Below are 113,860 nucleotides of genomic sequence, written 5' to 3'. Positions count from 1 at the left end.
TTAAATGACAGATAAGCGGATAAGTGCGTATCGATATAGTCGGAGATGTAGTCAAAGTTGCCTTCCAGGTGTTCGTTCAGCTCATCCACCCATTCACCACACTCCATATATGCCGCCTCGATTGCAGACAGCACAAGGCTGTTCGCCGTACCTACATTGTAGCGATGGTCGAATTCCCGTACGATTTTAGCCTTCAGGGCATCATTTTTCGTTATGAAATATGAATGAGGGAGACTGGCCAGATTAAAAGTTTTCCCAAGCCCAGTCGTGACGATGATCGGATCGTCTTCTTCCATAAGTTCCACCATGGAGACAAACTCCTCTTTCGGTCTCACGAAATCCATATGGATTTCATCGCTGACAAAGAAGACGCCGTTCGCAAGACAGATGTCTTTCATCTTCTGAAGTTCCTCCCTGGTCCACACCCTGCCGGTGGGATTATGAGGATTGCAGTGGACAAAGACCTTATTTTCCGGTTCGCTGCACAATGTCTCGAAATGTTCGAAGTCAAATGAATACTCATCAGATTCTTCGATCAGCGGTGCAGGGACCACTTTACGGTCGTTGCCTTTCAACACTTTCAAAAATGCATTGTATGTAGGCATATTGAGGATGACACCATCGCCCTTCTCTGAATTCAGCCGTATGGCTTCACTCACCGTATATAGGACGGACGGGGCATAAGTGATCATATCATCTGTCAGATCCACGTTATAACGCGAGTTCCACCACTGTTTGACGGGCCCGTAGAATTTGGAGTTCTTCCATATCGTATAACCGAAAATGCCGTTGTCCAGGCGTCTTTTCATTGCTTCGGTGATGGCCTGCGGTGTTTTGATATCCATATCGGCAATCCAGAAAGGTGCAAGGCCCGTACGGCCGAACAACGGCTCCGTGCCTTCATATTGAATGCTGAAAGTGCCTTCTCTCGTTGTTTCTTCCTCGAAATTGAACTTACTCAAATGCGTTCCCTCCACAATAAATTTACTCATAATGTATTTTATCATTCTTTAATGAGAATTACATTGCAAAGAAAAAAAGCACCTTAAAAAGATGCTTTCAATAAGTATATCCTGTTTCCGTTCCCGGAAAATTTTTCTTCGTATTCAGTCCGGATGTTGGCCTCCGGTTCATCATCATGCAGGTCCAGCCTGACTTCTTCGAACTTCATGCCGTATGCATTAAGATTTTGAAGACTGTATTCGAAGAGGCCGCGGTTATCCGTTTTAAACTGAAGCGGACAGCCGCTCTTCAGTATGCTTTCATATTGAGTCAGAAAAGTGTTGTGCGTCAGCCTTCTTTTGGCATGCCTTGTTTTCGGCCACGGATCGGAGAAATTCAAATAAATTTTCGACACCGTGTCCGGCAGTATATATTCACCGATGAAATTGGCGTCCAAAAGTACCAGTCTGACATTTTTCAAGTCCTGTTCGACGATTTTTTCAACGACACGGATGATGATGTTCTTATCCAGTTCAACGCCCAGATAATTGATGTCGGGATTTTTTTTGGCAAGTTCTGTAATGAACGTGCCCATGCCTGTGCCGATTTCAATGTGGAGGGGTTGTTCCTCATCGAAGAAATCGTGGATATTTTGTTTGTATGTGTGTGTGATATCGACGATGTGACTATGCTCTTTCAAGTAATCCATCGCCCATGGTTTGTTCCGTATTCTCATTTTGCGACTCCATTTCAATTTTACGGCTAGATGAAGCGGTCTCTTCTGATGACATGGTTCAGGAATAAGATCCAGTCATTCATATCCTTGAAACGCTTATGATCTTCATACCACTGGATCATTGTGATGGCCTGCACCAGAGTATACCACTTCATGCGCTTCCTCAAATCACGGGTATGTTCGATGCCATAGGACTCCAACCATCCGTCCCAGTCCCCGGGCTTCACATAAGTATAAAGGATGATGCCGATATCGATGGCCGGGTCGGCGATCATGGCGCCTTCCCAATCAACAAGATACAATTCGTCCTGGTCGGACAGCAGCCAGTTATTATGGTTGACATCCCCATGGCAGACCGTACATAAAGACGGGTCGAGCTTCGGGATCTCATTTTCCAGATACTGAATGGCACTCCTCACAGTATGATGGGCATTCACTTTCGGGGATAATGAAGACTGAATCTTGTTCAACAGCAGATCAGGCAACATGGGTTTCATGCCTATCTTCTTAAGCATGGTCAGCAAAGGGCGTGATGAGTGAATTTTCTTCATCAATTCAGCCACCCTTTTTGAAGACATTTCTTCATGGGTCAGCTCACGGCCGTTCTTCCAATGTTGTGCTGTTACGACTTCTCCCGTTTCAATGCGTTTTGTCCAAACCAACTTTGGCACTATGCCTTCTGCCGACAGCGCAGCAAGAAAAGGGCTGGCGTTGCGTTTAAGAAAGAGTTTGCGTCCATCCTGTTCTGCCTTGTAAGCTTCACCTGAGGCGCCTCCCACCGGGTCCAGTGTCCAGCCGAGCTGATAGAAATGCTCCAAATTCCACACCTCTTTTCGTCCTTGAAAAAAGCGCTAAAATAATAATGAATACATTAGCGCTTTTTTGTTTCGTGATTAAAATAATATAGTGTTTATGGACGGATTTCAAGACTCATATTTTCTTATTCAAATGACAACTCGGAAAAAAAGGCTGTCAAAGTCACATTGTATAAGGCTTCAACCCACTTTAAAAATATAAGTGTAATATCTCCCGTTAACTTTGTTTAACTGATATTAATTCTGTGATTTTTTTATTAAAGAATGACTGCAGCCTGCGGGTCGTCCCGCCCACGGATCCGTCCCCGACCTTACGGCCGTCGATGTTGATGACCGGTGTGATTTCCTGGGTCGTACTCGTATAGAAAACTTCGTCAGCTTCACTCATATCGGAAACCGTGAAGCCTTCCTCACGGAAAGGGATGTCATTTTCTTCAGCCAGCTTGAGCACTTCAAGGCGGGTGATCCCGTTCAGTATGAGATTGTCGGCCGGATGGGTAAATAAAATCCCGTTCTTCACCATGAACACATTTGTGGAGGACCCTTCTGTCACCACCCCGTCGCGATGCATGATGGTCTCTTTGGCCCCGTTTTCCACCGCATGTTGTTTCTCCATGACATTCGCAAGCAGATTCAGGCTCTTGACATGACATTTAAGCCACCTGTAGTCCTCCGTGGTCACTGCCCTGACACCGCTTTCCATCTGCTGCTCCGGCCTCTTGGATGATCTGATGCTCGCATAGATCACAGGCTTGCTCCCGTCCGGGAAACCGTGATCACGCGGGGCGATGCCTCTTGAGACCTGAATGTACAGGGCGCCGTCCGTGATGCCATTCCTCTCCTTGATTTCATGCAGGATTTCAATGATTTCCTCCCGTTCCAGACCTTTGATCATCACTTCTTCTGCACTGCGCATCAACCGATCTGCATGTTCATCCAATGTGAAAAACCGGCCGTCGTAGATACGGACAACTTCATAGACACCGTCCCCAAAATAAAACGCGCGGTCTCCGCTTTTGACCTTCATCTCGTCATGATTCACATATTCTCCATTATAATAACTGATTCTCACTGATCTCACCTTCTACACATATTCTGTAAATTGCTTCCATATATATCGCGGTCGCACTCAACAGTTCATCAATCTTCATCGTTTCATTCTTCTGATGCATGGTGTCCGCAGTGTCTTTGAACATCGCCCCGAAAGCCACACCCCTTTCAAGTGTCCTCGCATAAGTGCCTCCGCCGATTGTGAAGGGTTCGGCCGCATCCTCCACATGATTCCGGTAACTGTCGAGCAATACCGTCACCAGCGGATCCGAAGGCTCGACAAAGTGAGGCGGCTCGTCTGTCAGATCTTCAATTGTGAACCCTTCACTTGAAATCTTTTCTCTGAAAACTTCAATACTGCCTTCAAAATCCAGCCCTTCCGGATATCTCAAGTTCACACCGAAGCTTGCACCATCCACCTCCGTATAATTGATCATACCCGTATTCACACTCACGCTGCCCATCTCTTCATGCGTGTGGACCATGTCGAAAGGGCCCCCGTCATAATTGCCGACGATATAATCTTTAGCAAAATGCACAAAATTCGTCGCATTATCATCGAGTTCCAGAGTCCCCAGGAACTCGATGAGGATGAACCCGGCATTGATACCCGCTTCAGGGGTAGACCCATGGGCACTCTTCCCTTCGGTCCGGATGATCAGGAAGCCGTTATCGACTTCGTAGCTCCCGGCCGCTTCGCTGTTTCTCAAGAAATCCTCAAAGGACTGGATGACTTCCGTCATATTCTGGATCACTTTCAGTTTCGCCTCGGCCTCTTCCGGCACCATATTGTACCTTTCTCCCGATATCATCACTTTCAATTCGATGTTCGGCTCCACTTCATCGAGGAGTGTATGCTTTTGAACAATGTTGAAAGACGTGATGCCTTTTTCTCCGTAGATCAGCGGGAATGCAGCATCAGGCGCGAAACCTGCATCAGGCATCTCCTGGCTGTCGAAATATGCTTTTGTGCATTCCCAGTCGGACTCTTCATCCGTCCCGATGATCAGACGGGTCTTCACCTTGAAATCAAGGTTCTGTTCTTTAAGGATCTTCAACGCATAGTAAGCCGCCATCGTCGGTCCTTTGTCGTCCTGTACACCTCGTGCTGTCACCGCCTCTTCTGTCACCAGCGGTTCGAAGGGCGGGTGGTCCCAGCCGGTGCCGGGCGGAACGACGTCCACATGGCCCAGAATTCCGAACAGTTCCTCACCCGAGCCTATTTCTATATGGCCTGCGAGGCTGTCCACTTCCACCGTTTTGAAACCGTCCCTTTCACCCAGCTTCATCATATAGTCGAGCGCCGCTTTCGGCCCTTCACCCACCGGCGCATTTTCCGACGGGTCACTTTTGACACTCTCGATCTTTAACAATCCGGTCAGATCTTCGAGCAGTGAATCTTTGTACTGTGAGACAAGTCCTTGGAAATCCATGACGTTCATCCTTACCCAATAGTTATTTATACTTAATGATAAATTTTTTTTAATATAAAAACAAGCATTCATAAACGGATGCATTCATTTTTTCGAAAATAAAAACCGGTTCTTAAGAACCGGTTTCATCAATGTCGACTGCTTACTTGTTATCTTTGTTATCATCGTCGTCGGAATCTTCATCGTAAACGACATGGATGTTATGATTATCGTCTTTTTCACCTTTATCACTGACCACTTCAGCTCCCGGCGTTTCCTCCGGATGGAGAATGCCGCCTTCGGAGTCGAAGTTGCCTTCCTCCTGGTCAGTGGTCAGATGGCCGTCGCCGTCTACTGCGTCCGGCTTGATATCGTGGTCGGAGTTGCTGGATTCGTCCGATTCGTCAGTCATCTTTTCTGCTTCTTCTTTGGCTTTTTCCTGATATTCCTTAGCCTGTTCGCTCATCTTGCTCTGATATTCCTTGGCCTGTTCGGTCACTTTGGATTGGACATCCTGAGCATAGGTTTTAGGGTCCTCTTTCGCTTTGGAATATTCTTCCTTTGCAGTGCCCTGTACTTCCTGAGCTTTTTCAGTCACTTTGCTCTGAACGTTTTGTGCATACTCTTTCGGATTTTCCTTCGCCTTATTGTACTCGTTGAGGACAGCGTCCCTGTTCTCCTTTTCGGATAACTTCTTGACTGCCGCTGCAACACCGACTAAAGCTGCAATTCTGATTAAAGCACTGATTATTCTTCCCATTTTTAAACACCTCTATTGAATTGGTTTCTTTTGATTACTAATCAATATTTACCCACTCTAAGGTGATTTAAACAAGTTATGATAATTTTTTAACTTCGGCATCAGTCAGATATCTGCTCTCACCCTCAGCCAGGGCTTCATCCAGTTCAAGGCCGCCGAAGCCGATGCGCTTCAGCGCGGTCACTTCATTGCCGAGATGGAGGAACATCCTTTTGACCTGGTGGAATTTCCCTTCATATATGGTGAGTGCCACTTTTCTGTCGCAGAGCTTCCTCGCGATCGCCGGGGAAGTCGTGAAATCTTTCAGGGGGATGCCCGTTTCCAGTTCAGCCAGGTCTTCGTCAGTGACATCATCCTTCAGCGTCACTTCATAAGTCTTCCCGACTTTTTGCCTTGGACTGAGGAGTGCATGTGAAAATTTACCGTCGTTGGTGATCAGCAGCAGTCCCGTCGTGTCCTTATCCAGCCTGCCGACTGGAAACATTTCATTGACCTGCGGGTGATCGATCAGGTCCATCACCGTCCGGGTGGGCCCGTCCTCGGTGGAAGATATCACGCCCTCAGGCTTGTTCAGCATCAGGTAGATGTATTCCTCGAGGAGGATCCGGCGTCCGTCCACTTCGACATGAGTCGCATAGGATACCTGGTGGTTCGGTTTGATGATGAGAGCACCATCAACCTTCACACGTTTGTTCCTGATCATCCTGGATACTTCTTTACGGCTGCCGATATTGGCATTAGCCAGAAATTTATCCAAACGCATTATAAGAACCTCAATTTCCTTCTGATTTTATCCGCTCTTGCACCAAGAATTTCATCTGCAAGTCCGCTTCTGAATGACAGCAGTATATATACTGCCGCACCGACAGGTACAGTAATCGTCAGGATGATCACTGAATCCATCTTCTGCTCGACATCGAAATAAAACATGAGGAGAAGATATACAATCTCCACGGTAAGCAGCATCACGACCGTATATAACCCGATCTGGACAAGCGGTTTGATCAACGGACGGATATGGAATTTCCCATATTTTTTGATGATCCACAAATTGAGTATGACACCGAGGCCGAGTGCAAGCGCCGTTCCCATGACAGCCCCGACTGTATGAAACTGCATGATCAGCGGAATGTTGACCGCAAGTTTCGTGATCACGACCGCAAGCACCACGTAAAGGGTGAGATTCTGCTTATCAATCCCCTGGACAATTGAACATGTGATTGAAAACAGTGAAATGATGATGCTCACCGGTGCGTAGAACAGCAGGATTTTTATCGCCATTTCATTGTATTCGAAAAATGAAGTATACAGTGGCGCCGACAGTATCATCATGCCAGCCGCAGCCGGCACCGCAAAGAACAGGAGCATCATGATCATCAGCTTGACCTGATGATGGACGTCATCCATCTTTTTACGCTGGAAGTTCTTCGTGATGAACGGCAGGATTGTGATTGCAAACGCCGCTGCCAGTGAGGTCGGGATCATGACGAGTTTATGTGTCGTCAGATTGAGCATGCCGAACCATTTGTCGTGGTACTCTGCCGGCACACCCGCCAGAGCAAGACCGTTGTTATGCGTCAGCTGGTCGATGAAGATGAGGACCGGGATGCTGATCCCCACTATAATGAATGGTATGCCGTAGCGTATGATCTCACCGTACATCTCCCTGTAGCTGAAATCATAACCGGTATCATCCGACTCCACCATCTTTTGAATATTCGGCTGCCTTTTCCTCCAAAACACCAGCAGTGTGATGATGGCACCGAGACCGCCGATGAATGCAGCGAAAACTGCAATTTCGTTGGCCGCCTGCACCGTCCCTTCAAGTACGTACAGCACCACATATGCGCCGCTCAGCAACACTGCAATCCTGACGATCTGCTCAACGACGGATGAAGCACTTGTCGGCCCGAATGATTCGAATCCCTGGAAGATCCCCCTGAAAGTTGCCATGAAAGGGATGATGATGACAGCAATCCCGATGATCCGGATGATCCTTGTCACTTCCTCCGCCGACCAGCTGCCTTCCCCGCTCCCTGCTGCCAGTGTCTGAAGATTGGCTATGTAAGGGGCTGCGATATATAATGCAAGGAATGCCAGCAATCCCGAACCGATCATGACCCATAAACTGGACTGGTACAATTTCTGGCTGGTCTGGTATGCACCGAGTGCATTATACTTGGCAACATACTTCGATACGGCGCCGGGGACGCCGGCAGCGGCGATGGACAGCATGATCGTGTAAGGTGTATAGGCGTAGCCGTAGAGGGCCAGGTTTTCCTCCCCGCCCATTATCGCGTAGAATGGAATCAGATAGAGCATCCCCAGAATTTTGGTGATCAGTGTCGCCAAAGTCAGGAAGAATGTCCCTCTGACTAATTTGTTGGAATCTGACATGTTTTAAAACCTTCTTATTTTATAATAAACTACATTATAATCAATATATCATCACTTTAAAACCCAAAGGAGAAAATCATGTATGACATAATTGTTGTGGGCGGCGGCGTCAGCGGACTGATGGCAGCCTACTCCGCTTCCAAAAATGGAAAGAAAGTAATCCTGATCGAAAAAAACAAAAAACTCGGACAGAAGCTGCTCATTTCGGGCGGCGGCCGGTGCAATGTCACGAACCGCCTGCCCTATGAGGAAATTATAAAGCATATTCCCGGCAACGGGAAATTTTTATACGGCCCCTTCAGCACTTTCGATAATGAAAGCATCATAGACTTCGTCGAGTCCCGCGGCGTGACCCTGAAAGAAGAAGACCACGGCCGGATGTTCCCCGTCAGCAACAAGGCGGCCGATGTCTTGAACGTCTTCCTGACGGAGCTTGATAAAAACTGTGTGACCATACGCTACAGCACGATTGTGGAGGAAATACTGACCGGAGACGGGGGGGTCACGGGTGTCAAGCTGGATGATGGTGAAATCATCCAGGCCGGGAACCTCATCGTCACCACGGGCGGACGGAGCGTCCCCAATACCGGTTCGACAGGCGACGGGCACAGGTTTGCCCGCTCGGCGGGACACGACATCACAGAACTTTTCCCTACGGAAGTCCCCATCACTTCAACTGAAGACTTCATCAGGGATGGCCGCTTGAAGGGATTGAGCCTTGCAAATGTCGCTTTGTCCGTGCTCCGTAAAAACGGCAAACCGCGGATCACTCATCAAATGGACATGATCTTCACGCACTTCGGCATCTCCGGCCCCGCCGCCCTCAGATGCAGCCAGTTTGTATATAAGGAACAGAAAAGCCAAAAGCGGCCGGAAATTTCCATGATGGTCGACTTTTATCCGGATAAGAAAAAAACCACACTTCAGGAAGAGCTGGATACATTGCTGAAGGAAAGCCCCCACAAGTCCATCAAGAATATTTTAAAATCAATGATGCAGGACCGCCTTGCGGAGTTCCTCATCGATTACAATGGTATCGACGGCGAGGCGAACAGCCACCATCTGAAGAATGAAGATAAACAGAAGATCATCGGTTTCCTGAAAGGGTTCATCTTCACTGTCGACGGCACCCAGTCCATCGAAAAAGCCTTCGTCACCGGCGGCGGGGTCAACTTGAAGGAAGTCACCCCCCAAACGATGGAAAGCCGCCTCGTCGATGGCCTTTATTTCGCCGGGGAGGTGTTGGATATCCACGGCTACACCGGGGGTTACAATATAACGAGTGCACTCGTCACCGGCTATGTTGCAGGCCACAGCGCCGGTATGAAGTGAAGAGGCTGCTGATTGTTGAAATCGTCCGCAACCTTTGAATGAGAATCCAGCCAACGTTGCGGATTCGGACCCACAAACCGGAACATGCACTCCCCTGCAGAGAGACCCCGCACCCTAAAAATAGGGTGCGGGGTCTTCACTTACTCCGGCAGGTGCCGATGGGCGATGTCATAAATACGTATTTCATTATCTATGATCGGATTATCTGCAGGCTTATCCCCTGAGGGTTTCGGGTTATGTGCCTTCTCATTTTTACGGCTGTCCCTCCAGGCTTCGAAGGAGGCATGGTCCTTCCATGTCGTTGCGATCAGCAGTTCATCGTGATCTTCAGGTTTCTCGTTCCTGAGCACTTCCATCAGTTCAAATCCTTCAAAAGTGTGCACGGTCTTCGGCTCCTGAAATCTCACTGCCACTTCATCGATCCGGCCTTTCTTGATGCTTAATGCATTCACCACTTTAATCATTCGTGATCCTTCCTTTCATACCATATCTGACTAAAACAATACCACACCTCTGGAATACACCCCATCATAAAGGTTGAAAAAGCGGTGATGGAACGTTTGAACTTGTCATTATAGAGGAATTCACAACTAAGTATAACTTTTGCTGCAATATATCAAAGGAGTGTTCAAATGACATTTGAAGATATGTTTTTGGGTGATTATGAAGTGATCATAAGAACGGCCGTCGTCGGACTGCTCGCATACATCGCCCTGGTGGTCATCGTCCGCTTCAGCGGCAAGCGTACACTCTCACAGCTCAATGCCTTCGATTTCATCGTCACGGTGGCCCTTGGGTCCGTCCTTGCCACCATCCTCCTTGATCAGGATGTGTCTTTGCTTCAGGGTGTGACCGCCTACTTGATATTGGTCGGAATGCAATATGTAATTTCAAAACTCACATTGGCCAGCGATAAGTTCGACGATATGGTGAAATCCGAACCGAAGCTGCTTTATTACCATGATGAATATTTGAAGGAAAATCTGAAAAAGGAACGGTTGAACACATCCGAAATCCATCAGGCTGTCCGGGCAAGCGGGACCGCCAATATGGAAAATGTAAAAGCTGTAATCCTCGAGAGTGAGGGAAAAATATCCGTCATCCCCAAAAGCGGGGAAGCATCGCAGAGTGATGAAAGGGATATCCTGAAAAATGTAAAAAAGTGAGGTCCAAAAGACCTCACTTTTTTAATTTGCAACTATATTAACCAATTTGCCCGGTACGACGATCACTTTTCTGATCGTCTTATCCTGAAGTTCGCTCTGGATTTTGTTGGATTCAATCGCAATCCTTTCAAGATCCTCCTTTGATGCATCAGCCGGTACGTGCCTCTTCTCTTTCACTTTGCCGTTGACCTGGATGACGATTTCCACTTCGTCTTCGACCAGCTTGGACTCATCATATTCCGGCCACTCTGCATATGCCAGCGTATCCGGATTGCCGAGCCTGCCCCACAGCTCTTCACCGATATGCGGCGCGATGGCGGAAAGCATCTTAGCGAAATTTTCGATATATGCCTTTGAGACTTCCTCACTCTTATAGCACTCGTTCACAAATACCATCATCTGTGATATTGCCGTATTGAAGTCGAGGCTGGCATAGTCTTCGGTCACTTTCTTCACAGTCTCGTGATACACCTTCTCAAGCTCCGGCGTTTCATTATCCACGATTTTTTCATTCAGTTCCCCGGTCTCTTCATTGATGACGAGCCTCCATACACGGTCGAGGAAGCGTCTGGACCCGTCGAGACCCGTTGTGCTCCATGATACGGATGCATCAAGCGGCCCCATGAACATCTCATACAGGCGCAGCGTATCCGCCCCGTGTGAATAGACGATATCATCCGGATTGATGACGTTGCCCTTCGATTTACTCATCTTCTCGTTGCCCTCGCCGAGGATCATGCCCTGGTTGAACAATTTCTGGAATGGCTCCTTCGTATGGACCACACCCACATCGTAAAGGACTTTGTGCCAGAAGCGCGCATACAGGAGATGCAACACCGCATGTTCCGCACCGCCGATGTAGAGGTCGACCGGCAGCCAGTGCTTCAATTTTTCAGGATCTGCAAGCGCTTCATCATTATGGGGGTCGATGAACCTCAGATAATACCAGCAGCTGCCCGCCCATTGCGGCATAGTGTTGGTCTCGCGGCGGCCTTTGACACCATCTTCCCTCACGACCTGTATCCAATCTTCATTGTTTGCAAGTGGTGATTCACCTGTGCCTGAAGGTTTGATTTGCTCCATGACAGGCAGTTCCAGCGGCAGCTCATCTTCCGGCACCGTGGACATCGTACCGTCTTCCCAGTGGATCACAGGAATCGGTTCGCCCCAGTAACGCTGACGTGAGAACAGCCAGTCGCGGAGTTTATAAGTCGTCTCTTTGCGTCCGTAACCTTTATCGACCATGATCTCGAGTGACTTTTCTATGGCATCTTCAGTATTCAGGCCGTCCAGCTCACCTGAGTTCACATGCGGCCCGTCACCGACATAGGCTTCCTCTTCAATGTTGCCGCCTTCGATCACTCCGGTGATCGGCAGACCGAATGCCTTCGCGAATTCATAATCTCGCTGATCGTGTGCCGGTACGGCCATGATTGCACCTGTTCCGTATGATGCGAGCACATAATCCGAAATCCATATCGGCATCTTTTCGCCGTTGAACGGATTGATTGCGTAGGCGCCTGTGAAAGCGCCGGTCTTTTCTTTGGCGAGGTCCGTACGTTCCAGCTCGCTCTTCATCGCAGCTTTATCCTGATAGGCCTTGACCGCCTCTCTTTGTTCATCCGTAGTGATTTCGTCCACCAGTTTATGTTCCGGTGCAAACACTGCGTATGTCGCACCGTAAATCGTATCCGGACGTGTCGTGAACGCCGTGAAGTGTGGGTCCTTCCCTTCTATCTTGAAGTCGATGTTGGCACCTTCGGATTTCCCGATCCAATGGCGCTGCATATCTTTAAGCGATTCCGGCCAATCCAGTTCTTCAAGGTCTTCAAGCAGACGGTCTGCATATTCGGTGATTTTGAGCATCCACTGTCTCATCGGTTTCCTGACGACCGGATGTCCGCCGCGCTCCGATAGACCGTCGATCACTTCCTCATTCGCAAGCACCGTACCAAGCGCTTCACACCAGTTCACCGGCACTTCGTCGATATAGGCGAGACCTTTATTATACAATTGGATGAAAATCCACTGCGTCCATTTGAAGTAATCCGGGTCCGTCGTATTGATCTCGCGATCCCAGTCATAGCTGAAACCGAGTTCCTTGATTTGACGGCGGAATGTGTTGATGTTCTGCTCATTGAATTCACGTATGTCATTTCCCGTATCGATCGCATACTGCTCCGCAGGCAGCCCGAAAGCATCCCACCCCATCGGATGGAGGACGTTATACCCCTGCATGCGTTTCATCCGTGAAATGATGTCTGTTGCCGTATAGCCTTCCGGATGACCGACGTGAAGTCCGGAACCGGATGGATAAGGGAACATATCCAAAGCGTAAAACTTCTTCTTATCATACTCTTCCTCTGTTTTGAACGTCTGGTTGGATTCCCAGTATTCCTGCCATTTCTTCTCGATTTCTCTGTGGTTATAAGCCATTTGACTCCTCCTAATATATGTAAAAAAGTATATAAAAATCCCATGTTCAATTAAACATGGGACGATCTATCTGACCGCGGTACCACCCGCATTCACTTTAAAAGTGCATCTTAAGAATATTAAATTGGGATGATACAGACGAGTTCATACTGGGCTGCTGCCGGTTCGCACCACCACCGGTTCTCTTGGAACAGCGTCATATTACTACTTCTGTACAAGTACTAATATATGCCATTTCAAAAATATTAGCAAGCATAATAAAGGATCAGATGAGCTGCAGCCCTTCTATCGTCAACAGTTTAGATTTTCTATCCAATCCGCCCGTATAGCCGCCCAGGGTGCCGTCGCTGGAAATCACCCTGTGGCAGGGCACGATGATGGAGACCGGGTTTTTACCGTTGGCATTGGCCACCGCCCTCGTATAATTGGCACCGCCGCATCTCATGGCAAGTGACTTATAGCTTATGGTGCTCCCATATGGTATGCCCCTCAGTTCGTTCCACACTCTCCTCTGGAATTTCGTCCCCTTGAACGAAAGATCCACCGGCACGGTGAAGCGGGTCCTGACCCCAGCGAAATATTCACTCAGCTCTTCTGCGCACTGCTCCAGGACGTCACTGCCGCCGGCTGATTCACCGGGTGCCTCTTTATAGTCCAGGCCTGTGATCGCTTCACCCGCGCTCCGGATTTCAAGCCATCCGACAGGACTTTCATAATAGATGATATTCTCCATTTGCCATCCCCCTCATACTCTGTATTGCTCCATTCATCTTCATTTTACAACACTTGATAATTTTTCATGAATGATTGACTGCCGATATGGTATTATTTTCTATGAGGTGATCTTATGCTGATGAAAATATTGCCGGCTGCCAAAAAGCTGATGGAGGAAAACGTCTCCCCCGGAGACACGGTCGTCGATGCCACTTGCGGCAACGGCCATGATACGAAGTTCCTTGCGGAGCTGACAGGTCCGGGAGGGAGCGTCTACAGCTTCGACATCCAGAAGACGGCGCTCGACCATGCCCGGGAACTGACCGAAGGACTGGATAATATACAATTCATCCTGGATTCGCACAGCCGCATCGAAAATCATATCGAAGTGCCGGTTCAGGCTGCGATGTTCAATCTGGGCTATCTGCCTAAAGGTGACAAGTCAATCACCACGGAAAGTGAATCGACCATAGAAGCCCTCAGGCAGCTCTTTCACCTGTTGAAGCCAGGAGGCCGGATCGTCATCGTCGTCTATCACGGGCATGAAAAGGGCAAAGACGAAAAGGATGCGCTTTATGACCACCTTTCCCATATTCCACAGCAAGAGGCAAATATCCTTGAATACCGTTTCATCAACCAAAAGAACAACGCACCGTTCATTTTATGCATGGAGAAAACCCATAATGCCTGAAGTGCATATGAGATTCCCCTTTAAAACAATCCGATCCTGAAGAGCTGGGAGTTGAAGAACTTTTCAAGATGATAAAAAGGCACTTCAATGTCCTCCCTTTGGAATATGCCGTGGTCCGCACTGTCCAGCATGATGACCTGAAGTTCTTTATTCGCTACCTTCTTTACATAATTGGATGATATGAACGGTTCGATGATTTCATTGCCCTCGGTGAATATAGAGAGCAGCGGGACATCCGGAAATTCATCCATATTTCCGGATGTGTTCTTCATCTGGTTGATGACCGTCTTATACCAGTGATAGCTGACCTTGTCCACGATCAGCTCGTCATTCTCGTACCGTTCCAGATAAGTTTTATCGGTAGTGAAATATTTCATCTTGATGCCCGGATTGAACCTTGTCTCATCACTGGATGTCCTGACGCTGGTGATCAGTGTGTTTTTACGGTTCATGAACGACTGCTTGAATGATAGCAGCGGGTTCAGCAGTGCGACGCCGTCAATATGGATATTATGCTGCTTGATCAGTTCCATCGCAATCAGGCCGCCAAGGCCCTGGCCGATGATGAATGTCGGCAGCCGGTAGCCCCTGGTCATTTCAAACCATTCCATGACCCGGTCGATATATTGATAGAAGTCTGTGATATGACCTTTATGAACCCTGGTCGTCTGCCCGTGTCCCGGCAGATCTCCGGTGATGACATGATAATTGGCGTTCCTCAGCCGGCTGATCAGGTTTGTGTAGTACTCATGGTGTTCAAGCATATCATGTATGACGACGACGACACCTTTCGGTTCGTATTCCGTTTCCCATTTCCACATTTGAGGCGAGTCTCCTTAAGTCCTTTTATGATTCATTATGATACAATTATTATAACAACAATTTGATGAAAGGATAGTGCAAATGAGACTGGATTACAAAGGAATGGAACCACGGATAAATGAAAGCGCTTTTGTCGCTCCAAATGCAACAATCATCGGCGATGTGACCATCGATGAATATGCCTCAATCTGGTTCGGCAGTGTGCTGAGAGGTGACATCGCCCCCATTAAAATAGGCAGACACAGCAACATCCAGGATTTGTCGATTCTACATGAAAGCCCAGGTCTGCCCTTGGTCATCGGGGAGTATGTCACTGTCGGCCATAAGGTCACTCTTCACAGCTGTATCATCGAGGATAAAGCTTTGATCGGCATGGATTCAACCATTCTTGACGGGGCTGAGATTGGAGAAGGCGCATTCATCGGTGCAGGGAGCCTGGTCACGCCGGGGACCAAAATTCCACCGGGGACACTTGCGTTTGGAAGGCCGGCGAGAGTGGTAAGGGAACTGACGGAAGAAGATGTGAAAGAAATGGAACGGATCAACAACACTTACACCGACCATATTCCACATTACAAAAATGAAGGCTGAGAAAAATTTTGAAGTTTCATATGAATTCCCGGACACTTCTCAGTTATCATTCTGTATTTAAGGGTACAATATATTGAAAAACATTGATGAGCACACATGAATATAATTACATTAGGAGAGGTTTTATGCCATTATTACGAGATATTTTCATACATCTTTCAGAGAATGACATGCTGAATGAAGCAACTAAAAAAGTCGGCCTCAGGTTCGGGGCCGACAAGGTGGTCGGCGGAATTAAAGTTGAAGATACGATTGAGCGCATCAAGGATTTGAATGATCAGGGGATGGGCGTGACTTTTGATAATCTCGGCGAGTTCATCACTGAGAAATCGGAGGCACTTCAGGAAAAGAGCAATATCCTCGAAATGATCCAGGCAATTGATGAACATGGACTGGATGCCCACGGCTCGATCAAATTGTCGCAGATTGGACTGCACATCGATTACGACTTCTGCCTGCAGAATATGCGGGAAATTCTGACTGTGGCCAAACAGGCGGATATGTTCATCAACGTGGATATGGAGAACTATTCCTCATATGACGACACCATCCGCCTGGTGGATACGTTGAAAGAAGAGTTCGATAATGTCGGCACGGTCATCCAGTCCTACTTATTCAATTCAAGGGAAGACATCATAAAGTATAAGGATATGCGCCTGCGCCTTGTCAAAGGGGCTTACAAAGAGGCACCTGAAGTTGCTTTCCAGGCCAAAAAGGATATTGACGCAGCTTATATGAGGCTGATCAAGACCCACCTGCTCGAAGGCAGCGGATATACTTCGATTGCAACGCATGACCATAATATAATAGAAGAAACGATTGATTTCATAAAAGAGAACGATATCCCGGAAGACACTTTTGAGTTCCAGATGTTATACGGTTTCAGAAAAGATTACCAGAGGAATCTGGTGTCTCGCGGTTACAGGGTGATCGTCTACCTGCCGTTCGGTAAAGACTGGTATGCATACTTCATGCGACGTCTCGCTGAAAGGCCTCAGAACATCAACCTTGTGCTGAAAGGCGTGACGAGAGACAAGCGCGTCCAGACCGGCACTGCTGTGATTGCCGGAGCCGGGGCCCTATTGGCCGCTTATAAATTCATCAGAAATAAATAAACACTTAAAACCCCGCTCATACGACCGGGGTTTTATTCATGAGTACTGCTTCAACGCGCCATCAATCATCAACTTTGTATTTTCAACGATGATGTTCACCGAATTTGAAAGATAATCCGAATCGAAAGTCAGATGTCCGATGGCATACATCCCCCTCAGTGTGCCGTACCTGGGACTGATGACCCTGTGCGCCCTGTCGACCAGTATGCCGCCGAGACTGCCGGGGCCGATCAGCATCCGGTCCACCATGTTCGATATCAAAGGTGACTCATCTTTCAGGATATCCTTTTCAGGGCCTGTGGCATTGATCATCCAGTCCATATCATAGACGCCACTGTCACTTTCCACAATGAACGATCCTTCATGATGCACATCTTTCATACCGTCCACGATGGCGACTCTGCCTGATTCCGCCCACTCTACGAGCTGCCGGGCCACCCTGATCGGCATGGGGGAATGATTTTTATCTATATATGGATGAACCTCTTCCATAAAAATTTTTTTATCGGTCAAAGATAAATAAGTGAAGATCCTGCTGAAGAGGGGGTTCAGTGCAATGATCAGATACTGCAGTTTACCGACTTCGGCACTATTGGCAATATCATGCTTCAAATCTTCAAGTGTGCTTTCAGGGTGACGGTAGAACAAAGATTCCTCAATATTCTGGGCATCCATTTCCTTTTTGAATAAGGCGATGATCTTATCAAGAGGTATCAGATCATCCTTTATATAAGACTCCACCGCTTCTTCCGTGAAATGCCTGATTTCAAAATGATGGGTCTCCCCTCTGACCGATGGCATGTCCCCACTTCTTGAAAAGAGATGGACCTGATCCATTCCCCTTTCCAATATCAAGTACCGTACACAGTCTATTGCAGACAGGCCGGTGCCGATGATGCCGATTTTCCCTTCAGCTTCGTCAAGGCGCGCGTTTACAGGATATGGATTGAAAACGTATTTCTCCGTCCCCTTCAGACCATACGGGTCCCTATAATTCATCTGGCCCATCGCCAAAAACACCAGATCATATTTTTTATCATGCGTTTTTGTGTGAACAGTATAGGATATTTCTTCAGCATCATAAATGATATCCACGATCTGCTCATGGACCGCCCGGATTCCCCCGTGTGAATCTGCAAGGCTTTGGAAAACCTCCCGGGAGTATGCTCCGAAATCTTTCCTCGGATTATAGTCGCATACGGGGAGCGACTGCGTTTTCAACCAGTCGACGAACCCATCCGGACTCCCGGTGAGCGTCATCTCTTCAGAGGGGATATTGAGCAGCAGATGTCCGCTGTCCTCAATGTACGGTTTCCCCCGCCCCATCTGTTCCGCTGCATCATAAATGTCGATCTCCGGATCGCCGGCGGCCCCCGGGTGGGAAACAAGGTGCCGGGTGATGCTGATGCCCGCTACACCGCCGCCTATAACAGCTATTTTCACCATTATCTCTTCCCCTCCATTGTCCTGTTGTTATAGAAATCATTATAACATTAAATACAAAACCCCATACTTCACGTATGGGGTTACCAATTATGAAATTTAAGGATTCAAGGTCAGTATTGCTTCCTCGATTTCCGAAAGTTCCTTGACCGTATACTGGAACCTGCCATGGAAGATGTACTTCAGGAAAAACTCTTCCAGCTCTTCTTTGCCGACAAGCACTTTGAGTGTCTCATCATCCGAATAATTCGTGATTGAATAATTGCCCCCGTCGATCGGATTGAAGTAGATCATCGGCACCACCTCATACTGCAGCTTCAGAATATTCCTCAGTTTTTCTGCAGAGAGCTTCGTCTCGTCGATGACCTGGTTGTAATGGTTGACCGAAACATTCTGTTCATCGGCTTTATCGAAGATCAGCGTTTGTTCCTGCCTCTTATCGAGATCGAGCAGTTCAAAGAACGACTCGACATACGGCAACTCGTCGAAGTTGTTTTCACTCACGCCGTGCAGTATATGGCCGCTCCAATACTTCGAATCGATCAGGTATAAGCCGGTGCGTGTCAAAACGAGATGATCGATCTTACGGGTGTTGGTGTAATTGCGGCTCGGCAGAAAGACGTTGGAGAGGATCAGCATATCGGAACTGCGGATCTTCTCTTCCCTGACGAGCTTATCTTTCAGCTGGAGCAGCGCAAGGTCCGTGAGATACTCCCCCTTGTCCTCCGTGAACTGCTGCAGGCTGGAAAGCTTGTTGCTCAGAAGTGTCGTATCATTATGATACCTTTCATTAAGAGTGGACACCTCTTTCTTATGATTCAGATGTTCTTCTTCACGTTCACTTTCATATTTGTCGACCATCGACTTCTTCTGCTCTTCATATGAACTTTGGACCCGGTTGATATCATTCCGGTGCTTCAGATAATAGACTAGAAATACGATTGCCAGAACCACAAGCAATGCCGCAACCGTTATAAAAATCGGGTCCGTAAAAATTTCCGTGTTCATTCACATATCTCCTCTTCATGTGGACTTGTTCCTCAAATCTTATTCAATTGATATTATAACAATACTGTGAATGGTTTTCGATAAAAAAGGAAGTTTTTATTATAATGCCCGAAATATGTGCACTCGGCCCGAAAATCATCGCGAGGATGCCCGGAAACATGGAGATGAGCACACCCCCGATCAGACAATTGATAATTCACCCTTCTGAATATTGAATTTTATCACCTTATTATTTAACATTTCTTAATTTTTATGTTTTAATAGGCCCCACATGGGTAATATTCATATGAGATGCCGGATAGATAAAGAGAACCGGCACATATTACTCATCAATTTATATTGGGAAATTAATTAGGAGGCTATTACTATGGAATTGAAAAAGTATTTGTTGGCAGGCGGCCTTGCATCCGTATTGGTACTTGGAGCATGTGGCGACGGTGAGACTGAAGAAGACCCGGCAGCTGAAGATCCGGCAATGGAAGAAGGCACTGAAGAAGAAGGTGCTGAAGATCCAGCAGCTGATGACACTGAAGATGATATGGACGATGATATGGACGATGACATGGACGATGATATGGACGATGACATGGACGATGAGGACGACGAAGTTTAATTCGTCTTCTAAATTTAAAAACCCGGGGGACATCCCCGGGTTTTTTGTATTCAGCGGTATAGATATTCCTTGATGCGCTCCACCTTATCCAGTGCTTCCCAAGGTGCATCAAGATCCTCCCGGCCGAAATGTCCGTAGCTTGCCGTATCCTTATAGATCGGGCGCTTCAGATCCAGCATTTTGATGATGCCGTCCGGTGACAGGTCGAACAATGCCCTGATCGCCTCGACGATATAAGTTTCACTGATTTCGGACGTTCCGAAAGTGTCGACCGCAATCGACACCGGCTGGCTGACGCCGATAGCGTACGCAAGCTGAATTTCACATTTGTCACAGATTCCGCTTGCCACGATGTTTTTGGCGATATATCTGGCAGCATATGCAGCAGAGCGGTCGACTTTCGTCGGGTCTTTTCCGCTGAAGGCACCCCCACCGTGGCGGGCATATCCCCCGTAGGTGTCAACGATGATCTTCCGCCCTGTCAGGCCGGCATCACCCTGCGGCCCGCCGATCACGAACCTGCCTGTCGGGTTAATGAAGTAACGTGTCTCACTGTCCAGGAGATGTGCCGGCACCACCGCTTCAATCACATGCTCGAGGAGATCATCATAAATCTGCTGCGTGGAGATGTTTTCACTGTGCTGGGTGGAGATGACGATCGTATCGACCCTTTTCACATTGTCGTCCTCATCGTACTCGACCGTCACCTGCGTTTTACCGTCAGGCCTCAAATAGTCCAGTGTGCCGTTCTTCCTGACTTCGGCCAGTTGTTTAGATAATTTATGTGCCAGCGAAATCGGCAGCGGCATCAATTCGGGCGTTTCATTGGATGCAAAACCGAACATCAGGCCCTGGTCCCCGGCGCCTGTCGTCACTTCATCCGTTTTCCTCGTCTCTATGGCATTATCGACACCGACCGCGATATCAGCGGACTGTTCGTCTATGCCTGTGAGGACCGACATCGTTTTATAATCATAACCGTATTTTGCATCGATGTAGCCTATGCCTTTGACGGTTTCCCTCACAATCTTTGGAATGTCCACATAAGTCTCAGTGCTGATTTCACCGACGATCATAGCAAGCCCTGTGTTGACAACCGTTTCACAAGCCACACGTGCATCCTTATCCCGTGTGAGTATTTCGTCCAGAATGGCATCTGAAATCTGGTCGGCAATTTTATCCGGATGTCCTTCCGTCACCGATTCCGATGTAAATAAAATTCTTTCAGTCATTTCGTATAAAGCTCCTTTAAGTTATTTGCTATCTCTTAAAACAAAATAAAGTCTTTTCTCAAACATAGAGAAAAGACTTCGCTCTCCCCCTTATCGCTCAGAATACTCTGCGTTCTTTAGCACCTTTCTTTATAAAAAAGAGGTTGCTGGGCTTCGACGGGTGTGATCCCTCCACCTGCTCTTGATAAGAGATAACTCAGGTTATAATATACTAGAATGGCCGGCATAATACAAGAGGTTCAGTTTTCTCAGTCCAGGTTGTCCACCGCGTACTGCGCCTCTTCAGCCGTGAACTGCTCCCCATATTCCGATGTCAGCTGGTCATATATTGCGGCGTTCGACATGCTCATGATTTCCCTGTAGGACTTCGCAGACTCCAGCGCATTCGCATTCCAGTCCCACTCCATGGTGTCCACGGCATACTGTGCTGCTTCAGCCGGGAAATTCTCACCGTATTCCGAGACGAGCTGATCGTAGATGCCGGCCTTTGACATATGCATAATTTCCGCATATGTATAAGCACTGTCAAGCGCCGCCTGCCATTCCGCCGGTACGTCATCCCCCGATGCCGCTTCCTCAGTGTCACCGATATCACCGGTGCCGAGGTCTGTCTCAGCTTCCGCTTCATCCTCTTCTGTATGCAGGGAGGATATGTCATCTTCAAGTGATGCGATCGCGCCGTTCAATTCATCGTTTTCCGCTTCCAGAGCTTCGACTTCAGACGCCAGGGCCTCATTTTCTTCCTGCAGTTCGGAATTCATGCCTTGAAGTTCTTCATTCTCATTCTGCAGTCCAGTAATTTCTTCATCATTACCTTCACCGCCGGCAGCTTCTTCAGCCTGATTCCTCAATTCCTGATTTTCCTCTTCCAGGTTTCCGATTTCTTCATTCAACTGCTCGTTTTCAGCTTCTGTCTCAGCGAGTGCTTCAGACAATTCGTCAGTTGCGGTATCAGATTCCGCTTCAGGGCTGCAGCCGCTTAAAAGTATCATTATTCCCAGGCCCGACCCTACAAAGATTTTTCTCATGACTTTTACTTCCCTTCTAAATATTTACATATAAGTATATAACATTTTATTCATGAAGTAAGAGGGTAGACCCTTTTATTTCAAATATTATGAATAATGAATTATTTTTTTATATAATAAGTATAAAATGTATCTTTTATAAAAGGTTGTCTTAACAATTTATTTCACAAATAGTATGATGGAGAGTAAACGTGGATAGTCCCATTTTAATGTGTTACATCATTTGATAATGTGTTATACTATTTGCGAATAGTCATCAAATTCTACTCCTGGAGGCATACATATGGTCAACCATTCTGAATTAATTTCCAAGTTGGTATCGAAAGATACTACGCATGTTCAACTTTCCACCCCTCAACTTGTCACCGCTTCACTCAGAAGAGGCGAAGGCGCACTGACGGACACAGGGGCACTCAGGGCTGAGACCGGGAAGTACACCGGACGCAGTCCAAAAGACCGCTTCATCGTTGAAGATAATATTTCAGATCATAAGATCGACTGGGGGACGGTGAATCAGCCCATTTCCGAAGAGGTATTCGACAACCTGTTCGAAAAAGTGGTCGATTACCTGAACAGCAAAGAAGAGACCTTCGTCTTCAAAGGTTATGCAGGCGCGGATGAAAAAACACGTCTTGACCTTCAGGTCGTCAATGAATTCAGCTGGCATAACCTTTTCGTTCAAAACCTTTTCATCCGTCCGGACACTAAAGAGGAGGCCTTGAACATCGACCCGAAATTCACCATCGTGTCCGCCCCCAATTTCAAGGCCGATCCTGAAACTGATGGCACTAACTCAGAGGCGTTCGTCATCATTTCACTTAAAAAAGGCATCATCTTGATCGGCGGTACCGAATATGCAGGGGAAATGAAGAAATCCATCTTCTCCATCATGAACTACCTGCTGCCTGAACAAGGTGTCATGAGCATGCACTGTTCTGCAAACGTCGGTGAAAATAAGGATGTCGCCCTGTTCTTCGGCCTGTCCGGAACAGGTAAGACCACGTTGTCTGCCGACCCTCACCGTGATCTGATCGGTGATGACGAACACGGTTGGAATGACGAAGGGGTCTTCAATATCGAAGGTGGCTGTTATGCCAAGACGATTGACCTCTCGGCGGAAAAGGAGCCTGAGATCCATGGCGCGATCCGTTTCGGTGCCGTCCTTGAAAATGTCACGCTGGACGAGGAAGGCACACCGGATTATGAGGATAAGTCCCTGACTGAAAACACCCGTGCAGCCTACCCGCTCCATCACATAGACAATGCACGCATTCCTTCAGTGGCAGGTCATCCGAAGACGATCATATTCCTGACAGCGGATGCGTTCGGAGTGCTCCCTCCAATCAGCAGGCTCGACAGGGACCAGGCAATGTATCACTTTTTGAGCGGATTCACTTCCAAACTTGCCGGTACGGAAAGAGGTGTCACAGAGCCTCAGCCCGTGTTCTCTTCCTGCTTCGGTTCACCGTTCCTTCCACTGGAAGCGACTGTATATGCGAAGATGCTCGGACGTCTGATTGAAAAGCATGATGTGAATGTTTACCTGGTCAACACGGGATGGACCGGTGGCGGTTACGGCGTCGGACGCCGCATGGAACTCAAACATACACGCACCATGATCCGCCGTGCCATCAGCGGAGAGCTGGAACTCGGTGAATTCGAAAAAGATGAGATATTCGGTCTGAATATCCCGAATACAATCACAGGGGTGCCTGACGAACTCCTCATGCCTAAAAATACCTGGTTGGATGAGGATGGCTACGATGAAAGGGCAAACAAGCTTAAAGAATTGTTCAAGGAGAACTTTGAGAATTTCGGCGGGGAATCAAAAGAGATTGCCGAAAAAGGCGGATTTCAATAACAGATGCAACACCAAACCCATTTGAAAATAGAATTTTCGGATGGGTTTTTACATGTTCAGGCTAAATGTGCCTTCTTCAGTTACTTTTACAAAGTGCATAACATTTCCATATAAATGAACTATATATTAGGTGGTTTGCTTAAAATATCCCCTTATGTTATCGTTGATGATGTTGATTTCCCAAAATAAAAGCATAAGAAGCTTAAGTTAAGGAATGGTATTTTGAGTGTTATAGAAATTAAAAATGTCACCAAAGTGTTTGGGGCATATAACAAACAAGTGGAACAATTATTACATAATAACGCATCAAAAGAAGAAATTCTTAATGAAACCGGATCGACCGTCGCTGTAAAATCCGCAAACCTCGCCATCGATAAAAGTGAGGTCTTCGTGGTCATGGGGCTTTCTGGAAGCGGCAAATCCACTCTGATCCGTCTGATCAACCGATTGATCGAACCCACCGTGGGCGACCTGATGATCAAAGGGAAAAATGTTGCGAAGCTGAGTGCCGGCGAGTTAAGGCAGTTCCGCCGGGAAAACCTGAGCATGGTGTTTCAGAATTTCGCACTGTTCCCCTTCAAGAGTATACTTGATAATGCTGCTTTCGGGCTCGAAGTCCGGAATGTCCCTAAAAAGGAGCGTCTTGAAAAAGCAAGGCACGCACTTGAACTGGTGGGCCTCGGCGGTTATGAACACCAGAAGCCGAATCAGCTTTCCGGGGGCATGCAGCAGCGTGTGGGCCTTGCCCGTGCGCTGGCCAGTGATACCGACATACTGCTGATGGACGAAGCGTTCTCCGCCCTCGATCCCCTCATCAGGAAGGAGATGCAGAACGAACTGCTGCAGCTCCAGCAGAAAATGCAGAAAACAATCGTCTTCATCACCCATGATCTGGATGAAGCGCTCAGCATCGGGGACCGCATCGCATTGATGAAAGATGGTGAAATCGCCCAGGTCGGCACGCCTGAAGAGATAGTGACCAACCCGGCCGATGATTACGTCAAAGCGTTCGTCAAGGACATCGATCGTTCGAAAGTCCTGAAAGTCAAACACATCATGCGCCCTGCAAATCCTCAGGAGAACACCGGGGCCAACCCTACAATAGACTCTGAGGAACTCCTCTATCAATCATATTACCTGTTCAAAAATGGTGTCGGTGAACTGACTGTTAAGGATAAAGGTGAAGTGGTGGGCATCGTGGAGTTTGAACAAGTATTCGAAGTGCTGTCGGTCGGAAATGAGGTGGAAGAAGATGTTAGATAACTTACCACGCCTCCCCCTTTCCGAATGGACTTCCGACTTTGTCAGATGGCTCACCAGTACCTTCAGCTTCGTTTTCGATCCGATCAACGATTATCTCGGTGCTCTGATGAACTGGATCATCAATATACTGGAATTCATACCGCCAGTATTATTCATACTCATCGTGATGGGCTTATCGGTCATCTTCATGAGGAAGAAAATCCTCTCCCCGATTCTTATAGGCATCGGCCTCCTGTTCATATATAATCAGGGGTTATGGGAAAATCTGATCGATACGACCACACTGGTGATCATCAGTGGCCTGATTTCCATCATCATCGGTGTGCCCCTGGGCATACTCATGTCACGAAGCAACACTTTTGAAATGATCATGAAACCGATACTCGACCTGATGCAGACGATGCCTGCATTCGTATACCTGATCCCTGCAGTCGCATTTTTCGGAATCGGCATGGTCCCTGGCGTGTTTGCATCGGTGATCTTCGCATCACCGCCGACGATCAGGCTGACGAACCTCGGCATCAGGCAGATTTCAGATGAATTGATAGAAGCCAGTGATTCATTCGGTACGACGCCGATGCAGAAACTGGTTAAAGTACAATTACCCCTGGCAAGACCATCCATCATGGCAGGCATCAACCAGACGATCATGCTGGCACTGTCAATGGTCGTCATTGCATCGATGATCGGTGCGCCGGGACTCGGAACAGAAGTGTTGAGTTCTCTCCAGAGGGCTCAAGTAGGACCAGGATTTGTTGCCGGTCTGGCAATCGTGATATTAGCAATCATCATTGATCGATTCACCCAGACCAGCAATTCAAATAAATAAATAATATACAGGAGGAATCATTTATGAAGAAATGGCATCTTTTATTTCTTACAGCCGCTTTGACCCTCGTGCTCGCTGCATGTGGTGATGAAGGCGCAGAAGACGGTACTGAGGAAGAAGACGGTGCAGGCAGCACCGAAGAAGAAGGCTCAGAAGCATCAAACGACCTTGGTGAGGAAGACCTCACACTTTCCTACGTGGAATGGGATTCAGAGATTGCATCCACTCATGTCATGCAGAAAGTACTGCAGGATGAAGGCTACAATGTCGAAATCACCCCTTTGGATAACGCTGTAATGTGGCAGTCCATCGCAACAGATGAGGCGGACGCGATGGTCAGTGCATGGCTGCCGCTGACACACGGAAACTTGTACGAAGAATATGAAGATGACATTCTCGACCTTGGTCCAAACCTCGAAGGTGCAGCAATCGGCATGGTCGTCCCTGAAGACTTCCCCGTCGATTCAATCGCTGACCTCGGCGATGAAGCGAACCAGACGGTGACTGCAATTGAACCGGGTGCCGGTGTCGTACAGGCAGCAGAGAGAGCAGTTGACGAAGACTACGATAACCTGGGTGACTGGGAAGTCCAGACTTCATCATCCGGCGCCATGGCGACAGAACTCCGCTCCGCCGTTGAAAGCGGAGAGGAAATCGTCGTGACCGGCTGGTCACCGCACTGGAAGTTCCAGGAATTCGACCTTAAATACCTTGAAGACCCAGAAGGTTCTTTCGGTGAAGCTGAAACGATCAACACCATCGTAAGAGAAGACCTTGAAGCGGACAGCCCGCATGCATTCACTGTACTCGATAACTTCTACTGGGAAACTGACCACATGGAGGAAGTGATGCTTGAAATCGAACAGGGCGCTTCACCTCAGGAAGCTGCTGAAAGCTGGGTTGAAGACAACGCTGATATCGTATCAGAGTGGACAGAATAAAAATGAAGACCCCCTCGACATCCATAAAGATGTCAGGGGGATTTTTTGTTATATTCGATTTGCACGTCTTTATTTACTGCCTTTAATCGGTTTTCACGACAAAATTCGATTTGTGCGCCTTTATTAGTGCCTTGTAATCGATATTCACGACCGCATCCGATTTGAAGGCAGATAAATCTACATTCAAATCGAAAACACTCACCCAGCACCCCGGAATGTCACTCAAAAAATTCATCAGTCCGGGTCAATTCATACATGTGGCGGATGCACGCATCTTCCAGCAGCACACTTCTCTCTTCCTTTGGAATCGCCTCGACAGAACCAAACATCTCCGGCCCGTGGGTCTCCATATACTCACATTTGAAGGTCAGATCAGCGACCTCAATATAAAAGACGGCTTTGTTGAAGGGCTTTTCCGCATGAACCGTATAAGTGCCCGCAAATTTCAATCTCTCAACGGAAGCCCCGGTCTCTTCGAAGAGCTCCCGCTTCACCGCTTCCTCCAGCGTTTCTCCGGCTTCCATCTTACCGCCCGGAAACTCCACGCCGCGCACTTTATGACGTGTGAATAAATACTCCCTGTTGAGTTTTGGTATGGCGAGCACGTGATGGGTCCCGTCGAGAAGCGCTTCTGTAAACGTGACTTTTCTGCCATAAAAATCCGTGAATTCCTTCATATCCTCAGCATCCTTTGTTTGCCTAATATCAAAATACCCTTTATCATTATTTATATCATAATGAAGAATCTGGTGAAATCATGAAACAAATCGTCATATATATATTCCGCTTCTATCAGAAGTTCATCTCTCCGGCATTCCCGCCTTCATGCCGGTTCAATCCCACCTGCAGCAACTACGGCATTGAAGCCGTGCAGGAACATGGCGCTCTCAAAGGCGGCTACATGGCAGTCAAGCGCATCCTGAAATGCCATCCGTTCCATCCCGGCGGGTATGATCCCGTACCTTTGAACCCCAGGAATTATCCTGATGGAAAGAATGATCACTAGTCCGGAGTACCGGACTGGTGATTTTTCATATACTGCTCATGATTTTTCCGCCTGGACACTTTACCGGTCGAAGTCATGATCACTTCATCGACGAAATGGATCTCCCTCGGCATCTTGTACCTTGCGAGCGTCTTCGAGAGATGCCTGAGTATATCGCCTTCATTCCCCGGCCCCCCCTGCACGAGCAGCACAGGGGCCTCACCCCACTGCGCGTCCTGTACTTTGATGACGACGCATGATTCGACCCCGTCCACTTCATGCACCCTGTCTTCTATTTCCTTCGGGTAGATGTTTTCTCCGCCGCTGATGATCAGGTCACTGCGCCGGTCCAGTATATGAAGATAACCTGCTTCGTCGATCCGGGCGAGATCCCCGGTTTTGAAGTAGCCGTCCACCCTTTCCATTTCGGCATTCAAGTATCCCGGTGAGACGTTTTCCGCTTTGACAAGCAACTCCCCTGCCCCGTCCACTTTCAGCTCGACGTTTTCAAGGGCTTTTCCGACGGTACCGTTCAAAATGTTCGGGTCGGAATAAGGGACGGAGACGATCTGCGAACATGTCTCCGTCATGCCGAATGAGTTATAAACGGGCAGATCGTGATCGATCGCTTCCTTGAGCACCTTTTTCGTGACACCCGCACCGCCGAGCAGGATGCCCTGAAGATGGGGACCAAAATCATTGCTGCACTTCAGCAGACGCTGGAGCATGACCGGCACCAGGCTGGTGTGGGTCACCTTTTCATCTTCAAGCAGATTGAGTATTTTTTCCTCTTCAAACCGCTCCACGAGGACATTCGTGCACTGAGCGATGACACTCCTCAATACAATCGACAGGCCGGATATATGGAAGATCGGATTGATCTGCATCCATACACTGTCCACACTGTACCCGAACCTCGTTTCACACCCTTTTGCCGAGGCGTAATGATTCGAGTAAGTTTGTTTTACGGCTTTCGCCCTGCCCGTCGTCCCCGAAGTGAACATGATCGACAGTACATCGTCCCCACGGATGGGATGCTCCTCCAGTTCAACCGGCTCCCACTCATATAAATCCCGGAAATCGATCACTTCAAAACCTTCGATTTCCAAAGGTTTGGCCGCAATGATCGTGGTGACGCCGACATCATGGAGCTGCGCCGTGATTTCATGGTGTGTCAGCCTCGTATTGATGAAGACGATTTCCACCCGCGCCTGAATCATTGCATGGATCAGCTTCAGGGAATCCAGGGAGTTGTAGATGAATACACCCATCCTGTGTTCGCCGAGGGTTTTTATTTTTCCAGCGAGAAGCAGAGCTTCCTCATATAAAGCTTCATATGTAATCATTTCTGAATTGAATTTCACGGCCACTTTATCCGGCACGGCTTCATTTGCCGCCTTAAGCCAATTTTCCATGGTCAACACCTCAAAAAACCCATCGCACGGATGGGTTTGATTTTACGGGAATTTCGGGAATTGATCGAAATCCGGTTTCCTTTTCTCTTTGAATGCATCACGGCCTTCTTTCGCTTCCTCCGTCGTGTAGTACAGAAGTGTCGCATCTCCGGCCATCTGCTGAAGCCCTGCGAGCCCATCCGTATCGGCGTTCATTGCGGCTTTCAGGAAACGGAGTGCTGTCGGTGAATGCTCCATCATCTGCTCAGCCCACTTGATGGTCTCCTCTTCGAGCCTCTCCAACGGCACCACTGTGTTTACGAGGCCCATTTCAAGCGCTTCATCCGCATTGTACTGACGGCACAAATACCAGATTTCACGTGCTTTCTTATGACCGACGATCCTTGCCAGGTAGCCTGAGCCGTAGCCTGCATCGAATGAGCCGACTTTCGGACCGGTCTGCCCGAACCTTGCATTGTCGGCTGCGATCGTCAGGTCACACACGACGTGCAGCACATGCCCGCCGCCGATCGCGTACCCCGCGACCATCGCAACGACAGGTTTTGGAATGACCCGGATCAGCCTCTGAAGGTCGAGTACGTTCAGTCTTGGAATCTCATCTTCCCCGACGTAACCGCCGTGGCCGCGCACCGACTGGTCCCCGCCTGAACAGAATGCGAGGTCGCCTTCTCCTGTCAGCACGATGACACTGATATCCTGATTGTCACGTGCCCGGGTGAAGGCATCGATCATTTCCTGAACCGTAAGCGGTGTGAATGCATTACGCACCTCCGGACGATTGATCGTGATCTTGCCTATACCGTTGTAGTATTCATACTTTATCTCTTTGTATTCTTTTAATGTTTCCCACTCTACTGCCATGATCATTTGCCTCCTAAGTTAAGAACTCTGATATTATTGTACCAAATTTTTCCCGTGATTCTAAATGAATGTTATGCCCGGCACCCTCCACTATTTCAAGCGTGGCGTGAGGGATCCTTTCTGCCATCTCTCTATTGATTGAGACGAACTTCCGATCTCTCCCCCCGGCAATGAGCAGAACCGGCATATCCAGCTGTGGTAATTTGTCCCAATACGACGGCTGGACGCCTGTACCGTACTTCCTTAAACTGTCTGCAACTTCTTCGGGCTGTTGTGATTCCCGCATCTTCCGCTGACGGCTCGATGACTCTTCCGAAAGAGTCTTCTGGGTTTGGAACAGACCCATGCCCTCCCATTCATCCAGGAAGGCCTGGTAGTCGGATATGATCTTCCGGGCCCTTTCCTCATCGACAGCTGCACGTTGAATACGCTCGGATGCAGTTTTCAGTCCCGCGGACGCACTCTCCAATATCAGCGTCCGCACATGGCGGGGGTGCATTATGGTGAATGCAAGGGCGACCCTGCCACCCATTGAATAGCCGAGGATGACGACTTTTTCCAAGTGCAGTTCATCCAGGATCATTTTAAGACTGTCAGCAAGCGTCTCCATATCATAGCCGGATCCGGTGCTTATCGTCCGTCCGAAACCCGGAAGGTCGATATACAGGATGTTGAATGCCCCACCAAGTCCACTGCCGATGCCGGTCATACTCCGGGAGTCCGCCATGAAACCATGAAGGAGCATCACAGTGGTGTCACTGCCGTTATCGATGAAACGATGCTGCACATCAATTTTCAAAATTTTTCACCAACTGACCGATTTGTCCTTTCAGCGACTGGTGGGCACTCAGGTTAGCGGCCCGGTCCGTCATGATTTCAATAAAGTTCCTCCCCGCAGCAGGCAGCTCCATCATCTCCAGGTCGGACACCGATTCGATTTTTGTGTAATTGAAATCATAGAGCCTGGCAGTATGGGAGAAATCCAGGCCGAGCGGCGTGCCGAACAGCCGCTCGAAATGTTCTTTATCCTCATACTGCGGAAGAAAGCTGAAAATGCCCCCGCCGTCGTTGTTGAATACGATGATGTTGATATCGATGTCATTCAGCTTGGACATGACGAGTCCGTTCATATCATGGTAAAGGGCGATGTCCCCGATCACCAGGGTGACATTATCTTTCACAGCCATCGCCATGGCCGTCGAGACCACCCCATCAATGCCGTTGGCGCCGCGATTCGCATAAACTTTGTGCTTCAAATTCATGTCATACCGTTCCACATCACGTATCGGCATGCTGCTGGAGGCGAAGATGATGTCGTCCGGTGAACGCCTGATGACTTCATACATGAACCGTCCCTCATCATCATAATCACGGATGTTTTCTTCGATATGGTTTTTTATCTCCATATCCAGGGCAGAAAACATCTTCTTTACAGCCGGGTTTCCTCCCGTTCCGATCAGGTCCTTCAAAATGGTTGCGGCGTCCCCTGTATAAGCCCGGGCCGGTGGTACGGGGAATGTCTTCAATCCATCGTATTCACTGACCAGTATTTGTGTGACGGAAGCGTTCGCCAGGAAGCGGTTGGTCAATTTTGAAGTGACAGGCTCCCCGACACGGACGATATAATCGAAATCATTTTCAATATGATCCAGCTGGGCGCTTGTGAAGGTGGAAAACATCAGGTCATGCGTTGTGATGATATTGCTGCTGTGGAGGCGCGCATGCTGTCTCGGATCTGCGATCACCGTCACGTTGTCCTGACTGAAAATCGTTTCCAGCCCCTCGAGGGGGTGCGCAGTCTCCCCGAGGATGATCAGTATATTCCCTGTAATCTTTTCGACATTATTATGGACTGTGCGCTGTACTGTTCCCGTTCGTGCCCTGTGGAATAAATCCGTCCGGCTCAAATCCGGCATCAGCGGCTCACGGATCGGAATGTTGAAGTGCACCGGTCCGGTGTTCGTGCCTGTAAAGAACTCCGCTGCCTGAAGCACTCTCGTCTCTATGAGCGCCGAATAATTCTGTGTGCCTTCCGCCACCGGCAGTTCTGTGTAATACGAGACATAATTACGGTACATATCTGCCTGGTTGATCGCCTGCGGCGCCCCGATGTCCTGGAGTTCGGCCGGCCTGTCGGAAGTCAGGACCACCAGCGGTGAACGGCTGAGGCCCGCTTCTGCGACCGCTGGTGTATAGTTTGCAGAAGCAGTCCCGGAAGTGCATATCAAGCCCACAGGTCTTCTGTCCTTCTTGCCGAGGCCGAGGCCGAAAAATGCGGCACTCCGCTCATCAGGGTGGATATAGGTTTTTATGCCGGGATGAAGTTCCGCAGCCAGTGCCAGCGGTGTCGATCTTGACCCCGGGGAAATGACGACTTCTTCCATGCCTTTTTCATAGAGGCAGTCGATCAGTGTGAAGATTTGTATTGTCAGTGCGTCCTGATGATTCAAGTTTCCACCTCCAGGACATTCATCATCGGCGTGAACTTCACATCCGTCTCGAGAAATTCCTTTTCAGATGATGAACCTTTCACGATGCCGCATCCGGCAAAGAGTGTCGCACTTGTTTTGGATACCAGCATGGAGCGCAGGCTCACCACGAACTCCGAATCGTTATTTTCATGAATGAGTCCGATCGGCGCGGCATAAAGGCCCCGCGTGCCGTATTCCTGCTCTTTGATGTAGTCTTGGGCAATCTTTTTCGGCAGTCCGCCCACTGCAGGCGTCGGATGGATTGCCTTCAATATTTCAAATACTTCTATGTCTTCATTCAGGCTGACCTTGATCGGTGTGTGCAGGTGATAGATATATTTGTTCTTCAATATTTCAGGCACTTCATCATATTCGATGACGGAACTGTAGGGCTTGAGATCTTCTACGATCGATTGTCTCACCAGCTCATGCTCATAACGGTTCTTTTCATCATGCAGGAGGAAATCCTGCTGGTACGCATTCTCTTCCTCATCTTTGGTCCTTGGCGCAGAGCCTGCAATCGCATTCGTCCAGAGGTGGTTGTCCTCGATTTCGAAGAGGCGCTCAGGAGATTTCGATACGAAGGCACTGGCGCCTTTTTCGTAATAGATGGTGTAAGTGTCTTTTTCATCCCTCAGGCGGTCCAACAGGAACAAAGGATCAATGCCGGATTTGAATGTGATGAGGCGCTGCCTTGCAAGGACGACTTTCAGGAAAGACTCTTCATCCAGCACATCCACGGCCTCATCCACAAGCCTTTTCCATTCATCGGGGAAAATATCCTTGATGATGCTGACTTCCGCCCTTTCATAAGTGTCGGGTTCCGTCTGTGACAGCCCACTGAGAACCCCCGACAACTCTTCAAGTGCATCGGACAGTTTTTGAGAATGCTGCGGGATGGTATAAAAAACTTCCTGCCGGACCAGGTCGAACTGATAGACCGGCAGGTGGAATTCAACCATCGAAAAGTCCGACCACTCATCATTGGTGTCCTTATCATCGAATTTCACACCGCCGAATAAGCTCAACCGTGATGACAGACCATCATTGAGCGGCACCATCTGTATGCTGTCATACAGCTCATTTTTCTCGGATGTTAAAGATTGCACCTTGAATTTATCTCTTGTGATACTCTTCCTGTATCCTATACCGATACTGTCAAACTCGCCGTCTTTTGACTGGAACCAATAGCGCTCGCCTGTATACTCCTTGAAATAAGTAAACAATTGGGCGTGGCTTATATCATATTCGTGAATCGGTATATGTAAAGTGATATAATCTGAATCAGAATCTATTATCACTTCCTCGACTAAATCTTCATATTCTACCAAATTCATTCTTTTACACTTCTTTCTCCATAGATACTCATATTTTATCATTTATTGACTATGCTGTGTATCCAGAGATATCATTTCCAACGACAAATATGGTAATATTAATTCGTTAATATAAAGGTAAAGGAAGATGATTGTGCAAGGTCCAGACACTCATACAGGCATCAAAAAATACATAAGTTTAATAAGGCCACATACGTTGACCGCAAGTTTCGTCCCCGTGCTCGTCGGGACATTCAGTGTTCTGCTCTTCGCACCGATACGATGGGACATGTTCATAGCGATGCTGATCGCAACGCTCCTGATACAGTCGGCGACCAATATGTTCAATGAATACTTCGACTATAAACGCGGCCTCGACACCCGTGACTCCGTAGGCATCGCAGGGGCAATCGTCAGGAACGGCATGTCTCCGGGATTGGTATTCAATATTGCGGTCCTGTTCTATATCCTCGCTGCAGCAATCGGACTGTACATCGCCTTCAGCTCATCCTTGTGGATACTCATCATTGGTGTCATATCCATGGCAGTCGGGTATTTTTACACCGGTGGTCCGGTGCCGATTTCATGGACGCCTTTCGGAGAAGTCTTTGCCGGGTTATTCATGGGCACGGTGATCATATTGATCACGTTCTATATCCACACCGGCACGCTCCATTACTTTCCGCTGCTGATGTCGATACCTGTTGCAATCACAATAGGACTCCTCAATATGGCCAACAATATCAGAGACCGTAAAAAAGATAAAGAAAGCGGACGTAAAACATTCGTCATCCTTGTCGGCAAGCCGTTTGCCGTGATGACATCTGCAGCCTTACTCGCATTCTGTTATGTCTTTCTCGTATGGATTGCATTCTTTGAATCGTTCGGGTCGATATTTATGCTGATGCCGCTGTTATCCATCCCGCTCGCGTTCAACACGGTGGTCAAATGGAAGAATGGGGACACACCTGTGGAACTGATTCCAGCGATGGCATCCATGGGCAAATTGAATACGATGTTCGGATTGCTGCTGTCCATCGGTCTCCTCATTTACGGTGTCACCGGAATCTGATATCCTCCCCCCTTGCTCCAAGGGGGTTTTTCTTTCCCAAATCTTTTGAAAATGAAGGTTGATATTAAGAGTACCGGGCACACGGCGAATAAAGCCCCCCTTTTATTATGATTTATCTTTTAATCAAATCATAATCCATATTAAAAATTGATTATTTTTCCAAATATTATTATAATTGTGATGTATCTATAAATTAGGGGGAACTACAGATGAGTTTAAAGAAATATTTACTGGCAGGCGGGCTTTCCACAGTTCTGCTTCTCGGAGCGTGTAACGGGGACGACGCTGCTACCGAAGAAGAGGCTGATGATGCTGCGACTGAAGAAACTGAGGACACTGCAACAGAAGATACAGCTGAAGATGATGCAGCAGAAGATGCTGATACCGAAGACGAGGCTGATACCGAAGACGACGCAGATGAGGATGCTGATACGGAAGACGATGCTGAAGATGACGGCACCGAAGATACAGAAGGTGGCGAAGGCACGGGGGATGAGGAAGTTTATTATTCCGGTGAGTATGGTGAATTTTCCATTGTATCTTTCGGCCAGCACACTTTAGAACCTGAAGACACTGACGCTGAGGAAGAAGAAGCTGAAGAAGAAGGGGCTGAAGAAGCCGAACCGACGGAACTGGTATTGATTGAATTCGTATACACCAACAACGGTGACGTGCCGACTTCTCCTGAAGAAGCATTCGGTCTTGAGCTCGCTGTCAGACACATGACTGACGACGGCGAAATCACTTTGGACAACCTGACGATGGATCTGCCGGAAGATCATGAGCATGCCGATCTGGTTGAAGCTTCCGGAGAATTATTGGAGCCGGGCGACTCGGCCTCGGCTGTGGTCGCTTACGGCCCGGTGGACACTTCACAGGAATTGGTGATCCAAAGCCGTAATGACGACGAATTGGATGAGACGATCGAACTGGAAGAGTCCGATGATATAGAGGGGGACCCTGAAGAGTCGGACGCAGCTGACGCTACTGATGAGGATTCAGAAGACACTGAAGACGATGAAGATTCAGAAGAATAAAGGCTGGTTTTCAAGTACCTTCAAGACCCGGGGGAGATTCCCGGGTCTTTTTTCAATATCGTTCTGCTTGATTTTTGCACCGCACATATTGTTATAATGAAATCAGACCTGATTGGAGGGGTAAATAATGCTGGATATCAGCCTTAAGACAGTGGATGAAAATGAAGAAGAAGAGATTGTGAAGCATCATTCTTTCCAGGATGAGGGAGAAGCGAAAGATTTGTATTATAAATTGACTGAAGATTACTCAGAACAGTCCGTTCCTTTTTTTGAAAAAGGTGAGAAGCTGATTAAAATAGAATTGGTCAAAAAAGAGCCGGACGAAATGGATTCGGAATGCTATTTGGAATACAGCAGGGAACTGCTCCACAGTTTAAGTGAAAGAATTTAAAATATGGCTGGACTCTAACGGCCCCTGAAAATAAAGAAAAAGGCGATTCATCCCGACAGCTGATGAATCGCCTTTAAATTGTCTCCCCTATGTTCACCTATTCGAAATCCACCTTCAACCTGATGTCCATTTCCTCATTTTCCCTCACTGTAATTATTATTTCATCAGGCGGTTCATCAAGATAATATGAATAAGTCACCTCTTCACCAGACTGAACCACCGTCGTACCGAGAAAATTTTCGCTGAGCAGATGACTGATGTCACGGATCCGCTTCGAATCGATATCCACCACAGAGCCGTCTTCTCTTTCCGGGGCTTTGAAGCCTGGATGGTGTTTATTGTCAAACACTTCCCCGCCTTCTGAAAATAAACGGATGGCTGTCAGGACAACGGACTGGTCCGAATCGTTGGAGACTGTAAAACGGTACAGTTCCTCCTCATCCAGGGTGTCTTCGACCACCCTTTCGTCTTTCACTTTGATCTTCACTTTTGATTTCCTCTTCACAAGCAAACTCTGTATCATGACACCGCTCAATGCCAGTGCGGAAATGATCAGAACGAAGGTGAGCATATCCATAAATAACGACGACCTTTTCTTTAAGACTACTGTAGTTTTCCTCTTGCAGAAACCGGAGCTTCTTCAATCACTTCGCCATCTTCCACGATGTATGCTTTTTCATAAAGGTTGGACACCGGACAAATATGGTTCATCAGGATTTCAACCTTATCACCGATCTCCACGCGGCTTCTGAAACCTTCATCATATATGATGGCATGCTCATCAAAGACACTGTCGATATGCACTCCGTCAAAACCGACGATCTTACCAAGCCCTTCAGTCGCCGTCAACCCTTCTGTCCTGTGTTCCTTGGTCAGGCCTTTGGCGCCGACATCAGTGATCACACGCTCATCTGTAGGTTTGCTGATGACGGTGGTCAGGATTGTTGCGGCACAGGTATCATGATGGCCGAGGACATTCGCCTGGGAGCCGTCCATCAATATATAGGTGCCCGGCCGGATCTCGGTTATACCCTCCGGTATGTCGAAACCGAGTACGAATGGGGGTGTGGAGCCGATGCTCACGACTTCGCATGCCATCCCATGATCGCGGGCGATGCCGGCAAACTTCAGGGTCCTGGCCGAACTGTCATGATACAGTTCTTTCAGGCGATCGATCGTCGAAGCTTTATAAGTATGGCCGTCATGGGAGAAGACGCCTTTGAATCTCACATTCCGGCTGTTTTTTATCTCATCGAGCAGTGTGATGAAATCATTCCTCATGATGATGCCTGAACGCTTCTCGCCCACTTCGACTTCGATCAGGACTTCCGCTTTTTTGTCTGCACCTTCAAATACCCCATCAATTTCCTTCACGCTGTAGACGCTGTCCACCCCGAATGAAATATTGACAGCCCCGGTCAGCCGGCGTATACGCTCAACCTTCGATCTGCCGATGATCTGGTTGGCGATGAAGATGTCATCGATGCCGGCTTCGGCCATGATTTCAGCCTCCCCGACTTTGGCCACTGTAACCCCTGCCGCCCCCGCCTCCAGCTGCATTTTGGCCAGCCTCGGCATCTTATGTGTTTTAGTGTGCGGCCTCAGATTGACACCGGAGCGGTCCGCATAACCCTGCATGGAAGTGAGGTTCCTTTTCAAAATCTTGTGGTCGATCAGTAATGCAGGCGTTTCAACTTGCATGGTTTTCATCCTCATTCTCTCCTGTCCATAAAGTACATACTTCCACTATATAATTCTTCGGCCGAAAAATCTATTCATTTATTCGCATGCATGGCCGTCATTATCCCTGTCCATCATCGGCTGATATGCCGGATGATCGGACATGACCCCGTCCGGGAAGACCTCCCTCAGCTCAGTGCAGTTGGCAAAGTCATACGCACCCGTACCGGCACCTGATTCCCCCTCACCGGATTCAGGTTCTTCTGCAGCCTGCTCTTCTCCATAATTGAATCCTTCCCCGTCTTCATTGACATAACCCGGTATCGACCAGATGCCGAGCCCTTCATCCTTTGCATATTGTTCGGCTGCCTTGAATTCATCCAGGTACCGCTGCTGTTCATAGATGAAACCGACCCTGGCGAGCCCTTCTTTCAAGAGGACTTCATGGACACTCACCTCATCCGCATAGAGGTAGACGAGTTCCCTTCCATAGTGATCCTGCTTGTCACCTTCATCATATTCGATGAACAACTGTTCCGCTTCGTTCAAAAGATTGGTGAGCCTTTCAGTGGCTTCCGGTCCATATGGCTGGAGGGGTTCATTCGGGTGGACGGTCTCCGGGGTATCGATGAGGAGCAGTCTCAGATTCAAAGTATCATCATTGCCATCGATGACATGGACGGTATCACCATCGACGACGCGGTAAAGTTGGACAGGTATGAGTGCCTCTCTCTGAACAGGTTCCACTCCCCCCGCTTCATTACCGGCTTCGCCATCTTCTTCCACTTCTTCTATGCCCGCCTCGACACTGACTTCCGCTTCATCCACTTCCCCAAAGCCGGCCTCAACCTCGACCTCTTCGTCGTCAATGCCCGCCTCGACAACCACCTCCCGGCTTTCCACCCCCTCTTCAACTTCGCCGGGATCGACAGAAACCCCGATCATAAAAACCGAAAAGATCAGCAGGCCCATAGTGACCCCTGTCGACCGGTTGAACTTTCCCCGTTCATCATGCTGATTTTTATGATGACTGATGAATGTTTGGGATAAAATGAGTCCCACCGCCGCCATTAAAAATATGACTATGAAAACATCCGAAATGCCTATACTGCTGCTGACAGCCGCAAACATCAGCAGCAGGAGAATTGTGGCTGCGGCCGATATGACTGTACCTGCCCATAATTTCTTTCGGGGTCCGTCGTCTGTACTCCTGCTGTAGAGTGCAAAAATGTAAATCCCGAAAGTGATCAAGGCGCCGATGACGATTGCCGCTATAGAAATGATACCCACTGGCTACGCCCCCTAAAATATGTTATTAACATGATTATACATTAAATATTAATGTATTGAACGTGAAAAAATCACAGAATTTTGGAAAATGAATACTGGTGACTTGTGCGCATTCATCTTATGTTGATCACCTTTTATAAGTTTTTAATATCAAAATGTACTTTTAATCATGAAAACATCGGGTATAGTAACAGTAACCTATGAGTGAATCTATGAATTGGAGGGCTTTATAATGAATTTAAGGAAGTATTTAATTACTGGAGGTCTGGCTTCAGTCTTGGTACTGGGCGCGTGTGATGACGGTACATTGGAAGAAGAACCTGAAGATGATACAGCGGAAACTGTGGACACCGAGAGTGATACACAAGTGGATGATGAACCGTCAGACGGTCCTTTGGAAACAATAGAAGAATCCGGTGAAACTGTGGATGAAGAGGAGGTCGATCATGACAGCACCGAGACTGAGACCGAAGCTGATAACACTGCAGACGATGCCGGGGATGAAGATCCGGACGACGAAGACTCGGAGTAATGAACTCATAAGGGGGTAGTGATATGGCTGATAAGCATAAAGTCCACCCTGAAAAGGACGACAAGAAGAATACGCTCGCGTTCGGCTGGATTGTACTCATTGTGAGTATTGCCGTCCTGGTCGGCGGTTTCATATGGCTGCTCGTTTAAGTTAATTTACAAAGAGAATATAATTGAAATGCGAAACAGCATATTAAAGAACCCCTGATGAAATTTTTCATCAGGGGTTTCAATTTAAGCCGACAGCGAGAATCGAACTCGCATCGCAGCCTTACCATGGCTGTGTTCTACCATTAAACTATGTCGGCACTGCCTAATTTGATTACTTATACATTATATCAGTGAACACAGGAATCTTAAATACCCTTTTGTGTTTTTTTGAAATAAAAAATAGTAAAACTCCACCTTTTTAAAAGGCGGAGTTTTGAATCGAATTTTGCTCCCCGGTCACCTGATGCATTCGAAGATGCCGACAAACCTTTTTGCACAGTACCAAGCAGAAACAATTGACCCTTCCTCCCGGATATCAGCTCTTGAACAGCACCTTCTCCCTCCATCCGCCAAACTGATAATATATATAGGCGAATATGCTGCTGAGGATGAAACTGATTCCCATGCCGACACCGATCCCGATCTCCCCGTATTGGGATGAAAAGAAGTCAGCGAGCGGGAATCTCAGGAGCCAGAATGAAATGATGTTCAAAACGAGCACCTGATACATTGCGCCCGAAGCCCGCACGATGCCGTTCAGCACGAAATTCAATCCGAGGAACGGGTAGCACAGCGCTACGGTCCTGAGATATACAGTGCCGAATTCCACAGCTGATTCGTCCTGGATGAACAGCCGGATGGCAGGTTCTGCTAATATGATGACGATGACTGCGACACTGACCATCAGTCCGAAATTATAAAGGGCGGCATATTTTGCGATACGCTTCACCCGCGACCAGTCACCCACCCCGATGTTCTGCCCGGCCATACTGTTCACTGCAGTACCGAGGGCCATCGCCGGAAGCATGATCAGGCTGTCCAGTCTTTGTGCCGCGCTGAAGCCGGCGACGGTATCACTGCCGAACGAAGTCACGACACTGAGTATCGCCGCAATGCCCGCGTGGATGACAGCCATCTGAAGACCACCCGGTATGCCAAGTTCCATTATCAATTTGACCTCATGCTTTTCAGGCAATGAGGGACGACTGAACGGTATGAGTGTGTGCCTGTAGGAATGGCTGAGGCTGTACAGGAAAGCGAGCCCCTGGGAGAGCACGGTGGCCAGGGCCGCACCGACGATGCCGAGTTCCAATACAAACATGAAGACGGGGGCGAGTATCGCATTCATCACGACCGCAAGCAGGACGATCCTCATCGGCGTCCTGCTGTCGCCGAGGGCGCGCAGCACTGTATTGATGAAGTTATAGCCGAAAAGGAAAAACATCCCCAAAAAGCTGATCTGCAAATATGTAACGGCCATATCCATGATAGTTTCCGGTGTGCCGATCAGACGCAGTAAAGGTTCTGCCGACAAGTAACCGGCGATTCCAAAACCGACTGACATCATCGTCATGATGACGATGAACGCGTTCAAGTAGTTTCGCAGCCCCGCTTCATCCCGGCGCCCGTATTGCTGGGATAGAATCGTCAGAGCCGCATTATTCAGCCCGAGTATGAAGGACAACACGGTGACCAGTATCGTCGTTGCCACGGCCACAGCCCCGAGCGCTTCAGCACCCAGAATATTCCCAACCCATAGACTGTCGACGATTTGGAAGGAAGTCTGCAGAAGATTGGTCAGCATGATCGGCCCCGAGAATAAAATCAGAGGCTTCAATATCGGCCCTGTAGTAAAGTCATATTGATGCTTTTTCATTTTTTCACCCATTGCTCGAAAATACTTTTAAATACAATACTATATTATAAGACTTTCCATAATTTAAAGCCAAGTATTGGATTATACAGACCATCGGGTGATTTTGCCGCGGGACCTTCGGTCAATAAAAATGGAAGTGCCGTCCCCGCACTTCCACTATGGGCCGTTCAAGATCCAGAATTTTTAAAATTAAATATTCTGCGCGTTCTTCAAATACTCATCACCCAGCTCAATCACCTCATCGAGGGACAGATCATTGATCCTTTCATCATGGGCTTTGGCTAATTTCCTGATACCGTCGTAATTATCTTTATCACCGAAAACCCCGATGAATGCCTGCCCTCTTTCGGTAAGGAGGGTTTTACTCAGAAAATGCCATTCGCCGCCGGCGGCACTACACTCAAAAGCCGCCAGTCCATTGCACCGCATCAAGTCGTATTGATGCAGGTCGGCTTCATTCACCATCTCAACGCGTCCATCAGACTCGGAATTCCCCTTCATGATCTCCGCTAATTCAATCATACGCTCCAAGTTACTCCTATGAGTCGATTTGTTCATTAGTCTCCTCCTATCATCATACATATCAATTATACCAAATATTTTGACAAAAGAGGATTTTATGGTTTTCCAGGCGGAATGCGGCGACTCTCCCGGCTTGCCCCCTCATCTATACAAAATAAAAAAACCATCCAATCAATGATTGGATGGTTTTAAACAAACAGTACGGACAGCGAGGGATTTGAACCCTCGATACGGGGTTGCCGTATACACGCGTTCCAGGCGTGCGCCTTAAGCCACTCGGCCAGCTGTCCACAATAAAAATAGAAGTGCGAAGTACACTTCTAATATGACCCGTACGGGATTCGAACCCGTGTTACCGCCGTGAAAGGGCGGTGTCTTAACCACTTGACCAACGGGCCATGGCTCCACAGGTAGGATTCGAACCTACGACCGATCGGTTAACAGCCGATAGCTCTACCACTGAGCTACTGTGGAATAATGTAAAGCGGGTGATCGGAATCGAACCGACAACATCAGCTTGGAAGGCTGAGGTTATACCATTTAACTACACCCGCACGGTACTTTAAGGGCGGCTGATGGGGCTCGAACCCACGCATGCCGGAACCACAATCCGGTGTGTTAACCACTTCACCACAACCGCCATAAAGATGCTGAGTGGTCCAGGACGGAATCGAACCGCCGACACAAGGATTTTCAATCCTTTGCTCTACCGACTGAGCTACTGGACCTGCTTATGTAATTGAAAAAATGGCGGTCCCGACGGGAATTGAACCCGCGATCTCCTGCGTGACAGGCAGGCATGTTAACCGCTACACCACGGGACCACTGAAATAAAAAAATTGCGGGAGTTGGATTTGAACCAACGACCTCCGGGTTATGAGCCCGACGAGCTACCACTGCTCCATCCCGCGGTAATATTATTAATGCGTGTTTTAACGCCTGAATATTATATTATACTTTTTCCCGCATATTTTCAAGTCCTATACACCATATTTTAATATTAAATTTACACTTTCTTAAATGACTGCCTCCATCATTACCCATTTGCCGAAATGGGTATTGCATATATATAACTTGTTAGGAGGATTAAAATGGAAAAAAATAATGATGTCAAATTGTCTTTTTGGAGCGATTCCGTTGAACTCCCGCAATTTACTGAGCTTAATGAAGATATCAATACCGAAGTGCTTGTCGTCGGTGCCGGTATAACCGGGATCATGAATGCCTACCAACTGGTCAATAAAGGATATGACGTGACACTGATTGAAGGAAATGAAATCTTAAGCGGCACCACCGCAAACACCACCGCGCGCATCACTGCGCAGCAGGGGCTGCTCTACGGCCAGTTATCCAAGCAGACGGATGAAAAGTCCGCCCGTAAATACTACGACTCTCAGATGGCGGCCATCACCGAGATGGAAAACCTGACAGTGAAGCACGATATCGACTGCGACTTCAAACGTGTGGATACGGTGATGTATGCAGTTCATGAAGAAACGATAAAGGAATTGGAAAAGGAAGCAGAGGTGTATGAATCACTCGGCATCGACGGTTACTTATCCAAAGGAGAACTCAAGCTGCCGTTTGAAACCACAGGTGAACTGGTGATGAAGAACCAGGCTGAGTTCCATCCCCTGAAATTTTTAAAAGGCGTGCTGGACGTTGCGGTGGCCAGCGGGGTTAAAGTATATGAACACACCCGTGCAAAGTCGGTCGATGATGACACTCTGCATACCGAAGGCGGCCACAAGATCAACTTTGAAAACCTGGTCATCGCGACCCACTTCCCTTTCCTGGATTTTGACGGGCTATATTTCAACAGCTTTAAAATCAGTTATGGTTACGGGCTGGTCGTCTCCACCACCACCCCGCCGCCGGAAGATCTCAACCTCAGTGGTCAGGACGGTCCGGGACTTTCCCTGAGGAACATTGTAAACCCCGACAGGGAGACACCCACCGTACTATTCGGCGGCATGGGCCATATGTCTTATGAAATGAAGGAGATGCATGAACAGATTGAAACATTGAAACTCTATGCCGATCAGCAGACGACGAATGAAGAGGTCCTCTATTCATACCGTGCCCAGGACTTGATGACGGCGGATTCACTTCCATTCATAGGCTATTTCGATAAATCACATGACACCCGCTTCGTTGCCACTGGTTTCAATAAATTCGGGATGACGAATGGTGTATTATCGTCCATGATCATCAAGGACCTGATGACTGGAATGGATAATGAATACGGAGATCTGCTGAGTCCACACCGCAGTAAAACGACCTTCCAGAAGATGAAGCAGCACATCACCAACCCGCTTCACATCATGGAGTCGGAAGCCAAACTCATGACGGGCTCGAACCCGGATATGGATTCACTTGAAATCGACAACGGTGAAGGTACCGTAGCCAGCGAAGGCATGAGCAAAAAAGGCGTCTACAGGGAGGATGACACTTACTATGTCGTCTCCAACCGTTGTACCCATATGGGATGCAGCCTTGGCTGGAACGGCGATGACAAGACATGGGACTGCCCATGCCACGGTTCCAGGTTCAACTATGACGGCAAAGTGATCGAAGGACCGGCAGTGGATGACCTCGATATGGAGATCAGAAGATTGGATTCGTAATAGGATTAAAAAATATTAAACACTACTTCCGCTTGATGTTGAGGGAAGTAGTGTTTTTTATATATTCAGAAAACGCATTTAAATAAAGGGTTATATGTATTATACTGGAATTACAAGAAAATATAAGAATACAAAATAAGGAAGGAGTTTAGATTTTGGCAGATGAAGAGAGAAGACAGTTAGACGAGGAAAAGCGCAGATTGGAGCAGGAGAGACGCGAGTTTGAAGCACAGAAACAAGGGACCGGTCAGAAAAAGAAAGGCGGATGCCTCAGATGGGCGTTGATCATATTTGGGGTTCTGATTTTATTTGGAGCATGTACTGCCCTCATTACAGATGACGATACTCTTGATGAAGACGGCCAGGAGGCATCAACTGAAGAGGAAGTCGAGGAAGAAGGCGCTGCTGAGGAAGCAACCGAGGACGAAGAAGCCACAGACGAAGAAGCTGAAGTTACTGAAACCGAGAGTGGCGAACAGGAAGAAAGTGCTTCTGAAGATGAGGATGTTGTTGAAGAAGAGGAAGCAGAAGAGGTTGTAGGTGTGGGTGAACCTTTAGAGGTGGATGGCATAGAATTCACAGTCAACGAGTGGTACCAGGCAGATACTGTAGGTACCGATTTCATGACCTCCGAGGCAAATGATACTTATATAGTTATGGAAGTTACAGTAACGAATAACGAAAATGAAGCAATAACTGTAGATAGTGATTTCTTTAAGATTATAGAAGGTGAAAGAGTATTTGAACCAGATTCCTCAGCATCTATGGATGCTAACGAGGACGACCTGGGATTGTTCCTGGAAGAAATCAATCCCGGTTCCTCACGCACTGCCAGTGTAGTTTTTGATGTCACCCAGGATGTAGTCGACAGTGATGAAAAACAGCTTCAGGTGCAGTCAGGTTTCTGGGGCACACAGACTGGCATCATTAATCTGCAGTAATACAAAGTGGGGCTGGGACATCAGTCCTTAAAAAAGTATTAATAGAATGAATGATACGGAAAATCCGTACGTTTGACTCCCAGGGGACAGCATCTGCGCAAGACTACAGGCTTGCGCGATGCCCCAGAAAAGCAAACGTTCGGATTTATTTTTTATATAAAATTCTGTCCCAGCCCCATTTTTATTTTCATTACTGATGCTTAGTCATTTTTTCTCTCCTCATATTCTGGTATAATACATATGTTATTTTACAGACTGATATATCCATATATATGAAGTCATTGAGAGGATTGTAGTATTATGAAAGAAAATTTTTGGCAGAACCTCCCCCGCCCTTTCTTCGTGCTGGCACCGATGGAAGATGTGACGGATGTGGTCTTCCGCCATGTCGTGGCAGAAGCCGCGGCCCCGGATGTGTACTTCACTGAGTTCACCAACTCGGAAAGCTACTGCCATCCGGAAGGCAGGGACAGCGTGCGCGGACGTCTCACCTTCACAGAGGATGAACAACCGATCGTCGCCCATATATGGGGGGACAACCCGGATCATTTCCGTGAAATGTCCATCGGAATGGCTGAAGCGGGCTTCAAAGGTCTTGATATCAATATGGGATGCCCGGTGCCGAACGTCGTTGGGAATGGAAAAGGATGCGGGCTCATCAGGCGTCCGGATGCCGCAGCGGAATTGATTGGGGCGGCGAAAGCCGGCGGACTTCCCGTCAGCGTCAAAACACGGCTCGGTATGACCGAAGTTGATGAATGGCATGACTGGCTCCGTCATATCCTTGAACAGGACATCGCCAACCTCTCCATCCACCTGCGTACAAGGAAGGAAATGAGCAAGGCGGATGCCCACTGGGAACTGATCCCTGAAATCAAAAAACTGCGTGATGAAGTGGCACCCGGTACGCTGCTTACCATCAACGGCGATATACCCGACCGTAAGACGGGCCTTGAACTGGTGGAAAAATACGGCGTCGACGGTGTCATGATCGGCCGCGGCATCTTTAAAAATCCTTATGCCTTCGAGCATCAACCGGAAGAACATACGAGTGATGAGCTGCTCAATCTATTACGTGTACATCTCGACCTTTTCGACAAGTATTCAGAAATCGAACCGCGCAAGTACACGCCACTCCACCGCTTCTTCAAGATTTACGTCAAAGGATTCAGGGGTGCAGCGGAGCTCAGGAATGAACTGATGAACACCCGGTCGACAGATGAGGCGCGGACGCTGCTCAACAGCTTCCAGCATGCACCCGCAAGTATTTAAACCCTCCTGAGAGAGATGACCAATGAAGCACGTCGCCCTGCTCCGCGGCATCAACATCGGCGGAAGAAATAAAATCGATATGAAAACTCTTAAAAAGACGTTTGAGAATGCCGGTATGGAAGATGTCGCCACTTACATCAACTCCGGCAACATCATATTCACAGATGAAGGGACACCAAAAGTGCACCTTCCCGGTGTACTTGAACAGGCGATCCGGGAAGACTTCGGCTTGGATATAAGAGTGCTGATACGCAGCAAAGATGAAATCGAAGCAATCAACGATGCTCTCCCCGACTCATGGAAAAATGATAAAGGGATGAAGAGTGATGTGCTGTTCCTATGGGAAGATATAGATGACCCGGCCCTGCTCGAAGACCTGAAAATCCACCCGGAATTCGACACCGTCATATATAAGCCCGGCGCGGTGCTCTGGTCTGTGATGAAGGTGAATGCAGGAAAAAGCGGCATCACTAAAATGGTGGGTACGGAAATCTATAGACATATGACAGTGAGGAATGTTAATACCTTCAGGAAGATACACAACCTCATGAAAGATGAATAGCCCCTGAAAAGGGGCTATTTATTTTGGTTACAGTATTCCGCCATGGCCTGTATATGTATTATAATGGGGAAAATGAATCCATTTAAAAAGGAAGTTCAATATGAAACGAAAAGGGATTTTTGATCTCAATCAGCTCAATACCAGAGAAAACAGGCGGATGATCAAAAAGCTGGGATGGCCGGGTGCGGTCCTTGTGCTTGCCATCGCTGCCGTCGCATACTTCTTTGCGGACGATGAAAGTGATACCGGGGATTATACACTCGGTGAATTCCATGAAGTCACGGTGGATCAGTTCATCGACGGCGACACCACCCGCTTCAACTTCAACGGCAGTAGTGAAAGTTTCAGATATCTGATCATCGATACACCGGAAATAAGGACGGATTCAGGAACGCCCGAGCCGTATGCAGTGGAAGCAGGCGACAGGGTACGGGAACTGTTGATCGGAGCGGATACGATAGAAGTCGAATTCGATGTCGGTCCCATGACGGATAATTATGACAGGTATCTCGCCTACATTTATGCCGACGGGGAAATGGTCAACGAAACCCTCGTGCGTGAAGGACTTGCCACCGTGAGATATGCGAACCCGCCGAACACCAGCCATCTGGACGTTCTCGAAGAAGCGGAAGCGGCCGCACAGGAGGAAAATGCCGGTCTATGGTCGGAATGAAAAAGAACCCGGGAAAGTCATTCGACCTTCCCGGGTTCTATGCTGATTCATCAAAATATCGGATCACTCAACAGTCTCTTTTGCTGTACCCGGCTTTTCAATCCACTCTTTGGACCAGTTTTCGATGTCCCGCAACACCGGCTCCAAGGATTCTCCCTTTTGAGTCAATGAATACTCGATGATTACAGGGGTCTCGGGATATACATCCCTTTTAATCAGCCCCTCCTGCTCCATGTTCTTCAATCTATCCGAAAGCACTTTACCGCTGACACCAATCGCAGACTGTATTTCACCGAAACGTTTCGGTGACTCCAGCATCTGATAGATTACGAGCGCAGTCCAACGCTGACTTAAAATATTAACAGCTTTTTCAAAACGCGGGCACATTTCACCTTTAGGTTGCCTCATAGCCATCACTTCCTTTCCAAACATTATATCATAGGTTCCTATCTTTTAAAAGAACAACACATAACTTGATTATATTAATTGTATATATTATACTTGGTAACGTATAGTAAGCTAATGAGGAGGATGGAAATGAATTTCCACACAGCACCTGTTAATAATGTTTCGGAAGTAACGATAAATGTAAGTGATTTAAAAAAATCCCTGGACTTCTATCAGGAGATCATTGGCTTCAAGGTAAAGTCCCAAACCGGTAAAGATGCGGAGTTATCTGCCGATGGTAAAACGACACTGCTCAGGCTGACGCAGCCGTCAAACCCGATCAACAGGCACCGCACCAGTGGATTATACCATTTTGCACTTCTACTGCCCGACCGTACAGATCTGGCAGCTTTCATAAAGCACCTCTCCACCAAGGATATCAGACTCGGTGCATCTGATCATGCCGTGAGTGAAGCACTGTATCTGGATGATCCGGATGGCAATGGAATCGAGATATACCGTGACCGAGATCCGGAGGAATGGTCATGGAACAACGATGAAGTGCACATGGTGACTGATCCGCTTAACGTCGAGGGTGTGATGGCCACTCATAAGGATGAGCCATTTAAAGGACTACCTGAAGATACAATCATGGGACATCTGCATCTGCATGTAGCCGATATAGAAGATGCTGTAAAATACTACACCGAAGGACTGGGTATGGAAGTGGTGACAAGATACGGTCCGCAGGCAGCATTTCTCAGCTTCAGCAAGTATCATCATCATATCGCGGTCAACGTCTGGAATGGTGTCGGCGCACCCCCACCGGCAAGAAACAGCATCGGACTGAACTACTACACCATGAAATATCATACACCGGAAGCTGTTGAAAACACCGTCAACAATTTGGAATCCCTTGGTTACAAAGTGGAAGAGACTCCGGAAGGCATGTTCTCGGAAGACCCTGCAGGCAACCGTGTTCTCATCAGTGAATAATTTTTAAACGAGATATCATATTTTTAATTGACAATGATTCTCACTTGCCATATAATTCTAATTGAAAATGATTATCAGTCAAAGACTGTTGGCCCCCCAAATTAGTACACTTGAGTACTACTTTTATACATCATTTTCAACTACAGGAAACTATATTCGAAATTCCAGACCGGGAAACCCCGGTCTTTTTATTTTCCCCATCACTTCTTAAAAAGTATTAAATCAGCGCACCAGCACATAATAGATGACATAGATCCAGCTCAACAATCCATGGATGATCGCCCAAAGGATCGATTGATGCAGGCTCCATGAAATCGTTATTGCCAGAACCGTGCCGAACCCCACTCCTGTTTTGACGACTGATCTGCCGTTATCCATTCAAACCCCTCCTTTTATTGATAAGGTGTAAATTTCTCATAATAAATGGTCGAAAACCATTGAAAAGGCATTGCCTTGTTGATACAATTAATAATGTTCGATTGAAAAGAAAACTATTCCACAGTAGCTCAGTGGTAGAGCTATCGGCTGTTAACCGATCGGTCGTAGGTTCGAATCCTACCTGTGGAGCCATATGGAGATGTACTCAAGTGGCTGAAGAGGTGCCCCTGCTAAGGGCATAGGTCGCATTGTGCGGCGCGAGGGTTCAAATCCCTCCATCTCCGCTCCTAATTATATCCGCTGAACACTATGTTTAGCGGCTTTTTTATATGAATCAGTACATTTCAGACTTTACCGGAATTCTTTGAAGCCGGTGAGAAAATTATACTACAAGAAGCATGCCTGAACACATTTAAAGCCCTCTTGTTTAATGTAAGGGGGGTTTTTCGCTGCTGCACCCTCCCCTCATATATAAACACACGGAAAAGACCCCTGCCGGGGTCTTCAGATATACTCTATACCTCTATTCTGATTTAACTTTTTCTATACCCATTCTCAGGGAGGATGCTCAATCATTCAATGGCAAATTACTGCTCAAGTCCATTACCTGTAAAACTAAGAACAAGCAGGGAAATGGCAATGATATAGACGAAACCCACCAAAGGAACTGTTACACTGAAAGCCCCTGCTATATCACTACAAACCGATTAATGGTTAAGTGACACCATCATCCGGGGTACTCGATCAATCCATCCTTCATCTGTACAGTATAATCAGCATATTCCAATGCACTTTCATCATGTGTGACCATTAAAACTGTAATGCTGGATTCTTTTGTCAATGATGTCAACAGCCTCATCACTTCTTTCGATCGCTTTGAGTCCAGACTTGCAGTGGGTTCATCGGCAAACAATATTTCAGGTTGATGAATGACAGCACGTGCGATGGCCACCCGCTGCTTTTCCCCACCGGAAAGACTGTCAGGATAAGAGTCTCTGTGATGCTGCATTTCCACTTTCTCAAGAATGTCTTCGATTTCCTGCCTTCTTTCCTCCTTAGACCATTTTAGTTCAGCTGTATCCAGCATCAACTCCAATTGTTCCTGGACCGTCAGGAATGGCACCAGGTGGGCCTGCTGAAAGACGAATCCGAAGCGTTTAGCACGTATTTCCCTCACCTGTTCATCATCCAATGCAGTCAGGTTCTCACTGTCAAAAATAATTTCTCCCCCGGTTGCTTCCTGTAGACCAGCGGCTATGGTCAGCAGGGTACTTTTACCGGAACCGGAGGCACCGACCAATGCAGTCATGTCACCTTTGGAAAGATCAAGGTCAATGCCTTTAAGAATCTTTTCTTCAGTGCTGCCATGCTTGAATGTCTTTTCGAGTCCATTGATAGTGAGTAAAGACATATTATATCCCTCCTTGATTGATTGCCTGCATCGGCTCCACTTTGCTGATCTGGATGCCTGAGGCTGTCGATCCGATGAAACCTATCACCAGGAAAACGAGTGACATCATAGAAGCCGAGTCTATTGTAAGGAGGAAAGGCATGCCTTCAGGCATCACGATTCCCACTAATTGGCTGATGGCGACTGAAAGCAACAGAGCAATGACGGTAATGATGAACATCTGCACCCACATCATTTTGAATAACTTGGATGTTTTAACCCCGACCGCTTTCAATATGCCGTAAGTGGCAATTTTCTGCACATTGATCATATAGAAGAAGATGCCGAATAACATCCCGCTGATGACAAATAAAAATACGACGATCATGTTCAAAGACAGCTGCTCTGCACTGTAGCTCGGTAGTGTATCTAAAAATTCATCGTTGGTGAATTGATTATAACCATCCATATGGGGAGCTTCATCGCCTGGTATGAAAGCCAACTGAAAGTCATCAGTACTGTACATTCTTTGAAAATCATCATGATTGATGAAAGCGACAGGTGCATGGCTGAACTTTTGATGCTCTACAAATTCATCCACCGTCAATGAATGATCCAGCATGCCGTTTGTCACACCGTCTCCTGCGGTGATGCCTTCTTCCATAATGGAAGCATCAAGAACCAGGCCGCCCGTCTCAATACTTGGAAAATAGTCATTATTCGCTGTGCTTACGAACGCAACACTATGCCGCTTTTCATCAGCATCTTCGATCTCCCCCATCTGAATGGACAGAAACATGACCTCGGATGAAACTGTCTCGACTTCCTCCATGGTTTCTCCATCAAGACTTGAAAAGTTGTACTGCCCTTCTGCCTCTTCCTCCATATAGAATGTACCTGCAGGCAATTCTTTGATCAAAGATGCATTATCGTAGGAGAGCCCATTCGCCAATCCTGAGATGATCATCGTCAACAGACTGATCAGAAAGATGATGGCGCCGAGAATCAAATATCTTGTCTTGGATTTCATTATTTCCTGCCATGCCATCTTCATTATAAAACCCCCTCCATCAATCCTTCTCCGGTCTGTAGATGAGCGTCTGTACGAAGAATAGTATGAAGCTGACCAGAACAGCTACGCCCCCGCCGATATATATAATCAACGTCACGGCGTCCGGCAATTCAACCTGACTGACCATGTGCAGGTACATCCCTGCCGTCAAGCCCGTTGTACCGATGATACTGACCCACACATGAATTCTCGTCAAAAGTGAGTTTTTGATGCTGAATACCTTATAGAATACGGCCCATGAGAATAATGTCAGCCAACCGACCACGAGAACGTGTGTGTGCACCGGGCGGAAGGCGTGTGAGCCTGAACCGGCCATATGGGCGCCCATCACCGCTCCGATGACTCCAAACAATCCAGCGAAAACAAGTAAGACTTTACTTGGATGTTTCATAAATGAAAGCCTCCTCAATTCATTGATATTTCACATTCTATCATCGGAATATGAACTCAATATGAACTAAGGAGAACCTTTTCACCTTTTCGGCAGTCTCACAATGAATATGCTGCCCTGACCATCCTGGTTGGATTCAACACTGATCATCCCTTCATGCAGGGAGACCACTTCATGGACGATGGATAAACCGAGACCCGATCCTGGAATCTTTTGGGACCTTGCCTCATCCTCTCTGTAGAACCTTTCAAAGATGTGCGGCTTTGCGGCATCATCCATACCGATGCCTGTATCTTTGAAACTCACCTTCACTTCTTTCTCATACTCCCTCAATTCAATATCGATTTCACCGAATGGATGATTATATTTCAGCGCATTGGAAAGTAGATTATCCCACACTGAATACATCAAGGCTTCGTCGGCAATAATCTCCACATCCGGGACATCATATGAGAGCATCAGATTGTTCGAGTGGATTTTCCATTCGTAGCTGTCGATCAACCGTCTTATCTGCCTGCCCAAATTATATGCTTTGACTTTTAATATATGTGCTTCCTGATCCAGTGATGACAGGAGTAATAACTGGTTGGTCATCGAACTGATCCGATTGGATTCGGCTTCAATGACCTGGATATATCCCAATCCTTTTTCACTCTCCTCCAGTTCATTTTTCAAAAGCATACTGTATCCTTTGATGTTGGACAGCGGTGATTGGATATCGTGGGAAATGTTGGATATGAACGCCTTACGCATATTTTCATTCTGGCGTATTTGCTCTGCCATTCTGACAAAGTTGTTTGACAGTTCACCCATCTCGTCCTTCCTTCCCGTTTCAAGGTCTTTGACATCATAATTTCCGGAGGATAAAACCTGTGTTGCCTTACTCAGGCGGGCCACGGGCCGGACCATATATTTAGTCGCAATGAGGACGAAAACGATGCTTAAAATGATGGTGATCAGAAATAACCAACCAAACAACAGATGCATTTCATTAAAAAGCATCTGTATGTCCGGCCTCATGAACAGTGCGTAATTTCCACCATTATAATTTACAGGGACGCCGATGGTGTTCTCCAGTTCATTGGCAAAAAAACCTGTGACAAAAGTCTCGCGTGGAAACTCACGCATGCCGTGATAGGTGCTTCCATCGAGAACCTCCTGAACTGTGTGCGCAGAAAGTTCATCTTCCCTGAATTCAGCGCCATAGTGGATCCCCTCCCCCGGCGCCCTGAACAGATAGATTTGATATCCGATATCCGCAATATTATCAAGATATTCATCCATTGATATCTCAGGATTATTTTCAATGAAGGCAGATATCTCATGGGCCACCCGCGTATTTTTCTCATCGTTGACCGGTTTCAAATATTGCTGGTAGTAGGCATTCGAGATGAAAAATGCAACCAGGAAACTGGTCAGCATGATACCAATCGTCGTTGCAGCAAAAATGCTGTACAAGGACTTCATCATTGATTCATCTCCAGTGTATAACCCACGCCTCTTACTGTACGTATGCTGAAAGGCACTGACAGATGACTGAAGCGCTGCCTCAACCTCTTGATATGGACATCCACTGTCCGGTTGTCCCCGGCAAAGTCCATATCCCACACATTTTCGATGATTTTTTCACGGGTGAAGGTACGCTGAGGGTTCTTTGCAAGTAAATACAGCAGTTCGAATTCCTTGAGTGGCAGTTTGATTGTTTTGGTATCAATCTTAATCGAGTAATTTTCATGAAGAATCAAAACATTCCCCAATCGTATCGGATCATTGTCACTCTCAGGGACGCCATACCGGCGAAGCAGCGCCTTTATCCTGAACACCAGCTCTTTCGTTTCAAAAGGTTTGGTCAGATAATCATCAGTTCCTGCTTCAAAACCGACTGCTTTATCATCAATTTGATCTTTCGCTGTTAATATAATGATCGGTATGTCGTAGGTGTTTCGAATTTCTCTTGTCAAGGATATACCATCCATAAAAGGCATCATGACATCCACTACTGCGATATCACAAGGATGGCTCTCCAACTTTTTTAATGCATCCCTTCCGTCAATTGCCTCGATGACATCATAGCCTTCTTCTTCAAGATGCAGCCGGACAAAATTCAAAATATTCTTATCGTCATCAACAACCAAGACTCTCGACATCTATAAACCTCCCCTGTTTTTACTGAATGCTTCCCGATAATCATACACTAAATTATAATATACTGGAGTTAACATTATTATGGCACTGCATCTATAAAGGGGCCGGCCATAAATTGCCATAGAATGATAGTATTCTTTCGATACCGGTATGATCATTTTATATATAAATTTTTATCCTCTCCCTTCTTGATGTATAATTGCATTAAGTATAATCGGGGGAGTTTTTAATATGGAATTTATAATTGCACTGATTGCTTTGGTCTTCGGTATTTTAGCGCTTGTCAGTTTCATTGCCGGCATCGTCTTACTCGGCATTTTGATTTACAGGGCAGTCAAAAACAGACCGGCCAGGAAAACAGGTGTATTGAGCGCATTACTGATTGTGGCTTCACTGATTCTGATCATCATTATGTTTGCATTGGCATTCCTCTTAACGGGCGAGGAGACCAACTCACCTGTTGCAAATGTAACAACAGAGCAGTCAGAAACATTAAAGACCACCTGAGCGTACAGATGTTTTACTCCATCTGCACACCCAGGTGGTTTCATTTTCATGCAATCGTCATTTCCCTGTAAAATATTCAAGCGGCTTATCACCTATGATCCTGTTTAAATCAAGATCACCTTCATGACCGGGGAGCCTCCCCCGGTCGGTATATTGATGGATATCAGCCGGGAATTTCGGCGTACTGTCCGGTGCCGGGCTGCCGGATCCGTAATGCGGAATCCATACGGCATCCGCTTCACCGGTATCCAGGTTCAACCGCTCATACAAATGATGGGCGATGTAGAGGCCGACTTTTTCAGCACCGTGCTTGCGCATTTCATTCACATATATGCTGACACCCGCCCTCATATCCGGATGAGTGACCGCTTCCACATCCAGCCACCAGAAAGTCGGCTCCAGTTCTTTTGTCCTGTCCCAGAACATTTTCGCTTCGTTAATCATATGGGTGTCATTCTGCCCGCGGACAAATGCATAGGCTGCGGTCGGGATGCCCTGCGCCCTGAACTTCCTATGGTGCATCTCATATTCCCTGTCGATCACGTCGGCATCCATAGTTCTGATGATCGCATGATCCACATGCCTGGATAGTGTTGCATAGTCAATATTTTTCGATGACTGATGATGGGAAACATCTATGATCATGGAAACATCCTCCTTTATCTCCGAATACCGGGTCTCATTCAGCTTTTCATTCCTCAAGCCCCCGGCACCTTTCCATCCAAGGCGCTGAACCGGCACAGGCGGAAAAGCACGGTCATCTCAACAAAGCAATCAAAATGATCAGGAATAATATGGATGCGATGAAGGGCAATATGAAGAAGAAATAACACCCGAGCTCCATATCCGGTATCTCTTCATTCCCACCGCTGCTATCCTGCTTGTTCACTGAAAACCCATCCTTTGAATCCCGTCCTCCGGACTTCCGTTTCTCAACTTTGTTTTCAGCTCTTTTCTTTTCGCGGTTCCTTATCCTGTCGATGATGTATTCCGTATCCTCACTTCGGTTTTTATCGGGCATCATACCATCCCCTTCACTACTATTGAGGGCATCGAAAGCCGGTGTGCCTCTTTATAATCAATATCCCCCACTGCATGATTTTAACCATGACATATGGAAAAATCCCACGCATCGGCACCCCTCCTCCGGGGAGATCGTTTTTTATGATGATTCAGAACTCGTGAAGGTCGGACACCTTGCCTGCTTTCACAACCTGTCCGGGATAGTCCGATCTTCCGATGATATCCGGCAGTTCTTTTGAGATCGATATCAGTTGATCCAGGTCGGCTGTATGGGAGATGCCCATTTCACCAAACATATGGACCACATCTTCCGTACAGATGTTGCCGCTGGCCCCCGGTGCAAAGGGGCAGCCGCCGATGCCGCCGATGGCGGAGTCGAAGCGGGTCACGCCCGCTTCCATGCCTGCGATCAGATTGGCGAGGCCCATACCGCGTGTGTCATGGAGATGCAGGGTCAACGGTATCTCACCGGCGTAATCCTTCACCTCTGCAGCAAATCTCTTGATCTGGCTGGGGTTGGCCATCCCGGTCGTGTCCGCCAACGTGATGCTGTCCATGCCGAGGTCGATGTATTTTCTAATAAAACCCATCACGGCTTTTTCTGAAATGGCACCTTCAAATGGGCAGCCGAACGCAGTCGCAACCGTGCCATTGATTTTGATGCCGCTCCCTTTAATGTGCGCCGCTATTTTCGAGAATCCCTCCAGGGATTCTTCATGCGTCTTGTTGACGTTCTTTTTATTGTGGCTTGCACTCGCTGACATCACCAGGTTGATTTCATCCAAATCTGCATTCATTGCCCGCTCGGCACCGCGCAGGTTCGCCACAAGCCCCACATAGGTGACATCTTTATTTCTTTCGATGTTTTTGGCGACCTCTTCAGCATCGCTCAACTGCGGGACGGCTTTCGGGGAGACGAATGAAGTCACTTCAATCTTGGAGACACCCGTCCTGCTGATCTTATTGATGATGTTTATCTTATCTTCCGTCGGTATGAATTTTTTTTCCATCTGGAAGCCGTCACGCGGTATGACTTCCTGAATGTGTATGGGCATGTGTTTTCACTCCTCATTAAATGATTCCATTCTTTTTCAGATATTCCATTTGGTCCTCGGAATAGTTCAGCAGGTCCCGGTAGACTTCGTCATTATGCTCCCCGAGCTTCGGGCCCGCCCATTTGATCTCGCCTGGGGTTTCGGAGAATTTCGGCATGATGCCGGGCATCTTCAACTGCCCGAGGCCATCCACTTCCACATCTTCAATCATGCCCCTGGCCTGATAATGTACATCCTCAAAAATATCGGCGATGCTGTATATCGGTCCGTTCGGCACATCAAATTCATCCAGCTTCTGCTGGGCTTCCGAGAGTGTGTACTGCAATGTCCATTCCGAGATGACGCCATCGAGGTGTTCCGGATATTTTGCCCGGTCATCGTTGGAGGCGTATTTGACGTCATCCCTGATATCTTCCCTGCCGATGGCCGTCATCAGCCGTTTGAAAATGCTGTCGCCGTTTCCGCCGATGACGATATACTTCCCGTCCTTACATTGATATGTATTTGAAGGTACTATGCCCGGCAGAGCGCTGCCTGTCCTTTCCCTGATGAAATTGTAATGGTCATACTCCGGCACCATGCTCTCCATCAGGCTGAAGACCGCTTCATACAAAGCCACATCAATGAACTGTCCGGTGCCTGTACCTGCGACATCCCTGTTGTATACCGCCATCATCGCACTGATGACCGCATATAATGAAGAAATTGAATCACCCAGGCTGATGCCCACCCTGACCGGTGGCCTGTCCTCATAACCCGTGACATTCCGTATGCCGCCGATCGACTCGCCGACACTGCCGAAACCGGGCTTATTACTGTAAGGGCCGTCCTGTCCGTAACCGGATATCCTGACCATGATGATTCCAGGGTTGATTTTCTTTAAATCCTCATAACCGAGGCCCCACTCTTCGAGTTTCCCCGGGCGGAAGTTCTCAATCAATATATCCGTATCCTTTATGATGTCCCTGATGATGTCCTGACCTTCTTCCGATTTCAGGTCCACCGTCACCGACTTCTTATTGCGGGACTGCACATACCACCACAGCGAAGTATCTTCATGCATCATCCGCCATTTACGGATCGGGTCGCCCGAACCCGGCGTCTCCACTTTGATGACTTCGGCACCGAAGTCGGCGAACAGGCGTCCTGCAAAAGGTCCGGCAATCAGCGAACCCATCTCCAGAACACGCAGCCCGCTCAATAATTCTTTAGATTTTTCATCAAACATTTCATGCACCCCACAAAATTATTTTCATGCTGTTTATTTTTGACAGATCACCCTAAAATTTTATGCTTTGCCTACGAATAAATCAGACAGGCTTTCCATATCATATTTAATATGGACCGACATCATTTCGCGCGCCTTGTCTGCCTCTTCATCCTTCAACGCCTGGAATATTTCATTATGCTGCAAATGTGCGGTTCTCCGCCGTTCCCGGTCATGAATATTATATTTCCTGTATAATTTCGTCAGACTTTTAAGCTGGTCGATCTGAGCCATCAGCCTTTTATTACCGCTGATTCCAATGATGGTATTATGGAATTCGCTGTTCAATTCCAGGAAAAGCACCGTCGTTTCACCTGCATCTTCTTTCGAATTGACGATTTCTAGTGAGCGGCTGAGGAGATCCTCAAGGACCTCCACCTCTGTTCCAGTGATGAATCGAGCTGCTTTCTCAGCCGCCATCGATTCAAGGGCCATCCGGCATTCATAGATTTCCTTCAAATCCTCAAGATTGGGCGTATAGACCTCAAGAGCATTCCTCTTATTTCTGAGTATGAGCCCGTCCTGTTCCAGTTTGCTGATTGATTCCCTCACCGGCCCCCTGCTGACATCGAGCTGCTGGGACAACTGCACTTCATTGATGCGTTCCCCAGGCTTCAGCGTGCCTTTGATGATGTCCGCTTTAAGCGAATCATAGACCTGCATGTACAAAGGTACGGGTTTGGATATCTTCATTGAAATTCACCCCAATTGTGTTAACTGTTAACAGTAGTATAGATTTCAGATAATTCTTTGTCAATGTAAAAAGTCTTCTTCGAGACAGGGAATTCCGGTCCAAAGAAGTTGACACGTATAAGATTATGCGCTCCGCTCACTGCCAGCCCATATATAAATTTTATTAGCCCAATTTCAATTTTATGGTCGGTTACATTTTGCACCCTTAATTATTGGAGTGTTATAATAATTTGAACTCACCCACCCATGTTCATTCTGGTTGCTGCATTACGGGAGGAGGTAAGAATATGGCTTTTGAAATTGAATTCATAGTGAAATTAAGTCTTGCGTTGGTTTTTGGCATGCTGATCGGTATAGACAGGAAACTTAAAAACAAACCGCTTGGCCTTAAGACCTGCTCGGTGATCAGTATAGCAAGCTGTTTGGTCACAATCGTCTCCATCCAGTCGTTTGAGCAGCATGCCTCTGCCACTTATAACGCGATCGACCCTATGCGTCTGGCAGCACAGATTGTAAGCGGCGTCGGTTTCCTGGGTGCAGGCGTCATCCTCCACAGAAAAAATGATGTGATTTCAGGGTTGACCAGTGCAGCTTTAATCTGGGCAGCTTCAGGTCTGGGTATTGCGGTAGGCGCCGGGTTTTATCTGGAAGCTGCATTTGCAGTGCTTCTGCTGATCATTGCAGTGAATTTCATCCCCAGATTCTTTAAATTGATTGGCCCAGAGAAACTACAGACTAAAGAAATTTCCATCAAAATGAGTATCGATAAAAATTTAAGGATCACAAATGTACTAGACACAGTTGAGGAAAAATTCCATGAGATGAACCAAAAGGAAAGTAAAGACATTACAATTTTAGATGTTAAAGTGAAGAGTTTCGAAGACGGCAGCCAAAAGATCGATTTAAGGTTATTGGTGCCGGAAAGTCAGTCCACCACTGAGATCTACGAGCTGATCAAAGACACCACCGGTATATTGACGGTTGATATACAAAATCTATAAAGGGGGATGATTATGAAGATTATAGTATTCGGTGCAACGGGCGGCGTGGGTAGAAGTGTAGTTGAGCAGGCGCTGGAAAAGGGGTTTGACGTCACTGCGTTTGCCCGCACACCATCAAAATTGGATGTGTCGGATGAACAACTGACAATCATCAGGGGAGATGCCTTCAATAAGGATGAAGTCGCTGCAGCCATTGCAGGAAATGATGCTGTAGTGTCATACCTCGGATCAAATAAAGGAATGAAAAAGTCTTCAGAACTTGAAGAGATGGCTAAAAATATTGTAGACGGCATGCAGGAACATCATGTGAAGCGCATCGTTTACACCGCTTCAGCAGGGGTTGAGCAGGAGATATCCGGCATCAGCGGGAAATTGATCATGAAACTTCTGAAGAATGTTCTGGCCGATCATCGGAAAGCGGTCGGTCATATCCGTTCAAACGATCTTGAGTTCACGATCGTCAGGCCGATGGGTTTGACGGATAAGGATTTTACGGGTGAGTACAGGGAGGCACAATCAGGTGTCCCCGAAAAATCCAGGACGATTCCACGGGCGGATGTGGCACACTTCATAGTCAGGGCATTAACGGATCCACAATACGAAAATACGTCCATCGGTGTCGCGACGTAATGAGAGCGAGTATGACTGCCCTCTTCATTGAAGAACCCCCTCATTTTGAGGGGGGCCTGTTACATATCCTGACCGGAATGGAAGTCTTCCGCTTTCATTTCTTCAAAAATCACCTTTACGCTGTCTTTCGGTGCAAATTTTGTCGCGTCCATCGTTTTGACGATCTCTTTTGCGAGTGCTTCCTTCTGTTCGGCCGTACGGCCTTCTTTCAGCTGGATTCTTACGAATGGCATGATTGTTCACTCCTGTAGTTTTGTCTTCATTATACGTCGTTTATGTAATACGGTCCACTTTATGCCGCTTGCTGTCACTTAGATGTTGCAGGTAGGCTTTATATGAAACATCACTGACTTTGTCCCCCGCCCCGTCCATATGATAACCGGCACTGTTGTTTTTATATTTCGCCATTTCATTGTATTCATATTTCTCTTTTTCCAAATTGAACTTGTAATGGAGCTTCAAGGCATTAAGGTATTGATTATTGAAGGAAGTAAAGGATATATCGACTTCGATTTCTTCATTGTTATTGAACCTCACCCGCGTATTGCCATTATAATTCCGGTAGGAATGGATATGCTTGATATTGAACCAGTTGTTCTCGTTCACCCTGTCCGAATGTGTGCAAAAGAAAATGATCGATCCAAACAAATCAATGATGACAGGGACTTTAGCACTCAGACCTGTCAACTTCTTCGTCAGCTCTTTGCGGGCGGGATAACTTTGTGAATACTGCTTGCAGTTTCTCTCCATAATCTTATTCGGTGTTGCTATGCAGGCCGTGCTTTCACTTCCGAACAACTCCCCTATCCTTGTTTCCGTCAGTCCCTTATTCTCTACAGATAACATATACATGGTCTCATCATGAATGTGATAGTATTGTTTCATTGCCATGCCCCTTTATTTATGATAAATTTAATATAACATATGTTAACTTAATTGTTAACTTTTAATAACTATATATATTAAATTTTCAATACAGTTTCTTTAGGGTATTTTTACAATATTTAATTATCTAAATATTCAAAACGCATTTGACAATATTATACACACGGTTTATAATTTTATACAAGATAAAATAAGGGGGCGGAATATAATGAGTAAGCAAGTGTACCCGGTTAACCAGTTGAGAGTTTTCATCAATACGATCAATGACCTTTCTGCTGACATCCTGCTTCAAGAAGCTCTTGATGATTTCAACACCAAGCTTTACAAAGAAAAAGTCGAAGAAGCATTGCTCGAAAAAGACGAAGAGAAATTCAACACCTACACTACATTATTGAGAGAGATCACTGAAGATGAAGAATAAAATACACCATTCAACAAAAAATAGCTGACTTTACTCTGTATAATCCATATACATAAGTAAAGTCAGCTCATTTTATTTATACGACAAGTTCCAGGAACTCTTCTCTTGTGATCCTTCCGAGGTAATGGCTGATATCGACATCTCGCAGGGCATGGTCGATTGCCTCATAGCTGTGCTCGACACCTTCAAGTTTCTCCTCGATATCCACCACTTCACCGACACCGAAGAAATCCCCGAATATCTTAGCCTGTGCTATCCTGCCCTGTCTGACATCGAATCTCACATCCAGCAGGCCTGCCGGGAATTTATGGGAGGCATTGAAATTATACTTTGGATTTCTGCCATAATTCCATTCCCATGTCTGGTACTTCTCTTCCGATAATTTGTTTATCTTTTCCCAGTCCTCATCTGTCAGCTCATATTCTTCAACTTCATCCGGAGAACCGAATATTTTGATCAATATACGGCGTTTGAATTCCTCTATATCAATTTTTTCATCCAGGAAGTCATTGATGTTCCCCACCCTGGCACTGACTGACTTGACACCCTTGGATTCAATCTTTTTAGGATTCACTTTCAATGCATTCTGCACTTCACTGATATCACTGTCTAGCATGACCGTACCATGGGAGAACATCCTGCCCTTTTGGGTGAACATCGCATTTCCCGAGACTTTTTTGCCGTCGACTTCAATATCATTCCTGCCTGAAAGTGCCGCGTTAACGCCCATATCCTGGAGCGCCTCCACGATCGGCTGTGTGAAGCGTTTGAAGTTATGGAAACTCTCGCCGTCATCTTCAGTGATGAAACTGAAATTCAGGTTGCCCTCATCATGATAGACTGCGCCGCCGCCCGACACACGGCGTACGACTTTGATGCCGTGTTCACGAATATATGGCTCATTGATTTCTTCAATTGTATTCTGGTTTTTGCCTATGATGATGGATGGCTGATTCACATAGAATAAAAAGTATGAATCATCAGTTGGAATTTCCCTTAAAATATATTCCTCCATCGCCAGATTGATCATGGGATCTGTAATATTGTTGTTGGATATGAATTTCACTGTATGACCTCCTATAAGAATGATATGAAACCATTATATATTAATCAGGTGTCATATGACGTCCATTAAGACTGGGGGGCTGAGAGGATATTTCCGGCAGCTTCTTTCCCGCCTTTTACGCAATCCGGCAGACCGACGGCATAGTGCGATGCACCGATCAGCTGAATACCCGGATAAGCCTCTTGCATATGTGCCTGGATACCGTCGATCATCTCTTTGTGGCCAATATTATAATTCGGCATCGAGTTTTTGAGCCTGGTCACTATTTTCAACCCCGGCTCCCCTTCGATATCCATGATCTTATCCAGGTCCTTACGGGCCAGGCGCAGTATATCTTCTTCCGATTTCTCTTCCACTACGAAGTCACCGGGCCTCCCCACGTATGCCCGCAGCAGCACCTTACCCTCCGGGGTGGAATGTTTCCACTTCTTATTCGTCCAGGTGCAGGCAGTGATGGCCGTGTCCATATTACGGCTCACGACAAAGCCGGTGCCGTCAATATCATTCTTCACCTGATCCGCATCAAAGGACATGACGACCGTTGCGACACTCGTTGCAGGCATATGCTTGAAATAATCCAGTTCTTTATCATCGAACCAGCGCTTATATTGGAAATGGGGGGTCGTTATGATGATCTGGTCATAGTGCTTCACTTCACCGTTGATGGACACTTCGTAACCATCAACGGACTTGTCCACCGCTTCGATATCACTGTTGAAATGGAGCTTCGCACCCTGAGATTCCAGCTTCTCCTGCAGCCTTTCGATGAAGGATTCCAGGCCATTCTTAAACTGGAGGAACTGTCCGACCTTCCTGGTGTTCTTTTTGGCCGGTTTCGCTTTGATCATGCCTTTGATCAGGCTCCCATACTTCTGTTCCTGATGTTTGAAGTTGGGGTATGTCGACATCAGGCTGAGCTTGTCGATCGGCGTACTGTAGACACCGGACAAGAGGGGATCTATCAAATTCTCAAGCACTTCATCACCCAGCCTGTTCCTGAAGAAACTTCCGGCTGAAACGTCCGTGTACAATGGCGTCTTCTTTTTCGTGAGATCCAGGAGCGCACGCAGCTTACCTGAAAAAGAGATCAGGCTTGTCGTCAGGAAAGGCATGATTTCCGTCGGCACACCAAGCATGGTGCCCGGAGGCACCGGGTGTAGACGGTGGTGGGAATAAATATATGCCTGTCCTGTTTCATTCCTTACCAGATCTTCTTCGAGACCGATATCTTTAGCCAGGTCCGTCATCGCTTCCTTACGGCTCAAATAGGACTCGGGCCCAAGTTCTATGACATAGCCGTCTTTGCGGTATGTTTTGATCTTGCCGCCTGCATGATCCGCCTTTTCAAAAATGTCGACTTCCAAATCCCCGGAATCCCTGGTGAGATAGTAGCCTGCAGACAACCCTGAGATGCCTGCACCGATAATAGCAACTTTCGTCATTTTAAAACCCTTCTTTACTATAGTAACTCAAGCTGATTGATCATCGCCTGGATGAATCTCTTGTCAGTGTTCGGCATTGCTGGTCTGTGGTAGCCTGCGCCCACTTCGTCACACACCACTTTACACTCATAGTCGTTGTCGTATAACACTTCAAGGTGTTCACACACGAAGCCGAGCGGCAGATAGATGAAATGTTTGAATCCATGTTTCGCATGTAGATCACGTGTCAGATCCTGCACGTCGGGGCCGAGCCATGGATCCGGTGTGTTGCCTTCCGACTGCCATCCCACGAATACATTCTGCAGGTCCGCCTGCGCTTTAAGCATCTGTGCAGTTTCTTCGAGCTGGGAAGGATAAGGATCGTTCTGCTCTTTTATCTTCTCAGGGAGACTGTGCGCACTCACTATGATCGCCGTCCCGCTGTGTTCAGCTTCATCGATTTCATTCAATGATGATTTGACCGCTTCCGTCCAGTAGTCGAGGAATGGCTGTTCTTTATAGAACGATTCGACTGATTTTATTTCGATGCCGTATTTTTCACACTCTTCTTTGGCACGCTGATTGTAGGTGCCGACTGAAAAGTTGGAATAATGCGGTGTCAACACGACGGTCTCGACTTCTTTGATGCCGTCCTCAGCCATCTGTTTGACCGCATCTTCAATGAACGGATCGATATGCTTCAAACCGAGATAGAGCTGATATTCATCTTCCGATGATGCGTTGTATTGCTCCAGCAAGGCTTCCGCCTGCCTCTTGGTCGTATCGGCCAGCGGGGAAATCCCGCCGATCGCCTCATAGCGGTCCTTCAAGTCCTGGAGCGCCTCCGCGCTTGGTGGTCTGCCACGTCTGATATGCGTGTAATAAGGCTCGATGTCCTCTTCTTTGTATGGCGTGCCGTATGCCATGACCAATAATCCTTTTTTCTCTGTCATCATCAATCACAATCCTTTACTGTAAGTATGAACGAATTCAGTTAATCTCTTAAGCGTGTCGGGGTTCACTTCAGGGAAGACACCGTGGCCGAGATTGAATATATGGCCGGTCCTGTTGCCCTGGGTCACAATCTCTTTCGCTTTCGCTTCGATGATTTCCCAGTCGGTGAGAAGCAGTGCAGGTTCAAGATTGCCCTGCAGCGCCTTTTTGACACCCATTTCCCTTGCTTCGTTGATGGAAGTCCGCCAATCAAGGCCGATCACATCGACATCCAGTGTATTCCATTCCGGTATGAGGTGGGAAGCACCGATGCCGAATACGATCACAGGCACACCTTTGGACCTCACATGGGCGGCGATCCTGTTCATGTAAGGCGATAAATTCTCGGCATATACCGACCTGCTCATCGCTCCGCCCCATGAATCGAATATCTGGATGACGCTTGCACCTGACTCTATCTGTGCATCCAGATAAGTGATGCTCATTTCAGTGAGTTTATTCATCAGCTTATGCCATGTTTCAGGTGCGTTGTACATCATCTGTTTCGTTTTGTGATAATTTTTGGAAGGTCCGCCCTCGATCATATAGCTCGCCACTGTAAACGGCGCACCGCAGAATCCGATCAAAGGTACATCGAGTTTTTCTTTTGTCAGTATTTCAATTGTTTTATAAATATAGCCCAGATCTTTATAAGGATCCAGCTCCCCGAGTTTTTCGACATCGTTGATGTCCTTGATCGGGTTGTGGATGACCGGGCCGACACCAGCCACGATTTCCACATCGATACCTATCGGTGACAACGGTGAAATGATATCCTTATACAGGACAGCTGCATCCACGTTGTAATTCTCGACGGGCGTCGCCGTCAAGTATGCCGTCAGCTCAGGCTGCTTTGTGATTTCGATCAAAGAATATTTTTCTTTGACTTTCATATATTCAGGCTGGCTGCGCCCCACCTGCCTCATGAACCATACCGGGGTATGCTCCGTTCTCTCACCTTTTGCCGCTCTAATCAAAGTATCATTAAACAATTCAAAAGCCTCCGTCTCATAATTTCCCATACCATTTTATCATACCTTACATTTGATGTCATAACGAACTGATTAATGACAAAAAAATGATATTTGCCCCCTCAAGTTTAGTTTTCCAAAGTTGAAGGTATAGTAATGACAAGACATTATGAGAGGTGAACAGAATGAGATTACACATTACAACAGGGACACTGGGATACATGGCATCAATGAAAGAAAAAGACCCCCGGCTGATGATGAATGCCAGGGATCATGAAGCCTTGCTGTACGGCGAAGACGAGGAAAGGTCCGTTTTTGCTTCGGGCTATGATTATGAACTTTTACACAGCCAGGGTCCACTGAGTGAGGAAAATACCGTCTATGTGCAATATATACCTGTGTCCGGGAGCGGTAATGCTTCCATCCTTGGCCACCTGTCGGATTTGAACCAGAAGCTGCAGGACGTCAAAGGTCTCCTTGCATACCGGATAGGCCATTCAGATGACAGGGACACTTTCATCATCTTCACCCAATGGCCCGGTAAATCGACAATCAGCGACTTCAAAAGTTCCGCCGTCTTCGATGACTATTTGTCAACCGAGGTACTGAAGAAGTTCCGTGATGCCGGCGCCATGTTCCACAGCTACAGTGCCTCCAAGATATACCTGCCTGCTGAAGAGAATGAAGAAAAACTGGAGGAACTTCCAGAAGAGGAAAAAGAAGATTACTGAGGGGTTTAATCACTCAGTAATCTTTCTTTTTTATATACATTTTTACTGAAATAACTGTTCAAGGCAAAGCCCCATAAAGGGAACACTGCAGCAATATAGAAATATACCGGATGCAGGAAGATGAATATGACGGCAAGGAGCAGCGCAATCATGAGAATCACCTTGTGGGAAAAACGGATGTAACTCTCCTGGATGTACTCCCTCTCCACAGGCCAGACCTTGGGCCACAGGAGATACGCCTGGGCCGTGTAAAGCTGGGACATCTGAAGCACGATGACATAAAGTGCGAATAACAACACGATCACCGACAACACTGGCGCGTCCACCCATATGATGACGATGCTGAATATCATCAGCAGCCTTAAAATGATCATCGGCAGATCATCATCCCTTAAAAAAGTCCTCCTGAAGAGATATTCATACATATGGTTTTTATTGAACCGGCCTGGTGGCGGCTGCTTCAGCAGCGCGTCGAAGTACTTCCTCCTTTTGTACTGCTTTGACGACAGGCGGACATTGGTGAACATCGACACATACTGATAATATTTCTGTTTCATTGAAGCTTCATGATCGATGATTTTCGGCCAGTCCAGATTCTTATGCTGCTTTTTTTGGACCAGGAAATACAAACCGCCGATCAGCAGAAGGCCCAAAAGAATGAATAACGGATTCACCAGTATTGAAAAGAGTGATATGAAGTGAATGAGGATCAGCATCAATATTACACTGTTCCGGTCCATCGGTGTGTTGACCGCATCCCGTCTGATCAAAAATGCGAAGATATACAGCAGGACGGACATGCCCACAAATAAAACCATCACCCATCCCGGATGTCCGACCCGGAGCAGCAGCAGTGAAATGATCAATCCGGTGATCGGCAGGTAGGCGCTGAGCCAGAATGAATAGCGGTTCATATATGAGAAATATGTCTTCATATACTTTTCATACGGCGGCAGGAACAGCACATCCGCCTCTTTCAGCAGTGAGCGGTACTTCGGCAGCAGCACGATGCTCATGAGCAGTGCTGCTATGATATCGAGATAAATGTTAGGCTCCATCGCTGAGAGCATACCGAGGAGTGAATACAGGAACACCCCTCCCGCTATCGTCAGGAAAATCAGGAAGTGGCTGTTGAATATATATTTGCTGTAATACGCCCTGATCCTGATATCATCTTCTATCCTGCTTTTATGAATGGGTGCTTTCATTGGAACGTGCGCCCCCAGTCAATGACAGATATAATTCGTCGAGTGAGGCCCCCGGCATGTTCATTCCGGTCCTCAGTTCATCAAGCGTGCCGGAGATCAGCAATTTACCGTCGTCAAGTATCACGTAGCGGTCACAGTAGCGCTCAGCCGTGGATAAGATGTGTGTGCTCATCAAAATCGAGCGGCCGTCCTCCCTCTCCGAAACCATCAGTTCAATCAATGACTCTATGCCGAGCGGGTCCAGACCAAGAAACGGCTCGTCGATGATGTACAGGTCCGGCTCCACAATGAATGCACATATGAGCATCACTTTCTGCTTCATCCCTTTTGAGAAATGGGTGGGGAACATACGGCCCTTTTCCTCCAGCCTGAACATCTTCAACAGCTTGTCCGCACGTTCCCAGGCAGTTGCTTCATCCAGGCCGTAAGCCATCGCGGTCATATTGATATGCTCGTTCAAAGTCAGTTCTTCGTAGAGTATCGGGGACTCCGGGATATAGGCAAGCGCCCTCCTGTACTCTTCCGTGTCCTCCCCGATCCGGGTCCCATTCACTTCAATGTGCCCGGCATGCGGGTTCAAAAGACCCAGGATGTGTTTGATGGTCGTACTTTTGCCTGCGCCGTTCAAACCGATCAGGCCGACGATCTCACCGCTCTTTATATTGAAGCTGATATCGTGGATGACAGCGGTCCTGGAATAACCCCCTGTCAGATTTTCTATATTGAGTACCATATTCGACTTCCTTTAATTTAAATAAAATTATTTGTATACTTGATGCTAAGATACAATATATCATAATAAAACAACGGAGGTACAATGAATGAATAAAACAATTTTTGAACAGATCGCCGACAGGGAGATACCTGCAAACATCGTCTATGAAGACGAGACGGTACTTGCTTTCATGGATGCATTCCCTTTATCAAAAGGCCATACACTCGTCATACCGAAGCGTCCGATTGAAAATATCTACGACCTGGATGAAGAGACCGGTGCACAAGTGATGTCCGCAGTGACCAAAGTCTCTAAAGCATTGCGTGCCGCATTCAACCCGAAGGGGCTGAACGTCGTTCAAAATAACGGTTCATATGCCTCACAGTCCGTTTTCCATCTCCACTTCCACATCATCCCGAGATATGACGATGAATATGACGGCTTCAATTATAAGTGGGATCCGGTTTCCGAACCCGGCTCGGATGATGAGCGCAGGGAACTGGAAGGCCGCATCAAATCCGAACTGGAATCGCTTGATGAGTAGAACCCGCCCTTAATGGGTAATGATTGATATAAACTCGCTAAAAGGACGTGTCAAATTATGAAGCTGAAGAATATAGCAGTCGGTTTTCTTGTCGGGGTGACGGGCGGTGCGCTTGTGTCCATATTGAATGCTCCGAAATCCGGTTCCGAATTACAGCAATCTTTGAAGGATGAGTCAGGGAATTTCAAGTCCCAGATGAACCAGGTGAAACTTGAAGCCAATGAAGTCAAATCTTCATTTTTGAAAACGAAACATGAATCCCAGGAAGTCTTCACCAGCCTCGGTGACGAAATCAAAACGATGATCAGCAACTTCCAGGCGGATATCAACCCAAATATCGAGAACATCCAGAATCATGTGGATAACCTTGCGAACCGCGGAGAGGAAATCAGCGATACTGCCAGTGACATGACAAGCAGGAAAAAGAAATAATTTCATATTGAGAGATGGCGGACACGTTAGCATTTGTGTTCCGTCATTTTTTTATGATATATTATCACTTGTATGATATCTAAAGGAGACGTGTCTATGAAGAAAAAAGTGATGCCGGTTCTTATCGGTCTCGGTCTTCTCGGACTCGCAGGATGCGGGAACGGCGAAGAAAGCAGTTCGGATAATGGGAACGGCGAAACGGAATACGGGGAAGTATTGGCAACAAGTGATGCAGGAGAGATCACTGTTGATGATATATTGAATGAAATGGGCACGACTCAGATTGCGAACCAGACCTTCCAGCTTGTGCTTGATCAGATTTTACAGGATAGGTACAGCGATGAAGTCGACGAAGATGAAATCCACGAACAGGTCGATGCTGAAATGGAGCAATACGGCGGCGAAGAGCAGTTCGAAATGATGATGGCCCAGCAACAGCCCGGCATGACAGCAGATAATTATAGAGAACAGCGTATAGCCAGTACATATCATGACCTCTTCTTTGCAGAAAAATTCGACATATCAGATGAAGAAGCCATGGAAAATGCAGCTGAAGGCGCACATATCCTGGTAGCCGTCGACGAAGATGAAGAAGATGGTCTATCGGATGAAGAAGCTGAAGAAAAAGCTGAAGATCTGATTTCTGAAATCGAAGACGGCGCGGACTTCGGTGAAGTCGCAGAAGAAGAATCCGACGATCCGGGCAGTGCCGCAAACCAAGGTGCACTCGGCCTTGTCACTGAAGGACAGATGGTGCCGGAATTTGAAGAAGCACTCTTTGAACTCGAAACGGGTGAGATGACAAGCGAACCTGTAGAGTCTGATTTTGGTTATCACATCATTCAAAGAGGTGATGAGGAAGACCTTGACGAAGAGCTTGAAACTATAAAAAGCCAGATGGTCAACCAGCGGATCCAGGAAGATCCGGGCCAGGTCCTGACTTTCTACCAGGAACTGCTTGACGAATATAATGTCTCCTTTGAAAATGATGAAATCGAATCCTATATTGAGGAAACTTATCTTGCAGACTCAGAAGAAACCGACGACGGTGAAGAAGAGTCTGCAGCTGACAGCGAAGAAAATGAAACAGAAGATGATGACTCAGAAGAATAAATCAACTGATGATGAGACCTGCACCCCGGTGCAGGTCTTTTTATGATGCCCAGGTTACGGCATGGCCGTTTGGCGATTTGAACCCTGCTTGGAAATGCTTCTAATCGAATCTGTCCTCTCATTTCGATTTGGGGCAGTGATTTTGATGCTTCTGATCGAATCTGTCCTCTCATTTCGATTTGGGGCAGTGATTTTGGTGCTTCTGATCGAATCTGTCCTCTCATTTCGATTTGGGGCAGTGATTTTGGTGCTTCTGATCGAATCTGTCCGCTCATTTCGATTTGAGGCAGTGATGATTTCGCCCTGCCATTTCGATTTAAGAACCGCTCTTAAGGACCTCAAATCGATTTACTTAAAAACCCTCCCTAAAAACACCAACTTTTATTATTTTATCTCAATTTTCTGTCATTTCTGTTATAATAAATTTATATCTTGCTATACAGTCACTCAAGTCAAAGGGGAACAGACATTTTTGAAAGCGTTATCATATTTTAGGGGGGAGAAATATGAAAGTCGGTAATCGTTTAACACTGTATATCGTCATAGGTTTGATTGCTGGTATCATCATCGGATCGATATTCAACCTGATGTCGGAACAGGCATGGGTGCAATGGATTGACCAGTACGTCTTCAACCTTGTTGGTCAGATTTTCCTTAGCCTGATCTTCATGGTGGTTGTACCCGTTGTATTCATTTCAATCGTTCTGGGGGTCATAGGCGTCGGGGACCCGAAAAAACTGGGTGGGCTTGGCATCAAGACCCTCGCCTTCTATCTGACGACCACCGCAATTGCAATCACTTTGGCACTGATCATCGCTCTCGTGCTGCAGCCTGGTGAGGGGCAGTCCGACCTTCTCGATTCACCCGAAGTTGAAGAATACCGCCAGACGGAACTTGAGGGTGACACCGGAGAGGCTGTTGAGCAGACATTCGACCAGACGGTCATCAACATCATTCCTAATAATGTAATTGAAGCTATGGCTACGGCAAATATGCTTCAAATAATCGCTTTTGCCGTCTTTATCGGTATAGGGATCATCGCTGTCGGAGAAAAAGCAAAAGGTTTGATCCGGATATTTGAAGAAGCCAACGAAGTCATCATGTGGATCGTCCTGGCCATCATGAAATATTTCGCGGCGATCGGAGCCTTCGGGCTCGTGGCGACGGCCTTCACACAAGCCGGTTTCGGGGCCATCCAGCAGCTCGGCATGTACTTCGTCTGTGTGCTGTTGGCATTATTCATACACTTGATCTTCGTGTACGGCTCGGCCATCCAATTTTTGGCGAAAAAGAATTTCCTCTGGTTCATAAAAGGCTTTCTGCCTGCCATGGGTGTGGCCTTCAGTACGTCCTCGTCCAGTGCTACACTGCCGGTTTCAATGGAAACTGCCCAAAAAAATCTGGGTGTCAGAAAGAGTATATCGAGTTTCGTCCAGCCGCTCGGCGCGACGATCAACATGGATGGCACAGCCATCATGCAGGGTGTGGCGACGGTATTCATCGCACAGCTCACAGGCGTTGACCTCACCGTCACTCAGATGATCACCGTCGTCGTCATCGCTGTAGTGGCAAGCATAGGTACTGCAGGTGTGCCGGGGGTCGGGCTGGTCATGCTCGCTATGGTGCTGACCGCAGTGGGTCTCGATCCGGCGGCGATCGGCATCATCCTCGGTATCGACCGCCTGCTTGATATGACGCGTACTGCTGTAAACATCACCGGGGATGCTGCCATTTCGGTAGTGCTGAATGAACAGGATTTGAGAAAAGAAGCACAGGGAGACACACGCCCGTCTGAATGATCTTTCCAACAATAAAACACCCTCTCCATCATCGTAATGGAGAGGGTGTTTCTTGTTAGAAGCTCTCAGGTTTATACAGGTTCCTGTTCTCCAGAGGGAAGATCCGCTCTGTAAATGTGCCTTCATCCGTCTTTTCAAGATGTTTATCCATCATCATCATACGCGCATCGATGTTGTCGATGAAGTGCAGGATCTCCGCTTCCTTCAACATCGGCACTTTCGGTGATCCGTACTCGAGTTTTCCATGGTGTGAAAGGATCAGGTGCTTGAGCAGCAGCACTTCCTCACCATCAATCTCCAGTTCATCTGCAATTTTGGTGATTTCCTCCACTGCAATGACGATATGACCGATCAGGTTGCCTTCCGTCGTGTAAGTCGTCCCTATCGGACCGGACAGCTCCTTCACTTTGCCGATATCGTGGAGTATGATGCCGCTGTACAGCAGACTTCTGTTCAATGATGGATAGATGTCACATAATGCTTCTGCAGTCCTCAGCATGTAGTGTACATGATATGCCAGCCCCGAAACGAAATCATGGTGGTTCGTCATCGCTGCAGGATAGGACAAAAAGTCACTTTTATATTTTGATAAAAGCTGACGGACTATGCGCTGCAGCGCACCGTTCTCAATCTTTAAAGTATAGTCCAGTATGCTTTCAAGCAATGCGTCTTCATCCATCGGTGCCTTTTCAACAAAATCCTTCGGATGCAGTCCGTCCTGTTCTGTCGCCAGGCGGTACATCGCTATTTTCATCTGACGCTTATTACGGTAGTCGATGACGTCACCTTTGACTTTGATCAGCGTCTCCGGCACAAGGGCCTCCATATCCTCTTTGGAAACGGTCCAGAGTTTGGCCTCGATGTCCCCTGACCGGTCCTGCAGGTACAACGTCATGTAAGGTTTCCCCTGAGTGGTCACGCCCTGCTGGCTCCGCTTGATCAGGTAAAAAGTTTCCACGCTGTCCCCTGCTTTAAGATTTGCGATATTCGTCACAAAATTCACCTCTATTTAACTTTCTCTTTTAATCTGATTGTCTGGTTTGATGGTATCGCCGTATCAAGGTTGCATGTGAAATAGAGGACCTGGTCCTTCACTTCACTCCGCAGATAGTCCATGATGATCTTCTTGCGTTCCTTATCAAAATGGACGAAAGCATCATCTATGATCAACGGCAGCTGGTAATAGCCCTGGAGTGCTTTGATGAGGCTGAGCCTCAGGCTGATGTAGAGCATTTCTTTCGTTGACTGCGAGAGCTCCAAAGGGTGGAAGAGCTGGCCGTTGGAATGTCTGACCGTGATGCCCTGTTCGTCATAGATGACATTGATATACCGTCCCCTCGTCACGAATTCGAAGATGCTCCTCGCTTCTTCGATGACGATTGGAAGCCGCTCATCTTTGATGGCCTTGATGTGGGTTTCTATAAGCAGCTGGATATACTTCAACGACAGATAGTCTTCCGAGAGCCCCTGAATCAGGCTTTTCCTCATTTCATATTCATGGTTGAGTTCGCTTAATTTGCCGTCACTTTCCAGCACATCTATTTCCTTATTGATTTCCGCGAGCACTTTCTGTTCGTCCTGCACAAGTGCATTGAAACGTTCAATCTGTCTGTTGATTCCGGCTTCTTCTTCTTTGAGGTCGGCCAGCATCAGGGAAGCGAGATCGTTCCTCATATCATAATCGAAAAGTTCTTCATCCAGTTTAGCACTGAGTGCCTTGAAACGATCCAGGTTGTCCTGATACTCTTCGAACCTGCGGGCACGATAATAGTAATCGTCTTCGTTTTCCGCATCTGCCTGGTCGAACAGCGCATTGATTTCCCTGACGGCTGAAGCGACCCTTTCTTCCATGACGCTGATTTCATTTTCCAAAAGCTTGATCTGATCAGTCAGATGGTCATGATTTGCGATATTCTCATTGAGTTCGGTGAGCTTCGCATTCACATCGTAAAATATCGCTGAATCATTATATGTGATTCCAAATTTCGACACATCTTCCTTCACTTCACGCTTGAAGTCCTGCAGGCTTCTGATGATATTGTCCTTCTCGACGCTGTGCCTGCTGATCTGGTTCCTCTTTTGCTTGATCTCACGAATCGTATATATCGCATCCACGATATACTTGTTCTCAATCTCAGGGTTGATTTTCAATTTCCTTTTCATTTCCAGGAGGTCGGTGTTCAGACGGTCATGCTCTGTTTCTTTCATCGCCAAAGTTTCCTTCAGTTCTTCGATTTTCACATTGAATGAAATGCGTTTCGATTTTTGGGTCCTGAGATCCATCTTTAAATCCCTGGCATCATTCAAGTCGAAATCCACATCATTCCCTTGCTTGATCTGCTCAATCTCATCTTTGAGCGCCGCCACTTCCCTTTCATAATCCGTCCTCAGGTTTTCCTCCTCTTCCCTGTTCGTCAGCAGGAGGATCAGCAGAGCGGCTGCACCGATCACTGTGAAGACCGTGCCCATGCCCGGTGCCGAATTGATGAAGTATATGATGCCGATGACCAATGTCACGACGCTGATGCCGAGTATGAGGGTGGTCTGGTTCCTTTTTGAGCGGTTCCGCTCTCTCTTCTCCCTCTCATATTCCTTTTCAATCAGCTGGAACATCTTGCCTTTTTCTTTCAGCTCGATTTCCTTATCAAGCACTTCTTTCTTGGTCCTGATCCGTGCATCGCTGATCTGGGCTTCCTCGAGTGCCGTGATCTCCTGATCCAGCTGTCTGATATCGGATTTGATATGGTCTATTTCGCGCACAAGGTATTGTTCTTCAAGAGTGACTTCATCGAGTTTTGCAAGCAGTGACTGCACAGATTCGCGTATGATGTTGGAATCATCCACTTCAAGGTGCTCATCCTGCCAGCCGATATCTTTCTGCAGTTGAACGATTTCATCTTCAAGATTTTCAATCGCGTGGTTGAGACGGGTGATTTCAAGATTTTTCTGCTTGATGTCGGGTTCCCGGGCTTTAAGTGACTCGAGACATTCAATGTCTTTCGTTTCAGGCAGCTCGATCCGATTGATTTCCCCCTTCAGGGATTTCAGTTTTTCCAGACGGAGATCGATATCTTTACCCGCCTGTTCATAACCGTTCTTCAAAGACTCATATCTTTCGATGCCTTTTTCAGGGAACACAGGCGGCGCCACATTCAGCACGCCCTCCAAAGCCTTCCAATCCTTGATATCTTTATGATACATGATCTCTTTCATCTTCTGCTTTCTCACTGTATCCAGCTGGTTGAGCGCATCCCGTTTGGCATTGAGGCTTTCCTCATACTTCATCTGCTCTGTGGTCAGATGATTATAATTCGATTCCTCGGCTTCCAGCTTCCTGATCTTTTCATTGATTTCACGCAGCTCAACCAGTTCCTGGTTGATTTTTGGATTGATGCCGTTCTTTTTATATAGATCCTTCAACTCCTGGTCGATGGCGGATAACATCTCATCATATTCATGAGAACCCAGTGCGCCGGCACGGAGCAGGTACTCCTGGAGTTTGTCTTCCGTCATATTTTTATGGATATCCTGCAGGCCGAGAACATCGAATGAAAATATGGAACGGTAGGTGCGCTTATCAATGAAGTTCATCTTCCTGATCAGCCATTCTTCACTCCGGGATGAACCGTCATCCAGGTATATCTTCACATCACCCTGCACCCTGTTGCCTTTGACCCTTTCAATTTCGACCGGCCCTCCCCCATCTTCGAAGTCGACGGTGAGTTTTCCGCCGTACATGTTATGCATGCGCGGCTCTCTCCTGGGTTCCGCTTCTTTACGGGTCGGGAAACCGAAAAGCACAGAGTGGATGAATGACTGCATGGTGGACTTCCCCGCTTCATTTTCGCCGAATATCTGCACGAACTGGTGCGGTGTTTTTATCTCCGTTTCGGCAATTTTTCCGTATCCATATATATTTAAGGATAAAATCTTCATATTTTCACTACTTCCTCATCAACATTTTCAAGCGTTCTTCGCCAAGCTTCATATAATCCTCTTTTTTAAGGTCCTGCATCGGCGGCAGAAGACGGTTGATCTTTGGATCCATATACATGCTGTTCAGGGCCTCTTTGAAAATTTCATTGTTGTCGGAATAACTTGCCTTTATATCATTGAGGATCGCAGTCTGGTTCTGGTTGACATAATCGACCGACAGGGCATCAATCCATATGAAATCTTTTACATCCTGCTCATCTTCATGGAGCAGCAGAAGAAGTTCATTATAATCCGCTTCGGACAGTTCATCATCCCCTTCATGATGGAGCGTCAGCTGAATGATTTTTTTGCCTGCCGGGCGCAGCCGTGATTTGAACTCCACAATGCCCTGATAGACATCATGTTTGTCAAGCGTCGGCATATCCAGTGTATATTCTGCAAAATTGATTTCATGCACAGGGACGAATGTAGTGCCGAGGAAGACCTCATCGCCTTCGACGAGCAGAAATCCCTTATCACCGTATTCGTTTTTATTCCTGCCCTGGATGTTTCCGGGGTAATGGATCGGAGGCAGATCGGAGAGCTGCTCCCGCACATGGATATGACCGAGCGCCCAGTAATGATACAGCTTGCTGTTGAGGTTCTCAAGGTTGAATTCGGTATAGCGTGCCTGTTTGTGCTCCGATTTGGAATAAGTGCCGTGCAGTATGCCGATATGGATGCCTTCATTCAGACTGTTGACGGGATAGTCGTCCAGCTTGTTCTCATAGGAATCATCCAGGAAGTAGCTGAACCCGTGGAGGAATATACGTTCACCTTTTGAGCTCACGGATTCGAATGTTTCCACCTGCTCTTTGAAGACGCTCACATTATCCGGCCATTTTGTTTTCGCATTTTCAGTCAACGGGTCATGGTTGCCATGCAGCATATAGACGAAAATGCCGTTATTTTTGAGGCGTTCAAACTGCCTCTTCAAAAAAGTTTCCGATTTTAAAGTCCGGTTTTCCTTATCGAAAACATCGCCTGCGATGATGATGAAGTCCACCTTCTCTTCTATCGCGGCATCAATCATTCTTGTCACACTTTTATATGTACTTGAGATCAGATCATCGAAGATGTTCTTCGGCATCTTTTGCCGGGATTTAAACGGACTGTCCAAATGCAGGTCAGCACAATGTATAAATTTAACCACAAATTTCACCAACTTTACTTTATCTGTTCATCTATAATCAGTATATCAAATTTCAAAACAAAAGAGGCCTAAGAATAGACCTCTCAAAAATTAATTTTGGTTGTTGATTCCGTATAACTCTTCAATCGGTTTCATGATGACGCGGTTCAAGTCCTGAATCAGCTGACTCATGTTCTGTTCAGCTTCCATCAACGCTTTGATGTTCTCATCATTTTCAATTTCCGCAGCTGAGCTCTGTGCCTTCTGAACATCTTCTTCAAGGATTTCCTCACCCTGCATCTGTTTTTGCTGAAGCTCCATCTGCACCTGTCTGAATTCATCAAACATTGCCTTGGATTCAGGGTTGCTGTTCACTTTTCCATAAAGTTCTTTCATATTGTTGAATTCATCTGATTCTCTGAGTGCACTCTCAAGTGCATTGGCTTGATCGTATACATTTGCTGACATCATAAAACTCCTTATTTTTTTGATGTGTCTACTGTAACATATTCCCTTAAATTATAACAACACCACCACGATGCCCTGGAACAGTCCGATGACTGCACCCAGGATGAACCCGAGCAGGGTGATCATCTGGAACTCTTTTTTAGCCACCTCCATGACCAGATTTTCAATGTGGGCAAGCTCGAAGCTGTCTATCTGTTTTTTGATCACTTCGGCAAGCTGCAGCTTATCCATGATTCTGCCCATATTGTGGGCAAGGTAGTCGATGGTGTTGTCCTTCAGGCGGTACTTTCCACGTTCCTTGAAAGAGATGAAGTATTCTTTGTTGAATTCAATGATCGGCCTGTCCAGCAGACTGCGGATGTCGATGCGTTCTTCCAGCACACTGCTGATGCTGGATACAAGTTCCTCCTTATCATCTTCCGACAGGAAGTCGTTGACGGTTCTGCCTTTCACCTTTGTATACTCTTCCATGATGAACCTTTCCATGATTTCGAACATTTTGGGATGGTTGATCAATTTGACGAGTTCTTTCTGGATATTGAGGGCGATGTTCTCCTTGGTCATGAAATACTTCAGGGATTTGGCGACGCGGCCTCTTTTTTCAATGAACTCATCCGTCATGATGTATAGATCTTCATACCCTTTGTCGGATGTCATATACGCTTCAAGCTTCCGGATGATCTCAGGCTGGAACTGCATCACCTTCATATCGATCGTATGCATGGCATCGCGCGGCACAAGGTCTTCTATCCTCGATGTATATAATCTGTCACTTTCTTCCGATATCTTATTCTCAAGTTCTTGATTGAATCCCGAGATCACTTTTTCGCTGAGGCCGGGATGCAGACGCTCAAGGAAATAACCGATGCTGAGTTTTTCTTCCTCGATCGTGGCAATCTGTCTGTCGATGAAATTCATGATGAAGCGGTCCGTTTCCGGACTTTTGACTTTATTGATGAAAACATCGGGTGTCAGCAGATGGCCGGTGATGATTTTTCCGAGTTTGGTGGAGGCTTCACTCCGGCGGCTCGGTATGACACCCGGGCTGAACGGCAGCTTGATGCCGAATATATATTTCGCCTCATAAGGCCGGAACAGCATCCTGATGGCAAGCATATTCGTAAAACCTGCGATCAATGACCCTGTCACCACCATGAATATTATTAAACCCACTGTATTCATCCAGTTCCTCTCCCTGCATGTCTCACTTTCTTCACTTCGTAATGATACCATAAATCAAAACGACTGTTGAAAAAAGAGCAAAGCGTCATGCGCTTTGCTCATCATTTAGACGATCACAGAGTTTATGCCAGCTGTAAATCTGTCTGTTTATTGAAGAATGTCCTGATTTCACGTTCAATGTAGGAAGCATGGACCGGCTGGTTCTGGTCGTTCAATACCCTGTAGATCTTATTGCCTTTATTGAATTGAAGCACATAGCCATTTCTTGTCTCAAGTGTTTCCCAGTACACTTTCTCACTCTCATAAAGGGGGTAGACACAATGGCCTCTCGATATCACCTGGGCAAGTTCTATAGGATCGCCTGCAAAGGTATTGGTCAGGACCTCACTATTCCTGAATAGTGCACATAAAGAAATGCATGTGGTCCAGTTAGGCAGAATACGTTCTTTCTCAATTTGGACCAGTGTCTTCTTTGATAGTCCGATCGTGTGACTCATCGAGTCTTGTGTGTACCCGGCTTCGGTACGTACCATCTTAAATTTGGACTGTAAAGTTTCTATAAAAGCTTGCTTATCCATTAAATAACATCCTTTCAAAAATACAACGGCCTGTCGCTGCCGACGCTGACATCAAAATATACACTTAACATATAATAATATAAAATTACCAAAAATAAAAGAGTATACAAGATAAGTTCAATAAGTGTTCACTTATGGATATCTTATATACTCTCATCATTATATATCATTTTGCAGAAAAGATGTAAAATTATGCTTTGACTTTGCCGTTTGCCACTATTCTTTTCTCCTGCTCATTCAACACGAGTGCTATTGTCGCGTCGCCGGTGACGTTTACAGCAGTACGCGTCATATCAAGCAGCCGGTCGATGCCGATGATGATGCCGATTGCCGCCGGATCGAGACCCACTGCAGTCAACACCATTGCGAGCATGACCAGCCCGACCCCCGGCACCCCGGCCGTGCCGATGCTTGCCACCACGGCGATGATGACGACCGTCGCCATTTCCATGACAGTCAGGTCGACCCCTGACAGCTGGGCGATGAATACCGTCGCCACACCCTGCATGATGGCAGTGCCATCCATGTTGATCGTCGCGCCGAGCGGCTGGACGAAACTGGATATGCTCTTTTTGACTTTCAAATTGTTCTGTGCCGTTTCCATGGAGATCGGCAGTACTGCACTGGATGAGGATGTACTGAACGCGACACCGATTGCCGGTGCGAATCCTTTGACGAACCAGAGGAAGCTCTTCTTCGCAAGGAACTGCACAGCTGAACCGTAAACGACGGCAAAATGGATGAACAGTGCAAGCAGCACGCAGACGAAGTACATGCCGAGCTGCTGGATCGCCCCGAATCCGGCCTGGGTGAAGGCGGTTGCCACGAGCCCGAAGGCTCCGATTGCCGCAAAATATTTCATGATGGCGAGGACGATCCACATGACGACTTCGTTGGCCTCTTCAAACAGCCTGATCAGGCCGGGCACTTTATCTTTGACCGCAATCATCGCAATACCGATGAAGACTGCGAATGCAATGATCTGGAGCATGTTCGCCGCCCCCATGGCTTCAATCACGTTCGTCGGTATGATGTTGATGATCGTCTGATCGAACGTCTGTTCAATCGCTTCCCCGGTGCTGCCCTCGAGTTCGGTTTCCCGGTACTCTTCCACTTCGGAAGAATCAAGAAGCTCAGACTGCCCCTCGCCCGGCTGCAGTACCAGCGCAACGATGATGGCAAGTGAAATCGCGATTGCCGTCGTCGTCAGATAAAATGCGAGTGTCTTGATGCCGAGCCCGCCAAGGGTTTTAGGATCACCGACACCAACGACACCGAGCACAATCGATATGAACACGACAGGAACGACCATCATGAATATCATGCTCAGGAACAACTGCCCCACCAGATTGAATATGTATTGGTCGATCCACTGCACCCATGCCTGTTCCGACATCAGGTTGAATACGGACCCGATGATGATGCCCGCGACCAGGCCGATGATAATATATATAGTTAAACGATTACCGACTTTCATAATCTTCCTCCCTGTTATGTAATGAAAACATTTTCAAATTATACAGCTAAAACGCTGCTTTAACAACTGAATTTTTCACAAACCTTATTATAGCAGAGAGGGCAGCTATGGATATATAATTTTTTTATAGCATTTCATGGACGGTTCCATTACATTTTTCTAGACCATGAGATGGAAACCGGAAAAATTAAAAGGGGCTGGGACATAAGTATCTTAAGAAAAACTAATCCGTACGTTAGCTTTCCTGGGTCATCGCGTAAGACTGTAGTCTTACGCTGATGCCTTTCCCCTAGGAGACTAATGTACGGATTTTACATTCTCTGTGAAATATTATATCTTTTCAGGACTTATGTTCCACCATATCCTTTCTCAGAGTTTCACCAGGTTATATTTGATGGCGTAGATCACAGCTTGTGTACGGTCGGAGACTTCCAGCTTGTTCAATATATGGCTGACATGTGTTTTAACGGTTTTTTCACTGACATAAAGTGCTTCCCCGATCTCTTTATTGGACTTGCCCTTTACAATCTCCTTCAACACTTCCACTTCCCTCGCGGACAGGGCATTCCTTTCATGCGGCAGATTCCCGGCGTTATCCATCACCTTCAGGATGTTCGGGTGGATGACTTTCTCACCTTGTATCACGTCCTTGATGGAAGAGACGAGCTCTTCCGCTTCCATCTCTTTGATGATATAGCCGTCCGCCCTCGCCTGGAAAACCGGCCTGATATACTCTTCGCTTGTATAGCTCGAGAGGATGAGCACTTTCACCTTCGGATATTCCGCCTTGATGGTCCGGGTGAGTTCGATGCCGTCCATCTCAGGCATGACAAGATCCAGCAGTATCAAGTCCACATTTTTATGGTTCTCCTTCAAATATTCCAGCGTTTCCCTGGCGCTGCCGAAATCTTTGAGCACATTGATGTTATCGGTGGTCGACAGCAGGAATTTCATGCCTTCCCGCACAATATGATGATCATCTGTTATGACGACGTTGTACATATGTTTCACTCCTCAATCGGTACAGTGATCCTGACGACCGTACCTTCATCAATTTCAGTTTCTATATCCAGCTCCCCGCCGAGCTTCCTGATGCGCTCCCTCATGTTGCCGAAACCATAGCTCGTCACCGTCTTTTTCCGGAGGTCGAATCCTGCACCCCTGTCGGTCACAGTGGTCACGAGCTGTTTATCCTGTACGGTCATTTTAACATCAGCTGCCCTGACACCCGAATGTTTCATCACATTATTCAAACTTTCCTGGATGACGCGGTACAGTTCCGTCTCGGCAGCATCACTGATACTGTAGAAGCCCTCGAGTTCTATATTGACGTCGACCCCGAGGAGGTCGCTGTAGGATTCGATCGCATGCAGGATGCCGTTTTCCAGCCCGATCGGCTTCAACTGCCATATCAGCGCCTTCATCTCTTTCATCGCATGCTTTGATGTATTCTCGATTGAAGTCAGCGCTTCATCCACTTTGCCGTTGCCGGATAACGATTTTGCCGCATGGGAGGTGATGCCGATTGAAAAAAGCATCTGATTGACGGAATCATGCAGGTCCCGTGCAAGCCGCTGCCGTTCTTTGATGACGACACTTTCCTTCTCTTTGGCTGTCAGCTCTATCCTCTTCAAGGTCGAACCGATCTGGAATGAGACCGATTCGAGCAGCGCAAGTTCATCCTTGTCGAACTCTTCCCGGTTTGGACTGGCGACGTTCAAAAGGCCGAACGACTCCGTGCCGGATATGAGCGGCATGGTGGCATGATGCGTGATCCCTTTGTTTTCCCCGGGAAACTCCAGCTGTGCCTTCTCGAGCCTTGAGCATACGAAGATGTTCGTCGCAGTCTGCAGGTGCCCTTTTTGATATGCCCGGACGCACCAGCAGCTTCCATCCTCCATGTAATGGCAGTCACGTTTTTTAAGCGACGGCGGCAACTGATAGTGGGCCGCCATTTCATGTTCACCCGCTTCATTGATGAAGAAGATCCAGCCGGTTTCGAACGCCGTATGATCGATGAGCTCACGGAGCGCACCGTCAAGCATCGTCTTCAGGTCGGTCTCTTCATTCAAGAACTCTGCGATATCTTTCAACAATTTTAATTTATCCTTCATCGTCACACCCTAATCTTCATCTCGATGTACTCAATTTGTAAAAATATTGTTGGTAAATGATGACGTGTTGCATTTATAATATTATAGTATGAATGCAACTAAAGAAAGTAAGAGGGAGGGCTCTCATATGAAAAATGACAAACTGTTCATGCAGCTGATATTCCTTGTCTCATTGATCGCGACCCTCGGTTCGCTGTATTTCAGTGAAGTCAGGATGTACGTGCCATGTGAGATGTGCTGGTATCAGCGTATCATCATGTACCCCATCGTGCTCATTTCCTTGATCGGCCTGATCAGGAACGATGTAAATTCGCGGTATTATGTCATGGCCTTCAGCGGAATCGGCATCCTCACCTCCGCCTACCACTACATCCTGCAGAAAGCCTCCTTTGTAGCCGACAGCCTGCCTGCTTGCACGGGTGTGGACTGTACTGTACAATATATAAATTGGCTCGGCTTTATAACGATTCCATTTTTGGCACTGATTGCATTTATACTGATCTTTACGATGTCTTTATTCATTAAAAAATAAAAGGAGCGTATCATTGAATGGGAAATAAAATATTTTACGGAATCATCGCAGCAATTGTTGTTGCTTTCATCGCAATCTTCGTGGTCATGAGCAACAATTCCTCCGAACCGGATCAGCTGAGCGACTCAGGCTACTACCCTTATACGGACAGGGAACCTGAAGAATTGACGGGGCCGACGATAGAGTCACTCGATGATGAAAACTACCACTATAACCAGACCCCTGATGAGGTGGCGTCCGCAATCGAGGACACTGACGGCCAGTACGTCTACTTCTGGTCCCCGACGTGTGCACACTGTCAGGAAGCGACACCACTTCTGATGGAGGCTTTTGAACAGTCGGATGAAGATCTGATCCAGCTGAACGTCCTCGAGTATGAAGAACCATGGATGACGTATCAGCTCGAAGCGACACCGACGATCATCTATTTCGAAGATGGTGAAGAAGTTGAAAGAATGACCGGGAATCCGGGCGATGTTGCAACTTATGAGTCATTCATTGCAGCGACGTCAGGAGAATAGCGGATGAAATTCACAGTGCATGAAAATTTTGACGGCCAGTCCCTCGAAGACGTATTGAAGACGCTTCACTTACCCAAAAAGGAACTTCACCTGCTCCGCATGTCCAAAGACATAAAAATCAACTCGGAGCAGAAGCCCCTGAACACCGTCATCCGTCAAGGGGACATCGTGGTCCTCCCGGCGGAAGAAGAAAAAAGCCAGTACAAGCCGAGCTACAGGACGTGCGAAGTGTTATATGAAGACAGATACCTCGCGCTCCTTTTCAAACCGCGCGGCGTCAAAACACATCCGAACGAAATGCACGAGACGAACACTCTTTTGAACCATGCACTCTACACGCTCGATGTGGATTACCTGGAGCCTGTGCACCGCCTCGACCAGGAGACGAAAGGCGTGATCCTCGTGGCGAAACATCCATACATCAAGAAGATGCTCGACCATATGCTGGCCGAGCGGGAAATCAAACGTGTATACATCGCAAGGGTCGACACAAAGAGACGCCTGGAGCCGCAGACCATTTCCGCACCGATCGTCAAAAATCCGAGGGAACGGAACAAATATCATGTTTCTGCCTCCCACGGAAAAGAAGCGGTGACAAATATCATCAGCTCCAAAGTGACGAATGACTACTGTGAAATCGAGCTGGAGCTGGAAACCGGGCGTACACATCAGATCAGGGTCCACCTGGCACATATCGGTTTCCCGATCATCGGAGATCCGTTATACGGCGGCTCGACATTGCGCGATCTGCAATTGTTCAGCTACAAAATGACGTTCATCCATCCGATTCTTCAAAAGGAAATCAACGTTTCACTGGATAAGGACACATTATAAAAAACCTGGAATCCCATGGATTCCAGGTTTTTTATGTGAGATCAGCTGTTTTTTTTGAATCTGTTCCGGATCCTCGTCAATAAGTAGTTCTCTTTTTCCTCTATCTGTTCACGATTGACTTTCAATGCGCGCCGCATCAGTTCTTCCTGGGCACTGATCAGCGGAAGGTCATTTTTGACGTAGGCATAAGTGCCGTCAGGATTCTGTAAGCGCGCCTTTTTATTGTCGGCAAGGTAAAGTGCATTGATGTCCTTCAGTTCCTCGATGAACCGTCTGTCATTCACCGGGAACAGGATCTCCACACGCTTGATCATGTTCCTGGTCATCATGTCGGCGGATGACAGGAACATCTTATCCCCTCCATTATGGTGGAAGTAGTAGATTCTCGTGTGTTCAAGATACCTGCCGACCACACTGACGACACGGATGTTTTCGCTGACTCCCGGGATGCCTGATTTAAGACAGCATATCCCGCGGATCACGAGGTCGATCTTGACCCCTTCCTGGGAAGCGATCAACAGTTTATCGATGATCTTCTTATCCGTGAGTGAGTTCATTTTGGCGAATATATAGCCGTTACCGTGCGCCTTATGGAAACGTATCTCCTTATCGATGTAATCATCGAAAAGATCCCTGATTTCAAATGGCGCAACATGCAGCGAATTATATTCGGGTTTTAAAGAATAACCGCTCAAATAATTGAAGAAGTTGATCGCATCGTCACCGATTTTCGGGTCTGTCGTGATGATTCCCATATCCGTGTACAGTTTCGCGGTGGAATCATTATAATTTCCCGTTCCCAGATGGACGAATCTCACAAGCGTGTTCTTCACACGTTTGATGACAAGCGTGATTTTACTGTGGGTCTTCAGGTAGTTCATGCCGTAAATCACATGACATCCTGCATCCTCCAGTTCTTTGGCCCAGTGGACATTGCTCTCTTCGTCGAAACGCGCTTTCAGCTCCACCAGCACAGAGACCTGCTTGCCATTTTCGGAAGCCTCTTTCAATGCGCCGATGATCGGCGAATCACTCGACACCCGGTATAGCGTCTGCTTGATTGCAAGCACATCCGGATCTTCCGCCGCCGCCTTGACGAAGTCCACGATCGGCTGGAATGACTCGAACGGATGATGGAGGAAGATATCTTCCTTCAAAGCACGTTCATAAATATTGTCCGTACCGAGGAACTTTGGAGACTGCGGCTCAAACGGCGGGTACGTCAGGTTCGGATGCCTGTCTTTAAGTTTCGAGACGAACTCGAAAAGGAAAGTCAGGTCCAGAGGACCGTCAAATTTATAGACATCCTCTTCACCGAGAGCCAGCTCCTCCCTTAAAAATGACCCGTTGATCGTATTGTTGTCCCTGATGTCCAGCTCAAGCCGAACTGCTGCACCTTTTGTACGTTCTTTCAAAAACCGTTCAATCTCGATCAGCAGATCCTGCGCCCCTTCTTCATGAATGGTGAGGTCGGCGTTCCGTGTGATCCTGAAGGCGAATGTGCGGTCTATATTATACCCTTTGAACAATTTATCGACATTTCTGATGATGATATCTTCCGACAGTACGACATACGTCCTGCCGTCATCATGGAAAGTATAGAACCGTTCGATGATCGTCGGCAGCTGGACGATCGCCGTCTGCGCCCCGAGCTCATTGGATAAATCCACGAAGATATTGATCTTCTTATTCATCAGCTTGGGGAACGGACGGTATGCATCTATACCAAGCGGAGTCAATGAGGGGAATATTTCCCGGTCAAAAATATCGTCCGTCTCCGCCTTGAATTCATCAGGCAGATCCTCAGGCCTCCTGAAATAAATACCATAATGCTCAAGCTCACTTTTCAAATCATTGAATATATTGTACTGCGTTTCGCAATTTTGCCTGTTCAATTCGCTGATGTTTTCAAGCTGTTCGACCGGAGTCATCTTAGTCTTATTCTCAGGCTCATGATAATTCATCTTCACCTGATCTTTCAGGCCGCCCACCCTGACCATGAAGAATTCGTCAAGATTGGAACTGGTGATTGCGAGGAACTTGAATCGTTCGAGTAATGGATTATGCGTGTCGATCGCCTCTTCCAGCACCCTGTAATTGAATCTTAACCAACTCAGTTCCCGATTGTCATAATATGCTTTATCATCGAGTTTATATTCCACAGTCATCCCTCCAATCACCATTGATGCTACTGAAATGTTAAGCTTCTATAAATTTTATGGCCATTTTTTCACCGAGGATTTTCTCGATGTGCTTCTTTTGCCTTGAGGCCTGATATTCTTCGGCGATCGGATCGCCCTTATATTCGACCGTCAATACATACCCGTCTTCATTTTCATCGAGATAGAGGTCATGGACGATATTCGTATGCGAGATGTTGAGTGCATTGGAGAATTTGAGGATGCTCCCGAGGTCGAGCAGCAGCTTGATATCCTCATCATCGAACCAGCCCACATCTTCCGCATAAAATTTGAGGAGCGTCTTATTCTTGAAGCTCGCTATCAATGCAAGCCTGACCCGGTCACGATGGACGATGCCGTTGATGTTGCTGTTGGCCAGCAGATAGAATGTATGCTGGCTCGTCGCGTCACGATCTATGAAATCACCGAGATAGAATATTTTCGCTGCATTCTTCAGCAGATATTTATCGTGCTTCGAGATGGAGAACAAGTCGTGACGGTTCAGTTCGTGATACACACGTTCCGTGATTTCGGTGCGCTTCGCTGCTGTTTCCCGATTCAGTTTGAAATCATTCGCCAGGCCATCCATGGCATCTTCATATATCTTATGTTTGTTGAATGCCTCCGGTTCTTCTTTTGAAATCAAGGACATGGCAAGTCCTTCACGCAATCCCTTGCGGCTGAACTTGAATTCCCTGGCATCGACGAGATCATACAATGTCTGGAATACAAGCAGACTCGGCAGGATGATATCGCTCCGGTCCCTGCTCAGCCCGTCGATGTCATCCAAATCATCTTCGTCCGTCCTCCTAAGGATATCCATTACATCATCCAGCCCATCCCTTTCAAGGGAATAGCCATGTACACCGGCGATCGGATAATTGATCATCGACTGATGGATCCGGGCGACGTTCCGGGCACTGCCGCCGATGGCCAAAATGGGTACACGCCGTTTGGAGAGCCACCTGACCTTTCCAAGCTCTTCTTCAATATGTTTCCGTGCTTCCTTGATGGCGCCTTCATCGTTATGGGCTTTCCCTTCAAAGAACATCTCCTGGAGAGTCACCACACCGTAAGGGATGCTTGTTGAATAGATGAGCTCTTTATCTTCGTAGAAGGTGAGTTCGGTGCTGCCTCCGCCAATATCGATGGTGACGGCGTCCGGGTTGCTGATCGTATGTGTGACTGCGTGGAAGCCGTAATAGGCTTCCTCTTTCCCCGTGATCACCTTGATATCGATGCCCAGCTCCTGTTTGACACGCTTTACAATATCATCCACGTTGGAAGACTTCCTGATCGCCGCAGTGGCGACCGGGTACAAGTCGACTACATCATACTTACCGGCAATCAGCTGGAAGCTTTTGAGTATATCCACCAGAAGGTCGACCCCTTCCTCTTCCATGAGGTCGTCTTCAGTGAGGTACCGTGCCAGCCTTGCCGGGGTCTTTATATTTTGGAGTTCCTTCAAACCCGTCTCTTCCGTGTACTCGAATAACACCAGCCTCACAGTGTTCGAGCCTATATCTATCAAGCCTATCCGTAACATAGTGCGCTCACCTACTCTTTAGATTCGGTCATATCTTCCGGTCTGATCCATTCATCGAACTGTTCCTCTGTCAGGTGGCCTGATTCAACCGCCGATTCCTTCAGGGTGATGCCCTTTTCATGTGCATTTTTAGCGATTTTAGCGGCTTTTTCATAGCCGATATGCGGATTGAGGGCTGTCACCAGCATCAGTGAATTGTTCAGGAACCTGTCTATATTGTCATGAATCGGTCGGATGCCCACTGCACATTTATCATTGAACGTCACCATGCCGTCTGAAAGCAGGTAGATGGACTGCAGTGTGTTGTATAAAATCACAGGCTTGAATACATTCAGTTCGAAGTTGCCCTGTGATGCTGCAAAACCGACTGCCGTGTCATTCCCGAAGACCTGTGTGGCCACCATCGTCAGCATTTCGGACTGTGTCGGGTTGACCTTGCCGGGCATGATGGATGATCCCGGTTCATTTGCAGGGATCTCTATTTCGGCAATGCCGGCACGCGGGCCTGAAGCCAGCCATCTTACATCGTTTGCGATCTTCATGAGGTCGGCTGCAAGCGCTTTAAGTGCACCATGCAGATAGACCACTTCGTCATGCGCTGTCAGTGCGTGGAACTTATTCGGGCTGGATTTGAATTCATAACCGGTCTGGACGGACAGCTCCCTTGCCACACGCGCGCCGAATTCAGGGTGTGCATTGATGCCCGTGCCCACCGCTGTGCCGCCGATGGCGAGGTTTCTGAGCTGACGTTTCGACTCTTCGATGAGTTCCTCACACTTTTCAAGCATGTATCTCCAGCCGCTGATTTCCTGGCCGAGGGTGAGCGGTGTCGCATCCTGAAGATGCGTACGTCCGATTTTGATGATATCTTTGTACTCCTCTTCCTGTGCTTCGAAAGTTTTTTTCAATTTCATCAGTGCAGGCAGCAGCTGCTCTTCCACAGAAACGAGAAGTGCCACGTGCATCGCTGTAGGATACGTGTCATTGGAGCTTTGGGACATGTTCACATCATCGTTCGGATGCACTGTCTCATCGTCGATACCTTTTTGCTGCAAGTACTCGTTGGCCACATAGCTGACCACTTCGTTGACGTTCATGTTGCTCTGTGTACCGCTCCCGGTCTGCCAGACGACCAGCGGGAAATGCTCGTCCAGTTCACGGTTGATCACACGGTCGCATGCATGGGCGACTGCATCTTTCTTGTTGTCGGAGAGCTTGCCCAGATTGTTGTTTGCGACGGCTGCCGCTTTTTTAAGTTCGGCGAATGCCACGATCACTTCTATCGGCATTTTCTCTTTCCCGACCGGGAAGTTCTGGCGGCTGCGTTCCGTCTGTGCCGCCCAGTATTTATCAGCGGGTACTTTGATTTCTCCAATAGTATCTTTTTCAATTCTGTATGACAATGAAAAAAACCTCCTGTAAATTAGTATACATCAACATTTTATACTAGTTTACGAGAGGATTCATCTGTTATTCGTCATTTCCTTTTCGATCTTCATGAGATTCATCGACGGAAGTATCTATCGGATAGTCCGGGTTTTGGGAAAGCTGTTCCATTTCCGCACCGAGTGCCCGCACATCTTCCATGTCATGGGTCATCGTATTCGGGTCCGGATCCACCATTTCCTTGTAATCTTCATCCTCAGTATTTTCATACCGGCCTTTCCACTCTGCCTTTTTCATCACACTTTCACCTCTTCAAGTCTATGCAAATTTATAACTGTAATAATCGACGATGTCAGGGTCGAGTCCGGATGCCGCTTCACGGTCCAGGACGACCGTCACCATACGGTGCGACTTGATCTGGCTGTAAGCATCCTTGTCATTCTCTTTGGCATTGTACAGAGCCCTCACTATATCCGCTTTATCGGCACCTGCTGCCACCACCATCAATTCGCGCGCCTCGAATACAGGCTCATTCTTATTCCCGTCATTGAAGCCGACGTTGCCCTGGTCGTCAAGGTACAACAGGCCCAGGCTGATCTGGTCTTTATCTTTCAGAAGACTGTTGAGCGATTCACTTGATCCGTCCTTATGGAACTGGTTTTCAGGTATCTTCAATTTCTCGAGGACGTCCGTTGTCGGCTGACCGATCAGTGTGATGTTCACCTGTGAAAAATCTGCAGGATGCTGCTTCGTCTCCCCTACGAACTTCTCGTAAGCCCAGTTCAAGTCCTCATTCATTTCCAATGCAAGAAGGCTTGTCGGATTATTGTGCACCTGTTTCCTTAAGATATCTGCAGTATATACACTTAAAGTTTCCTTGTTGTCGAAGATTTTGAAATTCATAGCCATGGTCATTTCCTCCATATAATGTGTTTAAGACATATCATACTTAGTTTACCCATTATTTTATCACAAATAACACTTAAAGCCTTGAAAAGGATAAAACATGCATTTTCTACACCCGTTACTGACCATATGCCGGCTGTTTAAAAATAATTCAAATGCCTCTTTTTAAATGTGATATAATCAGATATAATATAAAATATATGAGAGTACGCTAGGAGGCAGACTAATGGATGCATTTTTAATATTAATGGTATGTGGTGCGTTTTTAACTGCAATTTTAACTGCTGCCCGTGAATCTGAACATGGGTACAAAGACGACGGCGAAACCAGAATCAAATAATATTTAAATTTGAAAGACCCGCCCAAATTGAGCATGATGCCGTAGATCATAAACGATCTACGGCATTTTTTCGAGACGTTTGGGTGGATTTCAGCTCAGAGTTGCGAATCCTCGCCCCTATTTCGCAACCTTTCCAAAAGTTATCTCTCAACTTTACGAATTAAAAGAAGTAAGCAATTAAAAACCTTATTATAGTTAAGTAGAAAATAAATTGTAATAAGAAAAGGACGACTTCAAATGAATTGATCTGAAGTCGTCCTTTTTCATTTATATTCGGTCAAAATGAAGAATGTGAGTAATGCACCACCTGCGAACAAAATCCGGAATAGTGATTGCAACATCCCTCTTCGGTGAATGATTGAAATCTCCGCATATATTTTTTACTGCCCCAGGAACCCCTGCTTTTTAACGACTTCATCAACATCCAGGCGCTGCTTCTTATTGAGCATGCCGACCACCTGGTCGCTCCAGGAATCATCCCGTTTGCCGCCTGTACGTTCTTTGTAATACGCGCTTACACGTTCGTCATAATCTTCGATTTCCTCTTTCGTTTCATCAAGATGCTGATAAGTGTTCTCGTGATACACCGCTTCAAACGGCAGGCGTTCCTTCACACTGCCTTCGTGTGCCGGATGGCCCGCCACCATACCGAAGAGCGGGAACGTGCCTTCAGGCAGCTCCAGTATCTCGATCACTTTCGCCATATCATTCCTCAGCGAACCGATGTAACAGATGCCGAGCCCGATGCTTTCAGCCGCAACGGCCAGATTCTGTGCCGCGAGTGCCGCATCGACGGTGCCGACGATGAACTGCTCCGTCAGATGGAAGTTGATCGGCGCCTCTTTTTCTTCCGACAGATCCCTGTGCCTTCTGTAGTCTGCAATGAAGACGAATAAATGCCCGTTGTTCTCGACATAGGGCTGGGTGCTGATTTCCTTCAATGCTTTCTTCTTTTCAGGATCCGTCACCCCGATGATCGTATAAGCCTGGACGTAACTTGAAGTGCTGGCGCTCTGTGCCGCTTCGACGAGCATCCTGATCGTTTCATCGGATAATTTCTCTTCGGTGAATTTACGGATTGAACGGTGGTTCTTCAACAAGTTGATTACATCATATTGCGTCATTGATTCGTGCGCCTCCTATATAAGTTCCGGATAATTTTGTTGCCTCAATGCTTCATATACTAACATAGTTGCCGTATTTGCCAAGTTCAAAGACCTGACGTTCCCTGTCATCGGCACCCTGAGCAGCGTATCCTCATATTTTTCCCTGACCCACTCCGGCAATCCGGTTGTCTCACGGCCGAAGACGAAATAATGGTTTTCCTCCGGATCCGAGTAATCCATATCCGAATGTGCTTTTTTGCCAAATTTTGAAAGCATATAATAATTGCCGGGGTTCTGGTCAAAAAATATTTCTATGGAATCATAATAGAAAATATCCACATACTCCCAGTAATCCAGACCCGCCCGCCTGACCATCTTTTCTTCAACGCTGAAACCGAGCGGCTTGATCAGATGGAGTGTTGTGTTCGTTGCTGCACATGTCCGTGCAATGTTTCCTGTATTCTGTGGTATTTCCGGTTGAAATAATACGATATGATTTGGCATGACCTTTCCCTTTCTAATGACTGACTTCCTGGATGCCTTTCAGCATTTCCTCTTTCACTTCCGCATCCTGTTCATGCGGATATCTTTCATGGATGTACCCGGCGGCATCACTGCCCTGGATCTGGCCAATCGCCCAGTAGGCGGTGCCCTTGATCACCGGACGGGGATCGTTTTCCGCAACACGCTTCAAAGTGTCCACTGCAGATTCTTCTTTAAAATGTGCCAAGGCGATTATAGCATTTCTCTGGATCGGCTTCTTCCCTCTCCAGACACCTGCAAGATGGCCGTACTTCTCTTTGAATTCCCTGTTGGATATCTCAAGGAGCGGTTCCAGCTCCGGCTTCAATATTTCCGGTTCGAGGACGATATCTTCATGGTGATCTGTATTGATGCCCTTGTTCCTCGGACACACCTGCTGGCATGTATCGCAGCCGTATAAGCGGTTGCCGATCTTATGACGGTACTCGTCCGGCATCCAGCCCTTTATCTGGGTCAGGAAGGAGATGCACTTGTTGGAGTCGAGCTGTCCGTTGCCGACGAGCGCCCCTGTGGGGCAGCGGTCGACACAGATGTTGCAGTCTCCGCATGAGTCGATCAGTTCCTCGTCCGGCGGGAACGGATAGCTTACGATCATTTCGCCGAGATAAGTGTAGGTCCCGAGTTCCGGGTTGATGACGAAGCCGTTCTTGCCGATGTACCCGAGGCCGCTTCGCCGCGCCACTTCACGGTCACTGAGCACTCCCGTGTCCACCATCGATTTCGTCTCAATCCCTGGGTCGATGGATTTGATGTAGGCTTCAAGCTTATCGAGGCGCCTGTTCAGCAGTTCGTGGTAATCCATTCCCCATGAAGCACGGGCAAACATCCCCCGCCGGCTGCCCTTCCTGCCCTTCGGCGCATCCGGAAGTTTATTCGGATACCCGACGGCGATGGCGATGATGCTTTTCGCGCCCGGCAGGCTCGCTTTCGGGTTCGTGCGCTCTTCCACGCTGCCTTTTTCAAAACCAGACGCATATCCCTTGTCCAGGTAATCGATGAGCTTCGCCTTATATTCCAAAAACGGCTCGGCATGCGTGAAGCCGATATCGTCGATGCCGATGCTGTGGGCATAATCAATCACTTTTTGCTTGAATTCATTACGGTCCATGATTATTTTCCCCTCCCTTCAATATGAATTCCATATATGATATGTAATTTATAATGGTTTCTTTATGGTTTTTAATGCCTATCATTATAACATATCAGCGGGATTTCCCGGGTTCAAAAAACATAAAAAAACAGTTCTCAAACCGATTCGGCCTGAGACCTGTTTAAATTAATCAGTCCAACCTCAGCGTCATTGCATTCAGCGCAACAACGACTGTGCTGATCGACATCAGTATGGCACCGACGGCCGGTGAGAGGATGAGGCCGGCTCCAGCGAGCACACCTGCTGCAAGCGGGACTGCCAGTATATTATACCCTGCCCCGAGCCACAGGTTCTGCACTGTCTTCTTCATCGTCCTCTCAGACAATGACAGGAAGTTCATGATATCCGACGGTTCACTCTTGACCAGTATGACGTCGCCGGATTCAACCGCGACATCCGTACCGGCACCGATTGCCACCCCGATGTCCGCCCGTACGAGACTTGGCGCATCATTGAGGCCGTCCCCGACCATCATCACTTTCTTCCCCTCATTTTGATACGTTTTTATCATTTCCTCTTTATCTTCAGGCATCATCTGTGCGTGTACCGTACTGATGCCCAGCTCTTCTGCGACCGCTTCGGCCACCTGCCTGTTGTCTCCTGTCAGCATGACCGGTTCGATGCCGCGGTCAAGCAGATCTTTGACCATACCTTTGGAGCTTGATTTGATCTGGTCGCCCTGTGCGACGATGCCGCTGTTTTCACCCTCAATGACCAGGAAGCTGACTGAATTTCCGCTGCCTGCAAGGGATTCAAACTGTGCCCTGTCATAATTTATGCCGTTATTATCGAGATAGGAGACACTGGTGATCTTCATATCCTTGCCGGCAATTCTACCTTCCAGTCCGATGCCGGGGATATTGTTGATATCTTCCGCCTGCGGGATGTCGATGCCTTTTTCTGCTGCCTTATCCAGTATGCCCAATGCCAGCGGATGGCTCGAACTTTTCTCCATCGCTGCTATGAATCCCAATATTTCTTCATCAGAATGCTGATCATTGAAGCTTTCGAAGTGGTTCACTGCGAAGTTGCCTTCTGTGAGCGTGCCTGTCTTATCCATCATGACGACGTCCAGCTTCCTGGCCGTTTCAAGGGATTCACGGTTCTTCACAATCAGACCGTTTCTTGCACCAATGGAAGTTGACCGTGCAGTGACAAGTGGAATTGCAAGCCCAAGCGCATGTGGACATGCGATGACCAGTACCGTCACCAGCCTCTCAAGGGCGAAATCCATATCACTTGCAATCATCATCCATACAACGAATGAAACCAGGCCTACACTGAGTGCGAAGTAGAATAAATACCCTGCAATCCTGTTGGCCAGCAGTTCGGCGCGCGACTTATCACTTTGAGCCCGGCTCACAAGCCCCATGACCTGCGACAGATAACTGCTCTCCCCGGTACCCGTCACTTTTACGTTAATGGTGCCGGACCCGTTCACCGAACCGCCGATGACAGAATCATCGACCGCCTTCTCGACATTCCGTGATTCTCCTGTAACAAGTGACTCATCCACCGAAGTGCGGCCGGTGATGATGATACCGTCAGTCGGAATATTATCCCCTGCGTTCACCTGTACGACGTCACCTTCATTCACTTCGGAAAGTTCGACTTCCCTCGTACTGCCGTCCTCTTCAACGATCACGGCAGTGCTCGGAAGCAGTTCCGCCATTTTTTTGAGTGCATCCCCTGCCTTGCCCACAGCATTCATCTCAATCCAGTGGCCCAGCAGCATGATGATGATCAAAGTTGCCAGCTCCCAGAAGAAATCCATCGTATGGGCATCCGGGGCCCCGAAATGATTCATATAGAATGCATACAGGCTGTAGAAATATGCAACGGAAATGCCCATGGTGATCAGCGTCATCATGCCCGGTTTACGGGCTTTCAACTCTTCCTTTGCACCACTTATGAAAGGCTGGCCGCCGTAGAAGTAAAGGATTGTTGCAAGCACCAGTACCAGCCAGTCAGAGCCGGGGAACGTAAATTGGAACGGAAGTTCAATCCCCATCATTGGAGCAAGGAAAATGATCGGCACTGCGAAAATCAGTGATACGAAGAATTTCTTCTTGAAATCTCCATGATGATGGTGCGTGTGGTGACCCTCATGGGTGGTGTGCTCGATCTGATCATCATGAGCGGCATGGCCGACTTGGTCATCAGCAGTATCGTGTTCTTCATGGTGGTCATGAGCGTTGTGGTTATCATGATGATCATTTTCATGGTGACGGTGATGTTTGTGATCATGTTCTGGCATGTTCATCCCTCATTCCTGATATATACCCAGTAGGGGTATTATTATATTTAAAAAAATTATGAAACTTCGCATCTGCACTGTCCTGGTGTACAGCTGCACGGCACTTCTTCCACAGCCTCTTTTTTCTTCATCTCCAACATTCTTTCCAGCCGGTCTATATCTTCATGACTCAAAAGCGATTTTTCAATCAGGGCTGCAATCGTACGCCCATTATCCTTATCACAAATATTTTCGAATATTTCATCCAAAGTTTTCCTGATGAATTCATCCTCACCGATAGTCGCAGAATACAAAAATTTCTTTCCTTCTTTTTCCGTCGTAAGCATCCCTTTTTTAACGAGCCTTCCGATAAAGGTTTTAATTGTGGCTGCACCCCACTCTTTTTTTCGCTGCAGCACTTCTATAATCATCCTGCTGGTCACCTGCCCCTGTGCCCAGACGGTGCGCATGACTTCCCATTCGGAAGCTGTGATTTTGAAATCGTGTCGATTCATCTTTCATCCCTCCTATAGATTACAATTGTAATCTTATTAACTATAGTTTATACCTGTAATCAAAAAATGTCAAGCCTGCCTTTAAGACCGCGCTTTATTTCACCATTCAAATATCAGCTTGAATGAAGAAGGTTAGGTGTATTATACTATATTCAAATGAATACTTGAATGAGAGGTGCATTATGGGCAGTAAAGATGCTTGTGAAATTTTTTGTTATGACGAACAGAAGGTCAACCGCATACAGGAAGATTTGGAAACCGTTGATATTTCAGGTGTCTCGCAAATGCTCAAATCCATCGCGGATGTGAACAGGGCGAAGATCACCTACGCCCTGTGCCAGGAGGCGGAGTTATGTGTCTGCGATATCGCAAATATTCTCGGCGTGACGGTGGCCAACGCCTCCCATCATCTGCGGACCCTCTACAAACAGGGCATCGTCACTTTCAGGAAAGAAGGCAAACTCGCCTTTTATTCAATTGAAGATGACCATGTCAGGCAGATCATGATGATTGCTCTAATACATAGGAAAGAAGTGACCGCCAATGCCTGAGGGAATTGCAGAGCTGACTGAGGAGGAAAAAAGCGTCTACCGTGTCGAAGGATTCTCCTGTGCAAACTGTGCAGGCAAGTTTGAAGGTAATGTCAGGAAATTACCCGCAGTCCGTGATGCGAAAGTGAATTTTGGCGCTTCCAAAATCTCGGTCTACGGGAATGCGACCATTGAAGAACTCGAAGAAGCAGGTGCGTTTGAAAACCTCAAGGTGGTGCCTGAGAAAATCCGCAAAGAAAACATACAGGAAGAGGGAACACCTGTCCCGTTTCATAAAAAACACAGCACCCTGCTCTACTCGCTGGCATTCCTGATCTTCGGCTTCATTTCCATGTTTGTGAATGGCAATGACAATATCCTCACACCGCTGCTGTTCATCGCTTCAATGCTCGTCGGCGGGGCTTCAATGCTGAAGACAGGGCTTAAGAACCTCGCCCGGTTGGAGTTTGATATGAGAACCCTCATGACAGTGGCGGTCATCGGCGGTGTCATCATTGGGGAATGGGCTGAGGTGGCGATCGTCGTCATCCTCTTCGCCATCAGTGATGCTTTGGAACGGTTCTCGATGGAACGTGCAAGGCAGTCCATCAGTTCACTTATGAACATCGCGCCTAAAGAGGCACTCATCAAGCGGAACGGACAGGAAATGAAGGTTCACGTCAATGATATTGAAGTCGGTGACATCATGGTCGTCAAGCCGGGACAGAAAATCGCAATGGATGGCGTGATCGTCGATGGATACTCTGCCGTCAACCAGGCAGCCATCACAGGCGAGTCGGTCCCGGTTGAAAAATCGGTGGAGGACGAAGTGTTTGCAGGCACCCTGAACGAAGAAGGCCTGCTGGAAGTCAAAATCACCAAATTGGTCGAGGATACGACGATCGCCAAAATTGTCCACCTGGTTGAAGAAGCCCAGGGGGAACGCGCACCCGCCCAGGCCTTCATTGATAAATTCGCAAAATACTACACACCCGCAATCATGGGTGTCGCAGTGCTGGTGGCGATAGTGCCACCATTATTCTTCGGAGCCGGCTGGTCGGTGTGGGTCTACCAGGGGCTTGCTGTCCTCGTCGTCGGCTGCCCGTGTGCATTGGTGATTTCCACACCGATATCCATCGTTTCCGCAATTGGAAATGCCGCCAAAAAAGGAATCCTTATAAAGGGCGGTGTCCATCTCGAACAGTTGGGCGGATTGAAGGCCATCGCCTTTGATAAAACAGGCACACTCACTAAAGGCGTGCCGATCGTGACGGATTACCGACTGATAAATGATGATGCGGATGAAAAAGAAATGCTGGCCATCATCTCAGTACTGGAATCCCGCTCCCAGCACCCTTTGGCTTCAGCCATCGTCAAGGAAGCGGACACAGAGAACGTTTCTTACTCGTCTCTCACTGTGGAAAATTTTTCTTCCATTACAGGAAAAGGGATACGCGGCATGATCAATGGTGAGACGTATTATATCGGTAACATGGCGTTATTTAAGGAAATACAGCCGCCCGCTTTCTCCGATAAGATCGAAAGGGATGTCAAAGCGCTTCAGGAGCAAGGGAAGACGGTCATGATTGCAGGCACCGGGGACACCCTCCAGGCAATCATTGCGGTTGCAGATGAGGTACGCGAATCAAGCAGGGCAGTGATTCGGAAGCTGCATGATGCCGGTATTAAAAAGAGCGTGATGCTGACTGGCGATAACCGTGATACTGCCAGTGCAATCGGTGGCCATGTCGGCGTGAGTGATGTTCAATACGAACTGCTGCCCCAGGATAAGCTGGAAGTGATCAGGCAGTTGAAATCCGAATATGAGCATGTGGGGATGGTTGGAGACGGCGTCAACGATGCGCCTGCACTGGCCGCTTCCACAGTCGGCATTGCCATGGGCGGCGCCGGCACCGATACAGCCCTTGAAACGGCGGATGTCGCCTTAATGGGTGATGATCTGAAGAAACTGCCGTTCACCATTAAGCTCAGCCGGAAAACTTTGAACATCATCAAAGCGAATATCGCTTTTGCCATCGGCATCAAGCTGATTGCCCTGCTGCTGGTCATCCCCGGATGGCTGACACTCTGGATCGCCATCCTTTCGGACATGGGCGCCACTATTTTAGTCGCACTCAATGGAATGAGGCTCATGCGTGTGAAAGAAGATGAAGATTCAGATGAGCAGTTGAATAAAAATCCCCAGCCCGAAATATTGAGGGCCGAAAGATGAAAATTCCCCGGCTTTAATTGCCGGGGAATTTTTTTGTATGATTCATCGCGAGCACCGATATCACCTGGCTCACGGTCTTCTCCAGATTGAAGCGGGTGAGCCCGCTGTCCATCGCCTCTTCGAGAGACATCGGCGTGTGCTGGATGGAAAATATTGCGCTCATCTCATCCGCCGTCAATTCATAGGCGCTATCCGTGACGCTGCCGCCGAACGCAATGACCGGCACTTCGTGTTTCTCAGCCGTCTTTGCGATACCTGAGGGGACTTTGCCCATCGCAGTCTGCGCATCCAGCCGTCCTTCCCCGGTGATGACCAGGTCTGCATCTTTAATCTCACTCTCCAGATCAAGCAGACCAATGACCAGCCGGATCCCGGGTTCGAGTCGGGCATCCAGGTAACCGTAAAATGCAGCACCCAGTCCTCCTGCGGCACCGCCTCCTTCAACCGATGCTATGTCGATGCCCATCTGCGCTTCGGTGACTTCAGCATAATGCTTCATCGCATCATCCAAATCGGGTAATGATTCCTCAGTCACACCCTTTTGGGGACCGAAGACATATGTCGCGCCGTTCGATCCATAAAGGGGATTATTCACATCGCATGCCACACTGAAATTACAGTCATCGAATTTGAATGCCGCTTCTGTTTTGATGACTTTATGGATATTTGAAAGGGCAGCGCCGCCAAACCCCACCGGATTGCCGGCCTGATCAAGAAAGTCATAACCCATCGCCTGAAGCATTCCCACGCCGCCGTCATTCGTCGCGCTGCCGCCAAGACCGATGATGAATGTCCTCGCACCATCATCATAAGCATGACTGATCAACTCACCGATGCCGTATGTCGTCGCTTTCCCGGGGTCCAGCCGGACCCGGCTCAGCAGTGTCAAACCGCATGCCTCAGCGATTTCGATGACGGCGAGATTTTCTTTATCCACAAAGCCGTAACGGGCATTGACTTGATCCCCAAGCGGGCCGTTGACTCCTCTTGATCTGATTTCCCCGCCGAGACCGTCGATCAGCGCATCAATCGTGCCCTCGCCGCCGTCCGCCATGGGGAAAGTGCGGATGTCTGCATCTTCGAATATGGTTTTTATCCCTTTTCTGACAGCCTCGTTCGCTTCAAGCGATGACAGGCTCCCCTTGAAAGAGTCCATCGCTGCAATAAACTTCATTTGATCCCCCCTGCTTTAATTTCCGGACAGCATCCTGAAACATGCAGGTTCTGTCCGTTTTTTATTTGAAAAACCTGACAGAGCGTCACTAATTTCAGCTTCCATCCGAATATTGAACATTATTCCGGACAGTTGCCCTTCAACCTGAGGCGCCTTCCGTTTTTCGTGTGAAAATCCTGACAGAGCAGAAATAACACCGGTCTCTATCCGTTTTCACCACCATACTTCAGACGGATTCAGCTTCTTGCAAGCTTCCATCCGGAAAGCCTCAATCACTCATCTTTAAGCAGCGCCTGCCCCGCTTCATAATCTTTCCGCCACACTTCATCCGGCACCATGTTTCCACCCGTCGACCACACCAGATGGGTACCGGCAGGGAAATCCGGGAGTGCCTCCTGCAGCCTGTAGGCACCGGTCATGCCGGCAAGTGCCGACGGCTCAAGCTTCATCTTTTCCTCGTCCCACAATTTCGTCAGCAGCCTGTAGAGCTCATCGTCCTGTACGGTGTAGAACCCGGCAATCATATTTTCCACAGTCTTGCCGATGAATTTTGAGGCCCGTCCGACCGCAAGTCCGTCTGCGATCGTCACATTATCAAGCCCGATATCACGCACGGAGATTTCATCATGGCGCCCGCTCATCACCCCGAGCATCATGCACGGCGAGTGCGTCGGCTCCGCAAAAACAGGATGTACATGACCACCGAAGACTTCCTTCAAACCAAATGTGATGCCGCCGGGCGCCCCGCCTACGCCGCACGGCAGGTAAACATATAACGGATGTTCAGCACTGACTTCGATGCCCGCTTCTACGAGCTGGCCTTTCAGCCTCAGCGCACTCACCGCATACCCAAGAAACAGCGTCACCGAGTCTTCATCATCCACAAAATAAAAATCGTCCCGCCTCATCGCTTCTTCCCTGCCTACCGTCACAGCATGGCTGTAATCATCCATATGCTCAATGACGTTTACACCATATTCACGGAGCATCTTCTTTTTCCATTCCTTGGCATCAGTGGACATATGGATGTTCACTTTAAACCCGAGTTTGGCACTCATGATGCCGATGCTCAGACCCAGGTTGCCTGTAGAGGCACAGACGATGGTGTACCGGGAAAACACTTCTTTGAAACGCCCCCCGGCGAATTGGGAATAGTCCTCCCCCGCATCGATCAGCTCATGATCTGCCGCGAGTATTTCGGCAAACGTCAGTATTTCATATATCCCGCCACGGGCTTTCACCGATCCGGAAATCGGCAGTATATCATCCCTTTTTATATGCAGGCGGCCTTTCAACTCCAAGCCATGCACCTCGTCAAGGTACTGCTGCATGCCGGCCGGTCGTTCGACGGGTGATTCGATGATGCCTGCGTCCCCCTCCGTCTCAGGAAAAAGCTTTTCGATGAGCGGCGCGAATTTAAGGAGCCTGTCTTCCGCCGCTTCAATATCCTGCATAGTGAATGCATTGCCCGGCTTCACCGCTTCATATTCCATATATCCTTCATTTTTCCAAAATACTTCAGTTGCTGCCTTCAAACTTTTTAAAACCTTCTCATTCATCGTTCTCCCCCTCCCGAAATAAAAAGAGCAGACTTTTCGTCTGCCCTTAACTTATCACTATTCGAATTTCTAGTCAGCACTTTCCATCGCTTTTCTTATGCGGTATGGAATCATTGTCACAGCTGCTGTCATGTCCTCCGGGCGGAAAGTCCGGTCGATGCATTCTTCGAAAAACTCGAGATGCCTTTTATCGATCTCAGGTGATGTGAGCCCGTCGTCGTCACCCGCCTGATCATCCTGGACGCTGTACCAGTATAAATACTCGACATTGTTGAATGCTTCACGGAAAATCGTCTCGACGTACATCCGCTCTCCTTCAAGGTTCAGGAGTACATCATCCATGTTTTCATGGATGTACTCGATCCATTCATCCACGCGTTTGCTTTTTCCTTCTTTCACCCGGAACTTAGTGAGTTCCACTCTCATCGTTTCCACCTCTCAAGTCACTGTTCAATTAAACATCGTATCACTCAATTAAGGCTGACGCCTGGAACATGTGAGCGATCTTTAAATATGTAATAATATAATAAAAAAGGATGTTTATATGAAATTGATTTTAGCTTCATCTTCGCCCCGCAGAAGGGATCTCCTGAATCAGGTCAATATAAAATTTGAACTGCGCGAACAGCAGACAGACGAATCAAGAGTAAACATAACAGACCCGGTTGAAAAAGTAAAGGTGCTTTCGGAATTAAAGTCATACAGCACGGCATTACATGATTCCGAAGTCATCCTGACAGCGGACACCGTCGTTTCAAAGGATGGGATCATATACGAAAAGCCGAAGGATCTGGCCCATGCACGCGAAATGATCAGAAGTTTGAGCGGTGCGACGCACCAGGTCTTAACCGGCTGCATGCTCCGATCGCAGCATGAAGAAGAATTCATCATTTCAAAAACCGATGTGACATTTTATGAATTGACCGATGAAGAAATCGACAGTTACTTGCAGTACGGCGATCATCTGGATAAAGCCGGGGCTTACGGCATCCAAAGCCAGGGCGCTGTGCTGGTCAGGGAGATTCACGGTGACTATAACACCGTTGTCGGTCTGCCGCTCGCCGAAGTCGTGCGTGCGTTGAATGAATGGCGGGAGTGATCAGCGCTCCCCCTGCCATTCAGCATGGAACTGCTCAAGGTACGCTTCCATGAACTGATGACGTGCAGCGGCGAGTTCTTTTGCCGCATCGGTATGCATCAAGTCCCTCAGCTTCAAAAGCTTTTCATGAAAATGGTTGATCATCGTATTTTCTTCGCGGTATTCCTCTAGTGTCATATCTTCCCTCGCCCCGGCTCCGGGATCGTATATTTCATGGTTTTTAGCACCGCCGTATATGAATGTCCTCGCAATCCCGATGGCCCCCATCGCATCCAGACGGTCCGCATCCTGGACGACTTCATCCTCGATGTTCCTCACTTTGAATGCATTATTCCCGCCTTTGTAGGAGACCGCCTGCATGGCATAGAGTATCCTCTCCACCACCGCTTCTTCCATTGAAAAATCCCGCAGGTAGCGCCTTGTATCTTCAACCGCATCCTGGCTGCCATTCAGCTTATCATCTATCGTGTCATGGAGCAGGCTTGCAATCCTGATGATGAACGCATCGCCGCCGGCACTCTTCTGTATCTGCATTGCATTCCTGTAGACCCTCATCACATGATGGAAGTCATGTCCCGTCGAATCTCCCTTGTGAAAATCTTTGACATAATCTTTGACTGAACTGATGATCTCTTCCTGATTCATATTCAACCTCCGGCAATCCGTATTTTTAAAAGCTTCTTAAAAATGAAAATACCACACCCCGGGGGTGTGGTAAAGTAAATGCCTGCTTATTTTTCTTCCCTGAACTGCAGTTCAAGGTTCACTTTGACGTCCCTGCTTACAAGGACACCGCCTGTTTCAAGTGATTGGTTCCATGTCAGGCCGTAATCTTCACGGTTGATTGCGAAATCACCTTCAAAGCCATATACAGTGTCACCGCTCATCGGGTCCGTCCCCTGGCCGTTATACTCCATGACGATTGTTTCTTCTTTCGTGATGTCCCTGATCGTCAGGTCACCGGTCACTTTGAAGGAATCACCGGATTTTTCGATATTGTTTGAAGTGAAAGTGATCTCAGGATAATTTTCAGCATCGAAGAAATCTTCCGACTGCAGGTGTCCGTCACGGTCGCCGACGCCTGTGTTGATCGTTGCCGGTTTCGCCGTCGCTTTAAGGCTCGCATTTTCGAAATCTTCGATTGAATCTGCTTCAATTTCAATGGAGTACTCCTCGAAAGTGCCTTTAACTTTAGTCACCATCATGTGTTTAACTGAAAATTCGACTTCTGAGTGGAAATTATCTGCTACAAACTTAGTCATTATTAAAAACCTCCGTGATATCTTTATTATTTTTTAACATATATTTATAATAAAGCACTTGGTTACAAAAAGCAAGTAACAAACTTAATAAATCTCAAATTCTAGATAATTTTTATTTTTCCCGGCTCAGACCATTGAAGAAGTTTACGATTTCACCATTCATATCATCGATGTTTTCAGTGTGCATATACTGATGGCCTTCATTTTCATAAGCGACAAAATCTACATCCCTGCCCTTACGCTTCATTCTGCCATACATTTGATCCGACTCGCTGAAAGGCACTCGCACATCATATTTGGAATGGAAGATTCTGAGCGGCGGCATCTCCCTTTGGATGTTTTCGAGCGGTGCCGTCGCTTCAAAGAAATCATCATGCGTCCCGATGAATCCGTATTCATGGGATCGCAGATGCCTGCGCCATTTGGAGGTGTTCTGAAGCAGCGTCCGCAAATGGGAGATGCCGACGATGTCCACTGCACCTTTCCATAAATCCGGATATTGGGTCATGGCCATCAGCGTCATGAACCCACCGTAACTTCTGCCCATGATGAATACATTATCGGGGTCTGCACTTTCCCGTTCTATAAGATGCGTCCTCAAATGAACGATATCTTCGAGCGCATCCAGACGCTTCAGCTGATCATCCAGCCCGATATAGAATTTGTGGTAGCCTGTACTCCCCCTGATATTGGGCACCGCAATCTGATAACCCGCCTCATAGAGTTTGTAATACAATTCGTTGAACTCAGGCCGCGCCTGTGACTCCGGTCCGCCATGTATGTGGATGACGGTCCGGACATTTTCACCCGGCTGCTTATACAGATAGTAGGGCACATCGAGTGCATCGAATGATACATAGGTGTCCGCCGCCGTCTCGACAGGCGTATCGGCCGGGCTGTTGCCGAACATCTTTTCAAGCGTGCCCGATCCGATATCATACTTGTAAAAAGAATGGGGTTCTGACATTGAGGAGTAAAGGATATACAGTCCGCCCTGCTCTTTTTTCATTGAATGGATGACACCGTCCGTCAGGATCTCGAGCGGTGTCAGCCTTCCGTTTTCAATCTCATATTCATAAAGGGTGGAATATCCATTCACATTCAGCGTCAGATAAGCTGTGCCCCCGTCCAGTATGAGATGCTCCACATTCCAGTTGAAATCGGTCAGCCGTTCATATGCCCACGTGTTTTTATCCAATGAGTAAAGGTTCATGTAACCGTTGTTGAAATCACTGACGAAGATGGCTGCATCTTCCCCCATGGAATGATAGTTTTTGAATCGCCCTTCCGGGAAGGGCAGTTTCTCCATTTCATCAGCCACAATATCATATAAGTAGAGCTGTGAATCGATGTTCGTCACATCCTGGCTGAGCAGCAGCTGGTTGTCCTGAAATTTTGAAATGATTTTAGTGGGGTTTTGAAAAGATCTGATGATCCCGCTCTCACCCTTCAAATCAGACCTGCACAATTCAAATTCACTTTTTTCCTGATGATTCCTGAAATAAAAAAGATGCCCGTCCATATATGTGCCGTAATGATGATAATAATCCGGTGCATATGTGAGTTCCAATTCCTCTTCCGCAAGTTTCAGCTGTTCGCGCTCATTGCCGTTATAGTCGGTTGAAATCATCAGATGGTCATTGACGAACCAGTAATTTTTAACATTCTGCACTTCGTTCGTCACCTGTGCCGATGAAGAATCTGCAAGATTGTATTTATGAAGCTCACGCTTCCCGGTCTCGTCGCTGATATAATATAAATGGCCGTCTTTCAGTTTGATGTTCAAATACTTTATAAAGTTTGTCATGCGCTCATCCCTTCTCACCTTGTATAATACAAAAATACCCTAAACCTCATCAGTTTGAAAGGTTTAGGGTATTTTGATCAGAAATCTTCTACTTCGCCTTCTGTAATTTTACGTTCCATCAATTTATCGCCGACATAAATGTATATGATGCCCGTTTCGAAATCAGTGTAATTCGATTTGTAATATACGGCTTCATAATCGTAGTCATTATTGATATTGTCGACGATCCTGCAGGTGCCGTCCACTTTTTTAAGGAACACCCTCTTGCCTGACGCATATTCAAAGAAGTCATTGTCAACCGCAAGGTTGAATGGTATGAAAGATAAATAGGTCTCAGGCATCCTGGTCATTATATAGCTGGACAACGAACCCTGTAAAATCAGATCCATCAGCTGTTCCCTGTCTTCACCGATGATCAGATGGTCCGTCTTCTTCTTCTGGGCATATTGAACTGCTTTTTCAAATGCATGCTTGGGTGCAGATTCAATGATCTCTAGATTACAATCCAATTCTTCGGCACGGTTTTTGATCAGTTGGAAGTCGACTTCCTTGTTATACTTCAAATCTTCGGAACTAATGTCAACGAGAAGGATATTAAGGTTATCATCCTCATGCACCAGCTCAAGGGCATGTTTGATCATGCTCTCACCTTGAATACCGTATTCGATAACAATTGTAACGTTTTTACCCATAACCAATCTCCTCTAATCACAGATATGATATATGGTTGATTATAACATCTTGTCACACAATTGTTACATGTTTAATGAATTTATTTGTGGTAACTGACGGCGATTCGTGTGCCGACTTCCGCATTGTTCTTAACAAGGCTGATATTCGTCTCGAGGCTCTTCCCTTCGGTCGATTCCACGACTTTCCCGAGCAGGAACGGTGTCGAGTCTTTTCCATGTATGCCTTTTACCTGTGCTTCCCGCACAGCTTCACTGATGACTCCGTCGATATACTCCCGGTCCATCGCGTCTTTTTCCGGAATCGGGTTCGCCACGACGATGCCGCCATCCAGGTTCAAGTCATATTTGACTCTTGCGATCTCCGCTATCTCTTCCACCGTCTCACTCGTAGCATTCAGCTTGATGCCGCTCTCGCGTGTGAAGAAAGCAGGCAGTTCATCAGTTCTGTAACCGATCACCGGCACCCCTTTGGTTTCAAGGTACTCCATCGTCTTATCCAGATCGAGGATCGATTTGGCCCCTGCACAGATGACCACAACATTCGTCTGAGCCAGTTCATCAAGGTCTGCGGATATATCCATCGTTTCCCCAACGCCCCGGTGCACCCCGCCGATGCCGCCTGTGACGAAGAAACGTATGCCGGCCATCTCTGCACAAATCATGGTCGAGGCCACCGTCGTCGCCCCCAACTGCTTAGTGGCGACCACCTGTGCCATATCGCGCCTGGAAACTTTCGCGACACCTTCCGTCTTCGCAAGGACCTCGAGTTCTTCGTCGTTCAGGCCGATCTTGATTTTGCCTTCGATGATGGCAATTGTTGCCGGGACTGCGCCATTATCCCGCACAATCTGTTCCACTTCTTTTGCCATTTCCACATTCTGCGGATAGGGCATGCCGTGGGAGATGATGGTGGATTCCAATGCGACTACAGGTTTATTTTCGTCAAGTGCTTTCTGCACTTCTTCAGTTATGCTTAAATATTGTTTCATTTGACTTCCTCCAAATTTTTGATTAATTGATGTTCATCCAGGTCCTGCCTGACTGTATAACTTGTTTCTATCGTTTTTCTGCTGTTGATCATCCCGAGTCTGATGGTGTCTTCAATACCCATACCCTTCAACCAGCCGTATATCACCGCTGCAGAGAACGCATCACCCGCTCCGGTGACATCAACAACATCTGAAGATTCATCTATCTCATACAGGGCGGACCCACCGCTCGAACTGTAAGCCAGTGATTTGGATCCGTTTGTGACGATGACATGTTCGACGCCGGCATCATTCCATCTGCGGGAGCCTTCCAGCAAATCGTCCTCATTCTGGATGGACAAATCGAAATACGCTTCAGTTTCATCACGGTTGACGATCATCCAGTCGACTGCATGAAGATTGTGCGGCAGATGCTTCATTTTAGGGCCGGACACCGGGATCAAAACGACTTTTATGTCCTGCTTTTCTGCGTAAGCACATAAAAATTCGAGCGAGGCCCTGGGAATGTTCAGGTCCGCGATGATGCACTTCGCATGCTTTAATATATATGTGTTCTGGATCAGCACTTCAGGAGTCAGATCGTCATAAACCGCCATATCAGCAAAACCGTATTCCATATCGCCAGTACCGCTGATCAAGGCGGTGTATGAACCTGTACTTTTATTGCTGATCTGATGCACGTAGTCCAGGTTGATGAAAGGTGAACTCAGTGATTTGATGGCCTCCCATTCACTGTCCACACCGCATGCCGTGAGCAGTGTGACATCCTGGGAGAGGCGTCCCAGATTCTCGGCTATGTTCCTCGCCACCCCGCCGACGGACTTCGTCGATTCGATCGGATTGGATGTACCGTGGATCAGCCGGTCCGTGACATAAAACTTGCGGTCGATGTTCGCAGCCCCGATACAGACGATTGGATACTCGTCATTGAGCACATAAGCCTTGCCCTGGACATATTCTTTCCTGATCAGTCCGGAAATGATGTTTGCGACTGCTGAGCGCGACAACCCCACTTTTTCTGAAAGCTCCTGCTGTGAAATGAACGGATTTTCTTTTATATTTGAAAGCACGATCTGTTCGTTCTTATTCATCGTTGCACCTCCTTTTGTAAACACTTGTTTATATAACAAACAATTGTTTACAATATAACATAAATCGCAGCGGAACACATTATTTTGATCGAATTTTTAATAACAAATCCTCTAAGTAAAATTTTAAATACCCCTAGAAACCTATTGACTTCTTCCTCAATGATGGGGTATAATTCTATTGTTGCTTAAAAATATTGAGATGCCACCATGGCGGAATTGGCAGACGCGTCGGACTCAAAATCCGATGGCCGTTAAGGCCGTGCCGGTTCGACCCCGGCTGGTGGTACTACTACCCTTGAAGAAGTCATCTTCAAGGGTCTTTTTTCGTACAAAATGAATTTCAACACAAAAAAGCCGGCTGCAAAAGCAACCGGCCGGTTTATAACAATCAATTTAATTAATGAAACAAAATATAATAAAATGGAGCGGAAGATAGGATTTGAACCTATGTCTTGCTTCAGGAAGAAGCATGTTCTAAGCACTGAACTACTTCCGCTTAATATAAGGAATTCCTAAGGCGCCAACCGGATTTGAACCGGTGATAGAGGATTTGCAGTCCTCGGCCTTACCACTTGGCTATGGCGCCAAAAAACTGGGCTGAAAGGATTCGAACCTTTGCATGACGAGACCAAAACCCGTTGCCTTACCGCTTGGCTACAGCCCAATAAATGGGGCGACCGATGGGAATCGAACCCACGAATGCCGGAGCCACAATCCGGTGCGTTAACCACTTCGCCACGATCGCCATGGCAGGGGTAGTAGGAATCGAACCCACATCAAAGGTTTTGGAGACCTCTATTCTACCATTGAACTATACCCCTAAAATGGAGGGGGGCAGATTCGAACTGCCGAACCCGAAGGAGCGGATTTACAGTCCGCCGCGTTTAGCCACTTCGCTACCCCTCCATAATGGTGCCGGCCAGAGGACTTGAACCCCCAACCTACTGATTACAAGTCAGTTGCTCTACCAATTGAGCTAGGCCGGCCTATTGAAAGGTGGTCCAGGACGGAATCGAACCGCCGACACAAGGATTTTCAATCCTTTGCTCTACCGACTGAGCTACTGGACCTGCTTATGTAATTAAAAAATGGCGGTCCCGACGGGAATTGAACCCGCGATCTCCTGCGTGACAGGCAGGCATGTTAACCGCTACACCACGGGACCACTAAAAAGTATTGCGGGAGTTGGATTTGAACCAACGACCTCCGGGTTATGAGCCCGACGAGCTACCACTGCTCCATCCCGCGATAATGATATTAGAATAAAAATGGCGGAGGAAGAGGGATTCGAACCCCCGCGGGCCGTTAAGCCCCTGTCGGTTTTCAAGACCGATCCCTTCAGCCGAACTTGGGTATTCCTCCGTATGAAATGCAATTGAAAATATGGTGGACCTTGCAGGACTCGAACCTGCGACCCAACGGTTATGAGCCGTTTGCTCTGACCAACTGAGCTAAAGGTCCTTAATGGCGGCGGAGGGGATCGAACCCCCGACCTCACGGGTATGAACCGTGCGCTCTAGCCAGCTGAGCTACACCGCCAAGGTAAACTCAATAATTTAATAATGGTGGAGACTAGCGGGATCGAACCGCTGACCTCCTGCGTGCAAGGCAGGCGCTCTCCCAGCTGAGCTAAGCCCCCATTATAATGTGAATCAAGTCGGGAAGACAGGATTCGAACCTGCGACCCCTTGGTCCCAAACCAAGTGCTCTACCAAGCTGAGCTACTTCCCGTAAATTAAGCGCGCCCGAGAGGACTTGAACCCCTAGCCTTCTGATCCGTAGTCAGACGCTCTATCCAATTGAGCTACGGGCGCATAAGTTGAGATATATATGGTGCCGAGGACCGGAATCGAACCGGTACGGTAATCACTTACCGCAGGATTTTAAGTCCTGTGCGTCTGCCAATTCCGCCACCCCGGCTAAGTATAAAGACATGATTGAATATTATATGGAGCGGAAGACGGGATTCGAACCCGCGACCCCCACCTTGGCAAGGTGATGTTCTACCACTGAACTACTTCCGCCTATACAATTTTAATGGTGCGGGTGAAGGGAGTCGAACCCCCACGCCCTGAAGGCACTAGATCCTAAATCTAGCGTGTCTGCCAGTTCCACCACACCCGCGCATGGTGAGCCATAGAGGATTCGAACCTCTGACCCTCTGATTAAAAGTCAGATGCTCTACCAACTGAGCTAATGGCTCATGCTAATAAATGGTGCCGGCCAGAGGACTTGAACCCCCAACCTACTGATTACAAGTCAGTTGCTCTACCAATTGAGCTAGGCCGGCATAAATGGTGGAGAATGACGGGTTCGAACCGCCGACCCTCTGCTTGTAAGGCAGATGCTCTCCCAGCTGAGCTAATTCTCCGATATGATAAGTACTGAGTATTTAATGAAAATGAAATTGCCTGGCGGCGTCCTACTCTAACGGGACGTCAGTCCAACTACCATCGGCGCTGGAGAGCTTAACGGCTGTGTTCGGCATGGGAACAGGTGTGGCCTCTCCGCCATTGCCACCAGACAATTTGAATGCAATGTACATTCAAAACCATATAGAAGCCAAGCAACATCGTGTAAAAAACCCTCTACACGGTACAAATCTTTGAATAAGTCATCGATCGATTAGTATTCGTCCGCTGCATGTGTCGCCACACTTACACGCCGAACCTATCCACCTCATCGTCTCTGAGGGATCTAATGGGGAAATCTCATCTTGAGGGGGGCTTCATGCTTAGATGCTTTCAGCACTTATCCCG

General features: G+C 47.5%; 112 protein-coding genes, 34 tRNA genes, 2 rRNA genes and 1 riboswitch (1 of these 149 cut by a window edge). Of the genes, 40 read left to right on the top strand and 108 right to left on the bottom strand.

Annotated elements, in window-relative coordinates; all coding sequences use genetic code 11:
• From BUA12_RS00740 to BUA12_RS00705, 8 genes are all read right to left on the bottom strand, one after another.
• Nucleotides 1-962, bottom strand: partial view of a MalY/PatB family protein gene (locus tag BUA12_RS00740; RefSeq protein ID WP_072707353.1) — the 5' portion only. The gene continues 241 nt to the left of window position 1, outside the view; only the first 962 of its 1,203 coding nucleotides appear in the window; it begins with the start codon at nt 960-962; its stop codon lies beyond the left edge, outside the window.
• Between the two features lie 83 nt (nt 963-1,045).
• Nucleotides 1,046-1,678 carry a tRNA (guanosine(46)-N7)-methyltransferase TrmB gene (gene trmB / locus BUA12_RS00735; RefSeq protein WP_072707351.1) on the bottom strand — a complete coding sequence of 211 codons (633 nt, stop codon included), beginning with the start codon at nt 1,676-1,678 and terminating at the stop codon, nt 1,046-1,048.
• A gap of 26 nt (nt 1,679-1,704) precedes the next feature.
• Nucleotides 1,705-2,496, bottom strand: coding sequence for a phosphotransferase family protein (locus BUA12_RS00730; protein WP_072707350.1), 792 nt, complete (start codon nt 2,494-2,496; stop codon nt 1,705-1,707).
• Nucleotides 2,497-2,710: 214 nt separating this feature from the next.
• Nucleotides 2,711-3,520, bottom strand: a complete 810-nt coding sequence (gene dat, locus BUA12_RS00725) for a D-amino-acid transaminase (RefSeq protein ID WP_415735744.1) — start codon at nt 3,518-3,520, stop codon at nt 2,711-2,713.
• A gap of 25 nt (nt 3,521-3,545) precedes the next feature.
• Nucleotides 3,546-4,976: a dipeptidase PepV gene (pepV, locus tag BUA12_RS00720; RefSeq protein ID WP_072707345.1), complete on the bottom strand. Its 1,431-nt coding sequence runs from the start codon at nt 4,974-4,976 to the stop codon at nt 3,546-3,548.
• Nucleotides 4,977-5,118: 142 nt separating this feature from the next.
• Nucleotides 5,119-5,715 (bottom strand): hypothetical protein, encoded by a 597-nt coding sequence (locus BUA12_RS00715; protein WP_072707343.1) that lies wholly within the window; start codon nt 5,713-5,715, stop codon nt 5,119-5,121.
• A 76-nt stretch (nt 5,716-5,791) separates the two neighbouring features.
• Nucleotides 5,792-6,478 (bottom strand): pseudouridine synthase, encoded by a 687-nt coding sequence (locus BUA12_RS00710; RefSeq protein ID WP_072707341.1) that lies wholly within the window; start codon nt 6,476-6,478, stop codon nt 5,792-5,794.
• A complete protein-coding gene (locus BUA12_RS00705; protein WP_072707339.1) occupies nt 6,478-8,112 on the bottom strand; it encodes a putative polysaccharide biosynthesis protein in 1,635 nt (544 codons plus the stop codon). Before BUA12_RS00705 ends, BUA12_RS00710 begins: the two co-directional genes overlap by 1 nt.
• A 78-nt stretch (nt 8,113-8,190) precedes the next feature.
• On the opposite strand from BUA12_RS00705, the gene BUA12_RS00700 reads away from it, so the two are divergent.
• A complete protein-coding gene (locus tag BUA12_RS00700) occupies nt 8,191-9,444 on the top strand; it encodes a BaiN/RdsA family NAD(P)/FAD-dependent oxidoreductase (protein WP_072707337.1) in 1,254 nt (417 codons plus the stop codon).
• 140 nt (nt 9,445-9,584) lie between these two features.
• Here BUA12_RS00700 and BUA12_RS00695 read toward each other — a convergent pair whose 3' ends face one another.
• Nucleotides 9,585-9,908 carry an antibiotic biosynthesis monooxygenase gene (locus BUA12_RS00695; protein ID WP_072707335.1) on the bottom strand — a complete coding sequence of 108 codons (324 nt, stop codon included), beginning with the start codon at nt 9,906-9,908 and terminating at the stop codon, nt 9,585-9,587.
• A gap of 168 nt (nt 9,909-10,076) precedes the next feature.
• Between BUA12_RS00695 and BUA12_RS00690 the strand changes: the two genes are divergently transcribed.
• Entirely contained in the window at nt 10,077-10,610 is a 534-nt protein-coding gene (locus tag BUA12_RS00690; protein ID WP_072707334.1) for a DUF421 domain-containing protein, read from the top strand.
• 21 nt (nt 10,611-10,631) lie between these two features.
• Here the strand turns inward: BUA12_RS00690 and leuS are convergent, their stop codons facing one another.
• Entirely contained in the window at nt 10,632-13,046 is a 2,415-nt protein-coding gene (leuS, locus tag BUA12_RS00685; protein WP_072707332.1) for a leucine--tRNA ligase, read from the bottom strand.
• 265 nt (nt 13,047-13,311) lie between these two features.
• Nucleotides 13,312-13,779 (bottom strand): methylated-DNA--[protein]-cysteine S-methyltransferase, encoded by a 468-nt coding sequence (locus tag BUA12_RS00680; protein WP_072707330.1) that lies wholly within the window; start codon nt 13,777-13,779, stop codon nt 13,312-13,314.
• A 114-nt stretch (nt 13,780-13,893) separates the two neighbouring features.
• On the opposite strand from BUA12_RS00680, the gene mnmM reads away from it, so the two are divergent.
• Nucleotides 13,894-14,451 (top strand): tRNA 5-(aminomethyl)-2-thiouridylate-methyltransferase MnmM, encoded by a 558-nt coding sequence (gene mnmM / locus BUA12_RS00675; RefSeq protein WP_072707328.1) that lies wholly within the window; start codon nt 13,894-13,896, stop codon nt 14,449-14,451.
• Between the two features lie 20 nt (nt 14,452-14,471).
• On the opposite strand, the gene BUA12_RS00670 is transcribed toward mnmM, so the two are convergent.
• Nucleotides 14,472-15,272, bottom strand: a complete 801-nt coding sequence (locus tag BUA12_RS00670) for an alpha/beta fold hydrolase (protein ID WP_072707326.1) — start codon at nt 15,270-15,272, stop codon at nt 14,472-14,474.
• 82 nt (nt 15,273-15,354) lie between these two features.
• Here BUA12_RS00670 and BUA12_RS00665 point away from each other — a divergent pair, with 82 nt between their 5' ends.
• Complete coding sequence (locus BUA12_RS00665; protein ID WP_072707323.1) at nt 15,355-15,864, top strand: gamma carbonic anhydrase; 510 nt, start codon at nt 15,355-15,357, stop codon at nt 15,862-15,864.
• A gap of 125 nt (nt 15,865-15,989) precedes the next feature.
• Nucleotides 15,990-16,979, top strand: a complete 990-nt coding sequence (locus BUA12_RS00660) for a proline dehydrogenase family protein (protein WP_072707321.1) — start codon at nt 15,990-15,992, stop codon at nt 16,977-16,979.
• 36 nt (nt 16,980-17,015) lie between these two features.
• On the opposite strand, the gene BUA12_RS00655 is transcribed toward BUA12_RS00660, so the two are convergent.
• Nucleotides 17,016-18,425 carry an FAD/NAD(P)-binding protein gene (locus BUA12_RS00655; RefSeq protein WP_072707320.1) on the bottom strand — a complete coding sequence of 470 codons (1,410 nt, stop codon included), beginning with the start codon at nt 18,423-18,425 and terminating at the stop codon, nt 17,016-17,018.
• A gap of 96 nt (nt 18,426-18,521) precedes the next feature.
• A complete protein-coding gene (locus tag BUA12_RS00650) occupies nt 18,522-19,430 on the bottom strand; it encodes a nuclease-related domain-containing protein (protein ID WP_072707318.1) in 909 nt (302 codons plus the stop codon).
• Between the two features lie 367 nt (nt 19,431-19,797).
• On the opposite strand from BUA12_RS00650, the gene BUA12_RS00645 reads away from it, so the two are divergent.
• Entirely contained in the window at nt 19,798-20,043 is a 246-nt protein-coding gene (locus tag BUA12_RS00645) for a hypothetical protein (protein WP_072707316.1), read from the top strand.
• Between the two features lie 50 nt (nt 20,044-20,093).
• Here BUA12_RS00645 and metK read toward each other — a convergent pair whose 3' ends face one another.
• Nucleotides 20,094-21,275, bottom strand: coding sequence for a methionine adenosyltransferase (gene metK / locus BUA12_RS00640; protein WP_072707314.1), 1,182 nt, complete (start codon nt 21,273-21,275; stop codon nt 20,094-20,096).
• Nucleotides 21,276-21,362: 87 nt separating this feature from the next.
• Nucleotides 21,363-21,466, bottom strand: a riboswitch (SAM riboswitch).
• Nucleotides 21,467-21,523: 57 nt separating this feature from the next.
• Nucleotides 21,524-22,303, bottom strand: coding sequence for an Ltp family lipoprotein (locus BUA12_RS00635; RefSeq protein ID WP_072707312.1), 780 nt, complete (start codon nt 22,301-22,303; stop codon nt 21,524-21,526).
• 283 nt (nt 22,304-22,586) lie between these two features.
• On the opposite strand from BUA12_RS00635, the gene pckA reads away from it, so the two are divergent.
• The 4 genes from pckA (at nt 22,587) to BUA12_RS00615 (ending at nt 27,197) form a co-directional block, all read left to right on the top strand.
• Nucleotides 22,587-24,164 carry a phosphoenolpyruvate carboxykinase (ATP) gene (pckA, locus tag BUA12_RS00630; protein WP_072707310.1) on the top strand — a complete coding sequence of 526 codons (1,578 nt, stop codon included), beginning with the start codon at nt 22,587-22,589 and terminating at the stop codon, nt 24,162-24,164.
• A 222-nt stretch (nt 24,165-24,386) separates the two neighbouring features.
• Nucleotides 24,387-25,427 (top strand): quaternary amine ABC transporter ATP-binding protein, encoded by a 1,041-nt coding sequence (locus tag BUA12_RS00625; RefSeq protein WP_072707308.1) that lies wholly within the window; start codon nt 24,387-24,389, stop codon nt 25,425-25,427.
• Entirely contained in the window at nt 25,417-26,256 is an 840-nt protein-coding gene (locus BUA12_RS00620) for an ABC transporter permease (RefSeq protein ID WP_072707307.1), read from the top strand. Before BUA12_RS00625 ends, BUA12_RS00620 begins: the two co-directional genes overlap by 11 nt.
• Before the next feature lie 23 nt (nt 26,257-26,279).
• Entirely contained in the window at nt 26,280-27,197 is a 918-nt protein-coding gene (locus tag BUA12_RS00615; protein ID WP_072707305.1) for a glycine betaine ABC transporter substrate-binding protein, read from the top strand.
• A 218-nt stretch (nt 27,198-27,415) separates the two neighbouring features.
• Here the strand turns inward: BUA12_RS00615 and BUA12_RS00610 are convergent, their stop codons facing one another.
• Nucleotides 27,416-27,874: an NUDIX domain-containing protein gene (locus BUA12_RS00610; RefSeq protein WP_072707303.1), complete on the bottom strand. Its 459-nt coding sequence runs from the start codon at nt 27,872-27,874 to the stop codon at nt 27,416-27,418.
• 80 nt (nt 27,875-27,954) lie between these two features.
• Here BUA12_RS00610 and yidD point away from each other — a divergent pair, with 80 nt between their 5' ends.
• Complete coding sequence (gene yidD, locus BUA12_RS00605) at nt 27,955-28,203, top strand: membrane protein insertion efficiency factor YidD (RefSeq protein WP_218587329.1); 249 nt, start codon at nt 27,955-27,957, stop codon at nt 28,201-28,203.
• Here the strand turns inward: yidD and menE are convergent.
• Genes menE through BUA12_RS00580 form a run of 5 tightly spaced genes read right to left on the bottom strand, consistent with a single transcriptional unit; the run spans nt 28,200 to nt 34,266 of the window.
• The gene (gene menE / locus BUA12_RS00600; RefSeq protein ID WP_072707299.1) at nt 28,200-29,597 is read right to left on the bottom strand and encodes an o-succinylbenzoate--CoA ligase; all 1,398 of its coding nucleotides are present in this window, start codon (nt 29,595-29,597) and stop codon (nt 28,200-28,202) included. The two genes, yidD and menE, sit on opposite strands and share 4 nt — an antisense overlap.
• Before the next feature lie 42 nt (nt 29,598-29,639).
• Nucleotides 29,640-30,458: a 1,4-dihydroxy-2-naphthoyl-CoA synthase gene (menB, locus tag BUA12_RS00595; RefSeq protein WP_072707297.1), complete on the bottom strand. Its 819-nt coding sequence runs from the start codon at nt 30,456-30,458 to the stop codon at nt 29,640-29,642.
• 13 nt (nt 30,459-30,471) lie between these two features.
• Nucleotides 30,472-31,257, bottom strand: coding sequence for a 2-succinyl-6-hydroxy-2,4-cyclohexadiene-1-carboxylate synthase (menH, locus tag BUA12_RS00590; protein ID WP_072707296.1), 786 nt, complete (start codon nt 31,255-31,257; stop codon nt 30,472-30,474).
• Nucleotides 31,247-32,908 carry a 2-succinyl-5-enolpyruvyl-6-hydroxy-3-cyclohexene-1-carboxylic-acid synthase gene (menD, locus tag BUA12_RS00585; RefSeq protein WP_072707295.1) on the bottom strand — a complete coding sequence of 554 codons (1,662 nt, stop codon included), beginning with the start codon at nt 32,906-32,908 and terminating at the stop codon, nt 31,247-31,249. Before menD ends, menH begins: the two co-directional genes overlap by 11 nt.
• Nucleotides 32,905-34,266, bottom strand: a complete 1,362-nt coding sequence (locus BUA12_RS00580; protein WP_072707294.1) for an isochorismate synthase — start codon at nt 34,264-34,266, stop codon at nt 32,905-32,907. Before BUA12_RS00580 ends, menD begins: the two co-directional genes overlap by 4 nt.
• A 127-nt stretch (nt 34,267-34,393) precedes the next feature.
• On the opposite strand from BUA12_RS00580, the gene BUA12_RS00575 reads away from it, so the two are divergent.
• From BUA12_RS00575 to BUA12_RS00565, 3 genes are all read left to right on the top strand, one after another.
• Complete coding sequence (locus BUA12_RS00575; RefSeq protein WP_072707292.1) at nt 34,394-35,317, top strand: 1,4-dihydroxy-2-naphthoate polyprenyltransferase; 924 nt, start codon at nt 34,394-34,396, stop codon at nt 35,315-35,317.
• A gap of 209 nt (nt 35,318-35,526) precedes the next feature.
• Nucleotides 35,527-36,354 carry a hypothetical protein gene (locus BUA12_RS00570; protein WP_072707290.1) on the top strand — a complete coding sequence of 276 codons (828 nt, stop codon included), beginning with the start codon at nt 35,527-35,529 and terminating at the stop codon, nt 36,352-36,354.
• A 127-nt stretch (nt 36,355-36,481) separates the two neighbouring features.
• Nucleotides 36,482-36,745 (top strand): hypothetical protein, encoded by a 264-nt coding sequence (locus BUA12_RS00565; RefSeq protein WP_072707288.1) that lies wholly within the window; start codon nt 36,482-36,484, stop codon nt 36,743-36,745.
• 97 nt (nt 36,746-36,842) lie between these two features.
• Here BUA12_RS00565 and BUA12_RS00560 read toward each other — a convergent pair whose 3' ends face one another.
• The 3 genes from BUA12_RS00560 to BUA12_RS00550 all read right to left on the bottom strand — a co-directional run bounded on the left by BUA12_RS00560 (nt 36,843) and on the right by BUA12_RS00550 (nt 39,715).
• A complete protein-coding gene (locus BUA12_RS00560) occupies nt 36,843-37,322 on the bottom strand; it encodes a hypothetical protein (RefSeq protein WP_072707286.1) in 480 nt (159 codons plus the stop codon).
• A 26-nt stretch (nt 37,323-37,348) separates the two neighbouring features.
• Nucleotides 37,349-38,455, bottom strand: coding sequence for an alanine racemase (locus BUA12_RS00555; protein ID WP_072707284.1), 1,107 nt, complete (start codon nt 38,453-38,455; stop codon nt 37,349-37,351).
• A gap of 69 nt (nt 38,456-38,524) precedes the next feature.
• The gene (locus BUA12_RS00550; protein WP_072707282.1) at nt 38,525-39,715 is read right to left on the bottom strand and encodes a thermonuclease family protein; all 1,191 of its coding nucleotides are present in this window, start codon (nt 39,713-39,715) and stop codon (nt 38,525-38,527) included.
• Between the two features lie 232 nt (nt 39,716-39,947).
• Here BUA12_RS00550 and BUA12_RS00545 point away from each other — a divergent pair, with 232 nt between their 5' ends.
• Both BUA12_RS00545 and BUA12_RS13225 read left to right on the top strand, forming a co-directional pair.
• Nucleotides 39,948-40,247 (top strand): hypothetical protein, encoded by a 300-nt coding sequence (locus tag BUA12_RS00545; protein WP_072707280.1) that lies wholly within the window; start codon nt 39,948-39,950, stop codon nt 40,245-40,247.
• A 23-nt stretch (nt 40,248-40,270) separates the two neighbouring features.
• Nucleotides 40,271-40,396, top strand: a complete 126-nt coding sequence (locus BUA12_RS13225; protein ID WP_281248110.1) for a hypothetical protein — start codon at nt 40,271-40,273, stop codon at nt 40,394-40,396.
• An 87-nt stretch (nt 40,397-40,483) separates the two neighbouring features.
• Here BUA12_RS13225 and BUA12_RS00540 read toward each other — a convergent pair.
• The 11 genes from BUA12_RS00540 to BUA12_RS00490 form a co-directional block, all read right to left on the bottom strand.
• Nucleotides 40,484-40,554, bottom strand: a tRNA-Thr gene (locus BUA12_RS00540).
• A gap of 218 nt (nt 40,555-40,772) precedes the next feature.
• Entirely contained in the window at nt 40,773-42,113 is a 1,341-nt protein-coding gene (locus tag BUA12_RS00535) for an MATE family efflux transporter (protein WP_072708823.1), read from the bottom strand.
• Between the two features lie 189 nt (nt 42,114-42,302).
• Nucleotides 42,303-42,671, bottom strand: a complete 369-nt coding sequence (locus tag BUA12_RS00530) for a hypothetical protein (protein ID WP_072707279.1) — start codon at nt 42,669-42,671, stop codon at nt 42,303-42,305.
• A 166-nt stretch (nt 42,672-42,837) separates the two neighbouring features.
• Nucleotides 42,838-42,925 (bottom strand) — tRNA-Ser (locus BUA12_RS00525).
• A 36-nt stretch (nt 42,926-42,961) separates the two neighbouring features.
• Nucleotides 42,962-43,033: transfer RNA gene (locus BUA12_RS00520), tRNA-Glu, on the bottom strand.
• Nucleotide 43,034: 1 nt separating this feature from the next.
• Nucleotides 43,035-43,109: transfer RNA gene (locus tag BUA12_RS00515), tRNA-Asn, on the bottom strand.
• 9 nt (nt 43,110-43,118) lie between these two features.
• Nucleotides 43,119-43,189: transfer RNA gene (locus BUA12_RS00510), tRNA-Gly, on the bottom strand.
• 13 nt (nt 43,190-43,202) lie between these two features.
• Nucleotides 43,203-43,275 (bottom strand) — tRNA-His (locus tag BUA12_RS00505).
• Between the two features lie 15 nt (nt 43,276-43,290).
• Nucleotides 43,291-43,363, bottom strand: a tRNA-Phe gene (locus BUA12_RS00500).
• 20 nt (nt 43,364-43,383) lie between these two features.
• Nucleotides 43,384-43,459, bottom strand: a tRNA-Asp gene (locus BUA12_RS00495).
• 15 nt (nt 43,460-43,474) lie between these two features.
• Nucleotides 43,475-43,546: transfer RNA gene (locus tag BUA12_RS00490), tRNA-Met, on the bottom strand.
• Between the two features lie 180 nt (nt 43,547-43,726).
• On the opposite strand from BUA12_RS00490, the gene BUA12_RS00485 reads away from it, so the two are divergent.
• The 5 genes from BUA12_RS00485 (at nt 43,727) to BUA12_RS00465 (ending at nt 48,710) form a co-directional block, all read left to right on the top strand.
• Nucleotides 43,727-45,262: an FAD-dependent oxidoreductase gene (locus tag BUA12_RS00485; RefSeq protein ID WP_072707277.1), complete on the top strand. Its 1,536-nt coding sequence runs from the start codon at nt 43,727-43,729 to the stop codon at nt 45,260-45,262.
• Nucleotides 45,263-45,417: 155 nt separating this feature from the next.
• Entirely contained in the window at nt 45,418-46,203 is a 786-nt protein-coding gene (locus BUA12_RS13155) for a DUF4352 domain-containing protein (protein WP_245772714.1), read from the top strand.
• Nucleotides 46,204-46,503: 300 nt separating this feature from the next.
• Entirely contained in the window at nt 46,504-47,475 is a 972-nt protein-coding gene (locus tag BUA12_RS00475) for a tRNA dihydrouridine synthase (protein ID WP_072707275.1), read from the top strand.
• Nucleotides 47,476-47,497: 22 nt separating this feature from the next.
• Nucleotides 47,498-48,037, top strand: coding sequence for a DUF1697 domain-containing protein (locus BUA12_RS00470; RefSeq protein WP_072707273.1), 540 nt, complete (start codon nt 47,498-47,500; stop codon nt 48,035-48,037).
• A gap of 100 nt (nt 48,038-48,137) precedes the next feature.
• The gene (locus BUA12_RS00465) at nt 48,138-48,710 is read left to right on the top strand and encodes a thermonuclease family protein (RefSeq protein WP_072707271.1); all 573 of its coding nucleotides are present in this window, start codon (nt 48,138-48,140) and stop codon (nt 48,708-48,710) included.
• A 63-nt stretch (nt 48,711-48,773) separates the two neighbouring features.
• Here BUA12_RS00465 and BUA12_RS00460 read toward each other — a convergent pair whose 3' ends face one another.
• On the bottom strand, nt 48,774-49,118 hold the full coding sequence (locus BUA12_RS00460; RefSeq protein WP_072707269.1) for a winged helix-turn-helix transcriptional regulator: 345 nt from the start codon (nt 49,116-49,118) through the stop codon (nt 48,774-48,776).
• Nucleotides 49,119-49,247: 129 nt separating this feature from the next.
• Between BUA12_RS00460 and BUA12_RS00455 the strand changes: the two genes are divergently transcribed.
• Entirely contained in the window at nt 49,248-50,093 is an 846-nt protein-coding gene (locus BUA12_RS00455) for a VOC family protein (RefSeq protein WP_072707267.1), read from the top strand.
• A gap of 222 nt (nt 50,094-50,315) precedes the next feature.
• On the opposite strand, the gene BUA12_RS12990 is transcribed toward BUA12_RS00455, so the two are convergent.
• A complete protein-coding gene (locus BUA12_RS12990) occupies nt 50,316-50,471 on the bottom strand; it encodes a hypothetical protein (RefSeq protein ID WP_178138207.1) in 156 nt (51 codons plus the stop codon).
• A 117-nt stretch (nt 50,472-50,588) separates the two neighbouring features.
• Here BUA12_RS12990 and BUA12_RS00450 point away from each other — a divergent pair.
• Together BUA12_RS00450 and BUA12_RS00445 are read left to right on the top strand one after the other, a co-directional pair.
• Nucleotides 50,589-50,663 (top strand) — tRNA-Asn (locus tag BUA12_RS00450).
• A 3-nt stretch (nt 50,664-50,666) separates the two neighbouring features.
• Nucleotides 50,667-50,755: transfer RNA gene (locus BUA12_RS00445), tRNA-Ser, on the top strand.
• A 443-nt stretch (nt 50,756-51,198) separates the two neighbouring features.
• Here the strand turns inward: BUA12_RS00445 and BUA12_RS00440 are convergent.
• The 5 genes from BUA12_RS00440 to BUA12_RS00420 all read right to left on the bottom strand — a co-directional run bounded on the left by BUA12_RS00440 (nt 51,199) and on the right by BUA12_RS00420 (nt 55,471).
• Nucleotides 51,199-51,882, bottom strand: coding sequence for an ABC transporter ATP-binding protein (locus BUA12_RS00440; RefSeq protein ID WP_072707265.1), 684 nt, complete (start codon nt 51,880-51,882; stop codon nt 51,199-51,201).
• A gap of 1 nt (nt 51,883) precedes the next feature.
• The gene (locus BUA12_RS00435; RefSeq protein ID WP_072707263.1) at nt 51,884-52,915 is read right to left on the bottom strand and encodes an FtsX-like permease family protein; all 1,032 of its coding nucleotides are present in this window, start codon (nt 52,913-52,915) and stop codon (nt 51,884-51,886) included.
• A 16-nt stretch (nt 52,916-52,931) separates the two neighbouring features.
• Nucleotides 52,932-53,324 carry a hypothetical protein gene (locus tag BUA12_RS00430; protein ID WP_072707261.1) on the bottom strand — a complete coding sequence of 131 codons (393 nt, stop codon included), beginning with the start codon at nt 53,322-53,324 and terminating at the stop codon, nt 52,932-52,934.
• Between the two features lie 81 nt (nt 53,325-53,405).
• On the bottom strand, nt 53,406-54,794 hold the full coding sequence (locus BUA12_RS00425) for a HAMP domain-containing sensor histidine kinase (RefSeq protein ID WP_331463064.1): 1,389 nt from the start codon (nt 54,792-54,794) through the stop codon (nt 53,406-53,408).
• On the bottom strand, nt 54,791-55,471 hold the full coding sequence (locus tag BUA12_RS00420) for a response regulator transcription factor (RefSeq protein WP_072707259.1): 681 nt from the start codon (nt 55,469-55,471) through the stop codon (nt 54,791-54,793). The genes BUA12_RS00425 and BUA12_RS00420 overlap by 4 nt, the downstream gene beginning before the upstream one ends.
• A gap of 229 nt (nt 55,472-55,700) precedes the next feature.
• On the opposite strand from BUA12_RS00420, the gene BUA12_RS00415 reads away from it, so the two are divergent.
• Entirely contained in the window at nt 55,701-55,976 is a 276-nt protein-coding gene (locus BUA12_RS00415; protein ID WP_072707257.1) for a hypothetical protein, read from the top strand.
• A gap of 57 nt (nt 55,977-56,033) precedes the next feature.
• Here BUA12_RS00415 and BUA12_RS00410 read toward each other — a convergent pair whose 3' ends face one another.
• From BUA12_RS00410 to BUA12_RS00390, 5 genes are all read right to left on the bottom strand, one after another.
• Entirely contained in the window at nt 56,034-56,621 is a 588-nt protein-coding gene (locus tag BUA12_RS00410; protein WP_143146056.1) for a GH25 family lysozyme, read from the bottom strand.
• A gap of 112 nt (nt 56,622-56,733) precedes the next feature.
• Complete coding sequence (locus tag BUA12_RS00405; RefSeq protein ID WP_072707253.1) at nt 56,734-56,997, bottom strand: hypothetical protein; 264 nt, start codon at nt 56,995-56,997, stop codon at nt 56,734-56,736.
• 151 nt (nt 56,998-57,148) lie between these two features.
• Nucleotides 57,149-58,054, bottom strand: coding sequence for a hydroxymethylglutaryl-CoA lyase (locus tag BUA12_RS00400; RefSeq protein ID WP_072707251.1), 906 nt, complete (start codon nt 58,052-58,054; stop codon nt 57,149-57,151).
• A 16-nt stretch (nt 58,055-58,070) separates the two neighbouring features.
• Nucleotides 58,071-59,282, bottom strand: coding sequence for a CaiB/BaiF CoA transferase family protein (locus tag BUA12_RS00395; RefSeq protein WP_072707249.1), 1,212 nt, complete (start codon nt 59,280-59,282; stop codon nt 58,071-58,073).
• 60 nt (nt 59,283-59,342) lie between these two features.
• Nucleotides 59,343-60,014 (bottom strand): GntR family transcriptional regulator, encoded by a 672-nt coding sequence (locus BUA12_RS00390; RefSeq protein ID WP_072707247.1) that lies wholly within the window; start codon nt 60,012-60,014, stop codon nt 59,343-59,345.
• Nucleotides 60,015-60,301: 287 nt separating this feature from the next.
• Here BUA12_RS00390 and BUA12_RS00385 point away from each other — a divergent pair, with 287 nt between their 5' ends.
• Together BUA12_RS00385 and BUA12_RS00380 are read left to right on the top strand one after the other, a co-directional pair.
• The gene (locus BUA12_RS00385) at nt 60,302-61,015 is read left to right on the top strand and encodes an MgtC/SapB family protein (protein ID WP_072707245.1); all 714 of its coding nucleotides are present in this window, start codon (nt 60,302-60,304) and stop codon (nt 61,013-61,015) included.
• Nucleotides 61,016-61,027: 12 nt separating this feature from the next.
• Entirely contained in the window at nt 61,028-61,645 is a 618-nt protein-coding gene (locus BUA12_RS00380) for an NAD(P)-dependent oxidoreductase (RefSeq protein WP_072707243.1), read from the top strand.
• A gap of 59 nt (nt 61,646-61,704) precedes the next feature.
• Here BUA12_RS00380 and BUA12_RS00375 read toward each other — a convergent pair whose 3' ends face one another.
• Nucleotides 61,705-61,878 carry a tautomerase family protein gene (locus tag BUA12_RS00375; RefSeq protein ID WP_072707241.1) on the bottom strand — a complete coding sequence of 58 codons (174 nt, stop codon included), beginning with the start codon at nt 61,876-61,878 and terminating at the stop codon, nt 61,705-61,707.
• A 40-nt stretch (nt 61,879-61,918) separates the two neighbouring features.
• Nucleotides 61,919-62,530: a competence protein ComK gene (locus BUA12_RS00370; RefSeq protein WP_072707239.1), complete on the bottom strand. Its 612-nt coding sequence runs from the start codon at nt 62,528-62,530 to the stop codon at nt 61,919-61,921.
• Nucleotides 62,531-62,738: 208 nt separating this feature from the next.
• Here BUA12_RS00370 and BUA12_RS00365 point away from each other — a divergent pair, with 208 nt between their 5' ends.
• Nucleotides 62,739-62,951 carry a hypothetical protein gene (locus BUA12_RS00365; protein ID WP_072707238.1) on the top strand — a complete coding sequence of 71 codons (213 nt, stop codon included), beginning with the start codon at nt 62,739-62,741 and terminating at the stop codon, nt 62,949-62,951.
• A gap of 76 nt (nt 62,952-63,027) precedes the next feature.
• On the opposite strand, the gene lplA is transcribed toward BUA12_RS00365, so the two are convergent.
• From lplA to hemE, 4 genes are all read right to left on the bottom strand, one after another.
• Nucleotides 63,028-64,017 carry a lipoate--protein ligase gene (gene lplA, locus BUA12_RS00360; protein ID WP_072707237.1) on the bottom strand — a complete coding sequence of 330 codons (990 nt, stop codon included), beginning with the start codon at nt 64,015-64,017 and terminating at the stop codon, nt 63,028-63,030.
• Between the two features lie 65 nt (nt 64,018-64,082).
• Nucleotides 64,083-65,459, bottom strand: a complete 1,377-nt coding sequence (gene hemY / locus BUA12_RS00355; RefSeq protein ID WP_072707236.1) for a protoporphyrinogen oxidase — start codon at nt 65,457-65,459, stop codon at nt 64,083-64,085.
• Nucleotides 65,460-65,476: 17 nt separating this feature from the next.
• On the bottom strand, nt 65,477-66,391 hold the full coding sequence (gene hemH, locus BUA12_RS00350) for a ferrochelatase (RefSeq protein WP_072708817.1): 915 nt from the start codon (nt 66,389-66,391) through the stop codon (nt 65,477-65,479).
• A gap of 6 nt (nt 66,392-66,397) precedes the next feature.
• Complete coding sequence (hemE, locus tag BUA12_RS00345) at nt 66,398-67,423, bottom strand: uroporphyrinogen decarboxylase (RefSeq protein WP_072708815.1); 1,026 nt, start codon at nt 67,421-67,423, stop codon at nt 66,398-66,400.
• A 164-nt stretch (nt 67,424-67,587) separates the two neighbouring features.
• Between hemE and BUA12_RS00340 the strand changes: the two genes are divergently transcribed.
• Nucleotides 67,588-68,133, top strand: coding sequence for a hypothetical protein (locus BUA12_RS00340; RefSeq protein ID WP_072707235.1), 546 nt, complete (start codon nt 67,588-67,590; stop codon nt 68,131-68,133).
• A 5-nt stretch (nt 68,134-68,138) separates the two neighbouring features.
• Here BUA12_RS00340 and BUA12_RS00335 read toward each other — a convergent pair whose 3' ends face one another.
• Both BUA12_RS00335 and BUA12_RS00330 read right to left on the bottom strand, forming a co-directional pair.
• Entirely contained in the window at nt 68,139-69,341 is a 1,203-nt protein-coding gene (locus BUA12_RS00335; RefSeq protein ID WP_072707234.1) for an ABC transporter permease, read from the bottom strand.
• Nucleotides 69,322-70,074 (bottom strand): ABC transporter ATP-binding protein, encoded by a 753-nt coding sequence (locus BUA12_RS00330; RefSeq protein ID WP_072707233.1) that lies wholly within the window; start codon nt 70,072-70,074, stop codon nt 69,322-69,324. The genes BUA12_RS00335 and BUA12_RS00330 overlap by 20 nt, the downstream gene beginning before the upstream one ends.
• An 88-nt stretch (nt 70,075-70,162) precedes the next feature.
• On the opposite strand from BUA12_RS00330, the gene BUA12_RS00325 reads away from it, so the two are divergent.
• The 4 genes from BUA12_RS00325 (at nt 70,163) to BUA12_RS00305 (ending at nt 73,944) form a co-directional block, all read left to right on the top strand.
• Nucleotides 70,163-70,600: an HIT family protein gene (locus BUA12_RS00325; protein ID WP_072707232.1), complete on the top strand. Its 438-nt coding sequence runs from the start codon at nt 70,163-70,165 to the stop codon at nt 70,598-70,600.
• Between the two features lie 57 nt (nt 70,601-70,657).
• Nucleotides 70,658-71,032, top strand: a complete 375-nt coding sequence (locus BUA12_RS00320) for a YtxH domain-containing protein (RefSeq protein ID WP_072707231.1) — start codon at nt 70,658-70,660, stop codon at nt 71,030-71,032.
• Between the two features lie 96 nt (nt 71,033-71,128).
• Nucleotides 71,129-72,145: a peptidylprolyl isomerase gene (locus BUA12_RS00315; protein ID WP_072707230.1), complete on the top strand. Its 1,017-nt coding sequence runs from the start codon at nt 71,129-71,131 to the stop codon at nt 72,143-72,145.
• 506 nt (nt 72,146-72,651) lie between these two features.
• Complete coding sequence (locus BUA12_RS00305) at nt 72,652-73,944, top strand: dicarboxylate/amino acid:cation symporter (protein ID WP_072707228.1); 1,293 nt, start codon at nt 72,652-72,654, stop codon at nt 73,942-73,944.
• Nucleotides 73,945-73,999: 55 nt separating this feature from the next.
• On the opposite strand, the gene yhaM is transcribed toward BUA12_RS00305, so the two are convergent.
• The 9 genes from yhaM to BUA12_RS00260 form a co-directional block, all read right to left on the bottom strand.
• Nucleotides 74,000-74,938: a 3'-5' exoribonuclease YhaM gene (gene yhaM, locus BUA12_RS00300; RefSeq protein WP_072707226.1), complete on the bottom strand. Its 939-nt coding sequence runs from the start codon at nt 74,936-74,938 to the stop codon at nt 74,000-74,002.
• 11 nt (nt 74,939-74,949) lie between these two features.
• Nucleotides 74,950-77,880, bottom strand: coding sequence for an ATP-binding protein (locus BUA12_RS00295; protein ID WP_072707224.1), 2,931 nt, complete (start codon nt 77,878-77,880; stop codon nt 74,950-74,952).
• A 7-nt stretch (nt 77,881-77,887) separates the two neighbouring features.
• On the bottom strand, nt 77,888-79,072 hold the full coding sequence (locus BUA12_RS00290) for a metallophosphoesterase family protein (protein WP_072707222.1): 1,185 nt from the start codon (nt 79,070-79,072) through the stop codon (nt 77,888-77,890).
• A 90-nt stretch (nt 79,073-79,162) separates the two neighbouring features.
• The gene (locus tag BUA12_RS00285) at nt 79,163-79,519 is read right to left on the bottom strand and encodes a YlbF/YmcA family competence regulator (protein ID WP_072707220.1); all 357 of its coding nucleotides are present in this window, start codon (nt 79,517-79,519) and stop codon (nt 79,163-79,165) included.
• A 51-nt stretch (nt 79,520-79,570) separates the two neighbouring features.
• Nucleotides 79,571-80,701, bottom strand: coding sequence for a DUF445 family protein (locus tag BUA12_RS00280; protein ID WP_072707218.1), 1,131 nt, complete (start codon nt 80,699-80,701; stop codon nt 79,571-79,573).
• Between the two features lie 122 nt (nt 80,702-80,823).
• Nucleotides 80,824-81,279: an XRE family transcriptional regulator XdrA gene (gene xdrA / locus BUA12_RS00275; RefSeq protein WP_072707216.1), complete on the bottom strand. Its 456-nt coding sequence runs from the start codon at nt 81,277-81,279 to the stop codon at nt 80,824-80,826.
• 190 nt (nt 81,280-81,469) lie between these two features.
• Entirely contained in the window at nt 81,470-82,756 is a 1,287-nt protein-coding gene (locus BUA12_RS00270; protein WP_072707214.1) for a dicarboxylate/amino acid:cation symporter, read from the bottom strand.
• Between the two features lie 369 nt (nt 82,757-83,125).
• On the bottom strand, nt 83,126-83,758 hold the full coding sequence (locus tag BUA12_RS00265; RefSeq protein WP_072707212.1) for a response regulator: 633 nt from the start codon (nt 83,756-83,758) through the stop codon (nt 83,126-83,128).
• Nucleotides 83,759-83,763: 5 nt separating this feature from the next.
• Entirely contained in the window at nt 83,764-84,870 is a 1,107-nt protein-coding gene (locus BUA12_RS00260) for a GAF domain-containing sensor histidine kinase (RefSeq protein WP_072707210.1), read from the bottom strand.
• 127 nt (nt 84,871-84,997) lie between these two features.
• Here BUA12_RS00260 and BUA12_RS00255 point away from each other — a divergent pair, with 127 nt between their 5' ends.
• The 3 genes from BUA12_RS00255 to BUA12_RS00245 are packed head-to-tail and all read left to right on the top strand — an operon-like array spanning nt 84,998 to nt 86,757.
• Nucleotides 84,998-85,402, top strand: coding sequence for a disulfide oxidoreductase (locus BUA12_RS00255; protein WP_072707208.1), 405 nt, complete (start codon nt 84,998-85,000; stop codon nt 85,400-85,402).
• Between the two features lie 17 nt (nt 85,403-85,419).
• Nucleotides 85,420-85,923 carry a thioredoxin family protein gene (locus tag BUA12_RS00250; RefSeq protein ID WP_072707206.1) on the top strand — a complete coding sequence of 168 codons (504 nt, stop codon included), beginning with the start codon at nt 85,420-85,422 and terminating at the stop codon, nt 85,921-85,923.
• Nucleotides 85,924-85,926: 3 nt separating this feature from the next.
• Nucleotides 85,927-86,757, top strand: coding sequence for an RluA family pseudouridine synthase (locus BUA12_RS00245; RefSeq protein ID WP_072707204.1), 831 nt, complete (start codon nt 85,927-85,929; stop codon nt 86,755-86,757).
• A 41-nt stretch (nt 86,758-86,798) separates the two neighbouring features.
• On the opposite strand, the gene BUA12_RS00240 is transcribed toward BUA12_RS00245, so the two are convergent.
• From BUA12_RS00240 to BUA12_RS00195, 10 genes are all read right to left on the bottom strand, one after another.
• Complete coding sequence (locus tag BUA12_RS00240; protein WP_072707203.1) at nt 86,799-88,925, bottom strand: RNA degradosome polyphosphate kinase; 2,127 nt, start codon at nt 88,923-88,925, stop codon at nt 86,799-86,801.
• Between the two features lie 31 nt (nt 88,926-88,956).
• Nucleotides 88,957-90,483 (bottom strand): Ppx/GppA family phosphatase, encoded by a 1,527-nt coding sequence (locus BUA12_RS00235; protein WP_072707201.1) that lies wholly within the window; start codon nt 90,481-90,483, stop codon nt 88,957-88,959.
• Nucleotides 90,484-90,494: 11 nt separating this feature from the next.
• Nucleotides 90,495-91,886, bottom strand: a complete 1,392-nt coding sequence (fumC, locus tag BUA12_RS00230) for a class II fumarate hydratase (RefSeq protein ID WP_072707199.1) — start codon at nt 91,884-91,886, stop codon at nt 90,495-90,497.
• 67 nt (nt 91,887-91,953) lie between these two features.
• Nucleotides 91,954-92,169, bottom strand: coding sequence for a hypothetical protein (locus BUA12_RS00225; RefSeq protein ID WP_143146055.1), 216 nt, complete (start codon nt 92,167-92,169; stop codon nt 91,954-91,956).
• 18 nt (nt 92,170-92,187) lie between these two features.
• Nucleotides 92,188-92,778, bottom strand: coding sequence for a 6-phosphogluconolactonase (locus BUA12_RS00220; RefSeq protein WP_072707195.1), 591 nt, complete (start codon nt 92,776-92,778; stop codon nt 92,188-92,190).
• Nucleotides 92,779-93,495: 717 nt separating this feature from the next.
• On the bottom strand, nt 93,496-94,239 hold the full coding sequence (gene nfsA / locus BUA12_RS00215; RefSeq protein ID WP_072707192.1) for an oxygen-insensitive NADPH nitroreductase: 744 nt from the start codon (nt 94,237-94,239) through the stop codon (nt 93,496-93,498).
• Between the two features lie 15 nt (nt 94,240-94,254).
• Nucleotides 94,255-94,725, bottom strand: a complete 471-nt coding sequence (gene trmL / locus BUA12_RS00210; RefSeq protein ID WP_072707190.1) for a tRNA (uridine(34)/cytosine(34)/5-carboxymethylaminomethyluridine(34)-2'-O)-methyltransferase TrmL — start codon at nt 94,723-94,725, stop codon at nt 94,255-94,257.
• A 13-nt stretch (nt 94,726-94,738) separates the two neighbouring features.
• Nucleotides 94,739-95,872, bottom strand: coding sequence for a tRNA epoxyqueuosine(34) reductase QueG (queG, locus tag BUA12_RS00205; protein WP_072707188.1), 1,134 nt, complete (start codon nt 95,870-95,872; stop codon nt 94,739-94,741).
• A 172-nt stretch (nt 95,873-96,044) separates the two neighbouring features.
• On the bottom strand, nt 96,045-98,177 hold the full coding sequence (locus BUA12_RS00200; RefSeq protein WP_415735720.1) for a heavy metal translocating P-type ATPase: 2,133 nt from the start codon (nt 98,175-98,177) through the stop codon (nt 96,045-96,047).
• Between the two features lie 50 nt (nt 98,178-98,227).
• The gene (locus BUA12_RS00195; RefSeq protein WP_072707184.1) at nt 98,228-98,665 is read right to left on the bottom strand and encodes a CopY/TcrY family copper transport repressor; all 438 of its coding nucleotides are present in this window, start codon (nt 98,663-98,665) and stop codon (nt 98,228-98,230) included.
• A 182-nt stretch (nt 98,666-98,847) separates the two neighbouring features.
• On the opposite strand from BUA12_RS00195, the gene BUA12_RS00190 reads away from it, so the two are divergent.
• Both BUA12_RS00190 and BUA12_RS00185 read left to right on the top strand, forming a co-directional pair.
• Nucleotides 98,848-99,216, top strand: a complete 369-nt coding sequence (locus BUA12_RS00190) for an ArsR/SmtB family transcription factor (RefSeq protein ID WP_072707182.1) — start codon at nt 98,848-98,850, stop codon at nt 99,214-99,216.
• The gene (locus tag BUA12_RS00185) at nt 99,209-101,428 is read left to right on the top strand and encodes a heavy metal translocating P-type ATPase (protein WP_072707181.1); all 2,220 of its coding nucleotides are present in this window, start codon (nt 99,209-99,211) and stop codon (nt 101,426-101,428) included. Before BUA12_RS00190 ends, BUA12_RS00185 begins: the two co-directional genes overlap by 8 nt.
• A 13-nt stretch (nt 101,429-101,441) precedes the next feature.
• Here the strand turns inward: BUA12_RS00185 and BUA12_RS00180 are convergent, their stop codons facing one another.
• The 3 genes from BUA12_RS00180 to BUA12_RS00170 form a co-directional block, all read right to left on the bottom strand.
• Nucleotides 101,442-102,602: a glycerate kinase family protein gene (locus BUA12_RS00180; protein WP_072707180.1), complete on the bottom strand. Its 1,161-nt coding sequence runs from the start codon at nt 102,600-102,602 to the stop codon at nt 101,442-101,444.
• A gap of 272 nt (nt 102,603-102,874) precedes the next feature.
• Complete coding sequence (dsdA, locus tag BUA12_RS00175) at nt 102,875-104,161, bottom strand: D-serine ammonia-lyase (protein ID WP_072707179.1); 1,287 nt, start codon at nt 104,159-104,161, stop codon at nt 102,875-102,877.
• A gap of 69 nt (nt 104,162-104,230) precedes the next feature.
• Nucleotides 104,231-104,587, bottom strand: coding sequence for a DUF6176 family protein (locus BUA12_RS00170; RefSeq protein WP_072707178.1), 357 nt, complete (start codon nt 104,585-104,587; stop codon nt 104,231-104,233).
• A gap of 118 nt (nt 104,588-104,705) precedes the next feature.
• On the opposite strand from BUA12_RS00170, the gene BUA12_RS00165 reads away from it, so the two are divergent.
• Nucleotides 104,706-105,260 (top strand): Maf family protein, encoded by a 555-nt coding sequence (locus BUA12_RS00165; protein WP_072707177.1) that lies wholly within the window; start codon nt 104,706-104,708, stop codon nt 105,258-105,260.
• On the opposite strand, the gene BUA12_RS00160 is transcribed toward BUA12_RS00165, so the two are convergent.
• The 6 genes from BUA12_RS00160 to BUA12_RS00135 all read right to left on the bottom strand — a co-directional run bounded on the left by BUA12_RS00160 (nt 105,261) and on the right by BUA12_RS00135 (nt 111,101).
• Nucleotides 105,261-105,905, bottom strand: coding sequence for an HD domain-containing protein (locus BUA12_RS00160; RefSeq protein WP_072707176.1), 645 nt, complete (start codon nt 105,903-105,905; stop codon nt 105,261-105,263).
• An 86-nt stretch (nt 105,906-105,991) separates the two neighbouring features.
• On the bottom strand, nt 105,992-106,522 hold the full coding sequence (locus BUA12_RS00155; protein ID WP_072707175.1) for a YceI family protein: 531 nt from the start codon (nt 106,520-106,522) through the stop codon (nt 105,992-105,994).
• Between the two features lie 112 nt (nt 106,523-106,634).
• Nucleotides 106,635-108,329 (bottom strand): S9 family peptidase, encoded by a 1,695-nt coding sequence (locus BUA12_RS00150; protein ID WP_072707174.1) that lies wholly within the window; start codon nt 108,327-108,329, stop codon nt 106,635-106,637.
• 77 nt (nt 108,330-108,406) lie between these two features.
• Complete coding sequence (locus BUA12_RS00145) at nt 108,407-109,021, bottom strand: hypothetical protein (RefSeq protein ID WP_072707173.1); 615 nt, start codon at nt 109,019-109,021, stop codon at nt 108,407-108,409.
• Between the two features lie 80 nt (nt 109,022-109,101).
• The gene (locus BUA12_RS00140) at nt 109,102-110,010 is read right to left on the bottom strand and encodes a pseudouridine-5'-phosphate glycosidase (RefSeq protein WP_072707172.1); all 909 of its coding nucleotides are present in this window, start codon (nt 110,008-110,010) and stop codon (nt 109,102-109,104) included.
• Nucleotides 110,007-111,101, bottom strand: coding sequence for a carbohydrate kinase (locus BUA12_RS00135; RefSeq protein WP_072707170.1), 1,095 nt, complete (start codon nt 111,099-111,101; stop codon nt 110,007-110,009). The genes BUA12_RS00140 and BUA12_RS00135 overlap by 4 nt, the downstream gene beginning before the upstream one ends.
• A 201-nt stretch (nt 111,102-111,302) precedes the next feature.
• Between BUA12_RS00135 and BUA12_RS00130 the strand changes: the two genes are divergently transcribed.
• Nucleotides 111,303-111,387 (top strand) — tRNA-Leu (locus BUA12_RS00130).
• 135 nt (nt 111,388-111,522) lie between these two features.
• On the opposite strand, the gene BUA12_RS00125 is transcribed toward BUA12_RS00130, so the two are convergent.
• The 24 genes from BUA12_RS00125 to BUA12_RS00010 all read right to left on the bottom strand — a co-directional run.
• A tRNA-OTHER gene (locus tag BUA12_RS00125) sits at nt 111,523-111,597 on the bottom strand.
• Between the two features lie 19 nt (nt 111,598-111,616).
• Nucleotides 111,617-111,687 (bottom strand) — tRNA-Cys (locus tag BUA12_RS00120).
• A gap of 6 nt (nt 111,688-111,693) precedes the next feature.
• Nucleotides 111,694-111,765 (bottom strand) — tRNA-Gln (locus BUA12_RS00115).
• A 5-nt stretch (nt 111,766-111,770) separates the two neighbouring features.
• Nucleotides 111,771-111,846: transfer RNA gene (locus BUA12_RS00110), tRNA-His, on the bottom strand.
• Nucleotides 111,847-111,848: 2 nt separating this feature from the next.
• Nucleotides 111,849-111,922 (bottom strand) — tRNA-Trp (locus BUA12_RS00105).
• Between the two features lie 4 nt (nt 111,923-111,926).
• A tRNA-Tyr gene (locus BUA12_RS00100) sits at nt 111,927-112,007 on the bottom strand.
• 4 nt (nt 112,008-112,011) lie between these two features.
• A tRNA-Thr gene (locus BUA12_RS00095) sits at nt 112,012-112,087 on the bottom strand.
• An 11-nt stretch (nt 112,088-112,098) separates the two neighbouring features.
• A tRNA-Phe gene (locus tag BUA12_RS00090) sits at nt 112,099-112,171 on the bottom strand.
• 19 nt (nt 112,172-112,190) lie between these two features.
• Nucleotides 112,191-112,266, bottom strand: a tRNA-Asp gene (locus tag BUA12_RS00085).
• 11 nt (nt 112,267-112,277) lie between these two features.
• Nucleotides 112,278-112,349: transfer RNA gene (locus BUA12_RS00080), tRNA-Met, on the bottom strand.
• Between the two features lie 21 nt (nt 112,350-112,370).
• Nucleotides 112,371-112,463: transfer RNA gene (locus BUA12_RS00075), tRNA-Ser, on the bottom strand.
• Between the two features lie 22 nt (nt 112,464-112,485).
• Nucleotides 112,486-112,562: transfer RNA gene (locus BUA12_RS00070), tRNA-Ile, on the bottom strand.
• Nucleotides 112,563-112,566: 4 nt separating this feature from the next.
• A tRNA-Met gene (locus BUA12_RS00065) sits at nt 112,567-112,640 on the bottom strand.
• 24 nt (nt 112,641-112,664) lie between these two features.
• Nucleotides 112,665-112,740, bottom strand: a tRNA-Ala gene (locus tag BUA12_RS00060).
• A gap of 18 nt (nt 112,741-112,758) precedes the next feature.
• Nucleotides 112,759-112,832: transfer RNA gene (locus BUA12_RS00055), tRNA-Pro, on the bottom strand.
• Between the two features lie 9 nt (nt 112,833-112,841).
• A tRNA-Arg gene (locus tag BUA12_RS00050) sits at nt 112,842-112,915 on the bottom strand.
• Between the two features lie 17 nt (nt 112,916-112,932).
• Nucleotides 112,933-113,021, bottom strand: a tRNA-Leu gene (locus tag BUA12_RS00045).
• Nucleotides 113,022-113,050: 29 nt separating this feature from the next.
• A tRNA-Gly gene (locus BUA12_RS00040) sits at nt 113,051-113,125 on the bottom strand.
• 14 nt (nt 113,126-113,139) lie between these two features.
• Nucleotides 113,140-113,225, bottom strand: a tRNA-Leu gene (locus BUA12_RS00035).
• Between the two features lie 3 nt (nt 113,226-113,228).
• Nucleotides 113,229-113,304 (bottom strand) — tRNA-Lys (locus tag BUA12_RS00030).
• 11 nt (nt 113,305-113,315) lie between these two features.
• A tRNA-Thr gene (locus BUA12_RS00025) sits at nt 113,316-113,391 on the bottom strand.
• Between the two features lie 5 nt (nt 113,392-113,396).
• A tRNA-Val gene (locus tag BUA12_RS00020) sits at nt 113,397-113,472 on the bottom strand.
• 38 nt (nt 113,473-113,510) lie between these two features.
• Nucleotides 113,511-113,625 (bottom strand): 5S ribosomal RNA (rrf, locus tag BUA12_RS00015).
• Between the two features lie 81 nt (nt 113,626-113,706).
• Nucleotides 113,707-113,860 (bottom strand): 23S ribosomal RNA (locus BUA12_RS00010); the annotation flags it as partial.

Origin of the sequence: Lacicoccus alkaliphilus DSM 16010 (assembly GCF_900142805.1) — a bacterium.
In the GTDB taxonomy this organism is placed as follows: domain Bacteria; phylum Bacillota; class Bacilli; order Staphylococcales; family Salinicoccaceae; genus Lacicoccus; species Lacicoccus alkaliphilus.
Note: the sequence above shows the minus strand (reverse complement) of the source record. Positions and strands in the feature narration are given on the sequence as shown.

Coding starts and splice junctions, on each gene's coding strand:
- BUA12_RS00180 (WP_072707180.1), bottom strand. CDS start 102,602: ATGAAGTTTATTGCAGCGATGGACTCTTTCAAGGGGAGCCTGTCATCG.
- BUA12_RS00400 (WP_072707251.1), bottom strand. CDS start 58,054: ATGCCCATACACATTCAGGAAGTCATACCGCGTGACGGCTTCCAGATG.
- dat (WP_415735744.1), bottom strand. CDS start 3,520: ATGAAGGTCAAAAGCGGAGACCGCGCGTTTTATTTTGGGGACGGTGTC.
- BUA12_RS00565 (WP_072707288.1), top strand. CDS start 36,482: ATGCTGGATATCAGCCTTAAGACAGTGGATGAAAATGAAGAAGAAGAG.
- BUA12_RS00170 (WP_072707178.1), bottom strand. CDS start 104,587: ATGAGAGTGGAACTCACTAAGTTCCGGGTGAAAGAAGGAAAAAGCAAA.
- BUA12_RS00575 (WP_072707292.1), top strand. CDS start 34,394: ATGATTGTGCAAGGTCCAGACACTCATACAGGCATCAAAAAATACATA.
- BUA12_RS00415 (WP_072707257.1), top strand. CDS start 55,701: ATGGAATTTATAATTGCACTGATTGCTTTGGTCTTCGGTATTTTAGCG.
- leuS (WP_072707332.1), bottom strand. CDS start 13,046: ATGGCTTATAACCACAGAGAAATCGAGAAGAAATGGCAGGAATACTGG.
- BUA12_RS00330 (WP_072707233.1), bottom strand. CDS start 70,074: ATGGTACTCAATATAGAAAATCTGACAGGGGGTTATTCCAGGACCGCT.
- BUA12_RS00655 (WP_072707320.1), bottom strand. CDS start 18,425: ATGGTGAAAATAGCTGTTATAGGCGGCGGTGTAGCGGGCATCAGCATC.
- BUA12_RS00440 (WP_072707265.1), bottom strand. CDS start 51,882: ATGTCTTTACTCACTATCAATGGACTCGAAAAGACATTCAAGCATGGC.
- BUA12_RS00315 (WP_072707230.1), top strand. CDS start 71,129: ATGAAGAAAAAAGTGATGCCGGTTCTTATCGGTCTCGGTCTTCTCGGA.
- BUA12_RS00195 (WP_072707184.1), bottom strand. CDS start 98,665: ATGAATCGACACGATTTCAAAATCACAGCTTCCGAATGGGAAGTCATG.
- BUA12_RS00455 (WP_072707267.1), top strand. CDS start 49,248: ATGAATTTCCACACAGCACCTGTTAATAATGTTTCGGAAGTAACGATA.
- BUA12_RS00460 (WP_072707269.1), bottom strand. CDS start 49,118: ATGAGGCAACCTAAAGGTGAAATGTGCCCGCGTTTTGAAAAAGCTGTT.
- BUA12_RS00570 (WP_072707290.1), top strand. CDS start 35,527: ATGAGTTTAAAGAAATATTTACTGGCAGGCGGGCTTTCCACAGTTCTG.
- BUA12_RS00425 (WP_331463064.1), bottom strand. CDS start 54,794: ATGATGAAGTCCTTGTACAGCATTTTTGCTGCAACGACGATTGGTATC.
- BUA12_RS12990 (WP_178138207.1), bottom strand. CDS start 50,471: ATGGATAACGGCAGATCAGTCGTCAAAACAGGAGTGGGGTTCGGCACG.
- menB (WP_072707297.1), bottom strand. CDS start 30,458: ATGGCAGTAGAGTGGGAAACATTAAAAGAATACAAAGAGATAAAGTAT.
- BUA12_RS00560 (WP_072707286.1), bottom strand. CDS start 37,322: ATGGATATGCTCACCTTCGTTCTGATCATTTCCGCACTGGCATTGAGC.
- BUA12_RS00705 (WP_072707339.1), bottom strand. CDS start 8,112: ATGTCAGATTCCAACAAATTAGTCAGAGGGACATTCTTCCTGACTTTG.
- BUA12_RS00635 (WP_072707312.1), bottom strand. CDS start 22,303: ATGAGAAAAATCTTTGTAGGGTCGGGCCTGGGAATAATGATACTTTTA.
- BUA12_RS00150 (WP_072707174.1), bottom strand. CDS start 108,329: ATGACAAACTTTATAAAGTATTTGAACATCAAACTGAAAGACGGCCAT.
- BUA12_RS00255 (WP_072707208.1), top strand. CDS start 84,998: ATGAAAAATGACAAACTGTTCATGCAGCTGATATTCCTTGTCTCATTG.
- BUA12_RS00325 (WP_072707232.1), top strand. CDS start 70,163: ATGAATAAAACAATTTTTGAACAGATCGCCGACAGGGAGATACCTGCA.
- BUA12_RS00650 (WP_072707318.1), bottom strand. CDS start 19,430: ATGAACACGGAAATTTTTACGGACCCGATTTTTATAACGGTTGCGGCA.
- BUA12_RS00265 (WP_072707212.1), bottom strand. CDS start 83,758: ATGTACAACGTCGTCATAACAGATGATCATCATATTGTGCGGGAAGGC.
- BUA12_RS00485 (WP_072707277.1), top strand. CDS start 43,727: ATGGAAAAAAATAATGATGTCAAATTGTCTTTTTGGAGCGATTCCGTT.
- BUA12_RS00475 (WP_072707275.1), top strand. CDS start 46,504: ATGAAAGAAAATTTTTGGCAGAACCTCCCCCGCCCTTTCTTCGTGCTG.
- BUA12_RS00700 (WP_072707337.1), top strand. CDS start 8,191: ATGTATGACATAATTGTTGTGGGCGGCGGCGTCAGCGGACTGATGGCA.
- BUA12_RS00250 (WP_072707206.1), top strand. CDS start 85,420: ATGGGAAATAAAATATTTTACGGAATCATCGCAGCAATTGTTGTTGCT.
- BUA12_RS00305 (WP_072707228.1), top strand. CDS start 72,652: ATGAAAGTCGGTAATCGTTTAACACTGTATATCGTCATAGGTTTGATT.
- BUA12_RS00280 (WP_072707218.1), bottom strand. CDS start 80,701: ATGAATACAGTGGGTTTAATAATATTCATGGTGGTGACAGGGTCATTG.
- BUA12_RS00610 (WP_072707303.1), bottom strand. CDS start 27,874: ATGAAGGAATTCACGGATTTTTATGGCAGAAAAGTCACGTTTACAGAA.
- BUA12_RS00165 (WP_072707177.1), top strand. CDS start 104,706: ATGAAATTGATTTTAGCTTCATCTTCGCCCCGCAGAAGGGATCTCCTG.
- BUA12_RS00145 (WP_072707173.1), bottom strand. CDS start 109,021: ATGGGTAAAAACGTTACAATTGTTATCGAATACGGTATTCAAGGTGAG.
- BUA12_RS00465 (WP_072707271.1), top strand. CDS start 48,138: ATGAAACGAAAAGGGATTTTTGATCTCAATCAGCTCAATACCAGAGAA.
- BUA12_RS00405 (WP_072707253.1), bottom strand. CDS start 56,997: ATGCCCGATAAAAACCGAAGTGAGGATACGGAATACATCATCGACAGG.
- BUA12_RS00135 (WP_072707170.1), bottom strand. CDS start 111,101: ATGAATAAGAACGAACAGATCGTGCTTTCAAATATAAAAGAAAATCCG.
- queG (WP_072707188.1), bottom strand. CDS start 95,872: ATGGACCGTAATGAATTCAAGCAAAAAGTGATTGATTATGCCCACAGC.
- BUA12_RS00665 (WP_072707323.1), top strand. CDS start 15,355: ATGAGACTGGATTACAAAGGAATGGAACCACGGATAAATGAAAGCGCT.
- BUA12_RS00660 (WP_072707321.1), top strand. CDS start 15,990: ATGCCATTATTACGAGATATTTTCATACATCTTTCAGAGAATGACATG.
- BUA12_RS00320 (WP_072707231.1), top strand. CDS start 70,658: ATGAAGCTGAAGAATATAGCAGTCGGTTTTCTTGTCGGGGTGACGGGC.
- BUA12_RS00335 (WP_072707234.1), bottom strand. CDS start 69,341: ATGAAAGCACCCATTCATAAAAGCAGGATAGAAGATGATATCAGGATC.
- BUA12_RS00420 (WP_072707259.1), bottom strand. CDS start 55,471: ATGTCGAGAGTCTTGGTTGTTGATGACGATAAGAATATTTTGAATTTT.
- BUA12_RS00695 (WP_072707335.1), bottom strand. CDS start 9,908: ATGATTAAAGTGGTGAATGCATTAAGCATCAAGAAAGGCCGGATCGAT.
- BUA12_RS00545 (WP_072707280.1), top strand. CDS start 39,948: ATGAATTTAAGGAAGTATTTAATTACTGGAGGTCTGGCTTCAGTCTTG.
- hemH (WP_072708817.1), bottom strand. CDS start 66,391: ATGACAGAGAAAAAAGGATTATTGGTCATGGCATACGGCACGCCATAC.
- BUA12_RS00690 (WP_072707334.1), top strand. CDS start 10,077: ATGACATTTGAAGATATGTTTTTGGGTGATTATGAAGTGATCATAAGA.
- BUA12_RS00155 (WP_072707175.1), bottom strand. CDS start 106,522: ATGACTAAGTTTGTAGCAGATAATTTCCACTCAGAAGTCGAATTTTCA.
- metK (WP_072707314.1), bottom strand. CDS start 21,275: ATGACTGAAAGAATTTTATTTACATCGGAATCGGTGACGGAAGGACAT.
- BUA12_RS00580 (WP_072707294.1), bottom strand. CDS start 34,266: ATGAATTTGGTAGAATATGAAGATTTAGTCGAGGAAGTGATAATAGAT.
- BUA12_RS00375 (WP_072707241.1), bottom strand. CDS start 61,878: ATGCCATTCGTAAGAATCCAGCTGAAAGAAGGCCGTACGGCCGAACAG.
- BUA12_RS00430 (WP_072707261.1), bottom strand. CDS start 53,324: ATGAAACATCCAAGTAAAGTCTTACTTGTTTTCGCTGGATTGTTTGGA.
- menE (WP_072707299.1), bottom strand. CDS start 29,597: ATGGAAAATTGGCTTAAGGCGGCAAATGAAGCCGTGCCGGATAAAGTG.
- nfsA (WP_072707192.1), bottom strand. CDS start 94,239: ATGACGCAATATGATGTAATCAACTTGTTGAAGAACCACCGTTCAATC.
- BUA12_RS00385 (WP_072707245.1), top strand. CDS start 60,302: ATGGCTTTTGAAATTGAATTCATAGTGAAATTAAGTCTTGCGTTGGTT.
- BUA12_RS00535 (WP_072708823.1), bottom strand. CDS start 42,113: ATGAAAAAGCATCAATATGACTTTACTACAGGGCCGATATTGAAGCCT.
- trmL (WP_072707190.1), bottom strand. CDS start 94,725: ATGCCAAATCATATCGTATTATTTCAACCGGAAATACCACAGAATACA.
- BUA12_RS00270 (WP_072707214.1), bottom strand. CDS start 82,756: ATGAAAGTCGGTAATCGTTTAACTATATATATTATCATCGGCCTGGTC.
- BUA12_RS00395 (WP_072707249.1), bottom strand. CDS start 59,282: ATGTTTGATGAAAAATCTAAAGAATTATTGAGCGGGCTGCGTGTTCTG.
- BUA12_RS00240 (WP_072707203.1), bottom strand. CDS start 88,925: ATGACTGTGGAATATAAACTCGATGATAAAGCATATTATGACAATCGG.
- BUA12_RS00555 (WP_072707284.1), bottom strand. CDS start 38,455: ATGAAAACCATGCAAGTTGAAACGCCTGCATTACTGATCGACCACAAG.
- BUA12_RS00235 (WP_072707201.1), bottom strand. CDS start 90,483: ATGTTACGGATAGGCTTGATAGATATAGGCTCGAACACTGTGAGGCTG.
- BUA12_RS00615 (WP_072707305.1), top strand. CDS start 26,280: ATGAAGAAATGGCATCTTTTATTTCTTACAGCCGCTTTGACCCTCGTG.
- BUA12_RS00620 (WP_072707307.1), top strand. CDS start 25,417: ATGTTAGATAACTTACCACGCCTCCCCCTTTCCGAATGGACTTCCGAC.
- BUA12_RS00295 (WP_072707224.1), bottom strand. CDS start 77,880: ATGAAGATTTTATCCTTAAATATATATGGATACGGAAAAATTGCCGAA.
- BUA12_RS00410 (WP_143146056.1), bottom strand. CDS start 56,621: ATGATCATAGATGTTTCCCATCATCAGTCATCGAAAAATATTGACTAT.
- BUA12_RS00715 (WP_072707343.1), bottom strand. CDS start 5,715: ATGGGAAGAATAATCAGTGCTTTAATCAGAATTGCAGCTTTAGTCGGT.
- BUA12_RS00680 (WP_072707330.1), bottom strand. CDS start 13,779: ATGGAGAATATCATCTATTATGAAAGTCCTGTCGGATGGCTTGAAATC.
- BUA12_RS00245 (WP_072707204.1), top strand. CDS start 85,927: ATGAAATTCACAGTGCATGAAAATTTTGACGGCCAGTCCCTCGAAGAC.
- BUA12_RS00390 (WP_072707247.1), bottom strand. CDS start 60,014: ATGAAGATATCCAAACCCGTACCTTTGTACATGCAGGTCTATGATTCG.
- BUA12_RS00220 (WP_072707195.1), bottom strand. CDS start 92,778: ATGGCTATGAATTTCAAAATCTTCGACAACAAGGAAACTTTAAGTGTA.
- BUA12_RS00435 (WP_072707263.1), bottom strand. CDS start 52,915: ATGAAGATGGCATGGCAGGAAATAATGAAATCCAAGACAAGATATTTG.
- BUA12_RS00645 (WP_072707316.1), top strand. CDS start 19,798: ATGGAATTGAAAAAGTATTTGTTGGCAGGCGGCCTTGCATCCGTATTG.
- BUA12_RS00285 (WP_072707220.1), bottom strand. CDS start 79,519: ATGTCAGCAAATGTATACGATCAAGCCAATGCACTTGAGAGTGCACTC.
- BUA12_RS00340 (WP_072707235.1), top strand. CDS start 67,588: ATGAGATTACACATTACAACAGGGACACTGGGATACATGGCATCAATG.
- hemY (WP_072707236.1), bottom strand. CDS start 65,459: ATGACGAAAGTTGCTATTATCGGTGCAGGCATCTCAGGGTTGTCTGCA.
- BUA12_RS00670 (WP_072707326.1), bottom strand. CDS start 15,272: ATGTGGAAATGGGAAACGGAATACGAACCGAAAGGTGTCGTCGTCGTC.
- BUA12_RS00530 (WP_072707279.1), bottom strand. CDS start 42,671: ATGAACAAATCGACTCATAGGAGTAACTTGGAGCGTATGATTGAATTA.
- BUA12_RS00710 (WP_072707341.1), bottom strand. CDS start 6,478: ATGCGTTTGGATAAATTTCTGGCTAATGCCAATATCGGCAGCCGTAAA.
- xdrA (WP_072707216.1), bottom strand. CDS start 81,279: ATGGATAAGCAAGCTTTTATAGAAACTTTACAGTCCAAATTTAAGATG.
- mnmM (WP_072707328.1), top strand. CDS start 13,894: ATGCTGATGAAAATATTGCCGGCTGCCAAAAAGCTGATGGAGGAAAAC.
- BUA12_RS00185 (WP_072707181.1), top strand. CDS start 99,209: ATGCCTGAGGGAATTGCAGAGCTGACTGAGGAGGAAAAAAGCGTCTAC.
- BUA12_RS00160 (WP_072707176.1), bottom strand. CDS start 105,905: ATGAATCAGGAAGAGATCATCAGTTCAGTCAAAGATTATGTCAAAGAT.
- BUA12_RS13225 (WP_281248110.1), top strand. CDS start 40,271: ATGGCTGATAAGCATAAAGTCCACCCTGAAAAGGACGACAAGAAGAAT.
- BUA12_RS00140 (WP_072707172.1), bottom strand. CDS start 110,010: ATGAAACAATATTTAAGCATAACTGAAGAAGTGCAGAAAGCACTTGAC.
- BUA12_RS00365 (WP_072707238.1), top strand. CDS start 62,739: ATGAGTAAGCAAGTGTACCCGGTTAACCAGTTGAGAGTTTTCATCAAT.
- pckA (WP_072707310.1), top strand. CDS start 22,587: ATGGTCAACCATTCTGAATTAATTTCCAAGTTGGTATCGAAAGATACT.
- yidD (WP_218587329.1), top strand. CDS start 27,955: ATGAAACAAATCGTCATATATATATTCCGCTTCTATCAGAAGTTCATC.
- BUA12_RS00370 (WP_072707239.1), bottom strand. CDS start 62,530: ATGAAACAATACTATCACATTCATGATGAGACCATGTATATGTTATCT.
- trmB (WP_072707351.1), bottom strand. CDS start 1,678: ATGAGAATACGGAACAAACCATGGGCGATGGATTACTTGAAAGAGCAT.
- BUA12_RS00200 (WP_415735720.1), bottom strand. CDS start 98,177: ATGAACATGCCAGAACATGATCACAAACATCACCGTCACCATGAAAAT.
- BUA12_RS00470 (WP_072707273.1), top strand. CDS start 47,498: ATGAAGCACGTCGCCCTGCTCCGCGGCATCAACATCGGCGGAAGAAAT.
- BUA12_RS00260 (WP_072707210.1), bottom strand. CDS start 84,870: ATGAAGGATAAATTAAAATTGTTGAAAGATATCGCAGAGTTCTTGAAT.
- BUA12_RS00190 (WP_072707182.1), top strand. CDS start 98,848: ATGGGCAGTAAAGATGCTTGTGAAATTTTTTGTTATGACGAACAGAAG.
- dsdA (WP_072707179.1), bottom strand. CDS start 104,161: ATGAATGAGAAGGTTTTAAAAAGTTTGAAGGCAGCAACTGAAGTATTT.
- pepV (WP_072707345.1), bottom strand. CDS start 4,976: ATGGATTTCCAAGGACTTGTCTCACAGTACAAAGATTCACTGCTCGAA.
- BUA12_RS00380 (WP_072707243.1), top strand. CDS start 61,028: ATGAAGATTATAGTATTCGGTGCAACGGGCGGCGTGGGTAGAAGTGTA.